95 protein-coding genes, 3 tRNA genes and 3 pseudogenes (2 of these 101 cut by a window edge) are annotated in these 115343 nt (G+C 39.6%); 47 read left to right on the top strand and 54 right to left on the bottom strand.

The window, feature by feature from the left end:
• The 5 genes from CE557_RS03280 to CE557_RS03300 all read left to right on the top strand — a co-directional run.
• A protein-coding gene (locus tag CE557_RS03280; RefSeq protein ID WP_114910176.1) for a hypothetical protein crosses the window boundary here: on the top strand, positions 1–785 show its 3' end. It extends 1378 nt beyond the left edge of the window; the window shows 785 of its 2163 coding nt (coding positions 1379–2163); its start codon lies off the left edge, out of view; the stop codon is at positions 783–785.
• A 183-nt stretch (positions 786–968) separates the two neighbouring features.
• A complete protein-coding gene (gene alaS, locus CE557_RS03285; protein WP_114910177.1) occupies positions 969–3611 on the top strand; it encodes an alanine--tRNA ligase in 2643 nt (880 codons plus the stop codon).
• Positions 3612–4036: 425 nt separating this feature from the next.
• Positions 4037–4363 carry a thioredoxin gene (gene trxA, locus CE557_RS03290; RefSeq protein WP_114910178.1) on the top strand — a complete coding sequence of 109 codons (327 nt, stop codon included), beginning with the start codon at positions 4037–4039 and terminating at the stop codon, positions 4361–4363.
• A 56-nt stretch (positions 4364–4419) separates the two neighbouring features.
• Positions 4420–6282, top strand: coding sequence for an ABC transporter ATP-binding protein (locus CE557_RS03295; protein WP_114910179.1), 1863 nt, complete (start codon positions 4420–4422; stop codon positions 6280–6282).
• Between the two features lie 54 nt (positions 6283–6336).
• Positions 6337–8109: an AAA family ATPase gene (locus CE557_RS03300; RefSeq protein WP_114910180.1), complete on the top strand. Its 1773-nt coding sequence runs from the start codon at positions 6337–6339 to the stop codon at positions 8107–8109.
• A gap of 15 nt (positions 8110–8124) precedes the next feature.
• Here CE557_RS03300 and tilS read toward each other — a convergent pair whose 3' ends face one another.
• Positions 8125–9513, bottom strand: coding sequence for a tRNA lysidine(34) synthetase TilS (tilS, locus tag CE557_RS03305; RefSeq protein ID WP_114910181.1), 1389 nt, complete (start codon positions 9511–9513; stop codon positions 8125–8127).
• A 132-nt stretch (positions 9514–9645) separates the two neighbouring features.
• Here tilS and CE557_RS03310 point away from each other — a divergent pair, with 132 nt between their 5' ends.
• The 3 genes from CE557_RS03310 to CE557_RS03325 all read left to right on the top strand — a co-directional run bounded on the left by CE557_RS03310 (position 9646) and on the right by CE557_RS03325 (position 13860).
• A complete protein-coding gene (locus CE557_RS03310; protein ID WP_114910182.1) occupies positions 9646–10854 on the top strand; it encodes a dihydrolipoamide acetyltransferase family protein in 1209 nt (402 codons plus the stop codon).
• A 559-nt stretch (positions 10855–11413) separates the two neighbouring features.
• A complete protein-coding gene (gene rsmG, locus CE557_RS03315; protein ID WP_317048456.1) occupies positions 11414–12019 on the top strand; it encodes a 16S rRNA (guanine(527)-N(7))-methyltransferase RsmG in 606 nt (201 codons plus the stop codon).
• A gap of 440 nt (positions 12020–12459) precedes the next feature.
• Positions 12460–13860 (top strand): hypothetical protein, encoded by a 1401-nt coding sequence (locus CE557_RS03325; RefSeq protein WP_114910185.1) that lies wholly within the window; start codon positions 12460–12462, stop codon positions 13858–13860.
• Between the two features lie 310 nt (positions 13861–14170).
• Here CE557_RS03325 and mtaB read toward each other — a convergent pair whose 3' ends face one another.
• On the bottom strand, positions 14171–15475 hold the full coding sequence (gene mtaB, locus CE557_RS03330) for a tRNA (N(6)-L-threonylcarbamoyladenosine(37)-C(2))-methylthiotransferase MtaB (RefSeq protein ID WP_114910186.1): 1305 nt from the start codon (positions 15473–15475) through the stop codon (positions 14171–14173).
• Between the two features lie 308 nt (positions 15476–15783).
• Here mtaB and CE557_RS03335 point away from each other — a divergent pair, with 308 nt between their 5' ends.
• A complete protein-coding gene (locus CE557_RS03335; protein ID WP_114910187.1) occupies positions 15784–16833 on the top strand; it encodes a hypothetical protein in 1050 nt (349 codons plus the stop codon).
• Here CE557_RS03335 and CE557_RS05040 read toward each other — a convergent pair.
• From CE557_RS05040 to CE557_RS03365, 5 genes are all read right to left on the bottom strand, one after another.
• Complete coding sequence (locus CE557_RS05040) at positions 16828–17061, bottom strand: hypothetical protein (protein WP_162789985.1); 234 nt, start codon at positions 17059–17061, stop codon at positions 16828–16830. The genes CE557_RS03335 and CE557_RS05040 overlap by 6 nt on opposite strands.
• A 223-nt stretch (positions 17062–17284) precedes the next feature.
• Positions 17285–18172 (bottom strand): Rpn family recombination-promoting nuclease/putative transposase, encoded by an 888-nt coding sequence (locus CE557_RS03345; protein WP_114910189.1) that lies wholly within the window; start codon positions 18170–18172, stop codon positions 17285–17287.
• A gap of 142 nt (positions 18173–18314) precedes the next feature.
• On the bottom strand, positions 18315–20786 hold the full coding sequence (gene lon, locus CE557_RS03350; protein WP_114910190.1) for an endopeptidase La: 2472 nt from the start codon (positions 20784–20786) through the stop codon (positions 18315–18317).
• Positions 20787–21015: 229 nt separating this feature from the next.
• Positions 21016–22320 carry an RIP metalloprotease RseP gene (gene rseP, locus CE557_RS03355; protein WP_114910191.1) on the bottom strand — a complete coding sequence of 435 codons (1305 nt, stop codon included), beginning with the start codon at positions 22318–22320 and terminating at the stop codon, positions 21016–21018.
• 191 nt (positions 22321–22511) lie between these two features.
• A complete protein-coding gene (locus tag CE557_RS03365) occupies positions 22512–23048 on the bottom strand; it encodes a hypothetical protein (protein ID WP_114910193.1) in 537 nt (178 codons plus the stop codon).
• A 162-nt stretch (positions 23049–23210) separates the two neighbouring features.
• On the opposite strand from CE557_RS03365, the gene CE557_RS03370 reads away from it, so the two are divergent.
• Entirely contained in the window at positions 23211–25919 is a 2709-nt protein-coding gene (locus tag CE557_RS03370; protein ID WP_162789986.1) for a PD-(D/E)XK nuclease family protein, read from the top strand.
• A gap of 198 nt (positions 25920–26117) precedes the next feature.
• Positions 26118–26528, top strand: coding sequence for a hypothetical protein (locus CE557_RS03375; RefSeq protein ID WP_114910195.1), 411 nt, complete (start codon positions 26118–26120; stop codon positions 26526–26528).
• 248 nt (positions 26529–26776) lie between these two features.
• Here CE557_RS03375 and atpG read toward each other — a convergent pair whose 3' ends face one another.
• The 8 genes from atpG to lpxK form a co-directional block, all read right to left on the bottom strand.
• Positions 26777–27652 (bottom strand): ATP synthase F1 subunit gamma, encoded by an 876-nt coding sequence (atpG, locus tag CE557_RS03380; RefSeq protein WP_114910196.1) that lies wholly within the window; start codon positions 27650–27652, stop codon positions 26777–26779.
• Between the two features lie 61 nt (positions 27653–27713).
• Positions 27714–29294 (bottom strand): F0F1 ATP synthase subunit alpha, encoded by a 1581-nt coding sequence (gene atpA, locus CE557_RS03385; protein WP_114910473.1) that lies wholly within the window; start codon positions 29292–29294, stop codon positions 27714–27716.
• A gap of 64 nt (positions 29295–29358) precedes the next feature.
• Complete coding sequence (gene atpH, locus CE557_RS03390; RefSeq protein WP_114910197.1) at positions 29359–29898, bottom strand: ATP synthase F1 subunit delta; 540 nt, start codon at positions 29896–29898, stop codon at positions 29359–29361.
• Between the two features lie 20 nt (positions 29899–29918).
• On the bottom strand, positions 29919–30410 hold the full coding sequence (atpF, locus tag CE557_RS03395) for a F0F1 ATP synthase subunit B (RefSeq protein WP_114910198.1): 492 nt from the start codon (positions 30408–30410) through the stop codon (positions 29919–29921).
• Positions 30411–30459: 49 nt separating this feature from the next.
• A complete protein-coding gene (gene atpE / locus CE557_RS03400) occupies positions 30460–30687 on the bottom strand; it encodes an ATP synthase F0 subunit C (RefSeq protein WP_114910199.1) in 228 nt (75 codons plus the stop codon).
• A 67-nt stretch (positions 30688–30754) separates the two neighbouring features.
• Positions 30755–31786 carry a F0F1 ATP synthase subunit A gene (gene atpB, locus CE557_RS03405; RefSeq protein WP_114910200.1) on the bottom strand — a complete coding sequence of 344 codons (1032 nt, stop codon included), beginning with the start codon at positions 31784–31786 and terminating at the stop codon, positions 30755–30757.
• 160 nt (positions 31787–31946) lie between these two features.
• Entirely contained in the window at positions 31947–33950 is a 2004-nt protein-coding gene (locus CE557_RS03410; RefSeq protein WP_114910201.1) for a putative porin, read from the bottom strand.
• A gap of 171 nt (positions 33951–34121) precedes the next feature.
• On the bottom strand, positions 34122–35174 hold the full coding sequence (lpxK, locus tag CE557_RS03415) for a tetraacyldisaccharide 4'-kinase (RefSeq protein WP_114910202.1): 1053 nt from the start codon (positions 35172–35174) through the stop codon (positions 34122–34124).
• Positions 35175–35270: 96 nt separating this feature from the next.
• Between lpxK and CE557_RS03420 the strand changes: the two genes are divergently transcribed.
• The 6 genes from CE557_RS03420 to eno all read left to right on the top strand — a co-directional run bounded on the left by CE557_RS03420 (position 35271) and on the right by eno (position 41203).
• Positions 35271–36368 (top strand): Nif3-like dinuclear metal center hexameric protein, encoded by a 1098-nt coding sequence (locus CE557_RS03420; protein WP_162789987.1) that lies wholly within the window; start codon positions 35271–35273, stop codon positions 36366–36368.
• Between the two features lie 3 nt (positions 36369–36371).
• Positions 36372–37121: a zinc ribbon domain-containing protein gene (locus CE557_RS03425; protein ID WP_114910204.1), complete on the top strand. Its 750-nt coding sequence runs from the start codon at positions 36372–36374 to the stop codon at positions 37119–37121.
• Positions 37122–37208: 87 nt separating this feature from the next.
• Entirely contained in the window at positions 37209–37574 is a 366-nt protein-coding gene (locus CE557_RS03430; protein ID WP_114910205.1) for a TraR/DksA family transcriptional regulator, read from the top strand.
• Positions 37575–37629: 55 nt separating this feature from the next.
• Complete coding sequence (locus CE557_RS03435; protein ID WP_114910206.1) at positions 37630–38343, top strand: pseudouridine synthase; 714 nt, start codon at positions 37630–37632, stop codon at positions 38341–38343.
• Positions 38344–39921, top strand: coding sequence for a 2,3-bisphosphoglycerate-independent phosphoglycerate mutase (gpmI, locus tag CE557_RS03440; protein WP_114910207.1), 1578 nt, complete (start codon positions 38344–38346; stop codon positions 39919–39921).
• The gene (gene eno / locus CE557_RS03445; RefSeq protein ID WP_114910208.1) at positions 39890–41203 is read left to right on the top strand and encodes a phosphopyruvate hydratase; all 1314 of its coding nucleotides are present in this window, start codon (positions 39890–39892) and stop codon (positions 41201–41203) included. Before gpmI ends, eno begins: the two co-directional genes overlap by 32 nt.
• A 56-nt stretch (positions 41204–41259) precedes the next feature.
• Here the strand turns inward: eno and CE557_RS03450 are convergent, their stop codons facing one another.
• Together CE557_RS03450 and CE557_RS03455 are read right to left on the bottom strand one after the other, a co-directional pair.
• The gene (locus tag CE557_RS03450; protein WP_114910209.1) at positions 41260–42270 is read right to left on the bottom strand and encodes an alpha/beta hydrolase; all 1011 of its coding nucleotides are present in this window, start codon (positions 42268–42270) and stop codon (positions 41260–41262) included.
• A 181-nt stretch (positions 42271–42451) separates the two neighbouring features.
• On the bottom strand, positions 42452–43630 hold the full coding sequence (locus tag CE557_RS03455; RefSeq protein ID WP_114910210.1) for a hypothetical protein: 1179 nt from the start codon (positions 43628–43630) through the stop codon (positions 42452–42454).
• A gap of 606 nt (positions 43631–44236) precedes the next feature.
• Here CE557_RS03455 and CE557_RS03460 point away from each other — a divergent pair.
• Positions 44237–45373, top strand: a complete 1137-nt coding sequence (locus CE557_RS03460; RefSeq protein ID WP_162789988.1) for a hypothetical protein — start codon at positions 44237–44239, stop codon at positions 45371–45373.
• Positions 45374–45498: 125 nt separating this feature from the next.
• Here the strand turns inward: CE557_RS03460 and CE557_RS03465 are convergent, their stop codons facing one another.
• Positions 45499–47262, bottom strand: a complete 1764-nt coding sequence (locus tag CE557_RS03465; RefSeq protein ID WP_162789989.1) for an AAA family ATPase — start codon at positions 47260–47262, stop codon at positions 45499–45501.
• A gap of 184 nt (positions 47263–47446) precedes the next feature.
• Positions 47447–47953, bottom strand: a complete 507-nt coding sequence (locus CE557_RS03470; RefSeq protein ID WP_223245887.1) for a recombinase family protein — start codon at positions 47951–47953, stop codon at positions 47447–47449.
• A gap of 520 nt (positions 47954–48473) precedes the next feature.
• On the opposite strand from CE557_RS03470, the gene CE557_RS05045 reads away from it, so the two are divergent.
• The 4 genes and pseudogenes from CE557_RS05045 (at position 48474) to CE557_RS03495 (ending at position 50715) form a co-directional block, all read left to right on the top strand.
• Entirely contained in the window at positions 48474–48833 is a 360-nt protein-coding gene (locus CE557_RS05045; protein WP_162789990.1) for an IS3 family transposase, read from the top strand.
• Positions 48834–48919: 86 nt separating this feature from the next.
• Positions 48920–49784, top strand: a pseudogene (locus CE557_RS03480) (IS982 family transposase).
• Positions 49774–50271, top strand: coding sequence for a toprim domain-containing protein (locus CE557_RS03485; protein ID WP_114910214.1), 498 nt, complete (start codon positions 49774–49776; stop codon positions 50269–50271). Before CE557_RS03480 ends, CE557_RS03485 begins: the two are co-directional and overlap by 11 nt.
• 147 nt (positions 50272–50418) lie before the next feature.
• Entirely contained in the window at positions 50419–50715 is a 297-nt protein-coding gene (locus tag CE557_RS03495) for a hypothetical protein (RefSeq protein WP_114910216.1), read from the top strand.
• An 86-nt stretch (positions 50716–50801) separates the two neighbouring features.
• On the opposite strand, the gene CE557_RS03500 is transcribed toward CE557_RS03495, so the two are convergent.
• Both CE557_RS03500 and CE557_RS03505 read right to left on the bottom strand, forming a co-directional pair.
• The gene (locus tag CE557_RS03500) at positions 50802–51821 is read right to left on the bottom strand and encodes an Rpn family recombination-promoting nuclease/putative transposase (RefSeq protein ID WP_114910217.1); all 1020 of its coding nucleotides are present in this window, start codon (positions 51819–51821) and stop codon (positions 50802–50804) included.
• Positions 51822–52271: 450 nt separating this feature from the next.
• Positions 52272–53136 (bottom strand): annotated as a pseudogene (locus tag CE557_RS03505) (IS982 family transposase).
• Positions 53137–53246: 110 nt separating this feature from the next.
• Here CE557_RS03505 and CE557_RS03510 point away from each other — a divergent pair.
• Positions 53247–53930 (top strand): hypothetical protein, encoded by a 684-nt coding sequence (locus CE557_RS03510; protein ID WP_114910218.1) that lies wholly within the window; start codon positions 53247–53249, stop codon positions 53928–53930.
• A 279-nt stretch (positions 53931–54209) separates the two neighbouring features.
• Positions 54210–55037 carry an ankyrin repeat domain-containing protein gene (locus tag CE557_RS03515; protein ID WP_255410646.1) on the top strand — a complete coding sequence of 276 codons (828 nt, stop codon included), beginning with the start codon at positions 54210–54212 and terminating at the stop codon, positions 55035–55037.
• A gap of 193 nt (positions 55038–55230) precedes the next feature.
• Here the strand turns inward: CE557_RS03515 and CE557_RS03520 are convergent, their stop codons facing one another.
• The 4 genes and pseudogenes from CE557_RS03520 to CE557_RS05290 all read right to left on the bottom strand — a co-directional run bounded on the left by CE557_RS03520 (position 55231) and on the right by CE557_RS05290 (position 58745).
• Entirely contained in the window at positions 55231–55734 is a 504-nt protein-coding gene (locus CE557_RS03520) for a transposase (RefSeq protein ID WP_317048457.1), read from the bottom strand.
• A 56-nt stretch (positions 55735–55790) separates the two neighbouring features.
• Complete coding sequence (gene ltrA / locus CE557_RS03525) at positions 55791–57098, bottom strand: group II intron reverse transcriptase/maturase (RefSeq protein ID WP_114910220.1); 1308 nt, start codon at positions 57096–57098, stop codon at positions 55791–55793.
• Between the two features lie 509 nt (positions 57099–57607).
• A pseudogene (locus CE557_RS03530) lies at positions 57608–58444 on the bottom strand (IS256 family transposase); the annotation flags it as partial.
• Positions 58445–58502: 58 nt separating this feature from the next.
• Positions 58503–58745 (bottom strand): AAA family ATPase, encoded by a 243-nt coding sequence (locus CE557_RS05290; protein ID WP_114910221.1) that lies wholly within the window; start codon positions 58743–58745, stop codon positions 58503–58505.
• 432 nt (positions 58746–59177) lie between these two features.
• Here CE557_RS05290 and CE557_RS03540 point away from each other — a divergent pair, with 432 nt between their 5' ends.
• A complete protein-coding gene (locus CE557_RS03540; protein ID WP_114910222.1) occupies positions 59178–60977 on the top strand; it encodes a C2H2-type zinc finger protein in 1800 nt (599 codons plus the stop codon).
• A gap of 315 nt (positions 60978–61292) precedes the next feature.
• On the opposite strand, the gene murA is transcribed toward CE557_RS03540, so the two are convergent.
• From murA to CE557_RS03555, 3 genes are read right to left on the bottom strand one after another with little or no spacing between them, the layout of a single operon-like run.
• Positions 61293–62591: a UDP-N-acetylglucosamine 1-carboxyvinyltransferase gene (murA, locus tag CE557_RS03545; RefSeq protein WP_114910223.1), complete on the bottom strand. Its 1299-nt coding sequence runs from the start codon at positions 62589–62591 to the stop codon at positions 61293–61295.
• 31 nt (positions 62592–62622) lie between these two features.
• Entirely contained in the window at positions 62623–63219 is a 597-nt protein-coding gene (locus CE557_RS03550) for a DUF4290 domain-containing protein (RefSeq protein ID WP_114910224.1), read from the bottom strand.
• 43 nt (positions 63220–63262) lie between these two features.
• Complete coding sequence (locus CE557_RS03555) at positions 63263–65497, bottom strand: ATP-dependent helicase (RefSeq protein WP_114910225.1); 2235 nt, start codon at positions 65495–65497, stop codon at positions 63263–63265.
• 274 nt (positions 65498–65771) lie between these two features.
• Here CE557_RS03555 and CE557_RS03560 point away from each other — a divergent pair, with 274 nt between their 5' ends.
• Positions 65772–67100 carry an alpha/beta hydrolase gene (locus CE557_RS03560; protein ID WP_114910226.1) on the top strand — a complete coding sequence of 443 codons (1329 nt, stop codon included), beginning with the start codon at positions 65772–65774 and terminating at the stop codon, positions 67098–67100.
• A gap of 55 nt (positions 67101–67155) precedes the next feature.
• Positions 67156–68547: a CCA tRNA nucleotidyltransferase gene (locus CE557_RS03565; protein WP_191239810.1), complete on the top strand. Its 1392-nt coding sequence runs from the start codon at positions 67156–67158 to the stop codon at positions 68545–68547.
• A 66-nt stretch (positions 68548–68613) separates the two neighbouring features.
• On the opposite strand, the gene CE557_RS03570 is transcribed toward CE557_RS03565, so the two are convergent.
• Positions 68614–69153, bottom strand: coding sequence for a hypothetical protein (locus CE557_RS03570; protein WP_114910227.1), 540 nt, complete (start codon positions 69151–69153; stop codon positions 68614–68616).
• Between the two features lie 542 nt (positions 69154–69695).
• Here CE557_RS03570 and rfbD point away from each other — a divergent pair.
• The 3 genes from rfbD to CE557_RS03585 all read left to right on the top strand — a co-directional run bounded on the left by rfbD (position 69696) and on the right by CE557_RS03585 (position 73262).
• On the top strand, positions 69696–70574 hold the full coding sequence (gene rfbD, locus CE557_RS03575; RefSeq protein WP_114910228.1) for a dTDP-4-dehydrorhamnose reductase: 879 nt from the start codon (positions 69696–69698) through the stop codon (positions 70572–70574).
• A gap of 200 nt (positions 70575–70774) precedes the next feature.
• Positions 70775–72085 (top strand): ribosome biogenesis GTPase Der, encoded by a 1311-nt coding sequence (der, locus tag CE557_RS03580; protein ID WP_114910229.1) that lies wholly within the window; start codon positions 70775–70777, stop codon positions 72083–72085.
• 283 nt (positions 72086–72368) lie between these two features.
• The gene (locus tag CE557_RS03585; RefSeq protein ID WP_114910230.1) at positions 72369–73262 is read left to right on the top strand and encodes an MlaD family protein; all 894 of its coding nucleotides are present in this window, start codon (positions 72369–72371) and stop codon (positions 73260–73262) included.
• A gap of 459 nt (positions 73263–73721) precedes the next feature.
• Here CE557_RS03585 and CE557_RS03590 read toward each other — a convergent pair whose 3' ends face one another.
• The 4 genes from CE557_RS03590 to CE557_RS03605 form a co-directional block, all read right to left on the bottom strand.
• Positions 73722–74045, bottom strand: coding sequence for an RING finger domain-containing protein (locus CE557_RS03590; protein WP_114910231.1), 324 nt, complete (start codon positions 74043–74045; stop codon positions 73722–73724).
• A gap of 108 nt (positions 74046–74153) precedes the next feature.
• Positions 74154–74756, bottom strand: a complete 603-nt coding sequence (locus CE557_RS03595; protein ID WP_162789992.1) for a hypothetical protein — start codon at positions 74754–74756, stop codon at positions 74154–74156.
• 147 nt (positions 74757–74903) lie between these two features.
• Positions 74904–75188 carry a hypothetical protein gene (locus CE557_RS03600; RefSeq protein WP_114910233.1) on the bottom strand — a complete coding sequence of 95 codons (285 nt, stop codon included), beginning with the start codon at positions 75186–75188 and terminating at the stop codon, positions 74904–74906.
• A 101-nt stretch (positions 75189–75289) separates the two neighbouring features.
• Entirely contained in the window at positions 75290–77065 is a 1776-nt protein-coding gene (locus CE557_RS03605; RefSeq protein ID WP_114910234.1) for an ABC transporter ATP-binding protein, read from the bottom strand.
• A gap of 535 nt (positions 77066–77600) precedes the next feature.
• On the opposite strand from CE557_RS03605, the gene CE557_RS03615 reads away from it, so the two are divergent.
• The 6 genes from CE557_RS03615 to CE557_RS05050 all read left to right on the top strand — a co-directional run bounded on the left by CE557_RS03615 (position 77601) and on the right by CE557_RS05050 (position 85051).
• The gene (locus tag CE557_RS03615; RefSeq protein ID WP_114910236.1) at positions 77601–78410 is read left to right on the top strand and encodes a glycogen/starch synthase; all 810 of its coding nucleotides are present in this window, start codon (positions 77601–77603) and stop codon (positions 78408–78410) included.
• A 106-nt stretch (positions 78411–78516) separates the two neighbouring features.
• Entirely contained in the window at positions 78517–79614 is a 1098-nt protein-coding gene (locus CE557_RS03620; RefSeq protein ID WP_114910237.1) for a hypothetical protein, read from the top strand.
• A 2-nt stretch (positions 79615–79616) separates the two neighbouring features.
• Positions 79617–82226: a UvrD-helicase domain-containing protein gene (locus tag CE557_RS03625; RefSeq protein WP_338140402.1), complete on the top strand. Its 2610-nt coding sequence runs from the start codon at positions 79617–79619 to the stop codon at positions 82224–82226.
• Between the two features lie 404 nt (positions 82227–82630).
• On the top strand, positions 82631–83617 hold the full coding sequence (locus tag CE557_RS03630) for a hypothetical protein (RefSeq protein ID WP_162789993.1): 987 nt from the start codon (positions 82631–82633) through the stop codon (positions 83615–83617).
• Positions 83618–83698: 81 nt separating this feature from the next.
• Complete coding sequence (locus CE557_RS03635; RefSeq protein WP_162789994.1) at positions 83699–84475, top strand: hypothetical protein; 777 nt, start codon at positions 83699–83701, stop codon at positions 84473–84475.
• 174 nt (positions 84476–84649) lie between these two features.
• Positions 84650–85051: a hypothetical protein gene (locus CE557_RS05050; RefSeq protein ID WP_162789995.1), complete on the top strand. Its 402-nt coding sequence runs from the start codon at positions 84650–84652 to the stop codon at positions 85049–85051.
• 50 nt (positions 85052–85101) lie between these two features.
• On the opposite strand, the gene CE557_RS03645 is transcribed toward CE557_RS05050, so the two are convergent.
• From CE557_RS03645 to CE557_RS03665, 5 genes are all read right to left on the bottom strand, one after another.
• Positions 85102–85854, bottom strand: a complete 753-nt coding sequence (locus CE557_RS03645; RefSeq protein WP_114910242.1) for a PASTA domain-containing protein — start codon at positions 85852–85854, stop codon at positions 85102–85104.
• A complete protein-coding gene (locus tag CE557_RS03650) occupies positions 85851–87134 on the bottom strand; it encodes a D-alanine--D-alanine ligase family protein (RefSeq protein ID WP_223245889.1) in 1284 nt (427 codons plus the stop codon). Before CE557_RS03650 ends, CE557_RS03645 begins: the two co-directional genes overlap by 4 nt.
• 10 nt (positions 87135–87144) lie before the next feature.
• A complete protein-coding gene (gene ftsH, locus CE557_RS03655) occupies positions 87145–89142 on the bottom strand; it encodes an ATP-dependent zinc metalloprotease FtsH (RefSeq protein WP_114910243.1) in 1998 nt (665 codons plus the stop codon).
• A 154-nt stretch (positions 89143–89296) separates the two neighbouring features.
• Positions 89297–89935: a superoxide dismutase gene (locus CE557_RS03660; protein WP_114910476.1), complete on the bottom strand. Its 639-nt coding sequence runs from the start codon at positions 89933–89935 to the stop codon at positions 89297–89299.
• Between the two features lie 42 nt (positions 89936–89977).
• Entirely contained in the window at positions 89978–90442 is a 465-nt protein-coding gene (locus CE557_RS03665) for a nucleoside deaminase (protein ID WP_114910244.1), read from the bottom strand.
• 385 nt (positions 90443–90827) lie between these two features.
• Between CE557_RS03665 and CE557_RS03670 the strand changes: the two genes are divergently transcribed.
• Together CE557_RS03670 and CE557_RS03675 are read left to right on the top strand one after the other, a co-directional pair.
• Entirely contained in the window at positions 90828–91091 is a 264-nt protein-coding gene (locus tag CE557_RS03670; protein ID WP_114910245.1) for a hypothetical protein, read from the top strand.
• 517 nt (positions 91092–91608) lie between these two features.
• Positions 91609–92814 (top strand): MFS transporter, encoded by a 1206-nt coding sequence (locus CE557_RS03675; protein ID WP_114910246.1) that lies wholly within the window; start codon positions 91609–91611, stop codon positions 92812–92814.
• Positions 92815–93122: 308 nt separating this feature from the next.
• Here the strand turns inward: CE557_RS03675 and CE557_RS03680 are convergent, their stop codons facing one another.
• The 7 genes from CE557_RS03680 to CE557_RS03710 form a co-directional block, all read right to left on the bottom strand.
• Positions 93123–95201 carry a hypothetical protein gene (locus CE557_RS03680; protein ID WP_114910247.1) on the bottom strand — a complete coding sequence of 693 codons (2079 nt, stop codon included), beginning with the start codon at positions 95199–95201 and terminating at the stop codon, positions 93123–93125.
• 251 nt (positions 95202–95452) lie between these two features.
• A tRNA-Arg gene (locus tag CE557_RS03685) sits at positions 95453–95525 on the bottom strand.
• A 176-nt stretch (positions 95526–95701) separates the two neighbouring features.
• Positions 95702–95776: transfer RNA gene (locus CE557_RS03690), tRNA-Pro, on the bottom strand.
• A 17-nt stretch (positions 95777–95793) separates the two neighbouring features.
• A tRNA-Ser gene (locus tag CE557_RS03695) sits at positions 95794–95882 on the bottom strand.
• Positions 95883–95984: 102 nt separating this feature from the next.
• Positions 95985–97223: a UDP-N-acetylmuramoyl-tripeptide--D-alanyl-D-alanine ligase gene (locus CE557_RS03700; protein WP_162789996.1), complete on the bottom strand. Its 1239-nt coding sequence runs from the start codon at positions 97221–97223 to the stop codon at positions 95985–95987.
• Between the two features lie 68 nt (positions 97224–97291).
• Entirely contained in the window at positions 97292–98815 is a 1524-nt protein-coding gene (locus tag CE557_RS03705; RefSeq protein ID WP_114910249.1) for a BamA/TamA family outer membrane protein, read from the bottom strand.
• 220 nt (positions 98816–99035) lie between these two features.
• Positions 99036–99257: a DUF2795 domain-containing protein gene (locus tag CE557_RS03710; protein WP_034576849.1), complete on the bottom strand. Its 222-nt coding sequence runs from the start codon at positions 99255–99257 to the stop codon at positions 99036–99038.
• Between the two features lie 194 nt (positions 99258–99451).
• On the opposite strand from CE557_RS03710, the gene CE557_RS03715 reads away from it, so the two are divergent.
• The 3 genes from CE557_RS03715 (at position 99452) to CE557_RS03725 (ending at position 102306) form a co-directional block, all read left to right on the top strand.
• Positions 99452–100678 (top strand): ABC transporter permease, encoded by a 1227-nt coding sequence (locus CE557_RS03715; RefSeq protein ID WP_114910250.1) that lies wholly within the window; start codon positions 99452–99454, stop codon positions 100676–100678.
• Positions 100679–100687: 9 nt separating this feature from the next.
• Complete coding sequence (locus CE557_RS03720) at positions 100688–101713, top strand: hypothetical protein (RefSeq protein WP_114910251.1); 1026 nt, start codon at positions 100688–100690, stop codon at positions 101711–101713.
• A 257-nt stretch (positions 101714–101970) separates the two neighbouring features.
• Positions 101971–102306, top strand: coding sequence for a hypothetical protein (locus tag CE557_RS03725; RefSeq protein WP_114910252.1), 336 nt, complete (start codon positions 101971–101973; stop codon positions 102304–102306).
• 53 nt (positions 102307–102359) lie between these two features.
• Here the strand turns inward: CE557_RS03725 and CE557_RS03730 are convergent, their stop codons facing one another.
• The 4 genes from CE557_RS03730 to CE557_RS03740 form a co-directional block, all read right to left on the bottom strand.
• On the bottom strand, positions 102360–102716 hold the full coding sequence (locus tag CE557_RS03730; RefSeq protein WP_114910253.1) for a hypothetical protein: 357 nt from the start codon (positions 102714–102716) through the stop codon (positions 102360–102362).
• Positions 102717–102781: 65 nt separating this feature from the next.
• The gene (locus CE557_RS05055; RefSeq protein WP_162789997.1) at positions 102782–102949 is read right to left on the bottom strand and encodes a hypothetical protein; all 168 of its coding nucleotides are present in this window, start codon (positions 102947–102949) and stop codon (positions 102782–102784) included.
• Positions 102950–103003: 54 nt separating this feature from the next.
• Entirely contained in the window at positions 103004–103858 is an 855-nt protein-coding gene (locus CE557_RS03735; protein ID WP_114910254.1) for a hypothetical protein, read from the bottom strand.
• Between the two features lie 5 nt (positions 103859–103863).
• The gene (locus CE557_RS03740; RefSeq protein WP_114910255.1) at positions 103864–104193 is read right to left on the bottom strand and encodes a hypothetical protein; all 330 of its coding nucleotides are present in this window, start codon (positions 104191–104193) and stop codon (positions 103864–103866) included.
• A gap of 748 nt (positions 104194–104941) precedes the next feature.
• Between CE557_RS03740 and CE557_RS03745 the strand changes: the two genes are divergently transcribed.
• The gene (locus tag CE557_RS03745; RefSeq protein WP_162789962.1) at positions 104942–106099 is read left to right on the top strand and encodes a formylglycine-generating enzyme family protein; all 1158 of its coding nucleotides are present in this window, start codon (positions 104942–104944) and stop codon (positions 106097–106099) included.
• Positions 106100–106121: 22 nt separating this feature from the next.
• Here the strand turns inward: CE557_RS03745 and CE557_RS03750 are convergent, their stop codons facing one another.
• From CE557_RS03750 to CE557_RS03765, 4 genes are all read right to left on the bottom strand, one after another.
• Positions 106122–106817 carry a ComF family protein gene (locus CE557_RS03750; RefSeq protein ID WP_114910047.1) on the bottom strand — a complete coding sequence of 232 codons (696 nt, stop codon included), beginning with the start codon at positions 106815–106817 and terminating at the stop codon, positions 106122–106124.
• 98 nt (positions 106818–106915) lie between these two features.
• A complete protein-coding gene (locus CE557_RS03755; protein WP_114909767.1) occupies positions 106916–107560 on the bottom strand; it encodes a transposase in 645 nt (214 codons plus the stop codon).
• A 207-nt stretch (positions 107561–107767) separates the two neighbouring features.
• On the bottom strand, positions 107768–109066 hold the full coding sequence (ltrA, locus tag CE557_RS03760) for a group II intron reverse transcriptase/maturase (RefSeq protein ID WP_114909766.1): 1299 nt from the start codon (positions 109064–109066) through the stop codon (positions 107768–107770).
• 500 nt (positions 109067–109566) lie between these two features.
• Positions 109567–109890 carry an IS110 family transposase gene (locus tag CE557_RS03765; RefSeq protein WP_114909843.1) on the bottom strand — a complete coding sequence of 108 codons (324 nt, stop codon included), beginning with the start codon at positions 109888–109890 and terminating at the stop codon, positions 109567–109569.
• Positions 109891–110359: 469 nt separating this feature from the next.
• On the opposite strand from CE557_RS03765, the gene CE557_RS03770 reads away from it, so the two are divergent.
• The 5 genes from CE557_RS03770 (at position 110360) to tsf (ending at position 114392) form a co-directional block, all read left to right on the top strand.
• Positions 110360–111616, top strand: a complete 1257-nt coding sequence (locus CE557_RS03770; RefSeq protein WP_114910256.1) for a M16 family metallopeptidase — start codon at positions 110360–110362, stop codon at positions 111614–111616.
• Positions 111617–111762: 146 nt separating this feature from the next.
• Positions 111763–112212: a 50S ribosomal protein L13 gene (gene rplM / locus CE557_RS03775; protein WP_114910257.1), complete on the top strand. Its 450-nt coding sequence runs from the start codon at positions 111763–111765 to the stop codon at positions 112210–112212.
• A gap of 10 nt (positions 112213–112222) precedes the next feature.
• A complete protein-coding gene (rpsI, locus tag CE557_RS03780; RefSeq protein WP_114910258.1) occupies positions 112223–112612 on the top strand; it encodes a 30S ribosomal protein S9 in 390 nt (129 codons plus the stop codon).
• A 36-nt stretch (positions 112613–112648) separates the two neighbouring features.
• Positions 112649–113536 carry a 30S ribosomal protein S2 gene (gene rpsB / locus CE557_RS03785; protein ID WP_114910259.1) on the top strand — a complete coding sequence of 296 codons (888 nt, stop codon included), beginning with the start codon at positions 112649–112651 and terminating at the stop codon, positions 113534–113536.
• Between the two features lie 22 nt (positions 113537–113558).
• Positions 113559–114392 (top strand): translation elongation factor Ts, encoded by an 834-nt coding sequence (gene tsf, locus CE557_RS03790; RefSeq protein WP_114910260.1) that lies wholly within the window; start codon positions 113559–113561, stop codon positions 114390–114392.
• Positions 114393–115300: 908 nt separating this feature from the next.
• Here tsf and CE557_RS03800 read toward each other — a convergent pair.
• A protein-coding gene (locus CE557_RS03800; protein ID WP_162789998.1) for a hypothetical protein crosses the window boundary here: on the bottom strand, positions 115301–115343 show its 3' end. Its footprint extends 317 nt past the window's final position; 43 of the gene's 360 nt are visible here — the last part of the coding sequence; its start codon lies beyond the right edge, outside the window — the gene reads right to left on this strand; it ends in the stop codon at positions 115301–115303.

A 115343-nucleotide genomic window follows, 5' to 3' on the forward strand; every position in this document is an offset into this window, starting at 1 on the left:
AGTCGGTTGCTAATATAGGTGGAAATAGAAATTCGGATTCTATATATGGTAAATTAGGTACTCAAAGTCTTTCTTTGCAAATAGTTAAGAATATTCTACATAACCTGTTTAATGTTCCGTTTAAGGATGATCTAGAAATGCACATAAAAAGTATTGTCAGTTCTTATCATAAGAAAGAATTTAATGAAACGACTGCATTATTTAAGCATAGAGTAGGCGCTCGCATTCTTTCTGAACTTATTTATGGTGAGGGTAAAAAAATAGACGATGATATAGATAACAATAGTGTATTATTTAGCCGTCGGCAAACAGGCCAAGACCTTATTCAAGCCGTTCGTGATGTGGTCCGTAAAAGTTTAGAAGAGTGTGCAGTTCTTTTCTTGAATAACGGTAATTATCAACCTACTAGCGTAACTAAGCAAATATTGCTTTGGGTCAAAGACTTATCTGATCTGTTAGTTGCTAGACGTGATTCAAAATCTGTTGACTATAAAGATTTGGAGGATACTGTTAATACTGCAATTAAGGGATTAGGTGCTGGAAACAACACCCCATTCAGTATCGATAAATTTTGTAAAGCTATGGAGCATTGTTGTGGGCAGTTAGAGGCTGTTCTTAGCGCTAAGGTGTCAGATTTCCTTGATTCAGATAGCAAACAAAATGCAAAATCGTTTTTCGATAAAATCACTTTATCTGATCCTCGTTTTGATGTTATTGATAAATACAAGGAGAAATATCGAAGGAGTATGATAAACACTTCAGAAGATGCATCCCAAAACCTTTAGTCTTTGATTCTACTTTTCTAGATTAATTCTTCTAAAATGGGGGTTAGCTTTTGCTGGCTCCCATTTTTTTTGTATCTGATTGGTAACTAAAAATATCCGTCAGCTATAGGGTTATAGCTGTTTGTGTTTTGAGGGTTATTTAGGTAGACTTCTACAGCTTGCAGGCAAAATAGGTTCGCTACTATGCAATCCAAATTTATAAGAGAAAAATTTCTTGAATTTTTTATACAGAAAGGGCACCAACACCAGCCTGCTGTGCCTATCATAGGAAAAGATGATCCCTCTTTGCTATTTGTTAATGCGGGTATGAATCCCTTTAAAGAGGTCATTTTAGGCAACCAACCGATTACGGCTCCGCGTGTGGTTACGGTGCAGCCTTGTTTGCGTGTATCTGGTAAACACAATGACCTGGAAGAAGTCGGGGTGGATACCTACCACCATACCCTTTTTGAGATGCTAGGCAACTGGTCCTTTGGAGACTATTTTAAAGAAGCAGCCATTGCCTGGGCATGGGAGCTCCTAACTGAAGTCTATCAACTGCCTAAGGCAGAGATCTATGTAACCATATTTGCCGGAGACGCGCAAGATGGCCTGCCCAAAGATAATGAAGCTGCTGCCATCTGGGCCGAATATCTGCCTGCAGAACGTATCCTTGCCTGTGGCAAGGAAGCTAACTTCTGGGAAATGGGTGAACAAGGACCCTGTGGGCCCTGTTCTGAAATACATATAGACATTCGCCCTGAAGCTGAACGTAAAACCTTACCTGCTGCGCAGTTGGTTAACCAAGGCCACCCTCAGGTTATAGAGATCTGGAACCTGGTGTTTATGGAATACAACCGGCAGGCTTCTGGTAGACTCGTGGACCTCCCGCATAAACATATCGATACGGGTATGGGCTTTGAACGGTTGGCGATGGTGTTGCAAGGGAAAACGTCTACCTATGATACCGATGTCTTTACGCCACTGATCGCAAAGATCCAACGGCTTGCGGGTAAACCCTACAGCGACACGATGGCAGTGGCCATGCGGGTGATTGCAGACCACCTCCGTGCTGTGGCTTTTGCCATTGCTGATGGCCAAGCGCCTGCACCTACCAAAGCAGCTTATGTGATACGGCGTATCTTGCGTAGGGCCATTCGCTATGGCTATAGCCACTTGGGGATCCAAACGCCTTTTATCTATCAATTGGTACCCGTCTTAGTGGCACAGATGGAAGGGATATATCCCAACCTAAGCGCTCAACAGGACTATATCGCCCAATGTATTCAATCGGAAGAAACTGCCTTTTTAAAAACATTGGCTACTGGCTTACAGCTTTTTAACCAGCTGGATGCCCGAAATATCCATCAAGGTAGCATAGAGGGCCGCGTGGCCTTTACACTCTATGATACCTATGGCTTCCCCTTAGACCTGACCCTGCTGCTGGCTAAGGAAAAAGGCCTGACGGTAGATGTAGCCGGTTTCCAACAGGCACTCCAAGAACAAAAAAAACGCTCGCAGAAAGATGCCGCTAGCAGCCAAGGGGATTGGCAAGTAATCCAAACAGGGGTTCAACCCCGATTTGTAGGCTATGATGCGTTGGCCATAACCACTTCTATTGTACAATGGCGAGCCATTACCAATAAACAAGGCGTTGCCTACCAATTGGTGTTGGCAGCTACTCCTTTCTATCCAGAAGGCGGCGGGCAAGTGGCTGATGTAGGGGTTATAATCTCTGGTCAACAATCTATTTCCGTGCTAGATGTACAAAAAGAGCATGGCTTAATACTCCATACGGTTGACCAGTTGCCCACGCAGCTGGCGCAGCCTCAGCTGGGGCAGCCTCGGCTAGAACAGCCTATAGAAGCCCGTGTAGATCCCGTCCAACGTACCTTAGTGGCTGGTAACCATACCGCTACCCATCTCTTACAGGCAGCGTTAAGAGCAGTAGTAGGGGACCATGTGGTCCAAAAAGGCTCTTTAGTAACGCCTGCGCTCTTGCGGTTTGATTTTGCCCATCCTACTAAGTTGTCTGATGCGCAAATAGAAGCAGTAGAAGCGATGGTCAATGAAAAGATTAGAGCGAATATCGCTTGTATTGAGCAACGTGCCGTCCCGCTTGAAACCGCCAAGGCTATGGGTGCGCAAGCGCTGTTTGGTGAAAAATATGGCGCCGAGGTACGTGTGATTGCCTTTGACCCCGCCTATTCTATAGAGCTTTGTGGCGGTACCCATCTGCCTTGTACAGGCTCCATCGGGTTTTTTAAAATCATCCGTGAAACCGCTGTAGCAAGCGGTATACGCAGAATAGAAGCCCTAACCGCTTGTCAAGCCCACCAGTTTGTTACCCAACAAGCGGCCACGTTAAACGCTATAGCAGCGCTGCTCAAGCACCCCAAAGCGCTGGTGCAGGCAGTAGAAAAACTCCTCTGTGAAAAAAAACAACTTCAAAAACAGTTGGCCGTCTACCAAGCCCAGGCGATAGAACAAATACAGCTCTCATTCGAGCAAGTCGGTGGGGTCTACCTCTTGCTACAAGTTGTGCAGCTGCCCCATCCCGATGCCTTGCAGCAGTTGGCCTTGCGCTATAGAAACCAATATAAAAAATCGATTATCCTTTTAGCCGCTACTTTTGACCAGCAGGCACACCTGATGATGGTGGTATCAGAAGCATTAGCGCCATCCTATAATGCCCATGCGCTTATGCAGTCCATCGCTTCTCTTATTGCGGGTAAAGGCGGCGGGCAACCCCTTTTGGCCACCGCTAGAGGCGATAACCCCGCAGGTATACCCGATGCCTTACAAGCCATAAGGCGTCTATTGGTATCTGCTGACGTTATTGAATAGTAATGTGAACAGACACAACAATTCGTATCTATTCAATTCACTGGTTTTTACATTAAAAAAAACCGCCCCTGTAAAAAGGCGCGGTATAGAAAGTGGGATCATACAGATGATTAGGAAAAACAGTTTCCTTTAAAGCCCCCAAAGGGAACTGTTTCCCCATCTGTCAGATGACACTTTCAGCGCCTTTTTGCCGAGGGCTTGATTTTTTGTCCACTTTTTTATCAAGAAAAAAGTGGAATAAAATTCATTATGAACCAGTAATGTGGATAGATACTTGATTTTTTGCTTACTTTTTTATCAAGAAAAAAGTAAAAATAAAAATGCCTGCTAGATCTTTTATATCTTTGTATATTCAGGGGGAATTGTTTAAATTCCCTTTCAGGTAAGCGCTTCCGCCAGTCTCCGTTATGAAACTATTTTAACTTATGGATCAAAATATTATAGAAATTACAGATGCGCAGTTTGATGAGGTTATTAGCCAACATAAACTTGTTTTAGTAGACTTTTGGGCCCCTTGGTGTGGACCTTGTTTAAAGCTGGCCCCTGTGCTCAAAGAGGTCGCTGCTATGTATATAGGAAAGGCATATATTGCCAAACTTAATATCAGTGAAAATAGCAAAACCCCTTCTAGATATGCCATTAGTACCATACCTACCATGTTGTTTTTTTACCAAGGTCAACAAGTAGACCGTTTGGTTGGGAACCTACCGATCGCTCAAATTCAGGAAGCACTAGATAAATATTTGCCTTAATGGGCAGATGCTATCGCCTTATACAACCGATCTGCCTATCCCCTTAAAGGGTAGTTTTGGAGCAACTTTTGGCCTCAGGGCTAGCTGTTTGTCTATTTGCTTATAAAGAAACAAGCAGGAGCCGTACGCCTTTTTACACCTTTCCACCCATGCAACCCATTACCAAAAGCCTAAAAACTTTTATTTTACACTTTGTAAGTCAATACAAATGGCATTTTATGGCCATGGCTTGTTTTCGGATGTGTTTTGTACTGGATAATTTAGTGGTTCCCTATGCCTTTAAGGTACTGGTCACCCGTCTAACGGAACTAGCCTCTAATAGAGCAGGCGCTTGGATCAAGCTCGGCGTTCCGCTGATGGCTTTATTAGGCGTTATCGTCCTTATAGAGGTTTTATTTCGTCTATTTGACTATATGAAGATCAGGACCATTCCTGCTTTTGAGGCCAAGATACGCATCTGGATTGTACACTATTTGCAGGGCCATTCCTATCAATTTTTTACTGAGCATTTTTCTGGGGACCTGGTAAAGCGCGTCAACGATTTAACAGATGGCATCAGCCAACTGATGATGATTGTGATTTCATCCTTTTTGCCTACCTTTTGTACCATGTTGGCAGGGGTCTTTTCCTTTGCCTATATCCAGCCTACCTTTGGTGCCGTGTTGATGGCTTGGCTGGTGTTGCATACCGCCACCTACCTTTTTTATTCCAAAAAATGTGGGCATAGTGTAGCCCTACATGCAGAGAAAGGCAGCCGTTTATCCGGTAGCATTGTAGATGGGTTTACCAATATCTTAAGCATTAAGCTTTTTGCGCGGAACAATCAAGCTACTACCCATTTGTTGGCGCCGCAAGCGATAGAAAAACGTGCACATGAAAAGGCTTTAAAGCTTATTATGCAGCTTCATCTCATCATTAGTGGCCTTTCTATTGGCTTTATGGGCGTAGGCATGCTGGCTTATATGATCTATTATTGGCAGCTGGGTAAGTTGTCTATTTCTGAAGTCACCTATATTTTTTATGCAGGGAATAACATTTGTAATTTGGTTTGGGTTTCTGTAGCTGAGTTTCCTGACTTCTTTGAAGAAATGGGCTATTGTAAGCAAGCTTTAAAGTTATTACAAAAAAAACATGCCGTGCTAGATGTACCAGGTGCGGCTGTGTTGACCTGTAGATCTCCTGCAATTGCCTTTAAAGATGTCTCTTTTGCTTATGTGCCTGGTAAACCTATATTTGAAAATCAAAACATTGCTATCGCAGCAGGTGAAAAAGTAGGCTTGGTGGGCTTATCTGGTAGTGGTAAAACCACTTTTATTAACCTATTGCTTAGGTTTTTTGATCTGAATAAAGGAGTGATTACGATTGATGGGCAAGATATATCCACCGTTACGCAAGAATCCTTGCGTGCGGCTATTGCGCTGATACCGCAAGATACGACGCTTTTTCATGATAATATTTTAGAAAATATTCGCTACGGGCGCAAGGAAGCCACCGATGAGGAAGTCATCGCTGCCGCCCAAAAAGCAAAATGCCATCATTTTATTATGAGCTTCTCAGAAGGATACGACACATTGGTCGGTGAGAGAGGCTCCAAGCTTTCAGGTGGGCAACGCCAACGCATCGCTATTGCACGTGCCATATTAAAAGATGCCCCCATTTTAATATTGGATGAGGCGACCTCTGCATTAGATGCCGTTACCGAAACCGAAATCCAACAAAGCCTTGCTACGATTATGGCAGGCAAAACCACGATTGTAATTGCCCATCGGTTAACGGTTTTGGCCGCAATGGATCGGGTGTTGGTATTTAATAATGGCAACATCATTGCCAATGGATCCCATGAAACGCTTTTAAAAACCAATGCCATCTATGCCAATATGTGTAGGCTGCAGCTGGAAGGGATGCATTCGCTACAGTAAGGCCATTTTATTTTTTTTCTTGATAAAAGCTAAAGTTGACTCAAGTAATCTCATATGAATAAGCGTAAATTACCCATTGGTGTTAGTAACTTTCAAGAGTTAATACAAGGCGATTATCTATTTTGCGATAAAACAGCTATGCTTGGTGAGTTTTTAAGCAAAGGAGATAAGGTTACGTTAATTACCCGTCCTCGCCGTTGGGGCAAGACGCTGAATATCTCTATGTTGCAGCATTTTTTTGCCTCAGAAGTGAATGGTATACGTACAGCAGGTTTATTTGATGATTTAGAAATAGGTAGGCTAGAAGATGGTAGGTACATTAGGGAACATCAAGGCAAGTACCCTGTCATTATGCTAAGCTTTAAGGATGTAAATTCAGATAGTTTTCAAGGAGCTTATAATGCGGTATATGAGTTGATATTAAAGGTTTATAGTGCGTATCCTTATTTATTCAGTAGTGATAAAATTAATGAACTACAGGTAGAGCAGTTATATGTTATTCGAAAAAGACAAGCCAATCAACAAAAACTAGAATCTTCCTTAGAACTTCTTAGTCAATGCCTCTACCAACACCATGGTAAAAAGGTCTATATTCTAATAGATGAATACGATACACCACTCAATAAAGCTTATGGTAATAAGGAATACTTAGACGCTATGGTCGCATTTATGCGCAACCTATTTAGCGCTGCTTTAAAAGATAATGCTACGCTAGAAAGAGGTGTATTAACAGGCATATTACGTGTTTCTAAGGATAGTATGCTATCTGGGTTAAATAATCTAAAAACGTATACCCTTTTAGACCAAGGTTATAGCAGCCACTTTGGTTTGAGTGAAGTAGAGGTTCAGGATTTATTTACCCAACAAAATCTTTCTACTTGTATGCATGCAGTAAAAAGCTGGTATAATGGTTATCGGGTAGGAGACTTAGTCATGTATAATCCATGGTCTATTATTTATTGTTTGAGCGAGGAGGGTCGTTGTGATCTCTATTGGGTGAATACCGGTAATAATGATTTAATCAAGCAGTTGATTTTTTCCTCTAACGATAGTCTTAAAGCGCAATTTGAACAATTGATGCAAGGAGAGGCTTTAACGGTTCCTGTAGACAAACACCTTGCTTTCGATTTATTGGATAGAGACGAAACTGCTTTATGGAGTTTGCTCTTATTTGCTGGTTATTTAACCTTTCAAACAAGTAACCTAAGTTTAGATAGTGATCTATATGATTGTGTAGTTGAGATTCCCAATCATGAAATACATAGACTCTATAATAGATTCTTTAAAGAATGGTTGAGTAGTAAATTTGTTAATCGAGGTGCTTATAACGCTTTTTTAGAACATTTAGTAGTTGGATCAGTTGCTCTTTTTGTTCAAGAACTAAGCTTTTTTTTACGCCAAAGTGTTAGTTGTTTTGACACACAGTTTTCTAGAAAATCAGAAGGCTTTTATCATGGTTTTGTCTTAGCGATGTTAGCAAGTTTGCGTATAACCCATTATGTAAAGTCTAATAGAGAAAGTGGGTTAGGTCGTTATGATCTGTTATTAATCCCTAAAAAAGAAGGTTTAAAAGCGATTCTATTGGAGTTTAAGCAGGTTCGGAAAGAAGAAGAACTAGAAAGTTCAGCTAGACTTGCGTTAGATCAGATACAAACGCAAGCCTATCATAGCGAACTAGTGCAATATCCGCATGTTAAAGAAGTAGTGGAATGCGGTATTGCTTTTTCGGGGAAGTCGGTATTAGTTGCTTATTCGATTTATGATTTAGTTCGTAAGCAGTATGGTGCTATTGTTTTAACGAATAGATATTGCCAGGAAGCGTATTAAAAAGTTGAATTTTATTCAAATGCTTATTGCTATTTCAAATACCATTTTTGTAGTTTGTTCTACTTTAAAGCGTTCATCTATGCGATGGCCAATTACCCATACAATTTGCTCATTGCTGGTGACCACGCAGACCTGGGCTTTGATCGCTAGAGGGATTTTAAGGTCAATCAATAGATCACTTACCTTTTTACCGCCTTGCATGCCAAGGGGATAGAACCAATCTCCCGCTTGCCATGGACGTACCGTTAGAGGAAATTGCACCTTGTGGTAGTCCAATGCGGCAATGGTGGCTGCTTTTTTAAGCAGATAATCCGCACTGGCGTAGAGCTGACAGTGTAACCTATAACCGCCATAGGCGATGGCATCTGTAGCATCAGCAATCGTTGCTTGTTGGCGTAACAATGGTTTTTTTTTCGTTATCAACCATTCTTTTCTATCTACATATAGCGTATAGTCCGTTGCATGGATCCGTTTGCCACTGGTCATGCGACCAGTGATCAGCTTTTTTATTTGGGTAAAGGTAAAGCCGTAAGGGCGCAATAGTTCGAATGCCACTGTAGCTGCCCATGGCTGATGGATGATTGCGTGGATGGCTAGGTAATGGATGCCCGATTTATAGGTAGTGATCTCTTTTTTAATCTGCGCCAGATGGTCGTCAAAGCAGTGGCCTATATCCCGTAGCTTGGTAGCAGTTGCTTGCAGGGTTGCCTCAAAACTTGGATTCAGCTGGTGCAAAAGAGGGATCACTTTGTTGCGCATAAAATTCCTTTGGTAGTAGTTGCTGCTATTTGAGCTATCTTCATGCCAGTGGAGCTTGGCTGCTTTGGCGTAAGCTATGATTTCTTGTTTTCTAGCAAAAAGCAGAGGGCGTATGATGGCGCCATCTATAGGCTGCATACCATACAGCCCCTTGATACCTGTCCCTTTGATAAAGTTTAATAAGATGGTTTCCACCGCATCGTCCCAGTGGTGTGCCGTAGCGAGTTGATGCCAGCCATGCTGCTGCCGCAACCGGTGAAAAAACTTGTAACGTAAGCTTCTAGCAGCCATTTGTATCGAAACCTTATGGTTGCGTGCAAAAGCGGTAGTCTCAAATTGTGTGCGGTAAAAAGGCACCTGATACGATGCAGCTAACGCTTGTACAAAGGCCGTTTCAGCCGCTGCCTCTGCGCCACGTAAGTTGAAATTGCAATGGGCTATAGCAAAAGGCAGGTTGGCCTGTTTAAACAAGTGCGCAAGCACGACAGAATCTACCCCCCCACTGACCGCTACAAGCGTAGACCTCATCAACGCTTCGCGTTGTAGAAAGGCTAAAAAAGTTGCCAACATAGATGTAAAATTGAATGCCGAACCAATCAACCATAGGTTGTTGCCTCCTGTAAGGTAAAGAAAGCGATCAATCAAGCAATATAGTTGCTAAATTATATGTAAATTTAAAGTTAGGGAAAAGGAAGCGGTAGGCTTACTTTTTATCCAGTAAAAAGTAAGCCTACCGCTTTCCTTTTAGGGCATATTAATTATTTTAATTCCAAGCATATGGCAGAGTGTATTAGGATGCCTAAGATGAGCGATACCATGCAACAAGGCACCATCAGCCGTTGGATCAAGCAGGTAGGGGATAAGGTAGCAGCGGGCGATATATTGGCTGAGGTAGAGACAGATAAAGCTACTATGGAGTTGGAGTCGTATGAAGATGGTACCTTGCTGTATATAGCTGAAAAATCTGTGGCACCGGTTAATGCTATTATTGCCATTATAGGGGAATCGGGAGAAGACATTAGCGCGTTGCTGGCCGCTACTGTTTCTACGGCGACTGTTGCGGGTCTCGTGCCCTCTTCTGATCCAGTGGTAGCGTGCCCAGTGGCACCCCCTGTTGGTGATGTGCTGTTGCCTTCCGATCGTTTATTGGCTTCTCCCTTGGCTAAAAAGCTAGCCCAAGAGAAAGGGTATGACCTCACACAAATCCAGGGTTCTGGTTCGGCAGGGCGGGTAGTGAAAAAGGATATAGTCCAATTTGTTCCTGATCATTCGGGCTCAGCTTGGATGGAGGGGCATTCCACGCAGCCCGCCTATCAAGACCTACCGGTTTCTGCTATGCGTCAGACCATAGCCAAAGTGCTGACAGAAAGCAAAAGCCATATCCCCCATTTTTACTTAACCCTCCGCATCCATATGGATCCAGTGATGGCGTTGCGTGCAGAGCTGAACCACCATCCGGCTACAAAAATATCTATCAATGACCTGATCATTAAAGCCACTGCCTTAGCGTTGGTCCAGCATCCAAAAGTAAATGCCGCCTGGTTCACCTATAAGATTAGAACCTATTCCCATGCCCATATAGGTGTAGCCATTGCCGTTGAAGAGGGTTTACTCGTGCCCGTTGTCCGTTTTGCAGATCAAAAGCCACTCGTTGCCATTAGTAAAGAAGTCAAGCTATTCAGTAAACAGGCACAAGATAAAAAACTAGCTGTTAAAGACACAACAGGGGCTACCTTTACCATTTCCAATTTAGGTATGTTGGGCATCGAATCCTTTTCAGCCATTATCAATCCACCAGCCGCTTGCATTTTGGCAGTGGGTGCGGTGCAGCAGCTACCTATTGTGCAAGACCATCAGGTTGTGCCTGCACATATGTTGCAAGTTACCTTATCTTGCGACCATCGCGTCGTAGATGGCGCTGTAGGAGCGTTGTTTTTGTCCACCTTGAAATCCTTATTGGAAAAACCGTTGGCCCTATTGCTATGATTTTCTAAAGTTGTGAGCCTGTCAAAAACAGTCTGATTGATAAGCTTAAAGTATGGGTATCTATTCAGCTGTATGGCCACGTTAGAACCAAAATAAGAAAAAAGGTATCTGTTCAAGTCACTGATTTTTTGCATTAAAAGCAACAACGCCCCTGTAAAAAGTCGTGGTGTAGCAAGTGTTATCTGACAGATGATTAAGAAAAACAGTTTCCTTTGAAGCCCCCGAAGGGGGCGCTTTCTGTTTTTCCAGCTGTCAGATGCCACTTGCAGCGACTTTTTACCGAGGGCTTGATTTTTTGTCCACTTTTTTATCAAGAAAAAAGTGGAATAAAGTTCATTATGAACCAGTAACGTGAACAGATACTTGATTTTTTGCCCACTTTTTTATCAAGAAAAAAGTGGAATAAAATTCATTATGAACCAGTAATGTGGATAGATACTAAAATTCATTATTAATCAGTAACGTGAGCAGATGCAAAAAAAGTAGGATAAAAGTTCCTTATTGACCATTGTCCTGAATAAAAGATATAAGTATCGATCAACCCCAAAAACTGAATACAGTGGTATCCCATTATTTCCCTGAGCTTTCACCCGCTCAAATCACACTTTTTGGTCGTCTGGGTGACATCTATACCCATTGGAATGGCAAGTTGAACCTTATCTCGCGTAAAGACATCGCCCATCTCTACTTCCACCATGTCTTACACTCCTTAGCCATTGCGCAGGTTACTACCTTTGTAGCCCATACTAAAATCTTAGATGTAGGCACCGGAGGCGGTTTCCCTGGCATTCCTCTGGCCATTCTTTTTCCAGAAGTTCATTTTCATTTGGTTGATGCGACCGCAAAAAAGATAGAAGCCGTAGCCGCCATTGTGGCCACCCTGGGCCTGAAGAATGTTTCAGTAGACTGGGCACGCGCAGAAACCTTAACAGGGCAGTATGATTTTATAGTCGGCAGGGGCGTGACCAACCTACCTTTGTTGTATAGTTGGGTAAAAGACAAAATAGCAAAAGAAAGAAAAAACAAATTACCTAACGGCATACTCTATTTAAAAGGCGCCCCCTTTGAGCCCTTGCCTTTAGTTGTAGATCTATATCCCCTGCAGCACTATTTTACCCAGCCTTTTTTTAAAGAAAAATATCTAGTCCATGCCTATTCGGTATAAGTCATTTGTACCTGTTCACGATACTGGTTTTTTGCGTTAAAAGAACAACGCTCCTGTAAAAAGCTATTAGCTTACCATGCAAGTTCTTCTTTGTTTTTTTGGTTATTAACAAAAGCGCGGTTACTTTGTATAAGCTTGTGTACCATCTCTAAAAGCTTCCTCATGCAGGCTACCATTGCCACTTTTTAGGTTTAGCCTTACCTATTAGTCTATCATAGATATTTTTTAAGTAAGTGCACCCTTTTGCTCCTGCTAATATAGTCATATATAGAGCATCTCTTGGTATTTTTCTACCTCCCATAGGAATAATACCTACCACTTCCCTAACACCTCTGAACGCTTTACACTTGTATAGTATTGCATAAATTAAAATTTTTGTATATACTCTTATCTTTTTTAAGAAAGACAATACCTATAACACACTTAATAATTTTAATTAAATGATCACACTATTAGGCACCCTATTTGGAGTTTGGTATAGATTTATCTTGATATGTATATATGGCTGTAACCACACTCATCTAAAAATACAGCCACACATAAAATATAAAGCCCTCCTATCCAAGGAACAAATAATCCATAAAGAAACATTCAATAAGCATGCGCAATCGCTCAAGAGACCTAAGATAGAGCCACTCACTGCTGTTTCAGATTGGGGTGAATCTTCACAAGATAAAAGATGTAAAGTATCTAGCAGTCCATGCCTACCTGGTGCTGCGCCCAATAAAGAGCAACAAAATGAACAGCAATCATCAGATGTACTCAGTAAGCAGAAAAAAATGGGTAATCAGTTACAAAAACGGTTACATTTTCCTAACAATTCAAGTGGATCTACCCAAAATAGTAAAATAAAAAAGCAACAAGAGGGTGAAGTAAACAATGATATTAGGTTATATAATCCACAAAGCAGCCTAGACGTATTGGAACGTTTACCCAATACAATTTATTTTAAGTCATTAAAACTTAAAATAAATCATGATCCAAATAGCCCATTAGCGGAAAGCGTAATAGAAAAACTTGATGCTTTCCATAAACTAAAGCTGCCCTATACTTTTTTGAGTAGTGTCTTACAACAATGTACTGATCTATATGCGCTCGACGCTTTGCTGAATAAAACTTTAATAAAGTGCGCTAGCGGGGGATATGCCATAGAAAGTAAATTACAACACATACTTAATAATAATATTAAGCTTAGTAATCTCTCCAGCATGGTAAATGGAGCTGGAAGGGCAGCACCTCAAACATTGGAAATAGTAATCAATAAGCTAATGGAAGAGAGAACCCTGCAAAAATTGCAAATTTTGAAAAATTTAGGGATCACAATTAGTAATCTCTCCAGTATGGTAAATGGATCTGCAAATGCAGCACCTCAAACATTGGCAAGAGTAATCAATAAGCTAATGGAAGAGCAAACCCTGCAAAAATTGCAAATTTTGAAAAATTTAGGGATCACAATCAGCAATCTCTCCAGTATGGTAAATGGATCTGGAAATGCAGCACCTCAAACATTGGCAAGAGTAATCAATAAGCTAATGGAAGAGAAAACCTTGGAAAAACTCCAAATTTTGAAAAACTTAGGGATCACAATTAGCAATCTCTCCAGTATGGTCAGTGGATCTGGAAATGCAGCACCTCAAACATTGGCAAGAGTAATCAATAAGCTAATGGAAGAGAAAACCTTGGAAAAACTCCAAATTTTGAAAAACTTAGGGATCACAATTAGCAATCTCTCCAGTATGGTCAGTGGAACTGGAAAGAAAGCACCTCAAGCACTGGAAACAGTAATCAATAACCTAACGGAAGAGGGAAAGTTGAAAAAACTGCAAATTTTGAAAAAATAAGGATTCAGTTAAATCACTTATCCGCCATGATGGGATTATAAGCCCTTTAAATGGACGCAATGGAAACAAACGCCCATTAAAATAATAGGTGTCTGTCGTACACTCAACGTACTAGGGGTTTATATGAAAAGAACAATGCCCCTGTAAAAAGCGATTATAGATAAGTTTAACAACTTACCCACAATCCCACATAACCTACTATAATTTTACTTTTTATAAAGTATGTTTTGTAGCGTTTCTGTTGAAAATTCATACCTAAAACAGGCTGAAAATTAAATTTCTGTCACAGTGCTGCATAGATACAATCATTTTAGCTAGACAACTCTGGCACCACCATGCCCTCCCCATTGATCTCCTTGAGGCGCACCTTACAGAGCCTATTTGCCAGTTCCGCTTGGTAAGGCAGTTGGACACGAATATAATTTTCTGTAAACCCCTCTATCACCTCATCATCTCCGCCATATTCAAATAAAACCGTAGCCGTTTGGCCCAGGTGTTGCCGATAAAAGTCATTCAGCTTTTTTTCTGAAAGGATCCGCAGCATTCTAGCCCGTTTAGCTCGCTCTTGTTGCGGTACTACACCTGCCATCTCTGCTGCTTTTGTGTTTGCGCGTTCTGAGTAAGGAAACACATGGATATAAGCAATTGCCAATTCATTTAAAAATTGATAGGTTGTTAAGAAGTCCACTTCTGTTTCCCCTGGAAAGCCCACCAATACATCTACCCCTATGCAGCAAGTTGGCATTTGTGCTTTTATATGTGCGATACGTTCTGCGTAGAGCCCCGTTAAGTAGCGCCGGCGCATCAGCTTTAAGATCTTATCGCAACCAGATTGTAGCGGTATATGAAAATGCGGCACAAAGCGTTTAGAGGTAGCTACAAAATCTATAATCTCCTTACTCAGCAGATTCGGTTCAATAGACGAGATGCGAAAGCGTTCAATGTTTTCTACCCCATCCAAAGCTTGAATCAGTGCAAAAAAATTAGTTTGTCGTTGCGCATCTATGATACCAAAATCCCCTAGGTTTACGCCAGTCAGGACGATTTCTTTCACATCTTGGATCGCTGTAGCCTGTTCGACCACTGCTTCAATCGTCGCACTTCTGCTCGGGCCTCTAGCCAGCGGTATCGTACAGAAAGCGCAAGCATAGCTACAGCCATCCTGTACTTTAAGAAAAGTTCTCGTGCGGTCACCTATTGAGTAAGCAGGGGAGAAGGTCAACTTTTCTTGGATAGGGGCCACCCGTATCGTTGCCGATTCGTTTGGTTGTTTTTTATGCCAATCCGTAATCCAATCCAGCAGTTTAAACTTCTCATGTGTACCGAATACCGCATCCACACCCGGTATAGCAGCAATCTCTTTCGGCTTGAGTTGGGCATAGCAGCCGATCACGATCACAAAAGCTGCTGGCGCAGCCCTTAGCGCTTCCCTAACCATTTTAGCACATTTATGGTCTGCATTTTCCGTTACCGAGCAAGTATTTAAGACAAACACATGCGGCCGTTGTGCCAAGGTTACCGTTACAAACCCTGCTTCCGTAAACAACCGACCAATCGCCGAGGTTTCAGAAAAATTCAATTTGCAACCCAAGGTATGAAAAGCAACTTTTTTCATTCAATTTTTAAGATATCTATATGCTGCTTGCCCATCCTTTCCAAGATGCGTTTGTATGGGGCATAGAGCCAGCAACACAAGCGCTAAGTTAATCATTTTATTGGCAATTTAGCCACTACTGCTATTTTCTAGCTGTCTTAACATACCAATGTATAACCTTCTACTACCTTAAAATTGTGCAATATGACGTACAATCTAGTATTTGTTAAAAACAATTGCCTATTTTTGCAAAAGACTAAACGAAGCTTCCATCCCCTTAAGGAGGAAGCGAATAATATAATGAACAATCAATTACAAAACAATAATATATGCAAAACCATACTATAAAAACGAAATCATCTAATTTATTGGTAAAAGGGATTACTGTGCTAGCGGTTCCCTTTGCTTTACAAGTCATTGCTGGTTGCACCATGGGACAGAAATATGGAGTGAAAAACTCATTAGAGGGGAGCAATACAGATAGCCAAGTCAATCTAAATCACTTTTCTAGTCTTGATACTACTAGTCTCGAGACTATTAATTCAAAATTACAAATATATTTAAAAAAAGGTGCGGAGGTATGTAAAGTAACCTTTCTAATTAACTTGGTTACTAACCCAGAGTACTTACTTAATTTAGATAAAAAAGGCAGGAATATACTGCATAATCTTTCGTATTATGGAAAATTTTCAGAAAATGATAGTTTGACTATATACGAAAATATATATAACAAATTACCTTCTTTATTAGAAGGTAGTAGCAATCGGCTCCTTGATGCATTTTTTAGGAAAGATCTAAAAGGTCGTAGTGTATTTTCTTACATGTATGGAAGTAAAGGTAGAAAGCGGGATAATTTTATTGTGATAAATACGTTTGAAAAGCATGTTCATGCTTCTAAACGCATCTGCTTTTTTATATCCTTTTTAAAGGCTATAAAAGCTGATTTTAATCCAGAAGATTGGAAGATGCTTGTTGATGAAATGACTGATTTGCGAAATAAAGGTATGCTTCATGAGGATGTGTATGAAAACTTAGTAAGCCTAGTTGAAAAAACCAAAGCAAATGAAGAAATGTCACGAGGCGATGTAAAACGGCAAAGTTCACGTAAATATTCACGTAAACATAAATTGAATACTGTCAATCTGAATAGTAATTCAAATTCAAATAATCAAATAGTTGATCATCTGAATAGCCAAGACGTGAATAATAATAATTCAAATAATAATACTAATTTGAACAATAACGTAAACAATAATGAGGCTTTGCAGAATACCCCAAACAATAATGACAATTCGAATGGTAATTCAAATGATCAAATAGTTGATGATACGGATAGCAAAAACGTAAATAACGATTCGAATAATAATTCAGACCTATAAAATAAATCTAGCACTGACCATCCATCCGATAGCGTCAACTAAGTCAATGATGTGAGACATTGTTGCCAGGGTAGTTATATAGAAAGCCCTGGTTCGCATCCTATCTAAAAATGAACCCTTAGTTGGCGCTATGGTTTGTCTTGCGTTCAACGCGCTGGTTTTTTGCATTAAAAGCAACAACGCCCCTGTAAAAAGTCGTGATGTAGCAAGTGGCATCTGACAGATCATTAAGAAAAACAGTTTCCTTTCAAGCCCCCGCAGTGGGCGCTTACTGTTTTTCCATCTGTCAGATGTCACTTGCAGCGACTTTTTACCGAGGGCTTGATTTTTTGTCCACTTTTTTATCAAGAAAAAAGTGGGATAAAGTTCATTATGAACCAGTAACGTCAACAGATATTTGGTTTCTGCTTACTTTTTTATCAAGAAAAAAGTAAGCAGAAAACTGCCTTCCCTATACAAGCGGTTCAACCTGCGCATGAGATAGGCCCGTCAGCAACAGAACCTCTTCCAAGGGGTAACCCTTTTGCAACATCGCTGCTGCTATGGCTATTTTTTCCTTTTCTTGTCCTATTTGTATGCCTTGCTCTTTTCCTATTTGTATGCCTTCGTTTCTAACTTTTTCTATTGTACCAGCTTCTATTCTTAACCATTTCAATCGGTCTTCATACGCCATTCTTTCCTCCTCTGTAAAATTCAATGTCTCTAAGACATGCAAAGCTTTTTTTAGGCTGTTGCTGGCCAATGGTCCTGGTAAGTTCTCTCTATGGAGCAAATCGTTACGGCTCAGAAAAGCGGTCCAAATGTCGAGTGCACTTTTTATTTTTTGCAATAAAGTGTCTAGTGTTTCCTTGGGGTCGTTACTGAACTTCACCAACTCTATGGTATGCAATTCCAAATCGGAAAAATAGACCATACCACTCTCTTTTTCCGTGATATGGAATACATTATGATATTTCTGACTATCTGTTATAGAAGTAAAGTTAAGAATATGAATGCCTATGGCTTTGTTTAAAGTAGCATAGGTCTGTGAGACCTTTAATTGATCTGTGTACAACTTCGCCCAGTAATATAAGGCCCGTTTATCATAATTTGCCTCATCTGTGATTTGTATCTCTATATTAAACCTTTTGCCTGTTTCACTTACGGCTTTTACATCTAGTATAGATAACCGATCCGTTCTAAAATTTTTAGGGTTATAGGGATTTAGTAAGGTCACATCTGCCACTTGATCTTCTGGTGCAACCGTAGCATTTATCAAGGCAATCAGCAGATCTTTATTTTCTTCTACACCAAATATTTTTTTAAAGGCTAGGTCTACTTTTGGGGTAACTTTTTCCATAACTGATCCTATTTATATACGCATCCTACTCGGTTTATAGGCACAATGCAAGCTAGCATGTCGCCTATAATTTACACCATTTTAGTGCAAATCTACCCACTGGTTCGTACTAAAATGGTGGCTTAAAAAAATACGATCTATTTTACTTCCCTGTTGCCCTTTCACCACCCTCCCAAACTTTGGCATTAGCGATTTTATTTTCTTGTAGGGCCAAACGATAGACTTGATCTACAGAATCTACATAGTGAAAGATTAAGTTCTTCCGGTAGACTTCTTTGATCTCTTGCACATCCTTTTTATTCTTGCTGCTGAGTATAATCTCTTGCATACCTACCCGTTTTGCCGCTAGAATTTTTTCTTTAATGCCGCCTACTGGTAGTACTTCCCCCCGTAAGGTGATTTCGCCTGTCATAGCCAAGCGGTCTTTGACCTTTTTTTGCGTATATAAAGAGGCCAAGGAGGTAAAAAGGGTAATCCCTGCAGAAGGCCCATCCTTAGGCACTGCCCCAGAGGGCACATGAATGTGTAAGTCATAATTCTCAAATACACCATGCGCTACATCCAGGTATTGGTCATTGGCTTTTAGGTAAGAGAGCGCAGTCATGGCCGATTCTTTCATGACCTCCCCTAGGTGACCAGACAAATTAACCCTTCCCTTCCCCTTGCTTAGAACAGACTCTATAAAAAGAATTTCACCCCCAGATGCCGTCCAGGCCAACCCAACCGAAACACCAGGTAGGGCCGTGGTGTGGTAGGGCGTTTGATCAAAGGGTTCTGGCCCCAGCAACGCAATCACGTCAGGTTGTTTGATTTTTTTAGTGTACGCTTCCCCTAAAGCAATGGATTTAGCCGTCTTTCTGCAAATATTCGCTATTTGACGGGATAACTCCCGTACACCCGATTCGCGTGTATAATGGGTTATAATAGTAGCCAAGGCATCATCTTGTAGGGCTAGATCAGTGGCTTTCAGGCCATGCTCTTTTCTTTGTTTGGGGAAAAGATATTTCTTGGCAATCTCTATTTTTTCTTCCAGTAGATAGCCATTCACTTCAATGACTTCCATTCTGTCCTGTAAAGCAGCTGGAATACGGTCCATCGAATTCGCAGTGGCTACAAATAGCACGTTAGACAGGTTATAGGGCACCTCCAAAAAGTTATCTACAAAAGCATTGTTTTGCTCTGGATCTAATACCTCCAATAGGGCAGAGGCTGGGTCGCCACGCATCCCATCTATTTTATCTACCTCATCCAATACAATAACCGGATTCGATGCCCCAGTCTTTTGCAGGTTGTAGATAATTTTCCCAGGCATGGCACCAATATAGGTTTTCCTATGACCCCGTATCTCTGCCTCATCATTGAGCCCGCCTAGCGCAATGCGCGCATACTTCCTGCCCATCGCTTTTGCAATAGATTTCCCTAAAGACGTTTTGCCTACCCCAGGCGGACCACATAAACATAAGATGGGCCCTTTCATATCTTTTTTTAGCTGTAATACAGCTAAAAACTCTAAAAGACGTTCTTTTACTTTTTCAATGCCATAGTGGTCTGCATCAAAAATCTTTTTGGCTCTATTCAGGTCTAGGTTGTCTTTGGTATAGCTCTCCCAGGGCAAGTCTACAAGCAGCTCTGCATGGTTGATGCTAATGGAATAGTCTGGGCTATGCGGGCTCATGCGCTCAGCTTTTTCCAATGCCTTCTTAAAATAGTCTGCTACCTCCTTAGTCCATTGTTTTTTATTGCCTTTTTCACGCAATGCATCGATTTCGTCGGAAAGGTCGTTTTCGCCTAGTTCATCTTGTAGTACTTTGACCTGTTGCCTTAAGTAATAATCCCGTTGCTGCTGACTAATATCCGAATGAACTTTATCCTGAATCTCTTTTTTAAGTTCTGAAATTTCTAGTTCTTTTAAAAGGTGCTTTAAAAGCAAGTTCGCACGTTTGGTGCTATTGCTTAATTCTAGCAACTTTTGTTTGTAGTGGATGTCTGTGTTTAAATTAGAAGCCAAAAAGTAGGTAAGAAAATCCAGACTTTTAATATTGGTTAATACTGCTTGTGCTTCACTCGTGCCATCAGACCGAAACTTTAGGATCTTAATGGCCACATCCTTTAAGGATTGCATCAGGGCAAGTACCTTTTTATCTTCCTTAGAGGGTTGGTCCTTGAGGAGTTGAATGGTAGCTTCTAACCCCAACGCCTCGGTAAAAAGCTGAATCGTTTGAAATTTTTGTTTGCCATGCACCAAAGCAATCGTTCTGCCATTGGGTAAATTAATGATTTTAATAATCTTGGCTAGTGTACCTATAGGGTATATATCGGTTGGTTTTCCTTCAAAGGTTTCTGGGTTGCGTTGTGCAATGATGCCTAAGAGGCCATCTTTTTCATGTATGGCTTCTATTAAAAGCATGGCCTGCCTTTCTTTAACGGTAATAGGCACCACTACATTAGGAAAAAGGACCGTATTACGTAGTGCCAACAAGGGTATGCGGCTGCTGGTATCGGAGAGCTGTTCTTTTTCATCAGAGACAATCAGCTCTACCATGCCGCCTATGCCATCTTCACCCCATCCAGAAGAAAGGCCCCCATCCATTACGAGTGACTTATTGAAGTACATATGCTTGGTTTATATTTTCCTTTCTATCAGTAGCCCCCTTCCGAAATGCTATTTGCGTGGGCTATTTTTGGCTTGTCTATACACCTTAAATACCTCTTACTATGCTGATACGTGCGACGCTGCTAAAAATTATGCACCACATATAGCGTTTCGAAAGTAAACTGTTCTATATATGCTCTATCAGCATACAAGCAAATAATGTGCCAGACCAGTGAAAGCAATGGATTATTTATAATAATTTACGAATATCATTACTGAATACATAAATTGTAAGCAACAATATAAAGATCATGCCCAGTTTTTGGATGCCTTGCAAGAATCTAGCGGAAGGTTTTCTGCCGGATAGTGCTTCATAGATGATGCATAGGGCATGTCCTCCATCTAATGCTGGAATAGGTAACAAGTTGACTACACTCATCGCAATGGATAAATAGGCAATCAATGTCCAGAATCTGGACCCAATAAATTCATCTCCAAAGTTTTGCGCAATGCCAATGGGGCCACTTAAAGATTTTTTGATGCTAATTTTTCCTGTGATTAATTTCCAGATGGTTAAAGCTTGTACCTGAATCAATGCAAACGCTTTGCTGAGACCCACAGGAATAGAGGCTAGCAATGAATAATGCAGTTGCTTGTATTTCAGTGGAGCTAATTGAATACCTAACCCTTGTGGGCCTACTTCGACCTGCGTGGCCATTTCTATACCCGCGCGTAAGTAGGTCGCTTCAACTGATCTGCCGATAGAAGCTTGCACTACTTGATGCAATTCGTCTATGTCAAGCGTAGGCTGGCCCGCTAGTGTAAGGATTTGATCGCCAGCTATGAAGCCTGCTTGCGCTGCATGGCTATCTGGACGGACGGTGCCAATCACACAAGGGTAAATCGGCCTTATCCAAAGGCCTTTTTGGAGAGCTGATACATTTTCTATAGATTTTTCTGAAATAGATAGCGTGCATAGCTTCCCTGCTCTATGGATGGTATAGCTATTGTGGCTACGGAGTAAAAGGTTGGGTGATAAGAGGTCATTAAAGTCTTCAAAATCTTTTCCATTGATTTGGATGATGCGATCACCTCTTTTAAAGCCCATTTCCGCTCCAATTGAATTGGGCATAATACCATATTTATTTACTTCATCTTTAGGTAAATAGGTATACCCCATCTTATAGGTTACACCAATCCATATAAGGATGCCACTGGCTAGATTAAAAGCGATGCCCCCTAATATAGTGATGAGCCGCTGCCAAGCTGGTTTTGACCGAAACTCCCAAGGTTGTGGATTATGCTGCAAATGATCCATGTCTAATGCCTCATCTACCATCCCTGCAATCTGAACAGCGCCACCTAACGGAATCGACCCTAAGGAATATTCTGTTTCACCCCATTTAAATTTAAATAGTTTGGGTGGGAAGCCAATCATGTAGCTTTTGACCCGCATTTTAAACAGCTTAGCAAAAAGTAGATGACCCAATTCATGGATGCCAACCATAATAAATAAAGCGGCTAAGAATTGAATGGTTTTAATAAGAAATGCCATGTAGTATAGGAATCGTTAGGTTAATGTATAGTGGATAAATATAAGAAAAAAACAGGAAGCTGGTATAGAAAGCGCTTGGGTATTGCATATTTGCAGATGGTGTCAAGCGTGGCCTGGGCCATAAGTATGCGGCATAGATCATAGGCTGTTGGGTGGTATGGGAGCTGTAAGCAATCATGGCCAATGGTCCATTACAAAGCAATGAAAATGGGGTGCATCATATGATGAGATAGATAGCTTAGCGTGTGATAGAGAGATGCAGTATGCATCTGCCCTTTTATAGAGCTAAATTGATATTTTAATATATCTAACTTTTTCTGAATATAATTGATGAAAAATGTAATACCTTGCATAATAAGTTCGCGATACTTAAAGCGTGTCTTTGCTTCAGTTATGGCCATGGGCAGGCACGTTGCATATGGACTGTCTACGCATACCAACGTTTTAAGATGCTGACGCGCAGGGGGGAAAGCGGGCATGGGATCATTTTTATCCAAAGCAATGCGTTGACCATCTTTTGTAGAAATAGTATTTAATACGATCCAACCTGTAGTGCCGCTAAAAGGAATGGTCTCTTCCCTTCGATCGTTCATTGCTTTGGGTGGTTTTGTTCTACTTAGCTTGTGTGCAATGGCTCCATGCCCAGTTAATGGCATCAATAGTAGGTAAAGAGTGGCCATCACTTTTGTGCTTTTGGTGGCTATATATATAAGTTTAAAAGGTAACATAATAGATTAAAAAGAATTTAGCGTTAGGCTTGGCTATGATCAATCCACCAAAAAGCCATACATCCTTATTAGGCCTGCCATCCATGCAGCCTGATGTCAGCATGTATATGCTATTGGTACCTTATAAGTATAATTATCTTCGTTAAGATATACAAGGATGCTATGAAAACCATAACGCATCAACCTTTTTTAGAAGAGGTTGTGGGGTATTTAAATAGATCCCATAGACCCAACACCGCTCTTGTGATCGTTCCCAATCAGCTATCTATGGAGTATTGCGGGTTTGTATGCCACAAGGCCAAATGGCAAGCTGGCTGTACTACCTTGCATCAGTTGATGCGTAGCCATAGCAAGCTCACATTGCTCTCTACTTGGGCTTTGTTGCGCAGGCTATATGCATCGGTTGGGCCGATTAGTCAGGAGCCTTTTGAGCAATTTGCGCGTTGGGGTCGCATCCTTTTAGAAGATTTTAATGCCATAGATAGCTACCTTATCGATGGGGTGGCGTTGTTTGAATCCTTATACAAACAACGAACTAGGGAGGCGCGTTGCCATCAGGGGCCATTAGATGCTTTTAAAAAGGTACGTTCTTTACCACTATGGAAAGAAAAAGAATCGATGGGTTTTTGGGAGCAATTGCCGCTGCTCTATGCATCTTTTAGGGAAGGGTTAATAAGAGAAGGGAAAGGGTATGAAGGGCTGTGTTATAGCATGGCGCAACCCTTACCGGAAATAAGGAATCAAGCGCTGGTCTTTGTTGGGTTTAATAGGCTAATGCCTGTTGAAGCGGAGTTTATAAAACAATGCCAAGCGATGGCTTCGACTGCCTTTTTCTGGGATACGGATCCCCACTATTTAGATAATCTAGTCAATATAGCGGGCCATTACTTGCGTCAGCATAGGGAAAAAAAGTGGTTCCAAAGTGGTTTTTCACCCGCTACCTATTTCAATGATCCCGGTAAAAAAGTTTTTTTGACCGAAGTACCTACGTCGGTCGCACAGGTGCAAGCCGTAGTGGCTGCCTTAGCAGAAAAAACAGACGAGGGCAAGCCTAGGTTTCTGCCTAGCCAAACCGCTATTGTAGTCAGCGGTAGCGATCTATTGATACCTTTATTTGATCAGCTGGCGGACCGATCTATTCCGCTCCATTGTAGGGTATCGTACCCATTCCATGCTACGGTGATCTATTGCATAGTAGAGCGATTGGTGCAGTTGTGGGAGTCCTTTGTGGCCGGGCAGGAGGCCATCTATACTCATATGGCTGCTGTGTGGGTGTTATGGGATCCATTTGCAGCAGAAACGGCTCAGGGCGCTGCCATGCGCCCACCATTGGATGGGCGTATGCTACGGTCCCTCTTTGACCCATGGTTGCATCAGGAGGGCCTTTTGGCCTACCTTCAGGCAGGCTTAACCTATATGTATGGCCATTTTATAGAGACGGATCGTCTCTTCTGGGTAGTAAATAAAACGGCATTGCGTCATCTATTGAGCTATATAGAGGGGCTCATAGCAGAAATGGCGGACTGCTCCATTGCTTTTTTCTTACATGGGTTAAAGTCTAGTAACATGCCCTTCCATATAGATCATCCTGCTACTGGGCTCTATATTATAGACGTGGCTGAATCCTATAACTTAGATTTTGAAAATGTTTTCTTTCTGGGTATGAATGAAGGGTGCTTTCCTAAACGGACGCATCAGGATTCTTTTTTACCTTATGACCTATGTTATAGCTTTGGGCTACCGTTGGCAGATAAAGTGGCAGAACAGCAAACGGCCTATGGGTTTTATAGGTTGCTGCAGCGTGCCCAAAATATATATGGTTACTATGTCCAAAAAAATCATTTAGATGCAGCGGGTGAAATAAGCCGGTTGTGGACACAATTGACTTTTGATAGTCAATTAAATATTATAACCGCTCATCATTCCTTACAGCTGCTGGACAGGCCCATAGCGCCTATTGTTATTCAGAAATCAGATGCAGTCATGCAGTTGTTAAATCGGTTTCTAGCGGCCTCTTCCCGCCTAACGCCTGCTGCGCTAATTGCTTATTTATCTTGTCCGCTTCAATTTTATTTTAGGTATGTGTTACAGCTCAAGCAGAAGGCAAAAGGTGATTCAGAAATGGTGCAGCTGGGAACCTTATTTCATGATGTGATGGCGAGGTTGTACCAACCTTTTGTAGACATGCAGGTCGATACAAGCAGGGTTATGCAGCTAAAAGGACAAGTACATAGTAAGATAGAGGAGGCTATGGCTGCATCGCACACTCCGATTGGTGCTCCTTTATTGCTGCGTGCGCTCCTTGAAAAGCTCGTAACGGCTATGTTGGATTTGGATGGTGCAGAGGCCCCCTTTACTCTTTTGGGCGTTGAGGTAGCCATGCAGCAGTCGATGGCGTTAGATGGAGAAAGAAAGGTTTGGTTGGGCGGTGTAGTAGATCGTATAGATAGGCGCCATCACGTGATCCGCATGATAGACTATAAGACCGGTCTCTCTAACGGTAAAGTAGGGCCTATCGCTAGTTTATTTGACCCTACTAAGATTCAAAAAAACAAGGCTATTTTTCAGCTTTTTTTTTATGCTTGGCTTTTTCACTCGCTGCATGGAGCCGATCTGCACCAGTCGATCATGCCTTATCTGATCCATATCCGGGAGCTTTTTTTAAAGGATTATACCCCTGGTATCTTTCAATCTGATCATGGTACACATTACCATCGGATAGAGGATATGCAAGCCTATCTTCAACCCTTTGAAACGGGCCTTAAGGCACTTCTTTTAGAACTATTTAACCCTGTGTTACCTTTTGTGCAAACAGCCGACCTTACCATATGTGCCTATTGCCCATACGTGCGCATTTGCCAACGGGATTAGCTGAAAGCGCTGCTGGTTATTTTCATGCAATTGTGGTAGGCATGTAGTGTGTCCGTTGGGGTAAGACGTTAAATATTGTCTATGTTGCAGTATTTTTTTGCTTCAGAAGGGAATCGGGTAAGTACAGCAGACTTAATTTATAATGATTAAGTACATTAAATTAGCTAAAGGTCAAATTGGTAAATTAAAAAAACACGTATGTTATTTGATTTTATAGAAACAGGTAGGGGTATACAAATACTTTATCAGTATGCTAAACAGGAAATCTTAGAATCAGATTTCTTTGATTTAACAGCAGAAGGTTATCAACAATTGTCTGAAATAGAACAAACGCAAAAGTGGTACATTCTAAATGCTGAAAAGCTTAACCAAAACTATATAGAAGAGGGAGCTTATTTCATTGTAAATGAAAAAGAAAAAAATATTTTATTAAGAGCGGTACAATTTATTCATTTTACTTCTGAAAAGCTTGCTACTAATGCATCTTTTTTAGAGAGATTGCTTTATTCGAAACATTGTATGCCTGATTGCTTTTTCTCTACATCTACAAAAAATGAAAACGAAAATTGCCGTATTATACAGTTGGGTCAATCTGATGATAAAAATTAGTTAATACTGCGATTGTATCTGTTCCAGGCAATAGTTTTTTTGCATTAAAAGCAAAATGCCCCTGTAAAAAGTAGCGGTGTGGCAAGTGTCATCTGAGAGATGATTAGGAAAAACAGTTTCCTTTAAAGCCCCCGAAGGGGGCGCTTTCTGTTTTTTCATCTCTCAGATGGCAGTTGCAGTGACTTTTTGCCGAGGGCTTGATTTTTTGTTTACTTTTTTATCAAGAAAAAAGTAAAAATAATAATGCCTTACGACTCTGCTAAAGCTTCTGCACCACTTGTAATCTCTGCTAGCGAGTGGGTGATCAAGGCTTGTCTCGTTCTATTATAGCTGATACGTAGTACCTTTAAAAGCTCATCTGCGTTGTCAGTAGCTTGGCTCATAGTGGCCATTCTTGCAGCATACTCACTGGCACTGGATTCAACCAGCATATGCATGATTTTATGCTGCAATATCTTAGGAATAAGTGCTTCTATAAGCAGTTGTTGGGAGGGCTCATAAATGTAATACAGTGGCTGTGTAGGGGAGGGGTGCTCCTGTGCGACCATCTGCGGCAAAAAAGGCAAGAAAGGGACTATAGCTACCTCTTGCTTGGCGGAATTTTTAAAAGCAGTATAAACCAATATAACTTCCGTATACCTATCCTTCTGAAAAACATCTATACAATAGGTAGTGAGTGTGCCACTAGCCTGGTCAAGCGGTTTTTCTAGCAGTGCTACATAGTCATCTATAACCGGAAAATCATACTTTTTAAAAAACTGATCGGCTTTTTTTCCAATAACCAGCACCTCTACAGTGGTAGCGGGTGTTTGTTGGGTGATCTGTTCATAAGCTGCTTTGAGTACATTTTTGTTGAAGGCACCACACAACCCTCGATGGGCAGCCACTACCACCACTAACAGCCGCTGCCCGCTACTTGGTTTGGTTAAAGCAGGGGGGGCATTCCTATTTTGTAATGCCTGATGCAACAATAGGCTATATTCTGTGGTATATTCTTTTAAAGGTAGTAGCACCTGCTGGATCTTATGCAATTTTGAAGCAGATACCATTTTCATCGCTTTGGTAATTTGCTGGGTAAAGGCTATCAAATGAATGCGGTCTACTACTTCTTTAAGATGTGCCATAGTAATTGGGTTGCTTTGCTTTCTTTTTTGTCAAAAAATATAAATGGCTAGAAATACCTTTTTAAGCACTATACCTTATGAGAAGTGGTTTGGCTACTGCTACCAATACTTCCATGATTGGCTCTCCCCATTCGCCTTTTGCAATAGCTTCCAGCATAGTAGGATGTTGGGCACGCAGCAACTCCAAAAATTGCCGCTCAAATATTTTGAGTTGAGCCAATGGAACATCATCCAAGTAGCCATTCATGGCTATATATAAAATAGCCGCTTGTTCTTCTACGGCCATAGGGGCATGTAAGTTTTGTTTGAGTAGTTCTTGGTTTTTACGGCCTCTTTCAATAGCTTTCTTGGTGGTAGCTTCTAAATCAGAGCTAAATTTTGAAAAAGCTTCTAGCTCAGCAAATTGAGCTTGATCTAATTTTAAGGTAGCAGCTACTTTTTTGATCGCCTTAATTTGTGCCGCACCGCCAATGCGAGATACAGAAATCCCTACATTAATAGCTGGCTTGATGCCTGCATTAAATAAGTTCATTTCTAAGAAGATTTGCCCATCCGTAATGGAAATAACGTTGGTTGGAATATAGGCAGATACGTCACCCATTTGGGTTTCTATAATCGGTAAGGCAGTAAGTGATCCACCCCCTTTTATTTTGCCCTTTAAAGCAGGTGGAATGTCATTCATAGAGGCGGCCATGTCATCACCAGCAATAATGCGCGCGGAACGCTCCAATAAGCGTGCGTGTAGGTAAAAAATATCTCCCGGAAAGGCTTCTCGGCCTGGTGGCCTGCGCAATAATAGCGATAACTCTCTATACGCAACGGCCTGTTTGGAAAGGTCATCGTAGATGATGAGTGCATCTCTCCCTGTGTCTCTAAAAAACTCACCAATAGCTGCACCTGCAAAGGGGGCAAAAGACTGCATGGGTGCAGAAGCAGAAGAGGGCGTAGCTACAATAGTAGTATAGGCCATGGCACCTTGCCTGGTCAATGTTTCGACTACACCCGCTATAGCCGATGCTTTTTGACCAATGGCTACATAAATACAATACACAGGCTTGCCTTGCTCAAATAACCTACGTTGATTGAGAATGGTATCTAGCGCAATCGAGGTTTTACCAGACTGCCTATCCCCAATGATGAGCTCCCTTTGGCCTTTGCCAATAGGAATCATGGCATCGATGGCTTTTAAACCGGTTTGGAGGGGGGTATCTACTGGTTGACGGTAAATGACACCAGGACCGTTGCGTTCTAGGGGCATTTCAAATGTTTCGCCGACTATAGGGCCTTTTCCATCTATGGGATTTCCAAGGGTATCCACCACACGGCCTAGTAGCCCTTCACCTACTTGAATGGAAGCGACCTGTTTGGTTCTCGTCACCACATCCCCTTCTTTGATGGCATTGGCCTCGCCTAAGATCACCGCGCCTACCATATGCTCTTCTAGGTTTAATGCCAATCCTTTGCATCCATTCGCAAAAGACAACAACTCTCCGGCTTGTACATTGATGAGCCCATAGATGCGTACTACACCATCACCAGATTGAATCACTATACCTGTCTCTGCTAGTTCAGCCTCCGTTTTAAAATTGGATAGTTGTGTTTTGAGTATTGCAGTAACCGCATCTGTATTTATTTGTGCCATTTGTTCCATTATAATTTTGTCTGCTCCCTAGAAGGCTACAGCTTGCATGGGTGTGTTATAACACCTAGCGTAAAACACTTTGTAGTGCCTGCAGACTATGTTTGATACTTTTATCTAGCTTTAATTCACCGATTTGAAGGATATAGCCTCCAATAATAGAGGGATCAATTTGCTTCTTCATCCGCACTTCCTTACAGGGCACCCACCTTTTTACCTCTTCTATTAATTTTTTGACCAAAGCTTCTGGTAGCGCAACAGCAGTCGTTACAAGGGCAGATTGAATCCCCATATGGTGGTGATAGGCGACGGAAAAGGCGGTTAAAATTTCCTTTAGTAAACCGATTTGATGTTGATCGATAAGTATTTCAAGAAATCTCCATACCATAGGGCTGAGCACTGCGTTGTCTATTGTTTGGAGTAGTTTTCGTTTCTCAGCATGGGGTATGGTAGGATTGTTGAGTACGTTATCTAATATAGGATGATCCCTAAACTGATGGTGCAAAAAAGAGAGGTCACTATGGATGCGTTTCACTATACCACTTTGAATGGCTTGGGCTAAAAAAACGCTAGCATACCGTGCTGCTATCTTTTTGTTTTTAAACATAGATTAGGCGGTTGTCTGCACTAAGTAGATCGTTTTCCTGTGAACTGTTCTATGAGCTCCCATTGAGATGCATCTTGACTGAGTTCTTTGACCAATAGTTTTTCAGCCACTTGAACGACTAATGAACCAACATGGGCTTTGACTGTTTCCAGTGCCCGTGCTTCTTCTCTGGTGATTTCAAGTTTAGCTTGTGTGACCAACTGCTCTTTTACAGCTAAGCCTTCCTGATGGGCTTGGTCAATGATTTCCCGTTGGGTGGCCAATGCAGCATCAATAATGCGTGCACGTTCCAACTCTGCTTCCCCTATTAACCTAGCGCGGTCATCCTCTACTTGCTTCATGCAAGTTTGTGCTTCAGTGATGGTATCTATAGCATGCGCTACGGCATCCTCTCGTGCTTTGACTACTTCTAAGATAGGTCTCCAAGCGAATTTAGATAATACCAACAGGACCACTAAGAAAGTGGTAGTTTGCCAAAATATAATACCAAAATCGGGTGTTATTAGCGTCATGACAGCTAGCGTTGTGGGCAAAGAGGCGATTTGATCTGACTAAAAAATATTACTTGGTAGCTATCAAAAGACAAACCAGCACACCAAAAAGCGCCACACCCTCAACCAGTGCGCAAGCAATAATCATGGCTGTTTGAATCTTTGCACTCATTTCTGGCTGTCTACTCATTGCCTCCATAGCCGCGGATCCAATTTTTCCAACGCCAATACCTGCACCTAAGGCAATAATACCTGCACCAATACTGGCACCAGCGTATGATAAACTTATATCTAACATAGAAATTTTCGTTTAATCGTTAAAGATGATAGGTAAATATACATAAAAACTCGGCAAATTAACCATACTAATGGCTGCCTTCATCAACCGCCTGCCCCAAATAAATGGCAGAAAGTAGCGTAAACACATAGGCTTGCAAAAATGCAACGAGCAATTTTAGTAAAAACATAAAAGTACCAAAAGGTACACTGACTACAAAGCCTATGCAGGTACTTTTCATACTAAAAATAAGTCCTATAATGCTTAATAAGATAATATGGCCTGCTGTGATATTGGCAAATAACCGTACCATAAGGGAAAAAAACTTTGTTAGAATGCCCAATATTTCTATTGGAATCATAATGGGCAACAACCAACGTGGTACGCCTTCTGGCTTAAATATATGGCGCCAATAGTGCTTGTTGCTATTAAAAACGGTCATTAGGATGGTAAAAGCCGCTAGCACTAAGGTGACGGAAATACTGCCTGTTACATTGGCACCACCTGGCAGCAGCCCTAAAAGATTATTGAGCCATATAAAACAAAAAATGGTTAATAGATAAGGCAAAAATCTTGCATGGTGCTGCTTACCTATGTTAGGCAGGGCAATGTCATTTTTTACAAAAGATATGATTAGATCTATACAAGCAAAACACCCTTTGGGGGGGGCAAAGGGGGCGCGTCGATAGTGTTGTCTGGTCCATAGCAGTCCGCTAACGAGTAGTACAATGCTGACAAACATCGCCGCTATATTTTTGGTAATCGATAGATCTAAAACAGCTCTATTGGGATCTATACAATGAATTTTTTGATGCACCAGGCGGTAGCCATGATAGTCCGTAGGTTGGTGGTGCGGATTATAAAAACGCGCAGAAGAAAAACACTCTATGCCTCTATCTGAAGAATAGAGTATAATGGGTAATGGGAGTTCAATATGGTTGCCCGAAATGGTGGCAAAATGCCAGCTATGTGCATCTGCTACATGTTCCATAACACAATCCCCAGTTGCTTCCGGCGTGGCGTGTGCACGAGGCGCCCATAAGATACAACCCAATAGATAGCTGATCCAGGGGACTTTTTTTGCGCGCATCAGCTGGTTAAATAATCTAAAATGTACCATAAGCGGTTAGACACAACTGATTGAAATAAACATGGACCATGCTAAGGTACGTAGTTGCAAGGAATTTTTCAAAAAATATGAAGCGGCGAGCTGTTTTTTGCTCAGCAAACAGATTGCAATATAATGTTGCGTTATGCATATATAGCTTGGCACAAAAAGGCTAATCAAAGAACGACCAATGTATGCCAATATCTGCTGCTTTTTTTAGGCCAGGATAAAATGGTGTGGCAAAATAGGCTGCTGGTGTATGAAAATATTCGTTGATATAGCTGTATTTAAGGGAAAGCTTTAAATTATTGATGCGCACATTGCAAAAAATGTCTGCAATGGGTCTGCCTTGTACAGCAAATTTGTTTTGGCGGTAAAACTGCTGTGCCACTACATCATAACCATCTCCATAGTATAACTCTTTAAAATGTATATTTAGACCGGTTTCTATCTCCATCTTTTTATCGAAAGGTTGGTGTGCATAATAGTACCGGCCTGTATACATATAGGGGGGGAGATAGCCTGTAAAAACTTTGTCCCCTTTGCCGCTTTCCTTGAGCAACAGCGTTAGGTGGTGGTCAAAATGGAGATAGGTCAAGCAACAAATGTTTAGGTTGCCTTCTAGAGAAAGCAGGTAAATAGGTTGGGTTGCTTGCATAGGCTCAGCGATGCAACGATCCGCTGTAGGGTCGGTGTTCCTATAGTAGATATAGTTGTTTAGTTTTTTAAAAGATAGCAATAGCATAGGATGAATAGCTATATGGGGTGCATCATACCATATAGCTGCATCTATGGCTTGTGTAGATGGTGCGACAAAATCCTTGTTCCATAGCCTGTGTCTGCTATAGCCATACGCTACTATATGGGGCGTTTTATGTTTAATGGTATGCAAAGCGACCTTAAAAAATGTGCTTTCGTAGGTTACATTTAGTTTATGATAGCCTCCTTGTTGTAATAGGTAGGCGCCATCTAACGCCAGCTTCTGCTGCCCCATAAAGTTCCATCGTGTATGGCCACCTAGGTAATGTTCTGTTTCCTTTTTTTGCCCCTGTAAAGGACGATGGTATTGTGCTGATTCAGGCTTAGAGAAATTATAGTTTAAATCAATCTTTTCGAACCTATAATGTAGTGCATAGAATAAATTGGGTTGTGCTATATCGCCTTTTACCCCTATTTCATTACCGAAAGATTGCATGACCACGCTGTTATGCTCCTTGTCAAGTGCAGGATGGGCGTCATAAGCTATAAAATCCAGTAGGGTTTCATCTGGATGTTCAATCGTTCCTACATTCATTTTGGAAGCATAATGCAATTCATGGTATAGTTGTAGCGGTTTGCTCCACTCATAATGGTGGTAGAGGTAAAAATTCCGTCTGCGATCTTTATGCATGCATTTCTTTTCTTTGTCAATTTTGTTTTTCATGTATGGTTCTGCTAGGAGTGGAAAAGAAGATCGGTAACGCTTACTTGGATTTTGTTCCTTAAATGCAAATGAGTCTTTACTTGAACATACGCCTCCAGTCTCTCTAGCCAGGTATTGTCTATGTGACCAACTGGTGAATAGGTGGTAGGTGCCAGATGGGCTTTTAATATGGGTAAAAAGGTCAAAACAGGGAAACGCATTAACGATTTTATCGTCTTTACGATGCGGCCATTCATTCTCTGTCATGGCACCATACCAATTGGTGCCTATATGCCAAGTCTCCAGCAAGCGTTGGGTGTAGCAGCCATTAAATATAAAACTACCCAAATTGGCTAGTACAACATTAAAATATGCATAGGCTTGGTGTGTGTCATAGTAACGTATATCTTCAGGGTGTGGAAAGTAACCATCATAGGCAGATAGCCCATAGGTTGCACCTATATGTGTTGGGAGCTTATAAAAGATAGGCTGTGCAGCGGTCCAGTGGTTACCAAGGTCTTGAAAGTTGTAGTGATGCTTTTCTGCCACTGTAAAATGGTCCATTTTGGTTACAGAACGATCCACCCGATGATAGGTTCTGTAGTTTTGTTTTACCGCTCGTGGGGTGATAAAAAAGGTAGAGGTGGCGGCAACTTTTTCCTCTTGAGGTTTTTCGAAAATATCTTCTGCTTTTTCCGCTCCATACGTGCGTAGTGGTAGGGCAAAAACTAAAAAAAATAAACTATATCTCCACCCAATCGAAAGATCTACCATTATACTTTACTACTTAAAAAATGAGCTATTCGTTTAGTCAAAAGAATGTTAATCTTACTTTTTTTGATCAAAAATGTAGCGTACGCATGCCTTTGGATTAAGTAAAAAATAAGATAAAAATTCCTTTTGCAAGGTATAATAAATTTTATGAAAATGCGTTTTTTATATCGGCTAAAAACCTAAAGCTTCCATAATTTTTGTTTCAAACATGGTTTGCGTTTCTTGCGTAAATCCCATCTCCATAGGTATATAAAAGATAGGTAATGGGGAAAATAGCTTGCTCCAAGGGTGGTTTATTAGTCGCACATAATCTTTTTCTGTGGTCACAATAGCTTTGTCTGAATCGCTTAAGCTATGAAATAGACGGGTGATGGCTGATGCATCAGCAGCGCTGAACCAGTGATGATCTGGAAAAGCCAGGTGGGTAACCTGATGGCCATTGCTTGCTAAATAGTTTTGTAAAGGGAGGGGATCTGCAATACCTGTCACCAGTAATAAGGTAGTAGGTAAGCTAGCCTGCTTCCGGTTGCTGATGCTGATCGGAGGATGGTAGATGATATGGGTAAAAAAGATTGGAACGGCTTTGGTATGGTATTTTTGGATGGCTGTTTGTATGGCACCCATCTTTGATGGGGGTAGGTTGGATGGCGTTTTGGTAACCAAGATGATGTCTGCACGGGAGGCTCCTTTGCGTGCCTCACGCAGCCGCCCTAATGGTAGTAGGTGGTCCTTAAAAAAAGGCTGATGAAAAGCAGTCAGTAAAATATTTAAGTCTGGTGTTAGGCGCAGGTGTTGAAAAGCATCATCTAAAAGGATAACCGCCACATTCGGTTTATATTCCATAATTTTTGCTACTCCTTTGGCTCTATTTTCGCAAACTGCAATCGTTACATTAGGGTGATCCATAAAATGCCTATATAACAGGTAAGGTTCATCACCAGCTGTTAAGGCAGTGTCAAACCCATTGATTACTTTAAAGCCGATGGATTTGCGCTTATACCCTCTACTAAGCACCGCGATGGCGTGCTGCTTGGCCAGCAGTTGCGCCAAGTAGATCACCAAAGGTGTTTTTCCTGTACCACCTAATGCAAGATTACCTATGCTGATCACTTTGGGTTTTTGGTAGAAAAAACTTTTTTTTAAATTCTTTTTGTAAAGAAAATTACGCAGTGCCACCACACCACCATACCCCCAACTGAGTATTTGTAGCCCTAGCAAATACATAAGATCTATCTTGAAAATAATTGACTCTATTACACAAATAACGATATATTTGTTATATTAACCATGATGCAGCGCTAAACCGATTAACCTTGTATATTGAACACCACAATGACCATAAAAGCACCCAGATATAGCGATACGGTGGTTACTATATCTGATGTTATCAACTACTTGGAGCAAAAAGTTCAGTTGAGTCCGCATAGTGTAGACACGTCTGGCGTTGTAGTCGGTGATATAGGTAATGTAGTAACCGGTATCTTAATTGCCCTGGATATAACGGAAGCCCTCTTGGAGGAAGCTATCGAAAAAGAATGTAATTTGATAATTGTAAATCAACCTCTTTGTGTTGAACCTTTGGCTCAAATTGTACCAGAGAGTTATGCAGGAAGGTGTGTGATTAAAGCGATACAGCATGCACTTACGATTTATGTTTTTAGCAGCAATTTAGACCATCTAGGTCGGGGAACCAGCCATAAAATGGCTAATTTGATTGAGTTACAGGATGCCCATCCCATTATGCCGCACAAGGTTATGTTGTATAGGTTAACTACTTTTGTGCCCCCTCATGCAACCAAACCTTTGGTACAGGCTTTATGTCAAGTAGGCGCACTATTGGCCACTCAAAATTTAACGGGTGTGGCGGCTTTTGCTGCTGATGCAAGGTTAGAATTTGCAGAAGAAAGCCAATTGGCTTTTATCGTTCCTACGGCTTGTAAAGAGAAAATCATTCAAACTTTATTGCATGTGCATCCTTATGAAAAGGTCACCTACTATTTAGAGCAAGTAGAAGTCATTGTAAACAGTATGGGTAGTGGTCTCCTAGGTACGTTGCCCATAGAATTACCAGCCAAATATTTTTTGAAATATATTAAAACAAAACTCACTTTATCCCATCTTCAGCATACCAATTATTTCGATCGTCCTATCAAAAATGTAGCAGTTTATGCGGGAAGTGGTGGTTGGCTACTCAAAGAGGTACTGCGCAAAAAAATAGATGCATTTATTACAACAGGGCTACAATATGAGCAGTTTTTAGAAGCGAATGGTAAAACCTTACTGATTGATATAGGGTATCATGCGACGCGATTGGGTTTGAAAAAACTAATCCTTGCATTATTATCAAAAGAATTTAATAATATTGTAATATTGCGCTGTAAAACTATTACCAATCCTGTGCATCATATTAACGACTAACGAATGGATAAAAATATTGCAATTAAATTGACTAAGCTCTCTGAACTACAGGAAACGGATACACATCTTAATGATATCGCTAAGCTTAGGGGCACCCTACCGGATGAGGTGTATGCATTAGAAGCCCATATAGAAACGTTATCTGCAACCATACAGGAGCGTACAGCACTATTGACCGAGTTGCGCGAGGAGGTAGTGCATAAAAAAGCATTTATCAAGCAAGCAGAAAAAAAGTGCCAGCAATACGAAGTCCAGCAAATGGAAGTGCGTAACAATAGGGAGTATGATGCGATTACCAAGGAACTTGAATTGCATAAATTAGATATTCAACTTGCAGAAAAATTTCTACGTACTGCCTATGGCAGCATAGAGCAAGAGGAGGTGCATGTAGAGGGATTGTGCAAACTTTTGGCGTCAAAGAAAGCTGACTTGATTTTAAAAAAAGAAGAGCTTCAAATCATTTTACAAGCAAGTGAGGCAGAAGAGCGTAGGTTGCATGAAAAAAGAAAAGAGACAAGAACCATGCTAGGTGAGCCTTTATATCTTGCCTATGAAAGGATTAGAAAAAATGTGCCGAACAATTTGGCAGTAGTCCCGATTAAAAAAGGAGCCTGTGGTGGATGTTGTATCGTTATTCCTCCTCAGCAAAAAATAGGCGTATATGAGCGCAATAAGATCGTACTTTGCGAACATTGTGGTAGAATGTTAATTGCTTTGGAACAGCCTATAGATGCCCTTTTATTCGTTAGCTAGGGCATATGAAGCCGTTAAATTAAAGTGGTGTAATAGCAGTGTTTAAAGCTGTTACCATAGGTTATTTACCATTAAGAGCAAAAAGTTATGGCAAAGGAAGCATACTCATCTGAGGATCTGAAATTTTTTGAAAAAATTCTTTTAGAAAAATTAGAAAAGGCTAACCATGAGCTTCAAGTTTTAGAAAAAGTTTTGAGTCGTCAAGAGGCAGGGCTTGAACCTGCAGGCAAACCATTTGAAGAAAATGCAGAAGTAATAGAGACAGAAAACGTAGGTCAGTTAGCCGAACGTCAACAAAAGTTTATCAAACAAATTGAGCTTGCGATTCAACGCATTAAAAATGGTACATACGGTATTTGTATATTAACAGGTAAGGTGATAGATAAAGAACGTTTGAAAGTTGTGCCACATACGATGTATGCAGTGGATGCAAAATTACATACAAAAAAATAAGTACAATGGCTAAGTTGTATGCGTTCTATCCTCTGATGCTATTCTGTTTTGTCTTGTGTCTCTGATACGGTTAAACAAATGTATAAGTAATGCTGGTATTTGTGCCAGAAGGGAAGCAGATCAACTGATTCGGTCTGGCCATGTTGCGGTTAATGGGGAAGTGGTACAAAGGGTAGGTACAAAGGTACCAATCGATGCGGTAGTGACCTATAAAGGAGTTGTGTTGCACGCAGAAAAGCTAAGGTATATCCTGTTAAACAAACCAAGGGGGTATGTAACCACCATGCGAGATCCTGAAGCGCGCAAAACAGTTTTGACGCTTATTAGCAAAAAATATTGTCCGGAGCGTATTTATCCCGTTGGTCGGCTGGATTATGATACCACAGGGCTATTGCTACTTACCAATGATGGGGATTTAGCGCGTAAGTTAGCACATCCTGCTAGCAGGGTGCCAAAGATCTACCATGTAGTGTTGAACAAGGCATTAGCCATTGAACATTTCCATGCGATTCAACAAGGTCTTATATTAGAAGATGGCCTGGCCAAGGTAGATCAGGTGGAAATAGTAGAAGGAGATCCTACGCAAATAGGTATGGTCATCCATATGGGAAAGAACCGAATAGTTAGAAGGATTTTTAACCATTTGGGTTATCTGGTCCATAAATTGGATCGGGTAGGCTATGCCCACCTTACTAAGCAGCATCTGCCTCGGGGCAAATGGATCTTTATAGAAGATAAAGTGGTTCGTAAACTTAAAAGTTTGGTATAAGTGTGCAGATGTAAACCACCTAAGCCTGTTGTTTTATTGATCCTGGATGGTTGGGGCCATGCTTTGGAAACGCGTTATAATGCCATTACAGCTGCAAAAACCCCCTATTGGGATCATTTACTGCAGACTTATCCACATACCCTCTTGGAGGCATCTGGTCATGCAGTAGGTTTGCCAGAGGGTCAAATGGGCAATTCAGAGGTGGGTCATTTGACGATCGGCGCAGGTCGCGTGTTGGAACAAGACTTGACCCGTTTGAATCAAGCGATTGCAACGGGTGATTTCTTTACCAATCCTGTATTTTTATCCGCTTTACGTAAGGCCAATCCAGCCGCCGTTCATATCATAGGACTACTCTCCCCTGGGGGGGTGCACAGCCATGAAAACCATATAGATGCCTTGCTAACGTTGTGTGGGCAAATGGCTATACAAAATTGTTATATTCACGCCATTCTCGATGGGCGTGATACCCCACCCACTAGTGCTGCCACATCGATTCAGTTGCTACAAATGAAATGTGACCAAATAGGGCTAGGTCAAATTGCTTCCCTTACAGGTCGCTATTATGCCATGGATAGAGATCATCGTTGGGAACGTACCCAAGCGGCTTATCAGTGTATAGTAGCGGGTCAAGCCCCCTATAGCGCTGCCACTCCTTTAAGCGGCTTGCAAGCCGCTTATGCGCGGGGTGAAACCGATGAATTCGTACAACCTACTGCCTTGTATGCGCCAGGTCAACCGCCTATAACGATTGCATCAGGAGATATTGTGTTTTTTATGAATTTTCGTTCAGATCGTGTCAGGCAATTGAGTCGTGCTTTAACCGATCCTGATTTTGCACATTTTACACGTGCGGCTTATCCCCGTTTAGGTGACTTTGTCTCTTTAACAGCCTATGCAGCGGATATACCTAGTCGTATCGCTTTCCCTCCTTTGTCTAAACAAAATGGGTTAGGCGCCTGTCTCTCCCAAGCCGGTTTGACCCAGTTGCGTATCGCAGAAACAGAAAAATATGCCCATGTAACTTTCTTTTTTAATGGAGGCGTTGAGCAACCCTTTCTAAATGAAACCCGTTTGTTGATTCCTTCTAAAAAGGTAGTTACCTATGATCTGGTACCTGAGATGGCTGTCTTAGAGCTTACCCACCAAGTAGTTCAAGCCATTGAACAGCAGGCCTATAATGTGATCATTTGTAACTTTGCCAATCCGGATATGTTGGGCCATACCGGTAACCAATTGGCTACAGAAGCGGGCATTGCAGTTGTGGATGGCTGTATAGCTAAAATCATCGCTGCTTTAAAACAGCAAGGTGGGGAAGCGATTATTACAGCTGATCATGGAAATGCAGACTGCATGTATGATGCCGCCTTACAGCAACCCCATACCGCACACACCCTCGCACCGGTTCCCTTGCTTTATGTGGGGCGTCCTGCTTGTTTAGCCGCTGGGGGCAGTTTAGCAGACGTTGCACCCACTTTATTGGCTGTATTAGGCTTACAGCCTGCTCAAGAAATGACTGGAAAAAGTTTACTTAGTTTTAAAAAAGATGTCGAAAATTCATTCCATTACTGCCTATGAAATCTTAGATTCGCGTGGGCATCCAACGGTAGCAGCTGAAGTAAGGCTGGTCTCAGGAGAAAGGGGTTGTGCAAGTGTACCTTCCGGCGCTTCCACTGGTGCATTGGAAGCAGTAGAGCTAAGGGATGCGGATCCCAAGCGGTATCATGGCAAGGGCGTGTTAAAAGCAGTAGCCCATGTCTGCGCTATGATTAGCGAAAATTTAGTTGGTAAAGCTATTCATGACCAAGCTGGTTTAGATGGGTTAATGATTACGCTTGATGGTTCGCCCAATAAGTGCCATCTGGGTGCGAATGCGATTCTATCTGTTTCTTTAGCCATTGCTAAAGCTGCTGCTTTACATCTCCGGCAACCATTGTACCAATACTTCGCCGATTTAATAGGTGCCAATTATAGGATGCCTGTTCCTATGATGAATATTATCAATGGAGGCCTACATGCAGACAACCCGCTTGCGATACAAGAGTTTATGATTATACCTATAGGGGCGCCTTCTTTTCGTGACGCATTGCGTGCCGGTGTGGAAGTGTTTCATCTATTAAAGGCTTATCTTAAGCAAAAAGGGCTCAGTACCAATGTGGGGGATGAGGGGGGCTTTGCACCCAATCTACGGGGCACTACAGAGGCTATTGAAGCTATTTTAGAGGCGGTGACCCAAGCTGGATATAAAGTTGGCCAAGACATCTATCTAGGCTTAGATGTAGCGAGTACTGCTTTCTATAGCCCAGACGGGACTTATTATATGGAAGATAAGCCATTCACTGGATCAGAATGGGTAGCTTATTGGGTAGACTTGGTTCGGCAATATCCGATTATCAGTATAGAGGATGGTATGGCTGAAACAGATCATATAGGTTGGAAACAACTGACGCAAGCGTTGGGAGATCGGGTACAGTTGGTAGGAGATGATCTCTTTGTGACCCATCCTAGCCTATTACAGCAGGGCATAGCCGCGAATATAGCCAATGCAGTGCTGGTTAAATACAATCAGATTGGCAGTTTAACGGAAACATTACAAACCATTTCGCTAGCAAAAAAAGCCAATTATGCTGCCATTATTTCGCATCGATCTGGGGAAACAGAGGATACTACCATTGCTGATTTGGCCGTGGGCACAGGTGTGGGTCAGATTAAAACAGGTGCGGTTTGCCGTACAGATCGGGTCGCTAAATACAATCGTTTGTTGCGTATTGAAGCAGATGTACAAGATACCGTAACCTATGCAGGGCGTCATGCTTTTGCACAGTTTTTAGATAGGCCCATAAGGAATATATATGACTGACTATAATGTGTATATGGGTTTTAAGTGGCCCTTCTTTTCACCATTGTGCCAACTTTTTATACCAGCTGTTGAATAAACTGGATGATATCGGTTAAGATTACATCTGCATAAAGTACGGGTATACATTGATCTACAAATAAATTAGGGTCTATAGCAACCAAGTTACGCGCATGGAGTATGTCCTTATATATCCGTCTTTTTACTTGGGGATGGTGGGGCCAATCCATAGCTATGCACCTAGTGGTTGGGTCGGTTGGATTGATGGGAATTAGGTTGTTTGCGTTATCTTCTCTACCTAATTGACTGGCTAGCGGAATCAGCGTATCGTGTCTTCCCCATTTTTTGCCTGTAATCAATAGTGCATAGGCCTCATTTAACGCCTCTATAGCTCTAGGTCGGGGGACTGTTTTCATGTGAAATAATCTTAAAAAATCATTCTGGTGGGTCGCAATCAGTAGACAAGGGATCGTTCTATTTGCTTGTAGGAAGTGAGATACACCTTGTATGCATCTACTATTTGGTGTTATGTCTTTTAACCCATTGACAGGTATCCAGTGTGGACGTATAAGTAGCCGCATCCATACCTGCAGGGTCATACTCCATTTGATCCTAGATAGGGGGTAATCAATAAGTTGCAAACCCTCTTTTGCCTGGGATATAAATGCCTGCACATCTCTGCGGCTCCGTTCAAGTAACGGCGTGCCCATTAGTGGCGCATTAAGGGTAATGATGCCCACTATGTTCAGCTGACTTTTATAGGTTTTCCCTAAGCTACAAGCCAATACACCACCTTGGCTATAGCCAATGATAATAAGTGGAAAAGAGCGAGGTTCCTGATGATGGCGGATCAGTTCAAGTTGTATCCACTTTAATAACGCTTCTGCTTGCTGCTCTATAGATTGTATGACAGACTTTAGCTGGACCCTAGAGGTTGGCTGCATGATGAGGACCGATTGGCCAAATTGTTTACGCAACTTGAGAGCAATGGGCTTCGGCTCATCTGCTTTGGCATATAAGCCATGTAAAAGTAAAACGGAAAAGGTGGGGGTTTGCGTGGGTTGATGCATGCTATTTTTTTATTAAGCTAGGCTACTTGGTTCAGATGTAACCGTTGTACTGCGTTATAATCGAGGTTCAACAGAAGTCTATTCAGCCCATTGCTGCAAGTTAAGAAAAATCATAGCTACTGTTGCAGCCTATAGAGTGGGGCGTGATGGGGAGCCATGCATTAGCTTATGTTTTGGCGGCTTAAGGGGATAGCTTGGCCATATTTGCGCAGGATGTAATTAAGTTGGTGTAGGCTGCGCTTAAACTACAATCTACCCTGCCTAGATGAATCATAACTAGATATACATCGGATAGATAGGTATTGATTATCATTTTATTAGCATTAGATTGTATCACTGCATTACACCTTAATTCGGATTTTGTACTAGGGCCATTTGCACTTGTTTGCGCAAGCATCATACTATAATGGCTTATAGAAAAATGAAGCAGTAGCCTAATAACACTGTAGAGATAAACCGTATGTATTAACCTATGGACACTATTTTCTAGTGGTACTAAGTTAGGTGTATCTCTTGAAAGAGCGGTAATGTCTGCTTTAATAGACTGAATAAACGCGTCCCCTTTTGTTCGAATGCCATGGTCGTATTTTGATTTTAATCTATGAAAATAATTGTTTAGGCATTGGTAGATAGCCGTTTTTTCAGGTGCTACATCTCTGTCCAGAAGATTATTTTTACGCATGCAATCTTTTAATAGATTAAAGTTCTTTATTAAATATTTTGTCTTGTTTTTAAAACATGCATTTATAATTTTTTCTATGGATTTTTTAGCTTTATTTACAATACATTTATGATGTTCGTTCCATGCTTCATTCCTTCTTAACTGATTTATAAATAGATCATTTATTCTATCTATAATTTGTTCCTTTAGGTTTTTAAATAATAGATGCGCTAGTTGCTTCCTTAACGCGTCATCAGTAGATAATGGACCATCGCTATAAGTCAGCTGAAAATTATCTTTAACATATTGCTCAGGAAAGCTATGCTTAGCCATAAGATCAGGGTAGACTGTTAAAAATAACTTATTGCGTAATGCAATATAGGTATCTGTGTCTAATTCATTAAATGCTGATTGCATCAAGTAGACGATGTGATGATCTCTAGAGAATATATGACATAATTGACGACGCATCTCTTCATCTTGCACCACTACATTATACTTATTTTTTTCTCTATTAAGTTCAATGTATTCAAGGAGATATGCTATTGCCTCCTCCTTAAATTTGTTTATAAAGTTATTTACATATTCAACAATAGGTTGTGTAGAGGGGATGCTTTGATGAATTGGTGCATTAGCAAGACAGTCCAGTGCTTTATGTGCATGACTATGACTACCTAAATAGGCACTATGACATGACATAAAAGAAAAAAACGTTAGCCAGAAAAATAGGAGGTAAAGTGGTCTATGGATTTGCATAAGATGTAAGTTAAATAGATAAATAAAAGCAAAATGGCTTGCGTCCACCCCTTCTATTAGTAACTTTCTTTATTTAAGTTAAGTTATTAATTTTAAATTAAAAATTGCAAATATGATTTATTATATGCATGTTAAATAAAAATCATATTTGCAATTTTTATTATTCTTTCAGTTGTATAGATAAACTACGTCAAAACGAGGGGTAATAATCATGTATTACAACTCCTATAGCACTCCAATAAAATTTGCGCCTAACTGTAGACAGTCAATAGCATCAGTCCGATAGATAGTTGTGTGCTCTATTTTTTTTCCTTATATATAAAAAATTTAGAATATTACTAAAAGGTCAGATAAGCATCCTGTAGCCAGTTATTACGCTTTGGCTTGTAGCTAAAGCGGTATGACAAATAGGATGGTTTTACTTATTGTCCATTGAAAGTGAGCTACTCAAATTGAGTCGATATAACCAAGTGATTCATTTTATCAACCATTCTACCCAATGCATCATTATTTAATTCTGTTAAAAAATAAATTTTGTAACAAGACTTTATGCTCTTTTTTTACTGTCTATCTTTGGTATACTTTATATATGGATGTGGTCAAATAAATAGGTTTAATTATAATCCGGATAGTGATATGGGCAGTAATTGGTCCCATGATACTATGCTAGAAATCCCTTTAGCGCAATCCAACAAATTAATTGCTTATGCAGCCACTCAAGGTAGTTGCGAATTGATTCAAGCACTCTTAGACAGTGAGGTGTATCTTGATGAATTATATGCTATTATACACCCTGAATCATGTTGTTATTGCCATGATCATATCATTCCATGCTTATTGATCAAGTATAGCCCACCAGATCAAATAGGAAATAATCTAGTCCATAATGGAATTAAAAATAATGGTATTTTGTTTATTAAAGAGTTTTTTGAGCCTGATACCAGAAAGCCTCTAGTCCATCTTTGTAAGGAGCTATATATATATCTAACGCAAAAAAATTGTTCAGGATCGCTTCCATTAGATTTTGTCTCCCAAAATAATATTTTAGGTATATTTAGAATAATTTTCGAGAGATTCTATTCTTTACAAATCAGTGGTTTTGATCCAAAAGCATATCTAGATAAGATTTTTACGGTTACTAATAATCATGGATTGAATGTGATTGATATGGCAACCGCGTATGGCCATTCAGATTTGCTAAAAGAGGTATTCGAGGAGTCAATTAATTATAACTATAATATAGAAAAATATATACTATATAATTCTATTAAGGTTGGAGAAGTAGAGATTAATAAAAATAGTGGCAATACTGAAAAGATTAAAGATGCGGTTCAATTAATAAAAGGTTACATCAAAGACTATATCGACAACCCAAATAGCTTATCAATAGAAAGTTCACAACAATTAAACCTAGATGAGTTTATACCTATTGCCGGCCAGTATAATATAAGTGATAAAAGATGCGCTGATAACGAACAAAAACAAGATTATTCAACAAAAAGTCAAAGAACAGAACAAATATACATATGTAAATGGGGTACGTGTAAGGAAACGTTCAATAACCAAGCGCTTTTTTACAATCATGTAAAGGAGAAACACCGAATAGAACATTATGAGCTGATATGTAGGTGGGATAGGTGTGGGAAACAAGGAAGTGTTCAATTAACTGTGTCAGTTTCGGGCTGAGGTAACTTAAAAACCCATTTAAGAACCCAGCACAAATAGTTAAAAAGCGTCAAACAAGTCTACATCCTTAATCTGACAGGACAGGTTTTTTCTAGAAAATTGGTATACAATCTTCTAGAAGCATTCTATTCTTTCCCATATCTACCCGTTAGCACTACTTCACCAGACTGTTTACCAACCAAATCATAGGTAGCATAAGCCGCTAATACCGATTTTCCAGAAAAAGCAATACCACACTCCACTACTTCTTTTACATGCGGATATTGTAATATTTCAGTATGATAGGATTGTGTTTGTATTTGATCTAAGGAAAGTTTAGCTGCACTTTCCAGTTCTTTTTCTTTACGAACCTGTTTAAATTCCAATAGAAGCGCTTTTGAACCTTCTTTTTTAGGGATTAATAAAAGATCATAACGCCCTAAGCCGCTTTCTCTGTTGGAGCGTATATAATGGGTGATGCCCAAACTTGCTAACATCCCTAACACAAGACCATGGTAAAAGCCTTCTGATGTGTTACTTTTTTTTGTATCAAAATAGCTCACACTTCCACGTAAAAAATAGCTAAGCTGTTCTACAAAAGCAGGAACTTCACCAACTACCAAATGTTTCAAAAAAGAATCATATTGTGGCTTTCGCTCAAATTGATTGACGAACCATGCTTGAAAAAATGTACTATAGAGTCTCCATATTTCATAATTGGGTATGCTTACTTTACAATCATATACTGTAGTATAGGCACTTAAACTACTTGTTTCAAAGGTCAAATAGCCAGCAAATAACAAAAGACTCCAAAAAGATGTATCATCTTTATCTAGGATATCAAAAGCAAGGTGTTTGTTGATAGATATAGTTACGGATTCCCCGCGCATCAACTGTTCGAATTGTTCTTTGATATCAGAATGAGCAGTAAGTACCTTTTTTTCGATTAAGTTATTATTACCCGTATTCACCCAATAGACATCAAAACGACCTGATTTATTGATACAGGAAATAATAGACCAAGGGTTATACATGACTAAATGCCCTACCCTATAACCATTGTACCAACTTTTCACTTCTTCCATAGCAGTGCCAAGACCATGTTCTTCAAATAAAGATGCAACTTCATCTTCACTAAAGCCAAAGTGGGCACTATATTCTTCATCTAACAAGGTATAGGTCTCTAGATTATTCAGCCCAGACAGCATACTATCCTTAGAAACACGCAAAATACCCGTTAAAACACCTCTTGCTAATGCATCATTATCTTTTAAAGCAGCACTAAATAGGTTACGCATAAATGCTACCATCGCATCCAAATATTTCTTATTACCATAAGCTTTGTTGAGTGGGGTATCGTATTCATCTATGAGAATATAGACTTTTTGACCATGGTGTTGGTAGAGACATTTACTAAGCAACTCTAAAGAGGCTTCCAACTCTTGCTGATTGGCTTGTTTATCTAGAATGGTATGCAATTGCCTTAACGTTATTGCATTAATTTTATCGCTTTTCAATAAGTAGGCATATGAACTATACATCTTTACGATCAATCCATACACCGAATTATAGGCCCCTTGAAAATCATCTGCGTTCACATCCTTAAAGCTTACCATAATGACAGGGTACTTACCTTGATGTTGCTCAAGGTATTTACCACCATCTAGCTTACCGATCGCTAAATCATCAAATAAACCAGCTGTATTTACCCCACTAACCTCTGAGGCAAAAAAATGCTGCAACATAGACATATTCAGTGTCTTTCCCCAGCGACGAGGGCGAGCAATTAAAGTAACTTCTTCGCCTTTACGCAGTAAATCAGCAATCATTTCTGTCTTATCACAAAAAAGGTAATCATTAGATATCAACTTATGGAAGTTACTAACCCCAATCGGTATTTTTTTCATCATGCTATCAGAACATTTAAAACCATACACTCTATAATTATATAAAGTTACCATAAGTAGCACCTTAATATATATTGATTATCCTATTACTTGACCCTACGCATCTTTCGAAGATAATTTGTTAATCCCACATGATTGTTATACCCTAATATAGTTGCCATCTTTCTAATCGAAACACCCAACCCAGTCAATTCGTTGATTCGTTCAATATCCTGATCAAACTTACTTTTTTGAATGGCCCCCTTGGCTTACCTAACTTTATCCCTTGTATTTTCTTAGCATATAAGGCTTCTTTGGTTCTTAAACTTACTAAATCACGTTCCAACTCTGCCAGTAAGGAAAATATAGTCACAATAATTTTAGAGCTAAGATTGTCTTTGTTCAAATCGAGTCTTTGCTTAATGGCCATGATTCTGATCTTGCTTTTAATCATTTCATTGATGAGATGAAGTACTTCCGAAGTGCTTCTGCCTAACCGACTGATTTCAGTAATAATGATGGTATCGCCATCTGAGAGTTTACTGAGCAACTCATCGATTCTTCTTTTGAGCCGATCCTTTTGAGAAGAGATTTGGGTTTCTATGATATCATCAATGGTTAGCTCTTTTTTTCTAGCATATTCATAAAGCTCTAGTTTCTGGTTGTTTACATCTTGTTTATTGGTCGAAACACGAATATAAGCTATGGTTTTCATGGGGTAAAAATACAGTGTAAACAATTAATGTCAATATATACTGGCCTGAAAAAATAGGACAAAAAGTTTTTACTTTATTTTCCGTATGGTTTAGTTTTAAATTGATAAAATCAATTAATCAGATGGGAAGGAAAAAGATTAGTCATTTTAGTTCGGAAGAAAAGACTAAAATAGTATTAGCTTTACTAAAAGAAAAGAAGATTTAACGTTAGCCCAGCTATCGTCCAAATATGGCGTTACTAGTAAAACCCTTCAAAATTGGAAACGTCAGTTTTTAGAGAATGCCTCCATAGCCTTTGATCTATCAAAGGTTGTTAGCGTTTATAAAGATGAAATTAGCGCACTTAAGCATCAAAACGATGCACTTGCCAAGGCCTTAGGGAAGGCTACCGTTGAGCGAGATTGGGCACTGGGAAAGCTAAAGAGCTTGGATTTATTAAGTAAAAAAAGTCTTGTCAGATCCAAGCTTTCCCACTTATCCAAGGCAAGACAATGTGCGTTATTATCGATAAACCGCTCTTTGATATATTACAAATCTAAGGAATTAAACGACTGTAATTCAGCTGTTTTAAAGAAAATAGGTTTGATTTACAGGGAACATCCAGCATATGGTTATCGTTATATATACAATCAACTACAAGAAGATGGGTTTAATGTAGGTAGAGATTGTATGCTTAAGTATATGGGTGTACTGGGTATATCGGCTATTTATCCACGTAAGAAGCCCTCTATTTCTTGTAAAGATGCACAGCATAAGGTATATAGTTACTTGCTGGATAAATATTGGATCAATTTTGGTAAAACAAAACGTGTGCATGTACCTAAATCGAATCAAGTTTGGAGTGGGGATATTACTTACCTGAGTTCGGGATTATCTTAGTGAAGGAATGTATTAAAAAGCCCCTTTGTGTTTTAAATTTGGAAATAAAATTGTGAACCAAATTAACATTACCAAAGGCGCCAATTATGAATGTAGCAAAATTAGTTGAAACATATTACGTTGTAGATGAATTTCTCAAAAAATTTATGCTTTATATTGAAAAACACTTGTTAACTAAATCGAAAAAAAAACCAACTAGATCTTGTTCACTGAATTTGAGTGAAATAATGACCATTATTATCGCGTTTCATATTTTCGGATTCAGAAATTTTAAGTCCTATTATATTCATTTACAGCAATTTCATACTCGTGAATTTGGGAGCTTGGTAAGCTATAATAGGTTTATAGAACTCATGCAGAGAGCGTTGGTTTTTTACACAAAGTCTACCTAAAACGCAATCAGGTTGCTACTTTATGGATGCAACGGCTATCAAAGTTTGTAACATTAAAAGAACCTACGCACACAATGTATTTAGATCCATCGTTACTAAAGGTAAAACTAGTACTGGTTGGTTTTACGGATTTAAATTACACCTGATTGTCAATGACCTATGAGAAATTATGAGCTTTCAACTCACTACAGGAAAAGTCAACGATAGATTTCCTGTAGAAAATTTATGTAAAAACTTAATGGGTAAAGTATTCAGTGATAAAGGTTACCTGAGCAAAGAATTGTTTGCAAAGCTTATGGAGAAAGGTATGAAGTTGATTACACAAATCAGAAAAAATATGAAAAATACGCTTATGCCACTCTGGGACAAACTCATGCTTAGAAAACGATCCATAATTGAAACCATTATAGACCAGCTTAAAAATATTAGCCAAATAGAACATTCTAGACATAGAAGCATACCTAATTTTTTGGTCAATTTGATAGCTGGAATCTCAGCTTATGGGTTAAAAGAGAAAAAACCTTCTATAAATAATATATATATGACTGATGTACAATAAAGATAATCCCGAACTCAGGTTAAAAGATCCAAAGGTAGCTGCAGATAAAATCATCATCACAGAAAGTCCTATAGATGCTTTAAGTCATAAACAAATGCATCAGGAACCAAATAGTACAATCTACTTGTCTACTTGTGGAAGCTTATCAGAAGGCATTAAAAAGGAATTAAAAAATCTTTTGGCTAGTGTTAGGGAAAATGGACCATTAATAGTACTGGCTTTTGATAAGGATACAACAGGTCAGCAAATGCAAAAGGAGGTTAGTAACCTAGCTAATGATCAACAAATCAAGGTTCAAGAAGCCATACTTGATCAAGGAAAAGACTGGAATCAAACACTACAAAATCAATTAGATTTCGGTCAACAACACAATCTTAGAAGGTTTCAAAAAGCATTGGCTATGAGTGGGCAAGAATACGAACTCCGAAAGCGCAATAAAAGAGAACCTAATGTCTTGGGAATGGAAATCGCAATTGATGGATTGTAGTTTAGGTTTCATCTTACAGATGAATATGATAAAAATAGCTATTAAAAAGAATACTAATCAGGGAAATGCTTTAATTTTTATTAAAAAAGAATTTATTCTTTTAAAGTTTCGTAGTTTCGATACCAAAAATCAAACTCCTTTTGACACATGTCTAAAAAATATAAATTAGAAGACTTAAAAGAATTTTCTTACAATCCTTTTCTAAATTATAAATCAGATAAAATATTGGATGAACTTTTCATAGATACGCTTTCAAATACTGCTAAGTGTATCATAAAGCATTTAATTTATAAGCAAACGTTTAAAGAAGAAAAGTTCTTATTTAATGTAAAGGAATTTAATAGATTCATGAGATATATCAATATGCCTGATCCTTCTGGTGGGCTAGCGGAATTATGCGCTAAAAATTTACTAGAAAAAACGAAAGAGGTAGACGTATTTTGAGTCAATAAAGATCTGTTTAACACCGGAGTGTTTGAGTCGAAATATATGGTATGTACGGAAGAAGATAGTTTTATTTGAACTAGGACCTATACAAGATCCTGGATCTGAGAACGAGATAGACCAGTAAGAAGAATAATATCCTCCATAGGGTAACCGCGCAAAAGCATAGATTTGGCGATCTCTATATTTCTTTCTTCTTTGCCTTCTAGCTTACCTTCTAGCTTACCTTCTAGCTTACCTTCTAGCTTACCTTCTAGCTTACCTTTTTCTTCCCCTATTTGGATACCCATCATTTTTCCCTTCTCCTCTCCCTCTAGTCTTCCCTCTTCTTTTAATCTTTTAGCTACTGACATGGCGATTTGTTTTAATTTTGGATTAGATTTTTTGATAGTTTCTAGTAAACCTGGATGATCATCTACTTCTAACATATATAAAAAAGCTGCATCAGCATAACTAATATAACCTTTTTCTAAAAAATCCACAATTAAATTTATTCGATCAGCAAACCATTGATTGAATTTTCTATAAATACCCTGCTTGAGGACCATCGCCGCAAAAGCAGCCTTTCTGTAACTAAGCAGCTCATTTTCAGACGTACTGTACAGATCAACTAAATAAAAGCTGTCAAACATATACGATCTAGCTAATTCAGGATCCGAAAACATTGATAATAAACTATTTGAACCTTTATATGCCTTATCTCCATTATAGATGCACACGTTTAAGATAACTGGAAGGGCCACATTTCCGTTCTCTTTTAAATGCTGACGTATTAATCGAACGTTGTACTCTAGAAATTTAAGTGGCATATAAAGATCTTCAGTAGACTGGTGTTCAACAATTGCATACAAGTAACCTGATTGACCATTTATATTGGCTCTGAATACTAAGTCAGATTCTCCTCTTCTACCAACTGGATCAACAAAACTTTTAGTAGTCAAATGTAAATCTTGCTGATCTATTTTACTAAATAGTTCTGGAGGTAGATTAGCAGATAGAAAATCCAGCATAGTTTCTTTATTGCAGAACGTATTTTTAAAAGCCTTGTCATGTGGTTTATCCTCTACAGCTTTTTTATCCTTTTCCTTCGTTTGATTCTTAGTCATCTGATCAATACATTACAATAAATCATTGGCATTAAAAATATAAATTTTCCTATAATAATGTAGCAAAATAAATGAATACGTTTCAGCTAAGAAAGTTGTTGTATATCAGATGCACATAAACCAGTGAAGCGCATAATCTTTTCTATAGGTTGATTATCCTTTAGCATAGCCTTAGCAATTTCCAGTTTTTCTTTTTTCTGTCCTATCTTTTCCCCTTCTTTAAGGATTACCTTATTATTTTCTTGTTGTAGTTCTATTTATGTTATGGAGCCTCGTAATTTGTTTCATCAGTAGTGCTTCTGCTTCAGGTTTAAGTAGATACTTTGTACTAAATTTCAGTTCTTCTATTATATGTTGATCCTTAAGGCTATAATAATGATTGGTTTTACCCCTGTAGCCTCCTAGGATGAGATGGTCTACTACTTGTATAACCTGAGTTCGGGATTATCTTTATTGTACATCAGTCATATATATATTATTTATAGAAGGTTTTTTCTCTTTTAACCCATAAGCTGAGATTCCAGTTATCAAATTGACCAAAAAATTAGGTATGCTTCTATGTCTAGAATGTTCTATTTGGCTAATATTTTTAAGCTGGTCTATAATGGTTTCAATTATGGATCGTTTTCTAAGCATGAGTTTGTCCCAGAGTGGCATAAGCGTATTTTTCATATTTTTTCTGATTTGTGTAATCAACTTCATACCTTTCTCCATAAGCTTTGCAAACAATTCTTTGCTCAGGTAACCTTTATCACTGAATACTTTACCCATTAAGTTTTTACATAAATTTTCTACAGGAAATCTATCGTTGACTTTTCCTGTAGTGAGTTGAAAGCTCATAATTTCTCATAGGTCATTGACAATCAGGTGTAATTTAAATCCGTAAAACCAACCAGTACTAGTTTTACCTTTAGTAGCGATGGATCTAAATACATTGTGTGCGTAGGTTCTTTTAATGTTACAAACTTTGATAGCCGTTGCATCCATAAAGTAGCAACCTGATTGCGTTTTAGGTAGACTTTGTGTAAAAAACCAACGCTCTCTGCATGAGTTCTATAAACCTATTATAGCTTACCAAGCTCCCAAATTCACGAGTATGAAATTGCTGTAAATGAATATAATAGGACTTAAAATTTCTGAATCCGAAAATATGAAACGCGATAATAATGGTCATTATTTCACTCAAATTCAGTGAACAAGATCTAGTTGGTTTTTTTTTCGATTTAGTTAACAAGTGTTTTTCAATATAAAGCATAAATTTTTTGAGAAATTCATCTACAACGTAATATGTTTCAACTAATTTTGCTACATTCATAATTGGCGCCTTTGGTAATGTTAATTTGGTTCACAATTTTATTTCCAAATTTAAAACACAAAGGGGCTTTTTAATACATTCCTTCACTAAGATAATCCCGAACTCAGGTTATGAGAAAATTAAAAGAGCGTCTAGAGCAAGCAAATTCTATTAAAAATCAAAGTAAATCATTATTTAAAGATCTTGCTGACGCTAAATATGGTAAAGTAGTGTTAGGTATATCGGAAAAAATAAGTGGTATTAGTTTAAACCCTAGTGATTATATACCTAGTTTGGAGTGTACTAGAGGGCTTAAAAGAGATTGTTCTTTTTCCTATTATAGAGAAAAATCCCTATTAGGTAGGATAGATGCTTTTACCAGTAGAGGTAGTAATTTCCTGAGTACAAAACCTCCAAAAAGTTTAAACAGTCTTTGCTTAGATATTCAAAGAGCGTTGAGGCGATCAGATCAAATTAAAATAGCTGCTAAAGAGGCTAATAATAGACTGATTCCAGTTTATAAAGAACAGATTAAAAATTTAGAGATTCAAAATAAAAAGATAGATAAGACGCTATCTAATCCTAACTTTTACAAAAATGATCCGGTGAAGTATTTTCAATTAGAAAGTATTAAAAATAAAAATATCTTAGATATGGGAGAACTGGTAGAAAGGATCAATAGGCTTCAAGTGGCATCTGAAAAAGTCTCTAAGAAAGATCAAGAATCCATTGCAGAGCTATACAGTGAAAAGCTAAACAATGAGCTGATACAGCATATCGTAAAAAGCAAAATAAAAAGAAATAGTAAATGCTAAAAATAGTTATTATATTGAATATAAGGTTCAAAAAATGTTTTCAATTAAGTTAAGGTAGATAAATAGAGATTTCTATTTTTTGAGTAGGTAGTAGGTAGAAATCCTAGTAGTTTATTTGCTTTTTAAGAAATATATTTTGAATATTGCATGATCTTGTTTTTGAGTAAACAGATCTTAAAATTTTATCGAAAATTTATTCATCATGAAAAAGTATTTAGTTTTGTTGCCGCTTGTGGCAGCTTGTAATGGGTTAATGTAAATGAACGTGGAAGCACTGAAATTCTAGTCGATGGATATAATGAAGTAAAGCTCCTCTTTGCTTTACATATATCAACAATTATGAAGCATACAGGATTTTCTAAAATGTTATTGCAATATGGCGCTGATGTCAATGTATTAGATGGCTTTGGAAACACTCCTTTATATTACGCATCAAAAAATCGCGATTTAAACTTATCTAAACTATTATCAGATCGTGGCGCTGATCCAAATATTGAAAATATTGTGGGCTATAATCCTGTAGATATGGCAATAGAGTTCGCAATGCAATCTGGTAATTCAGCATTATTAGAGTCTTTCTTGCAAAAAACAGATGGTGTATTGGTTGATACAACTATTTTACACAGATTGGCAAGTTTACACAAATTGCCAAAAGAAGAATATTTGAAGGTTCAACATATAATCGAATTGTCAATATCTAAGTATAATGCAAAGGTATGTGCAGTAAATAGTCTTCGGATGAATCCTGTACATATAGCATCGATCCGTAATAATGGAGAAATAATAAGGATGTTAGTAAATCTTTATTCAGTAAATGTAAATCAACCAGATAATAAGGGGGAGACTGCCCTACATAAGGCATCAAAACTTGGTAACATAGAATCAGCTAAGGCGTTATTAGACTGTGGTGCTAATATAAATGAAGAAAATAATGATGGAGAGACTCCTTTAGATAAGGCTAATAGCGCCCGAGACAAATGGAAACTAAAGCTGGAAGAAACTAGTGATGTAGAATTGTATGGAATAGATTTTAATAATATATCTGATACAATTAATTTATTAAAGGAGCATGGTGCTAAACCAGGAAAGAGTTTAACTAAAAAATAAGGCTCTTGACTAGCAAAACAATATATATGCATATATATATTGTTTTGCTATAAAATTCTGTAGATTAAGCAAGTATAAAATAAGAAAAATACTAGATGTTTTTTTGGGTCTAGGGTATTAGTCAAAATCACGCGTAAATACACGCTAAGCGCGGTTCTGTCGATCTAACTGTGTAAATTATTTTTTTGGTTTTTCAAATTCTATTTTCAAATTTAATTAAAAAATGTGCGATAGCCTCGCTCCAATTATGAATAGGAATGGTCCACTTTCTGGTCATGTAATTAATAGTTAGATACAAGGTTTTAAAAACAGCTATATCATTAGGAAACACTCTTTTATTTTTGGTAACTCTACGAAATTGGCTATTGACAGCTTCCACAGCATTTGTTGTGTAGATGACTCTACGTATAGCGTTAGGGTATTGTAAAAACACCATCAGATTATTCCAATTAGCATACCAAGACTTGGCTATTTGTGGATACTGTTTATCCCATTTGCTGGCAAAAGTTTCTAATGCCATCAGTGCTTCTTCTTCAGTCACTGATGTATAAATTGGCTTTAAATCAGCACATAATTCTTTTCTATCTTTATAGGAGACATACTGCAAGCTATTCCTAATTTGTAGAGTAAGGCAGAGGCGCCTAGTTGCCGGTTTCCTCCACCTCCTCATCAAACCGTACGTGAAGTTTTCCTTCATACGGCTTTCCGATGATCAACGCGAATGTCAACATACACGCAGCATGCGAAGCCTTATCAACTATAACAAAGATGTCCACTGACTTTGTAGAGTCCTTGAGTATGTAGCTCTTTTGTTGACAGCCATTGATACTTTCTTTTCTTTGCCATATGTTTGACTCGGTTCCAGAGATTTAGTTTTCTAACAACATATTGGTCTATCTTTCTAAATTGTATTGCGCTATTAAGCCAATTATAATAATTAGCCCATCCTCGCAATATTGGATTTAGATAGTTGATTTTATGGGCCAGTGATGGTTGATAGTCTCTACCAATTTCTTTTCTGATCTTATTTCTTAATTCTGTCATAGATTTTCTTGTAGGAAAACCGTAACAGAATTTCTTATCCTTAGACTTTCTGCTCTTATTCAATACCATCCTTACACCTAAAAAATCAAACCCTCTTTCAGCCTCAGTAATTTCTGTCTTTTCTTCTGAAAGGGTTAATCGTAGTTTACTGAGCATCTGCTTTAATGATTCCATATACGGCAGTGGGTCTTTATTTCTGATCAGAATTACACAATCGTCACAGTATCTAACCATCTGGGTGTCCCATTCATTATGTTGCTGACGCCAGTATTTATCTAGGCTATGTAAGTATATATTTGCAAGTAAGGGTGATATAACTGATCCTTGTGGGGTACCTTTATCAGATAAAGAAGTTTTATCTTGTTGGAATACAGAATGAATTAGCCATCCTTTAATGATTCTTATAATCCACCTATCTCTAATTCTACGGTTTATTAACTTCAATAGAAGTTCGTGATTAATGGTGTCAAAATAAGAAGATATATCAGCATCTATTACTGTCCTATATCCATAGGTAACCCATTTCCTTACTGCCTTTATGGCATCTTGGCAATTGCGTTTTGGCCTAAATCCATAAGATCCTTCTAGAAAATTAGCTTCGAATATTGGTTCTATTATCAACTTAACCGCTCCTTGTATTACTCTATCCTTTACGATGGGTATTCCAAGAGGTCTAAGCTTACCATTACTTTTTCGGATATATACGCGTTTCACTGAGCTGGGTTTATATTGTTTACTAAGAAGTTCTTGTTGAATCTCTTGTAAGAATTTTATCACACCGTACTCCTTGATTGCAAGTATGGTCCTTCCATCTAAGCCAGGGGCACCTTTGTTCTTTTGTACCCGAAGCCATGAAACCCATAATACTTCTAATTGACAGACTTTATCATATAGAATACCAAATGTTCTCTTTTGATCCTTCTTGGCTGCTTGATGCAACTTATTTTGTAGTACCCGAACTTTTTCTAGGGCGCTTTGAGCAAAGGTTTTACCCTCTGCAGTCACCAATTCCTCCATACTTAATAAGTTTTGATCAAAGTAGGAGCCCTTCCTTCCTGTAAGGTTATGTTGTCCTTACTATCATCAGTACTATGACCCCCTCCGACTTCCTTAGATACTGTACTTAGAATTTCAGTTTTTTTTTAACCTTATAACCAGTACATTACAATTATTACTAACCGTGCGTATCTAAGGATCTCCCAAGTTACTGTACAAACATTCTCAATATGTCGCCGTTTAGACGCCGAGAAGTAGATTAGTGGTATCACCTTTATTTCCACTAAACTTGCTGCCTTTACCCGTACATCAGAGGCGATCAGCACTTCTTTCTTCTAGCTCTCCCACTGATATCTGCTAGACATGTAATTACGACGCTACTAATTACGTTCATTTTCATTACGACCTATTGATTTGCCCGCTGGCCCAAAGTGGGTATTGGCCATGCATTGTCAGACATGCTTCATACTAGCCGCTTACGCTGCTAGCATCTGTCTCAGGCTATCCAACTTAAAGGTTTTATTGGTAGGAGCTCCTTTCATCTCCTTTGTTTGTACCATACTTGGCACGCGATGTATTACACACATTTGCACTTGTGCATTAGGGAAAGCGCTATTTATAGCTGCAGGAAAGTTTTTTAGACCATCAACACAAGCGATAAGGATATCTTCTACACCTCGTTCCTTAAGCTCATTAAGTACACCTAACCAGAAGTTAGATCCCTCACTTTCAGATAAATAGAAGCCTAATACTTCTTTTTTTCCCTTCTGATCTATGCCTAATAAGGTATACATACATTTACTTACACATCTGCCATCTTCTTTTACTTTAAAAAACATACCATCCATAAAAACGATAGGGTAAACCGATTGAAGCGGATGGTTCCGCCATTCATTTATTACCGGTAACAGGGTATCAGTAATACTCGATATTTCAGCAGCTGATATTTTATGATCATAAATTTCTTCAACATGCGCAGCTATGCATTTATAGCTCATGCCACTAGAAAACATACTTAAAATCTTGGTTTCTAGCTCAGGATGTAGACTTGTTTGGCGCTTTTTAACTATCTGTGGATCGAAACTACCTACTCTATCTCTAGGAGTTAGTAGATCAAAGGAACCAGAACTTGTGCGCAAAGTTTTACAGCTTTTGCCATTCCTTCGGTTATGTACTGCTGAAGCATTAGATAAGTGGTGCGCCATTTCACCTTCTAAACTGGCCTCTAGAAGTTTCTTGATCAGAGGGGTTAAAGCTCCATCTTTACCTGTCAAAGGTTTACCTAAACGGATAGAGGACAAAATATTTGCCTCCAGAAATTTGTAATCTACTAAACCAACGTAGTCATTCTGCATATGTTCTTCCATGTCTAAAACCTTAAATGTTTAATTATTTAAATTATAACTTTTTGCAGACTTGACACAGTTAATCGAACACTTCCTCAGCATCTTTGGAAATCGTAATATCGTCTAAATGATTAGCGCCTGAAAAAACGTCTGATAACCTGAATTTGCTTACGCCAGTGATAAAAGTAAACTTAAGGTGTTTATTGATTGATTTTAAAGTCATAAAGAAATCTTTCATAACCTTGATATTGGCTTTTTCTAGGTCTGATCCTTTAGTTAGATTGATAATAGGAATTAAGATATCACTGCAAGGAATTAAGATATCTTAAAGCCCTTTATTTTTTAATTCTGTTTTGCAACTATTATTATTCTTTCAGTTGTATAGATAAACTATGTCAAAACGAGGGGTAATAATCATGTATTACAACTCCTATAGCACTCCAATAAAATTTGCGCCTAACTGTAGACAGTCAATAGCATCAGTCCGATAGATAGTTGTGTGCTCTATTTTTTTTCTTTATATATAAAAAATTAAGAAGATTACTAAAAGGGCAGATAAGCATCCTGTAACCAGTTATTACGCTTTGGCTTATAGCTAAAGCGGTATGACAAATAGGATGGTTTTACTTATTGTCCATTGAAAGTGAGCTACTCAAATTGAGTCGATATAACCAAGTGATTCATTTTATCAACCATTTTACCCAATGTATCATTATTTAATTCTGTTAAAAAATAAATTTTGTAACAAAACTTTATGCTCTTTTTTTACTGTTTATCTTTGGTATACTTTATATATGGATGTGGTCAAATAAATAGGTTTAATTATAATCCAGATAGTGATATGGGCAGTAATTGGTCCCATGATACTATGCTAGAAATCCCTTTAGCGCAATCAAATAACTTAATTGCTTATGCAGCTAATCAAGGTAGTTGGGAATTGATTCAAGCAATCTTAGATAGTGAGGTGTATCTTGATGAATTATATGCTATTATACACCCTGAATCATGTTGTTATTGCCATGATCATATCATTCCATGCTTATTGATCAAGTATAGCCCACCAGATCAAATAGGGAATAATCTAGTCCATAATGGAATTAAAAATAATGGTATTTTGTTTATTAAGGAGTTTTTTGAGCCTGATACCAGAAAGCCTCTAGTCCATCTTTGTAAGGAGCTGTATATATATCTAACGCAAAAAAATTATTCAGGATCGCTTCCATTAGATTTTGTGTCCCAAAATAATATTTTAGGTATATTTAGAATAATTTTCGAGAGATTCTATTCTTTACAAATCAGTGGTTTTGATCCAAAAGCATATCTAGATAAGATTTTTACGGTTACTAATAATCATGGATTGAATGTGATTGATATGGCAACCGCGTATGGCCATTCAGATTTGCTAAAAGAGGTATTCGAGGAGTCAATTAATTATAACTATAATATAGAAAAATATATACTATATAATTCTATTAAGGTTGGAGAAGCAGAGATTAATAAAAATAGTGGCAATACTGAAAAGATTAAAGATTCGGTTCAATTAATAAAAGGTTACATCAAAGACTATATCGACAACCCAAATAGCTTATCAATAGAAAGTTCACAACAATTAAACCTAGATGAGTTTATACCTATTGCCGGCCAGTATAATGTAAGTGATAAAAGATGCGCTGATAACGAACAAAAACAAGATTATTCAACAAAACGTAAAAGAACACAACAAATATACATATGTAAATGGGGTACTTGTAAGGAAACGTTTAATAAAAAAGCGCTTTTTTGCAATCATGTAAAGAAGAAACACCGAATAGAACATTATGAGCAGACATGTAAGTGGGATGGGTGTGGGAAACAATTCACTGCTATATATACGTTAGCAAACCATCTAAACACGCACACAGGAAAAAAACCATACAAATGTGAGGTCTGTCAGAAAAAGTTCAGTCAAAACTATGGATTACAATGCCATCTAAGAACCCAGCACAAACTGTCAAATCAGCCATCTAAGCTAACAATTAACGAACAAAAACAAGATTATTCAACAAAACGTAAAAGAACAGAACAAATATATATATGTAAATGGGGTACTTGTAAGGAAACGTTCAATAACCAAGCGCTTTTTTACAATCATGTAGATGAGCAACACGAGGGACAATATAGTAAGAAGATATGTAGGTGGGATAGGTGTGGGAAACAATTTCGTACTAAATATACGTTACAATACCATGTAAACAAGCACATAGGAAAAAACCCATACAAATGTGAGGTATGTAAAAAAGAGTTCAGTCAAAATTGTGAATTACAATGGCATCTAAAGACGCACACAGGAGAAGAACCAAAGTGTATGGTCTATGGTGCAACGTATAGTAACAAAAATAGTTTACAATCCCATATGGGAGGAAAGTATCCAGAAGAAAACCCATACAAATGTGAAGTCTGTAATAAAGTGTTCAGGTATAAGAATTACTTAAAAAGCCATAGTAGAACACACACAGGAAAAACCCATACAAATGTGAGATCTGTGAGAGCACGTTTGGTTACAAAAACAGCTTAGAAAACCATAAAAAGATCCATCACAAACCGCCAAATCAGAAAGGTTCAATAAACGTATGTGTTCAGAGCGATGGTTTTTTGTCCACTTTTTTATCAAGAAAAAAGTGGACAAAAGTTCATTAAAATATATTCCTTAAGTTGACGCCATTTATCAAACATTCACGACGGTATGGAATACCAAAGATACTGCAACCTTATTCTAGCTCTTTAATAAGATAAGCTTATAACACATACGTAAGACAGATAGATAAAATTAAGCAAAAGTTGTCCGGATAAATTAACCCACTATAGTTGGCGGCATGGTTCGAATAGACCCCTACACCCTTTCAATAGAGGCACCTAAGGCATTGAGGCGTTGGTCAATGGATTCATATCCTCGATCGATTTGACGAATGTTTTCAATCGTACTGGTACCTTCTGCCGCTAGTGCGGCAATTAATAAAGCGATACCTGCTCGAATATCGCTTGAACTCATATGGATGCCATGCAACTTATGGCTATTGCCTAGGCCTACTATATGTACCCTATGTGGATCACATAATACCAGTCTTGCACCCATTTCAATCAAATGGTCTACAAAAAAAAGCCTGCTTTCAAACATTTTCTGATGGATTAAAATATGGCCTTGTGCGTGTACAGCAGCTACAACTGCGATACTTAGTAAATCAGCAGGTATGCCTGGCCAAACTGCATCGTAAATCGTTACAAGATTCCCATCCATTTCCGGTTGAATATGGTAAGCAGACTGGGCTGGAATATGTAAGGTATCTTTTTGTTTTTCTAGAAGAATACCTAGTTTTTCAAAGCAATACCAAACGGGTGCAAAAAGTTTAATAGGTACATCTGTGATGGTTAGTGCGGATTGAGTTGCTGCGGCCAATCCAATAAAACTACCAATTTCCAACATGTCTGGTAAGATGGTGTGGGTAGTACCCTGTAGTGTGTGTACACCCTCTATGGTTAATAGATTGGAGCCAATACCTGTGATGCGCGCGCCCATAGCTACTAGCATACGGCAAAGCTGTTGTACATGTGGCTCAGAAGCTGCTGGGTAAATAATGGTTTTGCCTTTGGCCATGCTGGCAGCCATAATCAGATTAGCTGTACCCGTGACAGATGCTTCTGGCATTAGTACATCGGCTCCTTGCAGTGCATGGCACTGGGCAATCCAATTGGGCTTAGCAGCATGGAAAGCAATACCTAGCTGCATGAGTCCTTCGAAATGCGCATGCAGCCCCCTGCGCCCAATCCGATCTCCTCCAGGTTGGGCTATAACTACTTCCCTGAAACGAATTAAAAGAGGGGCCAGTAACATAATAGAACCCCTTACTTTAGTGTACTCCTCTCGAAAGGCCGCTGTAAGCATGGCGTCTTTGGTAAGGCTCGCAGCACAAAACTGATAGGTTCCATGCCCCAAGGGGGTAATTTGAACGCCTAAAAGCGCTAGCAGCTTCATGACACTTTGGACATCTGTAATATTGGGCAAATTGTGCAGCGTTACGATGTCATCGGTTAATAGGGTGGCACAGATCACCTGTAGGGCCTCATTTTTTGAACCTTGTGGTTTGATGGTGCCAGACAACCGATGCCCTCCATGGACAATAAATTTATGCATGGTGCAATGGAGCTTGTTGAGATAAGTCGGATTACTTTTTAGCCGTATTGGTTTTTAGGTATGGTCTATTTCTAGGCTTTTGCCCATTTGCACCTTCATCTGGTAAGGTGCGTAGGATGCCTACATCCAGCGTTGTACCCTCTGGTAGCATGCGTTTGATGTCTTGGATGATTCTTTCATTGTTGATGTAATCGTTGTTCCATGTATTGCTAAAACGACGCATGAGCTTGCCCACTGCCATCAACATCTGTTCTTGTTCTTTAAGTGTCGGTAGGGTAGTGATTTTTTTTAGGAGTGCTTCTATATGTCGTCCATAATACTTGTATCTAATCAGCTGCATAGAGGGCATATGTGCATAATGCTGCTCGCCGCTTACTCTTTTTATAGGTTTAGGCGTAGGACTATCAATATCTAATTTGTAATCCGATAGTATAAAAAGATCGTCCCATCGTTTTTGTGGCGATTCTGCATGAGGGTTGACCACTTCCATCAGTTTGACAATACCATGGGCTTGTTGTGTACGAACTGCTTTGTCCTCAATGGTGGCAAATTGCTCCATAAGCTTTTGTATATTTCTACCATATTCTTTAAGCATTAAAGGGGATCGCGTTGTATTATAGTCGTACATTGTGGGTTATTGGGTTATAATAAATAATATTTCATTAGGCCTTCTATGTTGTAGGCAGTATGTCTAGCTTTGCATAATTTAATAAGAGGGTCTTTTCTCCAAATTTATGAAAAAGAATCACCGCTTTACGCATGCCTGCGGCTTCCACTACCTTCAAGACTTTTCCTGAACCAAAGTGGAGGTGATGTACCATATGTCCAACTTGTAGGGCTGTTGGCCCAATGCTAGACTGGTCGGGTGCAGGTCTCTCTCTTTTGCTCATGGAGCTGCCTAGCTTGTACTTTTGAATGGGCTGAGCGGTAACTGTACATTGCGCAGGTTTAGTGGCCCTTTGCGCTGTTGTATGCCTCCCTATCTCTTTTAAAAAACGACTGGGTTGCACATGGGTTAATTTACCAAATCGGTATCTGCTTAAAGCGTGCGATAGCGTTAACTTGAGTTGTGCACGGGTAACGGCTACGTAAAAAAGGCGTCTTTCTTCTTCTAAGTCTGCTTGGTTGCCCAACATCATAGCAGAGGGGAAAAGTTCTTCTTCCATGCCTACTAGGTATACGTATTTGAATTCTAGCCCTTTAGAAGCGTGAATCGTCATTAGGGTTACTGCGTCTTCATGTACATGATTTTGATCTGCACTCGTCAGCAGTGGAATTTCTTGTAAGAAACTGCCTAGGCTTGGATCATTGTTTTCAGGTTGGTCTACAAACTGTTTGATGCTGTTGAGTAGTTCTTGGATATGCTCATAGCGGGTGCGCCCTTCTACGGTTTTATCTTCATGTAGTTCCTTGAGTAGACCAGATGCTTTGGCTATATAGGCTGCTATCGTATATGCATTTTCGTTGCTCTGTCTTGCGGTATCAATAAGGGTTACAAAACGAGAGACAGCTGTTGCAGCGGCACCACGTAAAAAATCATTTAAGTCATGCAGTACCGTCCAGAGCGGGCGTGCGCTTTCCGCTGCAATAGAAAATATTTTATTAATAGTAGTAGGTCCAATGCCTCGTCTAGGGAAATTAATAACCCTTTTAAAGGCTTCTGTATCATTCTGGTTTATCACAAAACGCAAATAGGCTAAAAGGTCTTTGACTTCTTTGCGTTGGTAAAAAGAGAGCCCACCTATGATCTGGTAAGGAATATTTTGTTTGCGTAATGCCTCCTCAAAGTTTCGAGACTGATTATTGGTACGATATAAAATAACAAAGTCTCGATAACGCAGTTGGCCGCTTAACTTTTCTGTTAGCAGCTGATCTACTACCAGCTGGCTTTCTTCCATATCTGACCTAGCCCTTAGCACCTGAATGGGTGCTCCCATGGGATTGGTTGTCCAAACCTTTTTCTTTAATTGTGCTGCATTGTGGCTAATGATCTGGTTTGCGATATCTACGATATGTCTTGTAGAGCGGTAATTTTGCTCCAGTTTGATCATTTGGTGGTTGGGGTAGTCATGGGAAAAATGTAAAATATTATGAATATCCGCACCCCTAAAGGCGTAAATACTTTGTGCATCATCGCCCACTACACAGATGTTTTGGTGATGCGCTGCCAGTGTTTTGGCAATACGATACTGCACCAAATTGGTATCTTGAAACTCATCAATCAATAGATAACGAAATTGTTGTTGATACTTTGTGGCTAATGTAGGGTGATCATGGAACAACGTATGCGTTTGTACCAGTAAGTCATCAAAATCCATTGCACCGGCTTGTAAGCAGTGGCGTGCATACCTTAAAAATATTTCACTGAACTTAGGCATACGCATATGGGCATCTTCCTTTTGATAGGTTGGGTCCGCAGCGTAAACCTCTGGCTTAATCAACCTGTTTTTAGCATGGGAAATGCGGCCCAATATAACGCCTGGCTTATATAGCTTGTCATCGAGATCCAGTGCCTTAGTGATTTGTTTGATGAGCGATTTGCTGTCGTCTGTGTCATAAATGCTAAAATGAGCCGGATAGCCCAAGCTATTGGCTTCTCGGCGTAATAATTTCATAAAAACACTATGGAAAGTACCCAGCCATATTGCTTGTGCTCCATTGCCCACTACGTCAGTGATCCGTTGACGCATTTCAGCAGCCGCTTTATTCGTAAACGTTAACGCAAGGATCTGATGCGGTGCTGCTTTTTGTTCTTTGAGGAGATGGGCTATTCTGGCGGTTAATACCTTGGTTTTCCCTGAGCCAGCACCTGCTACCACAATTGATGGGCCATCGGTATGGAGGACGGCTTGCTTTTGCATTTCATTCAGTCCAGAAAGATAGTCTGGTTGTATAGCTGGTTCCATTGTGATGACGCTTTTACTTTTCATATTTAATGCACGCTACGCAAGCATATGTGTATACCAGCGATTATACCTTGTGACTGGCTAAATAATATGAGCAGGGGAATAATTTAATAAATAGTTAGCTAAAGGGCAAACAAGGATGCACGGGTAGCCTGCTTGTGTGCTACATTTTTATAAAATAGATCAAAAATAGATCAAAAGAACTATATTTGTCAGACTCAAGCAACACTAAAGATTTTTATTCTATCAATTATCTTTACAGGATTTTATCAGCATGCATCATACCGTAGGTCTTCGTAGGGACCTGATTGCCATTTGTCGATCCGGTTGGATTTTTTATCTTGTGCTAGGTATAGCTTGTGAAGGTGGCCGTTGTACGGATTACCACCATGAAAGTAAACAACCATCTGCATCAGATCTGCAAATGGCATCAAGTCCACAAGTGTTATGCAAGCAACCTCATACGCCTCCACAATGCCATAAGCGGAAAAGTATAGACATAGAAAACCTAAATGATGCAGATGATTTAGCGCCTCCTATAAAAAAAATAAAACGCATAGCTAAAGTAGAAGAAGGGAAGCAAGTGATTGTATGCCTGCATGGTCTGACTAGAGTCTCCTCTGACTTTGATACGATGAAAGCAACTTTGCAACAAAAATTCCCCCATGTGCCTATCCTTGCATTAGAACATCTGAACAAAGATTTTACCCATTCAGATAAATCTTCTAATCTCACTGTGAAATATTCCATCAAGGCGCAAGCTAGCGTAGCTTATGAAGAGATTAAAACAAAGGTTCCTCGTGGTAGTCAGATTGTACTCGTAACCCATAGCCAAGGGGGGGTGCGGGGTTTTACCCTGCTTAAAGAATATATGAACCGTTTGAAGAATGAATGTGGAATTGTTGTTCGTCAATTGATCACTATAGCTACACCTTGGAAAGGTGCTCCAGTATTTGGTCATATTAAAGATGTGAAGCACTTTAATCAAACGTTTGATCAGATTGTACCAATTTTAGAGCGCATAAAGCAAGGTTATAGTGAGTTTGTAAGGGGATATTTTTTTAAAAAAGCACCGGGAATTGCAAAAAATCACCCTGCGGTATACCAATTCCTAGCCCCATGGGCTAGGAAGTTTAAAAGTGTAGAAGGTATGACAGATTTAGACCCAGCAAGTGATTTTATGCGTTGTTACGTTGCCTTAGGTCTTAAGGATATTGATGTGCCTATTACTGCTATTGCTACTGTTTTAACTGATTTCTCGCAGCTGTTTGATTCATTTGAATCCCCTGTTAGAGCGCAAGAATTGGCTGAACTCAATGCTACTTATGCAGCGTTGATTGGAGGGGATCCAAAGTGTGAGCATGATATGTTGCTGCCTGTTGCTACACAGCATGCAGAAGGGTTGGTGACGAAAAATTTTAAACGCATCAAGGTATATGGTGCCTGTCATGGTAATAAAGTAGGTATTACGGTAAAGCGTGGGCTTTCTGCACTAAATAATAAACAGGTGATCCAAAAGGTAGTGGAAGTTATAGAAGAGACTTTTTATGAGGAGAAAGAAGAAGATATAGCACAAGCACCGTGTGGGGTGGCTACTGGTTAGCTGTGCACAAATATTAAAACATAGAATGGTGGAAAGTGTAAAAAGTAAAGACGTTATGGTGCAGTTTGTAGTGCACCATCCCATCTTGCGTCAAATAGGGGAGATGGCTGATGCGCTGCAACTAGAAACCTATGTAGTAGGGGGATTTGTGCGGGACTTGTTTTTAGGACGTGCTTCTAAAGATATTGATATCGTTTGCGTAGGGGATGGTATGGTACTGGCAGAGGCGGTCGCAACCTACAGAGGTGTGCCTGTTCGTCTATTTAAAAGTTTTGGTACGGCCATGTTGCAGTGGGATGGGTGGGTCATAGAGTTTGTAGGCGCTAGAAAGGAATCTTACCTGTTGACTTCCCGCAATCCCAGTGTCTCAACTGGTACACTGTCTGATGACCAAATGCGCCGGGATTTTACCATTAATGCCATGGCCATCTCCTTAAACAAAGCAACCTATGGGCAATGCATAGATCCATTTCATGGACAGCAAGACTTGATAGATGGGTGGCTAAGAACGCCTTGTGATCCTGTGCAAACCTTTTCAGATGACCCATTGCGCATCATGCGTGCCATACGGTTGGCTGCTCAGTTGAATTTTAGGATCACACCAGAAACGTTGGTGGCTATGACCGCTGTTCGGGATCGTTTGGCTATTGTGGCGCAAGAACGCATTACGGAAGAGCTACATAAAATGATGGCCACGGATAGACCTGCTTATGGGTTTAAACTTTTATTCGATACCAATCTATTATCGATTGTACTACCTGAATTGCAAAAGCTTTCAGGGAAAGAACAAATTGGATACCATTCTCATAAGGATAACTTGCTCCATACACTGGAGGTATTGGACAATCTGGTGCAGCATTCTGCTAAACTATGGCTTCGTTGGGCGGCTGTCTTTCATGATATTGCCAAGCCATTAACTAAACAATTTGATCCTGTGCATGGTTTTTCTTTTCATGGTCATGAAGAATTAGGGGCTAGAATGTTGCCTAAACTATTTAAAAGGCTACGTTTTCCTACTAGTAAGGAAGCCTTAGGATATGTACAAAAATTGGTCAGGTTGCATCTGCGTCCTATAGCCTTGGCTAAAGAGGTCACGGATACTGCGATACGGCGCCTTGTATATGAGGCAGGAGATGATTTAGAGGATTTATTTTTATTATGTAAAGCGGATATTACCTCTAAAAATGAAGTCAAAGTCCAGCAATATTTAGCTAACCTGGACAGGGTGCAAAAAAGGGTGGTAGAGGTAGAAGCCCGTGATCAAATTAGAAATTTTCAACCAGTTATTACGGGTGCGGTTATTATGGAAACCTTTGCACTCAAGCCATCCGCTCAGGTAGGCCGCATTAAGGAGGCCATTAAAGAGGCTATATTGGAAGGTAAGATTAAGAATGAATACCAAGAGGCGTTTGATTATATGTTAATGATTGGGAAATGTTTCTTATGACGTAAATTGTGCAATGGCGTCTATCCTTACGTTGACGCCATTGCTTGTTGGGTACCTAATCCATTTTTAAATGGTTTGCTGCATATCATCTGCTATTTGTTCATACATATTATCCTTATTATCATCTTTTTTTGGGTTATCTTGCTTTGATGAGCCTGTAAAAAAATCTATAATCCGGGTTAGAACCCCTTTCTTTTTTTTCCCTTCAGTAGGCTGTCTATGCTGGTTTGTATGTTGATCCTTATCATCCCCATGACTTGTAGTGCTATCTTGTTGGATAATAGTTGGCGTTGCTTGAGCATCTTGACTATTATCTGATTCCATAGCAGCATCTGTAGATTGCGTTTGACCTGTAGGTTTAATTTTAGATAGTGCACCATCTTTTATTCCCTGCTTATTTTTAGTCGGATCCTTTTTACTTAACTCCTTTTTAGGCTTAGTCCCTGCAGCAGATGATGGCTTACAGGCAGTTTTTTGATTATGTTTAACGATTTGTCGACTGTGCGCCTTCTCTCGGCTTTTTAAGCAATTTAGGTCACTACATCCTTGTGCTGTTAACAAAGGTATAAGTAATAAAAACATTAATTTTTTTGTATATATGTACATAATTACATAAGTTTAGGTCGGTTAAATTAACATAATGCATTATGCATTCAGCAATTCATTTCTTTGCTTCCATTGGATAGTGCATGCCTACCTGGCTATGCTAAAAAAGTAGCAATGGCCAGTTCTATATGCAATCTACCCAGCTTATATGGAAATGGATGATGTAGCTACTAGAATGGCCTCAAAGTAGCTAATGGGAGCTGCTTACCCCATTGTTTTTATTTTGTAAGGTAACATAGGCTTTTTGTTTTTTGTTTTGTAAATGGTTACTTCCTGCACGTACCATAAAGGTTGTCTACACTAAATGAACGGCTGGAGACCCCTTTGAGGCTAGCCATGCGGTTGCTTACGCTTTTACTAACCTGGACGGGCATACTCCACGTCTAATGGTAATAAAAAAAAGATATTGTTGCAATGTTTTTGAATCGTATTATATCGATTGGTTGTGGTTAAAAGCTGCATCTATGTGCAATAGGTTGTAGGGTAAACCAAGGCTTTGTTTCGTCCAGTAAAGATTAGGCGTAAAATACCACCTTATCAAAATGGTTCACTCTGTTGTTTTAGTGACTGGTGCAGAAGGTCAGTTAGGCGCTGCGTTACGAGATACTTTTAAAGCCCATGCCTTTCTTCTACCACGTTTTTGCAGCAAAGCCATGCTGGATATTACAGATGCAGCTCAAATAGAGTCTTGTATCAAAGCAGATAGGGTCCAATACATTATAAATTGTGCTGCTTATACGCATGTGGCATTAGCAGAGCAAGTAGCCGCAAACTGTTTTAAAGTAAATAGCATAGGTGCGGGCTACCTGGCTACATTAGCTGCAAAATATCGTATTGTGCTCTTGCATATTTCAACAGATTATGTCTTTGGCGCTACCATAGGGCGTCCATTAAAGCCAAATGATCCTACCGATCCATGGAATCAATATGGTCGATCCAAACTGGCTGGAGAACAACTGATCGCCGCACGTGCTTCCCATTTTTATATCATTCGAACGGCATGGTTGTATGGCGAAAAGGGGAACAATTTTTTTACAAAAATGGTTGCATTGGCTCAAAAAGAACGTACTATTCACGTGGTTGATGACCAAATAGGCACACCTACTTATGTCTATGACCTGGCTACTGCCATTTGGGGAATTATTGAAAATATGGCAAACAATAGACACTATCCATCGGGTATCTATCATTATACCAATGAAGGGGTAGCCAGTTGGTATGATTTTGCCTATGCCATTCTAACTGCTTTGCCCCATCGTTGTGCCGTGGAACCCTGTGCTTCATCTTTAGCGCATCTGACACGGCCTTACTACAGTGTATTAAGCAAGGCTTCTTTTCGGGAGGTGTTTCAAATGAAGATTCCCCACTGGCGCCATAGTCTTTCTATTTGCTTGAAAAGATGGCAGGATGCTTTGCCATAAGCATCACCCAAATGCATCTTTTGAGGGCGTACCTTGATCCATTCGATTTTTGCTTTTGGCTATTATTTATTCTAATTTTAAAAAATATTTCTGGTGCGTACTATATGTATAAGCCACCTGTAAGGTGACCATGATGCGGGGTAATCCACTAAAGGTACGAGACTATTTTAGGTGCCATTCAAATTTCTTATTTTAACTTTATGGCAAATGTTGTGGCCCTTGTAGGCAGGTCTAATGTAGGTAAGTCTACCTTTTTTAATCGATTGATTGAATCAAGAAAAGCCATTATGGATGGTTCTGTCCATACAACTCGTGACCGGCATTATGGATATGCGCAGTGGGGTAATAGATCTTTTACGGTTATTGATACCGGGGGATATATGTGTGGTACGGGTCATACCTTTGAGCATGGGATTCGTGAACAGATTCAACTGGCACTTGATGAGGCCAACTTGGTCCTTTTTATGGTGGACTGTCTAGAGGGTCTAACCGATGTAGATAAAGATTTTGCGCATGTATTGCGCAAAATCAATAAGCCTATTTTTTTAGTAGCCAATAAATCAGAAAGTGTAGTAGCTGCCATGGTGGCACCTAGTTTCTATGCCCTAGGTCTGGGTACGCCATTTCCTATAGCCGCTATAAATGGTTCGGGAACAGGTGATTTGCTCGATGCTTTATTACCTTATCTAAAAGAAACCCCAGCAACTGATCCAGGACCAGGTCAGTTGCCTAGGCTCACCATTTTAGGCCGTCCAAACGTAGGTAAATCTTCTTTTTTAAATGTGTTATTGGATGAAAAAAGAAGCATGGTTAGCCCCATCTCTGGTACCACTAGGGATGCAATAGATACGGAATACAACCGGTATAATAAAAAGTTCATCCTGACCGATACAGCAGGGATACGTAAAAAGTCAAAAGTAAAGGATGCGATTGAGTTTTATTCTGTGTTGCGTGCCGTAAAATCCATGCAAGACGCGGATATCTGTTTGATCATGATAGATGCCCAACATGGTATAGAAGCACAGGATATTTCACTTATTGCACTCGCACATCGGTATAAGAAGGGTATGGTCTTAGTGGTGAATAAATGGGACTTGATGGATAAAGAGGTGACAACTGCTGAGGCCTATAGAAGACACCTATTGCGTAAACTAGCCCCTTTAGACTACTTACCTATTCTATTTGTTTCAACGGTAAAGAAACAAAGGGTTTACCAAACCATTGAAAAAGCCCTTGCAGTATATCAAAATAAGATAAAAAAAATTCCCACTTCTGAGTTAAACAAAGTCCTTTTACCCATTATTGAAAACAATCATCCACCTGCTGTAAAAGGAAAGTATATCCAAATTAAATATTGCACACAGGTGACGGCCCATGCGCCTACATTTGCTTTCTTTTGCAATCATCCAGCCTATATTCAGCCGAATTACAAAAGCTATTTAGTCAATCAACTCAGGGCCCATTTTAACTTTGAAGGGGTACCCGTTCAGGTCGTATTTAAGAAAAAGTAGGGTAGGTAGTATGGCTTGACTGTGGCCATGTATCATTAAAAAGCATTGGTTAGCTGTAACTCATTCAGTTATTTTGTATAATTGTACATTAGACTTCTTACGAGACGCACTTGTATTTTTGTAGGGGGGCGGTGTGCAAAGCCGCAGCGTACGAGATGTAGGTGAGAGATGAGCACCGGATCCATATGCACATAACCAATAGTGTTTTGAAGGTAGTCTATATGTAACATGGTTTTGTATTTTATACCTTTACCTATTACTGAAACAGACAAAAGATACCAATATGAAAATCAATAAGAACTATATGATAGGCCTATTAGCCTTCGCTGCCTTAGGTATTTTATATTATGGTTTTTTGTTCTTGAAAGGCCACAATATATTTTCTAAATATAATGATTACCAAATTATTTATCCTGTTAATAAGAACTTGTATGTTTCTGCTCCTGTCAAGCTAAAAGGTCATGTAGTAGGAATGGTTACAAAGGTAGAGATTAAGCCTAAGCAGAATTACAGCACACTGGTGACGATTGAGTTAGATAAACAATTTCCTTTAACCGATACCAGTAAGGTTATGTTGAATAATGCGGGTATGATGGAGGGCAATGCTTTAGAAATTGAGTTACACAAAGGCAACCCTATCGGTAAGCATGATATTATCATTGGCCAGTTCCATCCAGATTTTAATGAGATTGATCTTAAGGCCATGACGGCCCAGGTAGCAACGGTTACACAGAACCTCATTAAAACGACTGAGGGCGTGAATGCCATTTTAGTCAATCTTGAAAAAACAAGTGCTACTTTACATACTGCTATCCATGGGCTTGAACACAACATTACCACGATTGCAAAAAATATGATTGCGATTTCTTCTCCATTGGCAGACTCAAAAAAGGGTATACCTGCTATGTTGCCTATTTTGCATAGCCTGTTTGGAGAAATCCGCTCTATTCCTTTTAAAGATCTCTCTTTTAGAGTTACCAATATGTTGAAAAATGTAGAAACATTGATCCAGCATACCTCCAGTGATGCGGGAAGTTTTGGTCTATTGATCCATAATCCAACGCTCTATCATAACTTGAACCATAGTGCAGAAAATTTGAATACATTGCTTTGTGATCTCAAAAATCGGCCATCGCGCTATGTACACTTTTCTCTATTTGGGTGTAGAAAAAAATAGGTAAAAAGTACTATTCAGCTGATCGGTCAATGGTGGGGTTTAAGGGACCATCTATTCTAATACAGAGATAGTAATGGCTAATGCGTATACACTGCTGCCCATGTCCGCGAATAAAAGTTGGCACGCAGTAAAAGTAATGAAACGAACGGTTCTGCAGCAGGGCTTTAACTTGATGAAATAAGAGCAAATATCTATCTGTTCAATGCACTATTTTTTTGTGTTAAAAGAAAAATGCCCCTGTAAAAAGTCGTGGTCTAGAAAGTAGAATCCTACAGATGATTAGGAAAAACAGTTTCCTTTGAAGCCCCCAAGGGGGCGCTTTCTGTTTTTCCATCTGTAGGATGTCACTTTCAGCGACTTTTTGCCGAGGGCTTGATTTTTTGTTACTTTTTTATCAAGAAAAAAGTAAAGTAAGAATGCTTTATTACCTCTCCACCATTAGCTGATCAGGCGCTATGTCTATTCAAGCGGATGGCGTCTACAATTGGGGCAGGACATGTTTGTATTGAGCCATTGTTTGATACAGTGTAAGTGAAAATAGTGACCACATGGTAAGCAATAGGCAGCCTTTTCAAGACATATGCTACAAGTATCTTCCTGTAATGCTGTTGCATGATGTTTCGTTTCTATTTTCCTTGTCTGCATTTCCCGTAGGATCTGTTCTATTTGTGTGGTGCGTGTGGGTATCGATTGCCTTTTATGGAATCTAAACCAGATGACCAGTCCTAGCATAGTAAAATAGCATAAGACAACGATGGGCCTGCTTTTAATTTTAAATACCATAGTATGTATCGTTAATACAATGTGAACGGTTTATGAAATAGATGCGCGCTGTTAATAAATATTATATTGAGTGTAATATATGCCATGATAGTTCCAGCAAATGCAGTCTTAATATTCTATGATACCCTTAGCATAATAGGCTAAGACTTGGTCCCGACGCGCTAAAATAGCGTTTAAATAGGCATTGGTTACAAACCCCACTTCTTTCTGGGCAATTGCTAGAGAAAAGATTTCTTTTAATGTGGATAGATTCAGTTTTTCCAGCGCCTTTTTTGTTTTTTCAGCGCAATATTTTGCACATGGCCAAGCCGTATAGCGGCCATCTTGGAGCCAAATTGCATTTTGATAAAGTATATAACGCAGCGATTTCCATTTTTTTATGCTTTTATAAAATGATTCTGAAAAGAGTGCACCAAATTTTTCCTTTAAAACTTTTGAGGGATGTGCCTTGATCGCTATCGCTTCATTAAAAGGAAAAGGTTTATCTCTATCATTGGTATGTAGCTGATGACTATATGCCCTGCGTGTAAAAGGCAGTGCGCCATATTGTGCGTGCTGCATATACCTAATGGATTCATTGTCAATGGCTACAAGAGAAGTTTTGCCTTTATGCTTCGTAAGCAACAAATTACCAGGACAAACATCACAGTGGCCAAAGACAAAATAAAAAATCTGAAGATTGGCCAAGTCTTCGGGATCAACTTCTTGCATGGCTTGGTTATAAGTTTCCGGATCCAATGGGTCTATGGTTGTGTCGATAAACAGCTGTAGAGATCCTTTTGTATGTCCAATGGTCCGAATAATAGTAGGAGGAACATGGGGAAAACCCAGTTGAAGAGAAGCTTGATAGGCGGCTACCTATGCACAAGCACTGCCGATCCAAATAGGTTTAAAAACAGCTTGTAAACCATTATCTAGTGTTACCAAGTACACGTCGCTAGAAAAATCTTTTTTTTTGCCTTGACAATCCAATACCCTACCCATGGGCTGCTTCTTAATGACTTTACCCGTCTCTAGTTGCGCAACTATTTTTTGATGTTGTTGCTGCGTATGGGTTACTGTTGTTTTATTTTGGGTAGCATGGCTAGGAAATGTTACCATAGCGCAAATCATACCATGGAACAGATGTTGAATATGGGACATGAATGTAAAATTTAGTTAAGATGAAGTCGTGGTTAGGATTACATTTTTCTTGGTAAAAAGGTAAGCAAAAAGTAAGTCTTAGACAAAAAGTGGCCTATAACCTATTCTGGAAGAAATCCATCTGCTTGCATGTGCCAGAGTTTTGTAAAGTGCCCTTTTTGCGCCAATAGGTCTGGTACGGTCCCATCTTCAATAATTTCCCCCTGATCAAAAACCAAAATCCGATCCATATAATGCAAGGTAGATAAACGGTGTGCGATGACCAAAGTAGTAGCCTGCTGCATGACGCTTGTGAAGTTATTTTGAATAAACTTTTCCGTAATGGAGTCTAGCGCAGAGGTAGCCTCATCCATAATGAGTATAGGTGCCTGTTTTAAAATGGCACGTGCAATGGCAATACGTTGCCGTTGCCCTCCAGACAGTTTGACGCCACGTTCCCCTACCATGGTTTGGAATCCCTTGTTGAACTGTTCTATAAAACCCATACAGTGCGCAAGTTGTGCTGCTTCCCGTACTTCTTCCGCTGTGGCATCTAAACGACCATATTGGATATTGTCAAAAATCGTGCGGTGAAAAAGCAGCGGATCCTGTGGAATCATTGCAATTTGTGCATGTAGAGAGGCTTGTGTGACTTTTGAAATATCTTGGCCATCGATTAATATTTTTCCACTATCTAGGTTATATAACCGCAATAGGAGATGGACAAAGGTCGTTTTTCCTGAGCCAGAGTATCCCACTAAACCAACTTTTTCTCCTGCTTGAATCTGAACCGAAAGTTGGCTAAACACATTCGTTTTCGGCTTATAATGAAAGGTAACCTTATCCAAACAAATGGTTCCTTGTGGCACAAGCAACTCGGTTGCATCGGGGAGATCTTTGATCTCGTGTGGCGTACTGAGCAGTGAAAGAGCTGCTTTAGACACCCCCACTTCTTTGGCAATCTGGGTGATATGAAAAGAACTGTGCCAAATTAACCCCATGAGATTCAAGAAAGTCATGGTGATCAGTGAGCAATCCCCTATGGTAATCCAGTGGGTATTCCATGCATAGACCAATGTCAACAGGGTAATCACAAGAAAGATTAAAGTCAGTAATCCTTTAAAAAAGTTATCTTTTTGAATCGCCCAAGAGGCTTTTTTAGACTTTTTTATCTCATCTGTTTGGTATCTATTCAGGTAACGTAGTTCGTAGGTGGTCCGTGCAAATAAACGTACGGCCAACATACAGCCTAGGCTATCCACTATTTGGCCATCTAATGCAGAAATCGATTCTGCATGGATTTTAGCTGTAGTATTGATATGCTTAATGTTCGCAATGGTTAACGCAACGAAAATGGCTACAAAAACAAGTAAAATGAGACAGAACAGTCTACTTACTTGAAATACGATCCCCAATGAAATACAAAAAGTAAGCATTGTGCAGAAAAAATTACCTATTATAATATCTAAGATATGTTCGCAAGCACGCGGTAATTCTGCAATTTTATTGGCTAGTCCACCTGTTAAATGTTCAGCAAAATAGCTGTGTGATTGATCTTGTGTATAGGAAAGGACACTTTCTCGAATAGTTTTGCGGAATTTAGGCCAAACATAAATAGATATAATGCTATTAGCCCGCACGGAAAGTTCCATCAGCAGCCAAGAGGTTAACAAACCGATGAGGGGAAAAGCTAGTGGTTGAAAAGGTGTAGCCATACCTGGCGTAAGCGCTACAAGCCTATTGATTAATATTTTGACAAAGTAAGGGCATAACGACTCATGTAAGGGCCATAATATGAGGGTAAAAAACATAAATCCGAAACCAACGCGCTGCCGTTTTACGAAATAAAGGATAAAGTTAAAAAGGGTTCGGGGTAAAGCGTTTATTTCTTCAGGCATTGTAATAATTTTACGGTTTCCTAATAAACAAATGGGTTAGGGTGTGTGGGTCCCATGGGTTGAACAGATTGCTCTGTAACCATGAAGATGGTGCATTCTATGATTGCATCGATGCCATACGCTTTATAAATATCGTTAAAAAGCACTATGGAAGCAAGGTAGGGGGGGTAAACCATCAATGGTGTCCATTGAAAAGAAATATAGTACTGATTTTTAAGTAAAATTCTATTTTTATAGATGCTTGGTATGCCATGCACTTGCGACTGCTTATATAGACGTATGGCTATCCATTGCAGGTTGACCCTAGATCAGTAACCCTATGCTGCACCCTTTTGTTTTATACATACATGCCTATTTTTTTACGATATATTATGCAATTTTTGGGCATATGTATGCAATGTATATACATCTTTGCAAGTCATTAAGACAAAAAATATTTAATATGTGTTCTTTTAAAAAAGGGAAAAAATGATTAAATTTAAAGTCTGTTTGCTAAGATGCCTGTTTTTAATACAACCATTCAAAAGTATCTTCTATGATGTCTCCACAAAGGATACTATATGTTGCCAGTGAAATAGCTCCTTTTTTGGAGACTTCTCTTGTATCAGATTGTGTACGTAAGTTACCTGAAGCCATGCAAAGCAGACAGATTGATGTACGGATTGTGGTACCTAAGTTTGGTACGATTAATGATCGTATGAATAGGCTCCATGAAGTGCTGCGTTTGTCAGGTTCTATTGTTTCGATCAATGATGTAGACCATTCTATTTCTGTAAAGGTCAGCACTATACCCAGTACACGGTTGCAGGTTTATTTTGTAGATAACGATGATCTATTTGGGCGTAGGCGATCAGTTTTTGAGGACCACCACAATAACTTTTTTGAGGATAATGACTTGCGTATGATTTTTTTCTGCACAGGTGTTATGGAAACGCTTAAAAAATTAGAATGGGAAGCCGACATTGTGCATTGTCATGATTGGATAACAGGTCTGATCCCTATTTTTTGGAAGAAGTTATATCAAGACCATGCGCTTTTTAGAAAAGCTAAGCTTGTTTTTACCGTTTATAACAATACTTTTTCGCATCATTTTCCTTGTTTAGCAGAAAAAATAGAAAAGGTAGGTATTGCCCAGGAGGATGCAGTATGGTTAACTCCGGGTGGTTTCCGTAACATTATTCAACTGGCTATGCACTATTCTGATCTAGTATTGCGTGGAGAAGCACTTGATGCTGTTGAGTTTGAGGATTTGTTTAAAGACAAAGAACTCCCTTGGGTTCAAAATGATGACCAATATAATGAGGAGTATTTTGAAATGTACAAGCGCTTATTATCCCATGCATAATGGTACCGAGCAGCAAATGGTGCCCATGTAAGGGAGGATATAGATCTATGAAACAATACAAATTGTCTCCTGATCAAGCAAAAAGTTTGATATATCATCCTTCTTTATGCATTTGTTCCACTATTTAGGTTTATGGTTTCTTTTTTCTTTTTTTCCGCTTCTTGCCTATAGTAGTGATCGTCCACTATCTGTATGGCCCAATAGTCCATCGGCCAAATGGTTGTGCACCATACGTGGGCAAAGTTTTATAGACAATACAGAGTATTTCAATAAAATCATCGAAGGAGAAACCATTTTTGGGTTTCATTTTTTTCCCAATTTAACGCTCGTAATGGCTGAGGATATCGGTCTGAACTTGGGGTTCATTTGGGAGAGGCATTTTGGCCATGTACAACCATGGCATGGCATTAGACCTACCCTATCCATCTGTTGTCACCATCCACAAGCCACTTTTATAGTAGGTATTTTTAGCCTACAGGACTACCCCTTACTAGAACCGCTTTACCTACAGCGTAAGCCGTTTATCGAGGGGTTGCATTTTAGGTTGGCAAAAAACAAAAATTATCTCTCAGGGTGGCTCAATTGGCACACTTTACTATCCAAAAAAGAGAACAAACCAGAATCCTTTACCTTGCATTTAGATGGCGCATGCTGCCAAGGCCATTCGAATCGGACTGTGACGTTCCCCTTTCACTTGGCTGTTTACCACCTAGGTGGACAGGGTATACGGGTTAAAGATTATAGTTTGTGGTGTGGTGCAACTGGTCTTGCTTTGCGTTTTTCCAATTGTTTGGGTGGATCCATTTATGGGGCTAGTTATCTACTATTTAGTAGGTATATCAAAGCTATAGACCGTCCTTTTAAAGAAGGGTGGGGGCAATGGTATACGATTGATTGGCAGATGTCCTGGCTAGGCATATCGTTGAGTTATTGGTATGGGCATAATTTTTCTTCCGAAAATATGGGTCATCCACTCTATCAATCTATTCGTATAGAGGACCGTAAAACGGTCTACTATGCGCGTATTAGAAGCCTTTTATTTTTATCCATATATAAAGATTGGAGGCCCCGTTCAGGTGTAACGATTCAGGCTGTTTTTAGACCCTATTATGATTGGGAGAATCGGTTGTTGGAGTATGGTTTTTCGTGTAAACTAACCTATGCGCACGCTATTACCCTGCAACAGGCAAGCAGTATAAAATAATAATAACCCTCTTTATGGCTGAATTATTGATTTATCGTGCTTCTGCAGGTTCTGGTAAAACCCATGTATTGGTAACCCGTTACATTCAATGGGCCCTACGTTATCCAGATGCCTTTAAGCATATCTTGGCAGTAACCTTTACCAATCATGCGACCCAAGAAATGAAGCAGCGGATTCTAGCCTATTTGTATAGTTTATCTATTGGACAAGAGACTGTTGTACAAGAGATGTTGCGTCTAACAGGGTGGGGGCATGCACAACTACAGCGGCGCAGCAAGGAAGTATTAGCTAGGATGGTCTACCAGTATGGTGATTTTTCAGTTACCACCATCGATAGCTTCTTTTATAAACTTATTCAAACTTTTGCCCAATCGATGGGGTTGCCGCATCAGTTTGCCATTGAAATGGATGAATCGTTGGCTTTACAAGAAACTATAGAGGCGTTATCTACTTTAGATGAACCTTTGCTGCAAAAATGGATGGTGGACTTTGCACTTACCAAGCTATTGGCAGGTAAAAGTTGGCATATTAAAAGCCACATTCAGGAGCTAGGTAAGGCACTTTTTGATGAATCATTTAAGCTACATGAACAAGCATTATTAACCGCTTTTGAGCAGCCAGAGAGATGGTTTCACTTTGTGGCCACCACACAAGCATGTTGGCATGGTTTTGAAGAAAAGATGCAACAGATTGGTCAAACTGCCCTCAACATATTGAAGCAAGAGGGCCTTACACCAGCAGATTTTTCCTATGGTACCAAAGGGGTAATTGGTTATTTTTTAAAATTAGCCAGCAAAAAAGAGCTGCAGCCAACCAAACGAGCCATTCAAGGCAGTGATGATCTAACCAGTTGGTATAAAAAAAAACATCCATCTGATGCTATCGCTAGGGTAGTAGAGACGTTACTCCATCCTCTATTGATGGAGGCGATGACCTTGCATGCACAAGAGGGCTTAGCCTATAGAACCGCTATGGTGCGTGCCCGTTTTACCTATGCCTTTGGTATGATTGGTGCTTTATTGATAGGGTTAGAGCGGTATAGATCCCAAAACCATCTTTTGTTTATATCCGATGTGTCTGTCTTACTCTACCAAGCCATTCAAGGCAGTGATACCCCCTTCTTATATGAGCAAGTAGGTAATCAATTCCATCATTTGCTTATAGATGAATTTCAAGATCTTTCTCTTTTTCAATGGATGAATATCAAGCCATTGGTACGCAATGGGCTTGCACAAGGCCATAGTAGTTTAGTCGTAGGAGATGTGAAACAATCTATTTACCGTTGGCGTGGCAGCAATTGGAAACTTTTGAACCATCAAGTAGCAGCAGAATTTAAGGAAAGCACCATCCATGGTTTAACGACCAATAGGCGCAGCAAAGAGGCGGTCGTATTATTTAACAATTGTTTTTTTAAAAGAGCTGCTGGCCAATTGGTTGATTATCTCGAAGCCACCTTGCCCCCTATGGAGCCATTAGCCAACGAGTTGGCCCAAATGAGGCGGGCCTATGATGACGTCGTACAACAACCCGATCTGCAACCAGGTGGCTATGTAGAATTTTTTTTGCTTCGTTCTGAACAAAAAGCAGATGATGTTATGGTTATGCATACGCAACAAGCCTTTATAGCGTTACTAGAACGTTTGCAAAAAGAGGGCATTCCAGCAAAGGATATAGTGGTATTGGTGCGGAATCATCGTGAAGCTACTTTGCTAGCCCACACCACTGCTACCTATAAGGTCGTATCAGACTATGCCTATGTTTTAGGGAGCCATATGGCCATAAAAGTACTCATACATACATTGTATTATCTTCATAATGAATATGATTTGATTAATATAGCTGCTTGGATAGAGACCTATGCTAGTTGTACCTCATCCAGTATGGGGCACCATGATAGATTGTACAAAGCAAGTGATATACACAAGCTCATTCCCCAATCTTTTTGGGTCCAAAAAGAATTTTTAAAAAATACATCTGTTTATAACTGTGTGCAGCTAGTGATTGCCTGTTTATTTCATCTCCCTCATGACTTTGGCGATGTGTTGGCTTTTTTTCAGAGTATCGTTTTAAATAGTTTCCTTACCGGCACTACTTCTATAGAAGCCTTTTTAGTCTGGTGGGAAAAAAAAGGCCGCATGATCAAGCTGCCCATTAGCCATCAGGACCATGTGATCAAGGCAATGACCATTCATCAAGCCAAGGGGCTAGCTTTTAAGGTAGTCATTATACCCTTTTGTAGTTGGGGTTTGGACCATCCGTCCCAACATGGCCCCATTTTATGGAGCCTACACCATGCGCAACCTTCCTATTTTCCTATATGGCCCATAGGCTATGGTGCAGCACTTAAAGAAACCCATTATGCGCAAGACTATTACCTAGAACAAATTCAAATCCATCTTGATAACCTTAATCTCCTCTACGTAGCGTTTACAAGAGCTGCTGCACAACTCTATGTGATGGCCCCATTGCCAGGTAAAATGGAAGGTATGACTACTGTTGCTGATGTAATCTACCAATCTTTGCAGCTACCAGAGTCTCTATGCGGAACAGGCGTACCACGGGCAACTGATATAGAAGAAACTGCTCTTGGGACTAGGTTTTGTTTTAGCTGATCTTACTTGAGCTGTGTTGTGTAAGCATCAATATATTTTTTTATCCATCCTATTTACGTACGTGTTCAGCGCGATCGTTTTTTGCGTTAAAAGAACAAGGCCCCTGAAAAAAGTCGCGGTTTAGAAAGTGGCATTTTACAGATGATTAAGAAAAACAGTTTCCTTTGAAGCCCCCAAAGGGGGCGCTTTCTGTTTTTCCATCTGTAGGATGTCACTTTCAGTGGCTTTTTACCGAGGGCTTGATTTTTTGTCCACTTCTTGATCAAGAAAAAAGTGGATAAAATTCATTATTAACCAGTATCGTGAACAGGCACCTATTTTACTTGTTTTTTATTAAATTTTTTAATAGAATAACAAATGGAATGAGTTAAGTCAAATTTTTTTGCCCTAAAAATATATTGGTCATGATGAAATATAGGTTCTTTTTATTGCTACTCGTTACATCTTGTCATGGAGTCTCTTCTGTCTATAGATATGATCATGCTGAAGATCAGCGTAACCAAGATAGTGATACGTATCGTTTTAGGCAAGATGAATACGATTTTAATGAAAAAGCTTTGGAGCGATTTGAGGATTGGTATTGTAATTTGATAGATCAACTTGGTCATTTTGTAGATCCTACCATCATAATTTTAGATGTTTACGATTATGCGGCTAAGCGTGGCCAGCTCCCTTTTCTTGGCCCGACTGGAAAACGGGCGGCTTACAAAGCATCGAAGGTTTGGAAGCGAGGCAAGCAAGTATTTGGAAGGGAGGAGGGGCTATTTAGCCATGATCGAAAAGGTCTGGAAATCATTCGTTTCAGTTGTAAGCCTATCCCTCAGGAATACCAGAAGTCTTGCCTGAGTATGGTCTTTCGGTTGGTAGATAGGTTGTTTCGTGAGCGGCCTAAATATAAAAAATTATCTCAACAGTTCACCGATTTGCATCAAACCTTCACCGAGCGATTCACCCATTTATCTACCGCATACCCTGAACGATGCAGCGGTTTAGAGCAGCCACTTAGCCAAGAGGATCAGCAAGCTTATAGCCATGCAATGGCGTATCTAGAAAAATTATTTATGGAACATAGTGATGCGATGAATAAATCAGCCAACTTACTATTTTATTCCGATACCTACCCGGGGTTTCTATTTTTTTTGTTGCGTAATGATCTGCATCTGTGCCCATTTCCGGTGTTGTATCTATTGGCTATTTCTTCAGGATCTGGTGTTTTAGTGAATGAATTTTTAGGTTTTTGTGAGCAGCAAGGTATGAATGTAAAGCACGCTGATGGATTGGCTAAAAGCATGTTCCAACATGCATCTCATGGCCTAGTTCTCTCCAACCTAAGTAAACCGTCCAAAGTGCGCCTCATGAAAAGTGAGCTGGATAGAAAAAAAGCAGGGTAAGTATATTTGTTTGCTACAGTTTTTAGGCTATCCTATTGGGGGATAATAATAAAAATTTGTTCCGTCTAAAATGTGTTGACTATGATGCGCAATATGGTGTTTGTATGGGCGCTGATTTCATTTTGTAGTGGGTGCAGTAGCGTTATAGGTTATACGATGCAGTGTCAAGCGTCGAGTGATGTCAGGAAACTTGATGCTATTGCTAACCTTACTAAACCTACTTTTAAGAAAATGGATTTGCTGTACTGCTGCCTATCATATAGGAACTGTATATTTAATCTTGCACTTACTGACCATACTGAAAGACTTGAAAAACTCATATTAGAGCTTTACAACTTTGCGGATAAGCATAATAAGCTGTGTCTACTTGATTCGGACGGTAAACCAACGGGAGATAAGGCAGAAGACATTTGGAAACAGGTCCAGCCAGCATACAGGAACATACCTGCAGACTATCAACAATCTTGTCTGAGTATAATCTTGGAATTAGTAGATGATTTGCTTCAAACCAAACCCAAGTATGCAAGGCTATATAAGCGATTAATGGATTTTGAGCGACATTTTAAGGATGAGGATAAGCAACGTAAGCCTACCTATAACGATGAAATGGCTTATGTAAAAAAATTACTCATGGAACATTTCGATGAGTTGAACGAAGCAACATTTTACGCTGAGTATGGCAGTAGTGCGATTCCCTCTCCTTATGTTTCGGATCTGGATGACAGCATGTTATCTACTGACGTTGGAAGGTGGGATAGCACTATGCCATCTGCCTGGCCGGTTGCCTGGTATTCAGGATCTAAGGCTATCAGAAAGGGCTTTCAAGCCTTCTTTTTAAATTTAAAAAAAATAAAATAGGTATGTATGGTATCTGTCGTATGTTTGTATTATAAGATTATCTTATTAAAGAGCTGGAATAAGGTTGCGGTATCTTTGGTATTCAATACTGTTCAAGTAACTGGTTTTTTGCATTATTAATCAGTAACGTCGTACGTGCACAGCAAATGGTGTCAACTTAATGAATATATTTTATTGATTGTCAAGCAAAAGCATCTATTCTCGCCATTGGTTAATAATGAATTGTATTCCACTTTTTTCTTGATAAAAAAGTGGACAAAAAATCAAGCCCTCGGCAAAAAGTCGCTGAAAGTGTTATCTTACAGATGGAAAAACACAGAAAGCGCCCCCTGTGAGGGCTTGAAAGGAATCTGTTTTTCCACATCATCTGTAAAATTCCACTTTCTACACCGCGACTTTTTACAGGGGCGTTTTTCTTTTAACGCAAAAAACCAGTTACTTGAACAGATACCTAATAAAAACCACTGTGCTGAACAACAGTTCGTTTCATTATTTTTACTGCGTGCCAACTTTTTATCGGCGGACATGGGCAACGGCGTATACGCATTAGCCATTTCTAGCTCTGTGCTAGAATAAATTTCCCTTAATTTGACGTCATTTCGTGAGCAGATGCATCTCTAGTTCCCTTAGACCTTAACGATCCATAGATGCATCGCAGTGCCTAATGGTACTTTGCTACCTGGTTCAGGGTGTTGACGTATAACAGTACCAATAGGTTCTTTTTGTTTGTTTTTTACACGGTGCAGCACCCCTATACGCATGCCCTGCTCAAGTAATATAAGCCGTGCTTCTTCTAAAGCCATTTCTACTACATTAGGCACCTCAATGGTTTGATTACCTAGTCCAGTACTAACCACTAAATCGATGGTAGACCCTTTATGGATCGGTTTGCCAGCAGGGATAGGATGACGATTGTGCCATTGTTCTAAAACAGCATATTCTGTAATGTCAGAGACATACTTGATGTCACCTAGGTTGAGTCCCTTATTTTTTAGCAGTAGGTTTGCCTGTTTAACAGAACCATCAATCAGGTTAGGCATAGATACAAGGGGAGGATGTTCTGCATTTAAGGTTAAATAGATTTTTCTATTTTCCTTCACCCAAGCACCTGCTGCAGGAAATTGTTGTAAAACGGTAAAGGGAGGTAGTTGTACGGAGTACCCACTGTTATCTGTGATCACGTAACGCAGATGGTCTTTGCTTAGCTTATCTTCTAATTCCTTTACATGCACACCGGTTAGGTCAGGGACCTCAACAATTTTACCTTGATGGGTAAGATAAGGCAATGCTATATAGAAAAAGATATATAGTATAGCTATACTTAAGCAAGCCATGTAAACAAGGTGTTTCAATAGCTTGATTAACTTTTCTTTGTTCATCTCTTTAAAGTTGGTGCAGTAAAATTTCTTTTGGTAGCTCCATATTGAATAATGGAATCTATAAAATCAAATGGCGTATAGCCGTTTAGGGCACATTGGTGAAAAATACAGGTAGCTGGTGTCATGGCAGGTAGCGCATTTACTTCAATGACCCAAACTTCTACTTTTTGCGTGATTTTTACAAAAGCATCTATTCTGGCGTAGCCTTGTAAATCTAAAGCTTGTGCAATGGTGGCGAGCTGACGCTTGACACTTTTTCGGATCATGGCAGCTACTTTGGTATCGCTGTGAAAGCGTGCAGGGGTAATATTATGCCCTTCCCCTGCTAAAAATTTTTCTTCTAATGAGAGTATGGCAGCTGCGGATACAGTTTCTGAGGGTTCAAAGACCTCATATAAGGTGTTGCCATTGGGGTCGACATGGGTCAGTAAGCCTGTTGTAGTTTCTAAACAATTAAGGTTTTCCTGGTCTTTTTGGATTAGTGTTTCTAGTAAAAATCGTTCTTGCCTAGGCACATAGTCTGTCGCTTGTAACCCTAGTATGTCCATCAGATCAGCCGAAATCAGTGGTTCACTTCTAAAACTGGCAGCTGCATAAGCGACCAACATGGCGCGATTGGTGATGCGTAGTACCCCTGCACTGCAACCATCATCGACTGGTTTAGCAATAATGGGGTAGGTAAAGGTCTGCTCTATCGCATGGATAGTGTTATCCTGGATCCCATCTTTTTTTGTGATGACCCGTTGTGGGGCAATATGGAATCCCTTTTGGGCTAAAAATTGATTGGTGGCATACTTATCGATGGTTAACGCGGTAGTAGCAATACCCGAACCGTTATAAGGTATATCGTAGGCCTCTAGTATCCTTTGCAAGGTACCATCTTCTCCAGGTCTACCATGTAAGGCTATAAAGATAAAATCTATGCTTTTTTTTAAGTCAGCAAAAGTGACTTCTTGCGGTGTAAAAATAGCCTCTTTTGTATAATGGTTGGTGAGGGCAGCAGCCTCCTTTCTAATAGAGGTCAATAGTGCTTCTGATCTATTGAATTTAGTGGGATGTAAAAGTGCATCATGAATATCATCTGCATTATCTTTTAGCAAAAGAGCAGCAGGTAGTATAAAAATACGATAAGCCCCCTTATCGCCAGATAAAAAAAGCGGCAAGGCTTCATATTGGGTGGAGGCGATTAATTTACTATAGACATTTCGCCCACTGTCTAATGATACATGTCGTTCGGGTGTAAACCCGCCCATTAATACCCCTATTTTTTGGTTCACCACTTGCGATTCCTTATACTTCCCCTAACTCAGGCATGTCTGGTTTATCTTCAGGTTGTGCTTCACTTGGTGCCACTTGAGCAGCAGTTGTAGTTTCAGCAGGTATATCCTTCGTTTCTTGGCGTTTCCCTATTAAACGTTCTAAATCTGACTTCAGTATCGTTTCTCTTACCAGTAAAGCCTCCGCCAAAAGGGTTAATTTATCGATATTTGCTTTGAGCAACTCCTTCACCCGTTCATATGCGCCATCTATAATGGCTTTTACCTCTTCATCTATCGTATAGGCTGTTTTTTCTGAGTAAGGCTTTGTAAAGGTATAATCTGCTTGTTTGGAGTTATGGAAAGAGAGGTGACCTACCTTAGGATTCATCCCATACATGGTAACGATGCTATAAGCCAATTTAGTAGTTCGTTCCAAGTCATTTAGGGCACCAGTAGAAATTTTTCCAAAAATAAGTTCTTCGGCCGCTCTGCCTCCCAGTGCCATAGCCAATTCATCCAACAATTGATTTTCTTGATAGATAAATTGCTCTTTGGGCAAATACTGCGCATAGCCCAATGCAGCTATACCCCGTGGTATAATACTTACCTTGACCAGTGGGTGTGCATGTTCTAAAAACCATCCAGCAATGGCATGGCCTGCTTCGTGGTAAGCTACTATTTTCTTTTCTTCTGGGGAGATCAATTTGTTTTTTTTCTCTAACCCGCCAATAATTCGATCTATAGCTGCATGAAAGTCACTCATTGTGACAAACTTCCTGTTCTTTCTAGCCGCTATTAAAGCTGCTTCATTACACATATTAGAGAGATCCGCTCCAGAGAATCCTGGTGTTTGTTCCGCTAGTTGTTTAATCCGTATGTGCCGTTCTAGTTTTAGCCTTTTGCTGTGGCAACGTATAATGGCTTCTCTATCCACTACATCTGGATGATCTATAGTGACCTGTCTATCAAACCTGCCAGGCCGCAGGAGCGCAGGATCCAATACTTCTGCTCTGTTGGTGGCCCCTATTACAATCACCCCCGAGTTGGTTGAAAAGCCATCCATTTCCACCAAGAGTGAGTTCAAGGTATTTTCACGTTCGTCATTCACGCCAGGCATATTGGCTTTGCCCCGTGTTCTACCTACTGCGTCAATTTCATCGATAAAAATAATACAAGGTGCTTTTTCCTTTGCTTTCTTAAAAAGGTCACGAACACGTGCCGCACCTATCCCCACAAACATTTCCACAAAGTCTGATCCAGAGAGGCAAATAACAGGCACACCTGCTTCTCCCGCTACTGCTTTGGCCAGTAATGTTTTCCCTGTTCCCGGCGGGCCTACCAGCAGCACACCTTTAGGAATTTTTCCACCAAGCAGCGTGAATTTCTCAGGCGTTTTCAGAAAGTCTACCACTTCTTTTACTTCTTCCTTAGCCTCTTTCATGCCCGCTACATCTTGGAATGTAACCTTTAGTTGATTATCCTTATCAAAGATGGTTGCTTTTAAGGTATTCATATTAAAAAGTTGCGTACCAGGTCCGGCCATACCATTTCCTGGTTTTCGAATGAAGAACCAGTAAATAAGAAACAGCGTTAGCAAAAAGGACCAATTGATGAAACTAGTAGGCTCTGAACGTTCTTCACACGTGTAGCCTATTCTTATTTCCGGGTCCATTTTGGCTTCTATAGCTGCAAACTTCTTATCAAAAATATCAAAATTAGGTATGCGCAAGGTGTAGACCACTCCACTGGTGCTTTTCCAGACCGCTCTTCCGGTACGTTCCTTTTGATACTCCTCTTTGCGCAATGCATCCGCTTTTAGGACTATTTCTACCAGGTGTTGATTGGTGATTAAAGTAACAGATTTCACCTCTTGGTCCAGCATCATTTTTTCAAAACGTTTCTCAGAAATAGGAATGGTATTTTTTTCCTTGCTGTAGTAAAAAAGCAAGCCCAATATGACCAATATAGCTAGTATAAAAATGGACTGAGGAGCGTTGTGTTGTGCAAACTTTTTTTCTCTTTGTTTCATAATTTGGTTTAAATTGAACAGCTGTTTTTTTGCTAAGTGAAGAGGCAAATTTATAAAAAAAAATATTGAAAAAGGCGATCAAAAGGCTTACATAAGGGCTTGAGAAATACCTTGCGCAAATTTGTGCCTATACCTTTGAGTGTGATTTGGCTTGTTATTGTACTACTTCCATGTATCTATTTTCTACTCCTTTCCAGTGAATGATGTTCCAAAAAGCCTCTATATAGGCTACACGCCTATTTTGGTACAAAAGGTAATAGGCATGTTCCCATAGATCTAATCCTAAGATAGGCACGCCTTGCTCTTGAATGGGCGTGGTGTTCATAAGGGGATTGTCTTGATTATTCGTTGTAGAGATAAACAAACTACCATCTTTCTTGGCTACAGATAACCAAGCCCATCCCGCACCAAAGTGTGCAGCAGCAGCTGCAGTAAACAGCTCTTTAAAGCTTTCAAAGCTTCTAAATGATTTTTCTAATGCACGCAATAGGTTTGCTTCAGGTAATTGCGCGCCATTAGGTGTAAGGTTTTTCCAGAAAAATAGATGATTAAAGTGGCCACCCGCATGGTTGCGCACAGCAGTGTGGTAGGCACTTATATCCTTGAGCAGGTGGGTTAACACCGATATCTCAGTGCCTTCTGCCGTAGCTATTGCGGTACCCGCTATAGCCTGATTCAGTTTATCCACATAGGTTTGATGGTGTTTGGTATGGTGGATCTCCATAGTTTGGGCATCTATGTGGGGTGTGAGTGCGCTATAAGCATAAGGCAAAGCGGGAAGTGTAAAAATCATAACCATCTAAGTTTTCAATAAACATACAATAAGCTTGTTGCGCTACAATATAGCGTTTCTTAACTTTTTAAAAAAACAAATCAGTAATTGATTGCTTTCTTTTGCTAAAATAGCTGCTTGGACAGCTGTTCGTGGGTGCAGGGCAGCTTTAGCTAGGGCTTGGTAACCTCTTTTGGGGTCACTAGCACCGAAAACCAGTCGTTTGATTTGAGACCAATAGAGTGCGCCGCTACACATGATACAGGGCTCTAGGGTAACATATAGGGTGCAGTTTGGGAGGTATTTGCTGTTGAAATAATCAGCGGCAGCGGTTATGGCCAAGAGTTCTGCATGAGCGGTTGGGTCTTTGAGTCGCTCTACTTGGTTATGGCCCCGTGCAATAATCTTACGATCTGCTACAACTATGGCGCCAATAGGGACTTCTCCAGCTTCAGCTGCGTGCGCTGCCTCTTTAAGAGCTGCTTCCATAAAGAAAATATCATCATCAATAGGTTGTATAGGGCTCATGGAATGCAGTAAGCTTATGCAATAGCAGATAAGATCTTGTAATCGTTGTCAATACAATAGAAGCAATAGCCAGACAAAACCTATTGGAATGGGTAATCTATTTTAGTAACTTTGCACATCAGCTTCTTGGAAGTATGCTGTATAATTACCAGAATAGCAGCTATATAGCCCTGGAAAACCCATACACCAAGTGATCTATTTACCATCCGTACATCCTACGTCCATTGGTATCGTCTCTTAATGCATGGGCCCCACACTAAACTAAACTATAATTGAAAATCAATTACAATAATGAATATATACAAAAATAAATTAATACGCAAGCGTTTTAGCTTTTTAAAAATAATCATTCCAGCAGTGGGGGGCATTTTATTAATTATGCAAAGTGGATGCAGTTACGCATCTAGGCAGTTTGGAAATAATCCCTCTGATTAAGACTAAGCAGCAGCAGAAGAAAAAGAAGAAGAAGCCCCTAAAATTTACGTCTTTTTTTAAAAACCCTAAGAAAAAAAAACTTAAGAAAGAAAACTTAGGCGTCCCTCAAACACCAGGCAACCCTCAAATACTTAACCAAGTTAATCCAGATGATATGGAAACTTTCACCTCTGAGGGTATAGAAGAATTCTATGCACTGATCGATTGTAAATAATAATTTTTGACACAATCTAGTTAGGCGCTAGTATAGTAGATCTATATATTTGGCATCACTATAAAAAGTACGCCTTGTAAAAAATTACGAGTCCGTCTGTGAACGTGGCCAAGAATGTAGTCTGTTTCACGTTCACGTCAAACAATTCGACGCAACCTAGTTGGAAGTAGAGGTGGCGTACCTTATTCAATTGCTTCAAGTCCGCTAATAAGAAGTAGCCATTAGATAAGCAGAATGATTGTAGTACGCAATGTACTATAGCAACGCCATTCTATGCTTGTAGAAGCGGTTGCTATAGCAACCGCTTCTTTGCACGCCATGATTCGTACAAGCTATGGCATGAATCCAAATAATTTATATTATTTTATTTGATTATCCATATGATATATTTTAATTTTTGTTTGATTAAAGATTGATTTTATGATCATCTCTAAGATAGCAATACCCAATCTAAATTTATCTCTTCGGAAAGATTTACTATTTTTATCTGGTAAAAAGAAAGCATAATGCGATATAGATGAAAGCAAAACTGGTAACCAAGTCCCAATTATCGATATTATTGGCCAATGCCCTGATCCATTTTGATACCGCTTTATATGGCTATTTGGTGCCTATTATCGCCCCTCTTTTTTTCCCAAAAAAAGGGTTAGTGGTTCAGTTGATAGGGGGCTATAGCCCATTGATGATTTCCTTTGTAGCCAAACCATTGGGCCTGTTTTTTTTTAGCAAAATGGCACAAGATAGAAAAGAAATGATTGCCTTGCGCTATACGCTTTTGGGTGTAGGTGTTAGTTTAGTAGCTATGGCTTGCTTGCCTATTCATGGAGCGCTGTGGAGCATGATTGGGTTGCTAGCGGCCCGAACTTGCTTAGAATCATGTGCAGCTGGAGAACATCATATTGCCAAGATCTATCTACTGAAAGGGCTGGCTATGCAACAGGCTAAAAAGCTTGCCTCATTCTATGAAATTTCTACTATGGTGGGTATTTTATCTGCTGGAGCGGTGGGGACCTGCTTCGTATGGATCACAAATCCCCTGCTATACTGGCGATTACCTTTTTTAATTGCAGCGTTATCTACGCTATTAAATGTGGTGCTTTTTAGGTTCAAGGCGACAGAAGAGGAAGTAGATGGCCACCCTTACAAAACAGTGCTACAACCAGCCTACCGACCCATTATACGCATCGCTATAGTGGCTGGATTTGGTTATGTAACCTATACCACTCCTTTCCTTTTTATGAATAGTTTTGTACCCATGGTGACCACGTTTACCTATGCCGCTATGATGCAATACCTACCAATCTTTATGGTATTGGATATCATACTCATTGGTTGGGTCGCTAAAGTGGGGCATAAATATGACCACAATAACCTTATGGCCGTAGCCAGTGGGCTGGTTGCTTTATCTATTATTCCTCTTTTTGCAGGCTTACCAGCTGCTTCTATCTTTTATGTAACTGCGGTACGTTGTTGGCTGATTTTTTTAGGTGTGGTCTTTAGCTGTTTTTTAACCATTTGGGCTAAAGAACAAGTTGTGACAGTCACATCCTATGTGACCATAGGGTTTGCTACCGTATTGGGTAGTAGTTTGTTTGGAAAATCTGCTACGACTATTTGTTTCTATCTTTTTCATAGGTACAATAGCCCTATAGCCCCTGCTTGTTATATAGCGCTTTTGGCTTTTGCAGCTACACTTATTATGATGAACTCTGCATCAAAATAAGGTCTTTATATACGTGTCTGTTCCCGACATGGGTTAGTAAGGCCATTTTATTTACTTTTTTCTTGATAAAAAAGTAAGCAAAAAATCAAGCCTTGAGCAAAAAGTCATGATCATGTGCTTGAATCAATCTTAAAAACCTGATGCTTTCAGCTTGATCTAAATATTTTTTTGTGGTTAACAAATCTCTATAGATTTTGGCATCGGGCCATCATTGGCAACTTTTTAGTTTCCATCAGGCTATCACCTATATATTTATTGTTGTTATAACAGTCTGTTAAAAATCTTTTGAATCATAGCGGATAAATGATTTAACTAAATCCCTTGTTTTGTTTTTTCAAGATTTGCAATTTTTTCAGGGTTTCCTGTTCCGTTAGCTTATTGATTAGTGTTTCCAATGTTTGAGTTGCTGCTTTTCCAGTTCCAATTACCATGCTGGAGAGACTTCTAATTGTGATCCCTTGTTTTTTCAAGATTTGGAGTTTTTTCAGGGTTTCCTGTTCTGTTAGCTTATTGATTAGTGTTTCCAATGTTTGCGCTGCTTCCTTTCCAGCTCCATGTACCATATTGGAGAGATTTCTAATTGTGATTTCTAAATTTTTCAAGATTTGGAGTTTTTTCAGGGTTTCCTGTTCTGTTAGCTTATTGATTAGTGTTTCCAATGTTTGCGTTGCTTTCTTTCCAGCTCCACTTACCATGCTGGAGATATTGTTAATTGTGATTTCTAAATTTTTCAAGATTTGGAGTTTTTTCAGGGTTTCCTGTTCTGTTAGCTTATTGATTAGTGTTTCCAATGTTTGCGTTGCTTTCTTTCCAGCTCCACTTACCATGCTGGAGATATTGTTAATTGTGATTTCTAAATTTTTCAAGATTTGCAGTTTTTTCAGGGTTTCCTGTTCTGTTAGTTTATTGATTAGTGTTTCCAATGTTTGAGTTGCTGCTTTTCCAGTTCCAATTACCATGCTGGAGAGACTTCTAATTGTGATCCCTTGTTTTTTCAAGATTTGGAGTTTTTTCAGGGTTTCCTGTTCTGTTAGTTTATTGATTAGTGTTTCCAATGTTTGAGTTGCTGCTTTTCCAGTTCCAATTACCATGCTGGAGAGACTTCTAATTGTGATCCCTTGTTTTTTCAAGATTTGGAGTTTTTTCAGGGTTTCCTGTTCTGTTAGTTTATTGATTAGTGTTTCCAATGTTTGAGTTGCTGCTTTTCCAGTTCCAATTACCATGCTGGAGAGACTTCTAATTGTGATCCCTTGTTTTTTCAAGATTTGGAGTTTTTTCAGGGTTTCCTGTTCTGTTAGTTTATTGATTAGTGTTTCCAATGTTTGAGTTGCTGCTTTTCCAGTTCCAATTACCATGCTGGAGAGACTTCTAATTGTGATCCCTTGTTTTTTCAAGATTTGGAGTTTTTTCAGGGTTTCCTGTTCTGTTAGTTTATTGATTAGTGTTTCCAATGTTTGAGTTGCTGCTTTTCCAGTTCCAATTACCATGCTGGAGAGACTTCTAATTGTGATCCCTTGTTTTTTCAAGATTTGGAGTTTTTTCAGGGTTTCCTGTTCTGTTAGCTTATTGATTAGTGTTTCCAATGTTTGCGCTGCTTCCTTTCCAGCTCCATTTGCCATGCTGGAGAGATTATTAAACCTAATATTATTATTAAGTATGTGTTGTAATTTACTTTCTATGGCATATCCCCCGCTAGCGCACTTTATTAAAGTTTTATTGAGCAAAGTGTCGAGCACATATAGATCGGTACATTTTTTTAAGACACTACTCAAAAAAGTATAGGGCAGCTTTAGTTTATCGTAAGCATCAAGTTTTTCTATTATGCTTTCCGCTAATAGGCTATTTGGATCATGATTTATTTTAATTTTTAATGACTTAAAATAAATTGTATTGGGTAAACGTTCCAATACGTCTAGGCTGCTTTGTGGATTATATAACCTAATATTATTGTTTACTTCACGCTTTTGTTTCTTTTTTATTTTACTATTTTGGGTAGATCCACTTGAATTTTTAGGCAAATATAACCGTTTTTGTAACTGATTACCCATTTTTTTGTGCTTGCTGAGTATATCTGATGATTGCTGTTCATTTTGTTGCTCTTTATTTGGCGCAGCACCAGGTAGCCATGAACTGCTAGATACTTTACATCTTTTATCTTGGGAAGATTCACCCGAATCTGGAACAGCAGTGAGTGGCTTTATCTTAGGTCTCTTGAGCGATTGCGCATGCTTATTAAATGTTTCTTTATGGATTATTTGTTCCTTGGATAGGAGGGCTTCACATTTTATGCGTGGCTGTATTTTCAGATGAGTGTGATTACAGGCATATATACATATCAAAATAAATCTATACCACACCCCCAATAGGGTGGCTAATAGTGTGATCATTTAATTAAAATTATTAGGTGTGTTATACGTATTGTCTTTCTTAAAAAAGATAGCATTATATACAAAAATTTTAATTTATGCAATACGATACAACTGTAAAGCGTTCAGGGGCGTTTTTCTTTTAACGCAAAAAATCAGTGGCTTGAATAGATAGAAATGACAATGTCTCATTTCTATTGAAGTATCACAGAAAAAGTAACCAGGGGTTGCACTTACCTTTTTGGATTGATCAATACAAGCTATAGCGTGTGTGGTCCCGGAAGGACTCGAACCTTCAACCTACTGCTTAGAAGGCAGTTGCTCTATCCATTGAGCTACGGAACCTAAAAGAAATTTGGTTATTGATAAATAAGTAAGTAAGCAAAAAATCAATCCCTGTGCAAAAACTTGCTGCAAGCTATATTTTCTGACCGAAACTTTTTCCAAGGAGCAGTTTTTGAGGTGCAATGCTTAAGATAAAAATTACTTTTTTAAGCAAAAAGCATCATATAAATGCTTTGTCGGGGCGGCAGGATTCGAACCTGCGACCTTCTGCTCCCAAAGCAGACGCGATAACCGAGCTACGCTACGCCCCGAATGTTAAGCTAATGAGCGGATAGGGGGGGATTCGAACCCCCGGTACAGAACAATCCATACCGCAGTTTAGCAAACTGCTGGTTTAAGCCACTCACCCACCTATCCCTATAGCCTTATCAATATAAGGTATGTAAATTTACTGAAATTATAATAAATAAGTGCATATAATTTTCAAAAATTACTATTTGTATCCTATAAAATCATAGCCTATGGCGCTTTCAACAATTCTACTAGTGTGTGTATGGCTAGGCTATGGGCTGCTTTTAATAAAATACCACTTTCTTGGAAGGCGTGTCTGCTGAGATAATCAGCCAATGCTGTTTTGTTTGGAAAGCAATGGATGGTTGGGTATGGTTGTTTGCAGGCAGAAAGGGTAAACAAAGGACCGCATAGTAGTACCTGATTATAATCAGGTTGCCCAAGTTGTTTAACAATTGTATCGTGCCAAGCTGTAGCGTGGCTACCTAACTCAGCCATATCACCTAGGATAACCACACGGTAGCGTACCTTTAATTGCAGCAACGCGTCCAGTGCAGCTTGCATGGAAGCAGGACTGGCATTATAGCTATCTATAATCAGTTGATTGCTGTCTTGGACCACTAATTGCATCCGTTGGTTGGTGGGGATATAATCTTGAATGGCTTGGTGGGCTACTGGAGGCGGTACCTTAAAGTATTGGGCGACACCAAGTGCTGCTGCGATGTTGTGTATATGGGGTTTCCCTAACAAGTGAGTGGTAACTTCTTGCTCTGATTTATAACGTATATAGGGCGTTTCACACACCAATTCAATGGGTGTGCAGTTGTAGGTAATAGCGTGTTTCAATCGTGTTTTTATGATAGCTGATAAGGAAGTTAAGTGGTTTAAGAAAATAGTACCACCAGTCGCATAGAGGTAATCATATAACTCACTTTTACCCTGTATCACTCCTGCTATATTCCCAAATCCTTCCAGGTGTGCCGCACCAATAGCAGTAATTAAACCATGCGTCGGTCGGGCTATTTGGCAACAAAAAGCAATATCACCTAATTGGGTAGCACCCATTTCTATAACGGCTAGTTGTGTATCCTGTTGTATGGATAAAAGGGTTAAAGCAACCCCAATGGGTGTGTTTAAGTTGCCTTTGGTGGCTACGGTTCTATAAGTGGTCCGCAGAGTCGTGTATATCAACTCTTTGGTAGTGGTTTTACCATAAGACCCAGTTATAGCTATAACTGGAAGTCCATATTGCGACCGATGGTAACTAGCTAGTTGTAGGAGTGTAGCCAGGCTATCCTCTACTAGGATATAGTTAGATGAGGTTCTGGCATAAGTAGGGTCATCTATGACTACATAACGGGCACCCTTGGCTAGGGCTTCTGCGGCAAAAGCATTGCCATTAAAGTTAGGGCCCCGAATGGCAAAAAAAAGGGAACCTGGAGTCAAATGGCGTGTATCTGTGGCCACAGACTGTGTCATTAAATATTTCTGATAAAGTGTGGCTACCATAAATGTCTAAAGATAGACCCAGACGGTTAGCTGTAGGCAACAACGCTAGGCTTAGGGTCTGTTGTATGCTTAAAGTGGCCCATGGACAGCTGAACAGAGGGTACTACTTTCCCTAAGAAAGGGCTATAGCCTATTCTTAACGTCGCGGCCAACCACGACATGGTGACATGTTCTACTTGTAAGCCTATGCCATAACTATCTACCCATGTCTGGTTCAATAATGCTTGATTCTGATTATACAGGGCTATAAAATGGACAAACCCAAGACAAGCAAATCGAATGGGAGGGATCATAATGGGGATATGTAAAGTGCTGTCTAAATGGATAGTAAGCCGCGCATGGATAGGCGCTTGCATGCTATTGTCTTCGTCAGGTAATGCTAAGGATTCGGGATCACGGCGCCTAATGCCTAACTGACGTTCCTTGGGCATGCGGTAACCCGCTATATAATCTATGGTAATAAACTGACGTGCGCCTTTGCACGTTTGTATAGGTGGACCAGCATAGGCCAACGCCAGTTTTAATATCGCTTCTTCGCATCTTTTTTTATTTATAAAAGTTCCTGACGAACAACTTAAATGTAGATATCTAAGCCTAGGGTCTGCGATGTTTTTAATACAATGGATGCCTATATATTGTCTATTGTTAAATTTGCCCTTTTGGTAACCATATAGTATTTCTATCGATCCACCCTTGGGTAAAGTTTCCAAAGCATGCAGTCGGTATACCCCCCTTGTGGTTGTGTAATCAGCAGCTACCCAGCCTACCTTACCCAAAAGAAAACTATTATTTTGGTACGTTGTATTGCTCATCGCTGTATCAGGTGGGCGTGCGGTGAAGGTTTGCTTACCACTGCTTAACCCAATGATCCAGGAATAGGGCGTGTAGGGTTCCTTTGTTTGTATAGCGAATAACTTGCCTACCCATAAATTCTTGTAATTAAATTTATAGTTGTAACTGTAGGCAATACCTGTTTGATTGTAACATTGTCCGCCAAGGAAATAGTTCCCATGCCGATGAGGCAGTTCATATATAAAACCATAGCCCCATCTTTTCTTTAGGAAAAGTTGGTTGCTGAAGCGGTGGCCATAGCCTCCTACATTGTGATGCGTTAGGGTACACAATGGTCCCTCATCTAGACTTACATCGACCGTTATAGGAAATTGATCCTTGGTCTCTATGATCAGGTCCGATAGCATCGTTGCACTATTTCTTTTTACCTGTTTACAAGTAACAGAAACAGTTGAAAAGTAGGGTAGTGCCATTAAGCGTTGCTTAATAGCCAAGCGTGTTTGCGCATCAAAAGTTACACCAGGTGCCAAGGAAATATAGCTACGTATGAGCGAAGCATGTGTAGTAGGGGTCAGCCATCGCAACAAACGTAAGTAAGGGTATGATGGCGTTGGCGCTATAGCGCCTGTAGATGTTATGGTTATCGTTCTAAGTGTATAAACAGCAGAGGCGTCTGCCTTAGATGGCATACAAAAGGAAAACATCCATCCAGCTGTTAAGCCTATAAACTGTGCGATACCCTTAGCTTTTTTGCGCATGGATGTAACCATTTGAAACGTTATAATGCTATATAAGTGGTTCGGGCTGCAATCTAGGATAAGGAGTTATGTTGAACCAATAACACCTTATTACCTAGAAGTGATTCCCAAAACCATATAAAAAGATGTAGGATGCTGCGATCAGCTTACAAATCAAGGCCTACATGAACTGCATCTACTACAGATAGCGCGTTATAGGTTGCTTGACTTGCTCCAAGCCTTAATATTCATCTTCATTAAAGATAAAATCATCCCCTGTTGGGTAGTCAGGCCATATTTCTTCAATCGAGGTATATGGATAATCATCATCATCCAATTCCTCTAGATTTCTAATCACCTCAAAAGGGGCGCCTGATCGTTTGGCATAGTCTATCAATTCATCCTTAGTAGCTGGCCAAGGGGCATCTTCTAAATGCGATACTAATTCAAGTGTCCAATACATAATGTAAAAGCGAAAAATAAATTAAATTTAAACTGCGTCGGATAGGCTTTAGGCCTATCTTTTAGCAGGCAAAAATAGCGCAATTTTCAAATTCATACAAGCAATTACCACTCTATTGCTTGTGATGACTAGGCAATTGTTTGAAGCGCACCTTAACGTTAAGGTGTATGGCTACGCTACAGATAGTATAATTTATGCAAATTTCTTTTTTTCTTGCCAGGCGTTACGTTAAAAAGCATGGCCACACTACATTAATCTATAGGTTATCTAGACTTTCTTGCTACAGTATGGCATTGGGTAGCGCTATTTTAGTACTTATCTTGTCTACCATGAATGGAATGGAAAAGGTACTGTCCAATTTGTTTGATACCTATACACCTGCCTTAAAAATAGAACCCAAGATCGGTCAAACATTTATCTGCGATGCCGAATTAAAAGGTCATATCATAAATCTTTCTGGTGTAGCAGATATTGTAGAAGTATTAGAGGCCACTGCACTGGTACGGTTGCATCGTCAGCAAGCCATTGTGACGTTTAAAGGTGTTTCTAACAACTTTACAGCAAGTGATTTTTATAGAAACGCTACCTGGATGGATGGGGTTACTTTTTTGCGGGATGGTAGCCCACAAGCTATTGCAGGCATCTTGATTGGCCAATTTTTACAATGGACGCCTCATAGCAATCGGGTAGAGGTTTTTTATCCAAAACAGGGTGGTTACCTGCTTTGTAAGCCCTACAAGCGCATGACTTTGGCGGTGCATGGCCTCTTCTCTATAGCGCGGAAAATTGATGGCCAATATATCATTGCTCCTATGGATTTTGTCGAGGCGTTGACAGGTGGCCGTCATCAACGTACCCATTGGGAAGTGGTCCTCGAAGAGACCGCGGACCTGGCAACCATACAAGCCCGCATACAGCAAGTATTGCCAGATGGCTATAGCGTGACCCATCGAGATGAACAAAATGTACCACGTCGTAGGGCTATCTTCATAGAACGCCTTTCTGTCTGTTTTATTTTTGCTTTGGTATTGCTTTTGGCTGCACTGCATATTTTCTTTATGTTATGTATGTTGATTGTGCATAAGCAAAAAGATATAGCGATGCTTGCTGCACTTGGTGCGACGCCAGGTCAAATAGGTAAGCTTATATGCTATAATGGCCTCTTGGTATCTTTAGAAGGTATGCTATATGGACTGATTATAGGGTGGGGTTTAGGCTTTTTGCAGCAAAAGTTTGGCATCATTACCCTTACTAGGGTGCGTAGTAGGATCCCGTATCCGATAGAAATGCATGGAGTGGATTGCCTATATACAGCTATGATAACCACTGTATTTAGTATGTTGGCTACCCTTTGGCCCGTGAAATGCGCTATGCAATTAGCCAGAAAGTCATTGCGTGGTACCAGTCTCATCGAGAGATAAGCGAAAGAGATGAAAAAAATAATTATTATTAATTTAATAAGTTTATGTGGCTTGATGGGGTTTAAATGCAAGCATGTTGATGCTACTATTCCTGTCGTGGAGCAAACTGCTTCTAAAATTTCCCTCACATCGAATCGCACCAAGCCTAGTGCGCACAACCATCTTACTGGAGATGACGCTATAGTGCATCCAATTGTAAGTTACGATGTTAAAAATGATCAATTAAGCAGGTATTATTTATTTAAACCTACACCAGCCTCTGGATTGGACCATGCGTTATGGGAAGAAGAGAATCACAATAAGGCTAGCCATCAAAAACTTTTCAATTGGTTTGCAAAAATTATCCCTCAGCAATACAGGGAAGGGATCAAGTATTTTGCCATAATTGATCCACGACAAAGCAATGCAGAAGAAGTTGTATGTGCCGCTATAGGTCCGCAAAGCCAAGCATCTATAGAGCCTTTCTGTCTATATATGGCATTTGATCTAGAAGGTTATAGGGATCTTCCTTACTTATTAAGCGATAATAGCCTAAGCTGTAACTGGTTGGTGTATATATTGCTCCATGAATTTGGTCACTATTTGACTATGAATGAAGCACAACAAGCGCTTATAGAAGGCGCTTTTGTTCCCAAAAAAAATTCAATTTGTGAACAAATTTGGTTTAGACCTGCTTATAAAAAGCTGGCAACTTGTAGTAACGAGGTAGCATTGGCTCGATGCAAAGAAGAACTCTTCAAACAAGGAGAGTTCATTACAGAATATGCGGCCAATTCTTGTTTAGAAGACGCTGCTGAAACTTTTGCCTATTTTGTGCTCACGGACGAACGCCCACAACCAGGCGTTAGTGGCGCAAAAGATAAGATTCTGTTATTTTATGAAAATGAACAAATGGTCAACATCCGAGAGGATATTCGGGAAAATCTCAAAAAACTAGGCATCGCTCCTAGAGTATCAAATATATTGATCCACTGTTCAAAACTCCTAACGAAGGCAAAAGAAAAACTCAAAAAACTAATAGGAAGAGCAATGTGAGGGGTCAATGGTGTCAATTTAAGGGAGATATTTTATTATTTTTACTGTGTGCCCAATTCCTTTATAGGCAGCTACCATGCCAGTAATATACTAATTGCATGGAGTATATAAGCATTTATATATGCATTCATTTTATTGCCCTTGCCTTCCATTACGTCAATGTAAAGCGCTTCTCGCTCAAGGAGGTGCCAAAAATTTAATTAAAACTAATCTAAATAATTATTAAAAACCAGATAAAAAAAATAGTTGTTGCTGATATGTTGGGCTTATTATATAGTCTAATGTTGGCTGGATGTAGCCAATCTGGAGCTAGTATGATGGGATCAGTTGGGTCTATAAAAAAGCAATCTAATTACGAAAAATGTTGCAAGTGGATTAAGGACATCCTGCATCGCATAGGTGTTAGTTACCCTATAATTGTAGAATATAAAATTGTCGGCGATCAGCTTAAACGTGAACATACATGCAAATATAAACAGGACTGTGGACTTGATAAGCATCAATGGGAAATAGAAAAAAAAATCAAGATAAACACCAAGGAATTTGGAACTGTGTTGCGAATATTATCAATAAAGAATATAGAAAACAAGTAAATCGTTTAGTCGTATTCGCTCTAAATAAGAATATACTCGCATATATGGGATCGCTAGCTGATCCATAAGTGATCAAGGAATGCAATATACGAATTTTCTGTTATATATAAGGGCACTAAATCATATAAGGCTCTCAACCTTTCTTTATAAGGGTTTATATTTCTGAAAAACTCATGTAAACCTAGGCGACCCTCAAGTGGCTTGATAAAGTTTATACAACCTAGAATAGATAAAGAAGAAAAATAACCTAGACTTTTTGGGTTTATAGACTTTTTTTGATCTGACACGGCATATCCACCCGAAAACTTACCACAACCAGTAGTAAATACTAAAGATGATCCCAAAATTAATCCGGTTGTTAATTGGGAAAATAAAGCCTGTGTTATATGTTTTTTAACTTTTTTATGCACAATAAGTGAAGTTTTATAGTAGTTCTGCTTTCCCTCCTACCTACTCAATGCCTGGCCACTCCTATTCAGAATTTACCATTTCTGTGTATTTTACTTTTCAGGATATGCTGTATTAAATCCTGTCTTAGCTTCTCACTATATAGATCTGCAATAGCTTCTTTATCTTCTTTAGCAACCGATTCTGATTGAAATTGTAGCTTATTGATTCTTTCTACCAGTTCTCCCATTGCCATTATATTGTTATTTTTGAGGCTTTTTAGTTGAAAATATTTGACCGGGTCATCTTTTTAAAATCTTGGATCAACTAGTGTTTTATCTATCTGTCTATTTTGCGCCTCTAGATTTTTGATTTGTTCTTTATAGATAGGTATTAGCTTATTATTGCATTCTTTAGCCGCTATTTTAATTTGATCTGAGCGGCGCAATTCTCTTTGTATATCAGAGCAAAGTCCATTTAAATTTTTTGAACGCTTTACATTTAGGAAATTACTACTTCTACCAGTAAAAGCATCTATCCTACCTAAGAGAGACTTTTCTCTGAAGTACGAAAAAGAACAATCTCTCTTAAGCGCTCTAGTACAATCTAAACTAGGAATATAATCACTTGGGTTTAAACTAATACCTTTAATACTTCTCCCATGTTTGAGTTCCTGAGTGCCATAGACATGGCCTGAAATAAAACTATTTTTTACTTTTAAAGCCTTTTTTCTGCCTTTTCTTTCAAAGGATACTGGAAAGTAGTTTTTTTCCTGTTTAGGAGAAGGAACTATCTTGTTAACTTTTTGAACTACCCTTTCAGGCTTAACGATAATTTTTTTAGTTGCTTTAACAGGTTCTGGTAGAGGAGACTCTGATTTAACGTTTGATACTGCTTCTTGGTCCGCTTTCTTGACATTGTTTAGCATATCTTCAAATAAAGAAAAACGTACTTTTTCTGATTTAGATTGACCGAATCCTTTCATTCTTTGATTGGTTTCTTTAGTAATCGATAAGGGTTCTGCTTTTTCCAATAGCTTACAAGGTTTAGGAGGAGGCGCTACAAAAAAATCATGCCAACTTTTTGTTTTGCTCACATCCCTGAGCACTACCCAAGCAAAAACCAACAAGCCAGCCAATCCAAAACTTAATTGCTTTTTGTTCATAGGAACTAAACTTCTTTAGGGTCTGGCATCAGACAGGGTATACTTAGCAACAATCTATTAGGTAGATTCAAGCTTAAATCCCTACGTCCTTTTTTCTCTTCAAAACAGACAATGATACCTGATTTTTCTACCTTATGTTTAATCACAAAAACCATAGGAATGATCTCTCCAGGGGCTACTACCATACGCTTAGGCTTGAGTGTAGTAGGAATAGTGGTTTTGTCTTTGTTGTTACCTACAAAGTAAATGTTCCCTACTTTGTAGTTATAAGGAGAGTTGTTTTTCAATATAAATTTTAAAACAGTCGCTTCTCCTGTGCTAACCGCGTTGCTCAAAAAACAACTTACTTTTTGTTTAGTCTGATGAAAGCGTTTAATATTTGGTTATTCCTGAGATACATATGCTAGTTAAGATGTGGAGCTTGTGGATAACTTTGAAAAAGTTATCCATCAAATCCACATCTTAGAGAAAGGTCTAGATTTGTCGGGTTGCAACCCAAAGATTGTGTTGATTAAATATTAAAGCTAGCAGGTGACTTGAAGGCAACTGGACTTTAAGTTAATTAATAGTCGAAAACAGAGTAAGTACCTGCTTAGCCTTATTTTTGCTTTGAACAAATAGCAGAAGAAGTTGTTACCAACTGTCTTGTACGATAAGAATAAAGAAATATAAATATAATATAAAATGAACACAACACTCGGTTTAGACGTCAGTAAATACCGTTCAACTTGGGTTTTTTTTAGATCGGCTAGAGGCCTATTTGGTCTATTTGAATGTAGTAAGCAAAATAACGCATGCCATGATTCGACCTTGTATGCGCACTAGAGAGGCCTACTTAGCCGATAATGTAGGCCCTCCTACCACTGAGGCCTCCAAAGAGATAGTAGGGGATGCTTTGCCTGTAAAATAATGATGGTAAGGATGCATTTAATGCAATCATGCACGCTATTCAATATTTTTGGTTATTTTTGATCCTATATTGGTCTGCACTTTTGCGACAGCAAAATAAATCACCCCTTTAAAGTGGCCGTGGTGCCCACTAATAGGGATCAATATAATATTTATATGACAATGGTTTTTAGTATGTTTCGGTTCAGATATTTGTTTTTTATATGGTTGTCATTGGCTTCCTTTGCAGGTCTTCGTCGCAATCACCCTACCAGTCAATCTCCCGGTAAGGTAAGCCAGACGACAGGGCGTCCTTTTAACCAGCCAGATACCCTTTCGGTAGTTCCTTGTAAGGCAAGGCCACCTATTCCAGGTATGGTCTATATTGAGGGAGGGTATATGATCATGGGTAACTTAGGTGAAGATAAACTGGGTACAGGGGGTTGTTGTGCCAAGCCTGTTACCGTTAATTCTTTTTGGATGGATGAAACACCTGTTACCAATTTGGCCTATAGAGAATACCTCTATGATTTGAAACAGCGTGGCTTGATGGAACAATATCAGGCTGCTATGCCCAATCAGCAAGTTTTTATAGAGCACTTTAGCTACAATGACCCATTGGTAGACAATTATTTATATGCACCTGGTTTTATGTACTATCCTGTTGTGGGCGTCAGTTGGGAGCAAGCTATGAAATATTGTGCGTGGCGGACCGAGAAACTTCATGAGGCGATTAAGAAACGCAAAGGAAGTCCAGTTCCCGATCCTGATCCTGATGCGGGATCCTCGAATGGTGAAGATGAACCAAAGTTTATGGTTCGGTTGCCTACTGAAGTAGAATTTGAATATGCTGCGCGTGGTGTAGTGGGCGCACCGGATATAAGCTATTTACAAAGTCATCAGCGCAACTACCCTTGGGATGGATCTTCTCCAAGAGGAAAAAATGGTCGGTTTTTAGCTAATTTTAAGCGCGGTAAAGGCAATTATAAGGGAATGGCTGGTGAATCTGACCATTCGGCACCAACTTCTAACGTCTATGCCTACCCTCCTAATGCAGTTGGTCTTCGCGATATAATGGGTAATGTCTGTTGTTGGACACTTGATACCTATAGGCGCATACAAGATACAAGTGATTTAAATCCAGTTAGGCGTGATGGTTTTTTGGATCCTGCTGCGCACTATAGTGCAACCCATAAGGCTTCCCTGGTGAATGATGATGCAAAAGTCTATAAAGGCTGTTCTTGGGCAGACTGTGCCTATTTTTTACAAATAGGTACCCGCCGGTATTTGAATAAAGATTCGGCTACGGCTACCATTGGTTTCCGGTGTGTGGTTTCCAGCTTAGGGCAGTAATAGATGCTGGGTCAGCCTATTTTTAGGCTTCTACTACCGCTATGGTGGCAATGCTTACTTGGGCTACACCTGCCGCTAAAAGCGCATGGGTGCAAGCGGTCAAGGTCGCTCCTGTAGTGAGAATATCATCCACCAGCAGCAGGTGTTTGCCTGCTAGTAAACCTGCGTCTATAACTTTAAAGGCATCTTTAAGGTTGGCGATACGTTCTATTTTATTTTTGGTTGTTTGGGAGGGCGTATAACGGGTCCGTGCTATGCATGCTGTGTACAAAGGCATGTTTAGTGCAGCGGAGAGTCCTTTTGCAAAAAAATCACTCTGGTTATAGCCCCGTTCTTTGAGTCGTTTGGGGTGCAGTGGAACCGCTACAATTCCATCGATGGATGGCATCATCGGTGCCTGATGTAAGATCTGGCCATAGCGTTGCCCTAGCATCTGTCCGATTTTGGGTTGGTTTTTATACTTCATAGCAAAGAGTACTTGTTCAAGATGGCTCTTCTTTCTTAACTTGTAAAGCGAAAATCCATAGGCTATGGTCACTTTACCTATAAAGTAGTTGGTAATAAGGTTGTCTACTAATGTATGCGCGTTGGTTTCTGGAAATGCACTCAAACAAATGGTACAAACCCATGTTTCTCCCTGAATCAGTTTATGGTTGCATCCCACGCATAGGGGTGGAAAAAACAAATCCAATAGCCCAGCGATCAATCGTTTCATCATATAGAAGTATGTGTTCAGCGCATTGGTTTTTATTAGGCATCTGTTCCAATCACTGGTTTTTTGTCCACTTTTTTATCAAGAAAAAAGCTATTATCTTACTATGCAAGTTTTTTAGTCATTTTGTACTCGTTTTTGATACTTTTGACGAAGCTTCTTTTTTGTTGTATAAGCTTATGCGCCAGCTCTAGGAGCTTCCTCATACATGCTACGATAGCCACTTTTTTAGGCTTATATTTACCTACTAATCTATCATAGCATTCTTTTAAATATAGGAACCACTTTTTCCCTGCTAATACAGCCATATACAGTGCATCTCGTGGTATTTTCCTTCCTCCCCTAATAAATCTTTTTCCCTGTTTTTTCCCACTATCAGCCGCATATGGTGCTATACCTACTAAAGCTGATAGTTGATTACTACTGTAGCTTCTATCACCTAATTCAGGTAAAAAACTGACTAATTTAGTGGCTAAACATTTCCCGATTCCTGGAATGGTTTCTAGTATATTAGCCTTTTCGTCTAGATCCTTATCAGTAGTTATGGTTTTATTTAACGCTTTATCAATAATTTTTATTTCTTTTTCTAAAAAATCGATATGCCTTTCTATGCTTTCTTTATCTATATTAGTCTGGCTATGGTGTAACCGTTTCTTTTCATTGCTTAATGTAGCTACCAGCTCTTCTCTTCTTTGTTGTTGCCTTTTAAGCCGATCTGTTGTAATATAATAGCTGTAATTAGCTTTCAATCCCCTTTCCTGTCCATAGCGAGCTAGTTTAAAAGGTAGAGTAGAGCACTGGCGCGGTGAAGTATAGGACCAGGTTTATCCGTGTCCATCGTTTCCGATTTCGTGCCTAAATAACCCAATCTCTCTTTCCCGTTTCCAGCACCCCCCCGTCGCACCGTACGTGAGGTTTTCCCTCATACGGCGCACGGATCGTCTTCTTCGTCTGCATTACGTCCATCTGTATCGCACCCGATAAGCTCCTACATTGACTAATTTGTACACTTTGTGGAGCTTCTCGTCGGGGAGTTCCTTATACCCGTTCTTCCTACTCCCTTTCTTTTTCATGATAAATCTTCTCAGACGCCTGTTTGCATGCCCTTGTACTTTCCTAAATCTCCTAGAACTGGCCGTGTGACGGTAATACTCCGTCCACCCCAGTAAGGATGCGTTTAAGTCTTTAACAATAGTTTCAACACTTTCGTGCAACCGGTTCCGATAGGTCAATTGCGTGACTTTCTTAATAATCCGCTTGATTGCATCAGGTGTAGGATACATATGGGTAACGGGTTTCTGATATCTTGGCGAGTATCCCCTTTTAAAGGCATACCCTAAGAAATTGAAACCTTCTTCGGCCGTGGTCATTCGACTCTTTTCTTCATTGATCGAAAGGCCCAAGCGTTGCAGATACCCACATAAAATACCCAAAATCTTCTCTACCGGTTTATTCGACACTATCACGAGATCGTCCGCATAGCGGACAATCTGTGCATTCCACCCATTCCTTTCGGTCATCCGCTTGACCCATACTGTGTCTAGCAGATTCAGGTATATATTAGAAAGTAAGGGCGAAATGGGGGACCCTTGAGGGGATCCTTGTCGAGTAGCAACTTCTTCGCCTTTAAGGACTCCTGAGCGAAGCCAGGCTTGTATTAACTTTAGAACATACCTATCACTGATTCGCTTTTGAATGACTTTCATAAGCTTATCGTGTGGGATTGAGTCAAAGTATCGCTTCAAATCAATATCTAAAACTTGGGTGAGCCCGTAATTAAGCCATTTATATATTGATAGACTTGCATGGACTGCGGATCGTTTAGGTCGAAACCCAAATGAGCATTCTTGGAAGTCTGCTTCAAAAATTGGCTCTATAACAAGACGGGTTGCAGTTTGTACTAAGCGGTCCTTAATCGTGGGCACTCCCAAGATTCTTATTCCTCCTTTCGGTTTGGGTATTTCCACGCGCTTTGTCTTATTGCTTCGGTAGCTTCCTGATTCCAGTTCTTTTTGAACTTGTCCAAGAAACGCTTCTTCCCCTTGTTCTTTGATTTGTTCTATTGTTATTCCATCTATGCCTGGTGCCCCGTGATTTGCACAAACCTGTTTCCATGAACAGACCAGTACGTCCAATCTATATATTTTGTCATGAAGGGTGTAGAAGCTGCGTTTAGGATTAGACTTAGCAGATCGATAAAGTTCTCGCTGCAGTTCTCGGACGCTTTGTGCCATGTGGTTACCTTGCGGAATCATGGTATCTTTCCCTGTTTTGAAAACATGACGAAACTGAAGATCCTTCGCTCCGGTAAGGTTTTGTTGTCCTTGCCATCTTCACTACTACTATCTTCCCGACTTCCTGCACAGCATCGGAACGAACTTCGACTTGCGCCTTATATCCTTCCTTACTCTTGGAACTTAAAGACCGTGCAGGATCTCCCACGTTTCTCCTCCTTTCTTTCCTACGTGCCGCCCCTGCTACGCCGGGAGATAAGTGACGGTTATTGACCTGTTATCTTTCCGTCACTTTACAGCTTTCGCCCACCAGACGAGAGGCTCAGCATCTCCAATTCCCAGATTTCTCTGGTAAGACCTTCACGGCGCTACATATAGGTTCCTTGCGTACGGCCCGCAGTTTGCGTAGCTCCTTGTACAGAGCCGTCGTCGAGTGGCTTCATCTACAAAAATTACTCTTTATAGATGCACTCCTCGCTACCTGGCCAACAGGCCTATTGCCAGGGTGGGACTTGCACCCACTAGAAAGGAGGCCTTCGTGGCACGCCATCGTGTTTATCCGTTTTACAGTGGTCTAGAGATTTACTAAATGAACTAAAAGTATATGTATTCACTTGATGTATGTGTACATTAGCGGCATACAATTTCTCACAAATGGCTCTTTCATATCCCCCAGTTGGTTCACATACTATAATTTTAACAGCTACTTGATCTAAATAATCTATAAGTTCCTTATGGCCCTGCTCATCGTTACGAAACCTTTTATATACAGATTTAGCCTCTTGACTATAGAAACATGCATCCAGCCATGTTTTCCCTATATCTAAACCAAGTATTCTGTTCATTTTATATTATATTTATTTATATTTCCTTATTCTTATCGTACAAGACAGTTGTAGGCAACTTCTTCTGCTATTTGTTCAAAGAAAATAAAGGTAAGCAGGTACTTAAGCTTTTTTCGACTATTAACTATATAAAGTCCAGTGGGATACAAGTAACCTGCTACCTTTAAAATACAATCTTTTTAAATCTTAACTACATCTAGAATCTTTCTTAAGCTGTGTTTTTGATGGATAACTAAAGTTATCCACAAAACCACAGCTTACCTACTACTATTTTTTACTATAAATTGAATATGATTCAAGCTACATCTATAGCTATATCTATCTAGTGCTAAGATATAAGTGGGATAAAATGCATTATTAACCAGTAACGTTGTGAACAGATACATATAGAAATGCGTATGCTATGGGTTGTTTACAGTGTAGTAGGTAGATTCCTTCTGAATTTAATATATTTTAAATCTATTTTTATATGCTCGATAGAACCATTCCACCTAAGTTTCAAGAGATTGAGTCCATTGATTTTCCATGGCCAGAAAAGCATACACTTCAGATGCCATTGTATCTGCTCCACATGGGCAGTCAGCCCATTATAGAGTTGGAATTGATTTTTAAATCTGGTAGTTGCTATGAGTTACAGCCAGGTGCCGCCTATTTTACGGCTGCTATGTTATTAGAAGGTACGGAAACCAAAAGTGCCCAAGCTATTGCCCATGCGATTGATTATTATGGTGCCACTATTTCCACCCATGTGCGGAAAGATTTTTGTACCCTTTCTCTTTCCACGCTTGCCAAACACCTTAGTCCAGTATTAGATCTATTGGTAGAGCTTTTGTTGACCCCTAGTTTTCCTGAAAAATCACTCCAACGGCTCAAAAAGCTAAAAGTGCAAGCCATTCAAATGGCCGATAAAAAAAATAGTCAAGTAGCCTATAAGCGGTTTTGTACAGCGCTTTTTACAGCAGCGCATCCTTATGGCAGGCAGCTCACCGTGCAAGATGTTGATAAGATTCAACGGGATCATTTACAGTACCATTATGATCAAGTATTCTTTGCGCATGGTGCTGCTTTTGTGAGTGGGCAAGTCACGCCAGCAGCCTTACAACGCATCAAACAGGCCCTAGCCCATATTACTCTCAAAACAAATCTACAAGCAAATCCAATACCCTGTCGTACGCTGCCTGAAAAAGTCCGCTTAGTGGATGGGCAACATCTACAATCTGCTATTGTAATCGGTAAAAAGCTACTGGTCAAAAAGGAAGCAGATTTTTTACCCATGGTTGTCGTGAATACCCTTCTAGGCGGCTATTTTGGTTCTCGGCTCATGCGGAATATTCGAGAAGATAAAGGTTATACCTATGGGATTCATTCCAGTATGGTATCATTTTTGCAAGCCGGCTATCTAGCCATTACGACAGAAGTAGCCCAAGCCGTTACGCAAGAGACCATCCAAGAAATCTATAAAGAAATTGCCCTATTGCAAGACGAATTCGTTTCAGAAGCAGCCTTACAAAATGTTAAAAATTACCTATTGGGTCATTTTTTAACGACCCTTAACGATCCTTTTTCTATCATGCAAAAGTTTCAATCCGCCTATCTCCATGGTTTAGGTCAAGATTATTATACTAGATTTTACCAGCAGGTGCGCAACATAACCCCTCTAGACGTTAGAACTTTAGCACAAAAATACTTATCTTTAGATTCCTTTACAGAAGTAGTGGTGTGCTAATGCACTTAACTGTATGATAGGGGGCTATCGCCTCCTTTAGTAGGCTTCAATTTGCATTTGATGCGATAAAGGGGTATATTTGAAGCCGTTGGTTTTATATATACGGTGCTCAATTTTTTTGTTGGTTCAACTTTTCTTTAAAAAGCGTGGATTCTATCAGTTACAAGACAAAATATGCTAATAAGCAAAGCGTTAACAAGCAATGGGTGGTTGTTGATGCTTCATTTCAGCCCTTGGGTAGGTTGGCTAGCCAACTTGCTTACCTCATTCGTGGCAAGCACAAGCCTGATTTTACGCCTCATGTAGATAGCGGGGATCATGTGATCGTTTTAAATGCGGATAAAATCGCTATATCGGGTAATAAATCGGAAAAAAAGATCTATACCACTTATTCGGGCTATCCTGGTGGGTTAAAGCGTGCTACATTTCAAGAAGTTCAAGTTGCGCATCCCAAGCGTGTGGTAGAGCATGCGGTTAAGGGCATGTTGCCTAAAAATAGATTGGGCAGAAGGTTGTTGCACAACTTACATGTTTGTGAAGGGTCTGTGCATCCCTATGCAGCTCAAAAACCAACCTCAATAACCCTAAAATACTAATTATTAACGGATGGAAACAGTCAATGCAGTAGGTCGAAGAAAGACGGCTGTCGCTAGGGTCTATCTTGTACCTGGGACAGGAGACATTATCATTAACCATAAGCCGCTTTTGGATTATTTTCCAGTAGAAGAAATTAACCTAATTGTTAAGCAACCTTTGGAAAAATTAGATAGGGTAGGTCAATATAACCTAAAAATTAACGTTGTAGGTGGGGGCGTGCGTGGGCAGGCTGAGGCCATTCGTTTAGGGATTGCTAGGGCGCTTTGTAAGTTAGATGTAGAAAGCAATAGGCCTATATTGAAGAAAGAGGGGTTCTTAACCAGGGATGCTAGGGTTGTGGAGCGTAAGAAGTATGGCCGTAAAAAGTCGAGAAAGAAGTTCCAGTTTACCAAACGTTAAGTCTATTTTTATAGTTATTATTTATTATTACCCATAATGATAAAATTAGAATTCAAAGCACTGCTGGATGCTGGTGTCCATTTTGGTCATCTGACTAGGAAATGGAATCCTAAGATGGCTCCCTTTATTTTTATGAAGCAGAATGGCATTCACATCATTGATCTAAACAAGACCATTACCTGTATGCAGGGGGCTGCTTTGCAGCTTAATGCAATGGCTCAAGCTGGGAAAAAGATTTTGTTTGTAGCGACCAAAAAGCAAATTAAAGCTTCTGTAGAGCAGACGGCAAAAGATTTAGGTATGCCCTATGTAACGGAGCGGTGGCTGGGCGGTACGCTGACCAATTTTGTCAATACGCGGAAGTTGTTAAAGCGCATGCTTTCCATAGAAAAAAACATGCAGATGGCTGCCTATAAAAGCTTAGCAAAAAAGGAAAGGTTAATCATTGCGCGGGAGCAAGAAAAGCTCAATAGGATTTTGCAGGGGCTAGCTAATGTGACGCGGCTACCATCTGCTCTATTTGTAATTGATATTAAGGAAGAACATATTGCTGTTGAGGAAGCGCGCAAGTTGGGCATTCCTATTTTTGCGCTTGTAGATACCAATACCAATCCAGATATGGTTGACTTTCCTATTCCTGGTAACGATGATGCATTCCGTTCGGTAGATATTGTAGTGCGTTATCTTGCTACTGCGATTAAAGAAGGCATTGCATCCTATAAAAAAGAGAAAGCAGAAACCGCGCCTAAAAAAGAGGAAGAGGCTGTCAGTAATACAGCTACTAAAGGCGTTCCTAAGCGAGGCATAAAAGTGGTACAGGGGGTAGTCATCAAGAAGGGTCTGGCTGCAAAGGGTAAAGTGGCTACACCTGTAGCTAAGGTGGCTGCAGCTGCTCCACCACTTAAGGATCAACCAGAAAAGTAAAGATAGCAATATTGTATAGTATATGATGGTTACAGCACAAGAGGTAGCTGCACTAAGGAAAAAGACCGGTGCAGGGATGATGGATTGTAAAAAAGCGTTGATTGAGGCAGGGGGTAATGTAGAGCAAGCCATTGATTTGCTTAGAAAGAAAGGACAAAAAATATGTGCAGACCGTGCGGCCCATCATGCCAGTGAGGGCGCTGTTTTTGCTTGTGCAAGTTTGGATCATAAGGAGTCTTTTTTATTGGTGTTGAACTGTGAGACTGACTTTGTAGCTAAAAATGAATTATTTGTGCAATTGGGTAAAACCATCTTGGAGGTGGCAGTAGCACACAAGCCAGATACTGTAGCAGCGCTACAAGCCTTGCCATTGGGGGATGGGACGGTTCAAGAGGCGATTGTATCATTTGCTGGTACCACGGGTGAAAAAATTACACTTTCTACTTATGTCACTTTAGCTGGTGCGGTAACGGTTCCCTATATCCATACAGGTAATCGGTTGGCTGTTTTGGTAGCTTTACAAGGTGCCCAGGGCGAGGAGGTAATCGCTGCAGGTAGAGATGTAGCAATGCAGATAGCGGCTATGCATCCAGTGGCGGTGGATAAAGATCAAGTAGACCCAGTTGTTATAGAAAGGGAAACTGCCGTTATCCAGGCGCAGCTTATGGATGAAGGGTATGACGGCGTTAAAGCTGAGAAGATAACGCAGGGTAGGTTGCATAAGTTTTTTCAAGAAAACACTCTTTTGCAACAGCCATTTGTCAAAAATGGCAAGTTGACTGTGGCCCAATACCTGACAACCATTGCTCCATCTTTGACCGTTACGGCATTCAAACGCATTGGCGTAGGGGAGTAAATAAGTACCCCTACGGCCATATCCACGTTACCTAAAAGCAAGGATCAAGCGTGCTTTTACTGTGTGCATTAATCCTCCGCTATGGGTTGAATGGATATAAAATTATTTAATTCTAAGAACAACTATAGATATATCATCTTTTTTACCTCCTGTACGGTTTTGAAGTCTGGATATTGTAATTACATGGTTTGAATACTTATCATTTAAAGGATAGGCTGAATCTTTAATATGTTTAAGATGATCTTTCATATCTTGATCTTTATATTGATCCTTATACTAAGGAATCTTGTAGAGCTGGTTCCCAAGCAATCAAGGATGGATCTAAAAGGTTGGTGCAAGCACAGTTAGCACAGCAGAATGCCTTTGCTTCTTAAGATGTTATGTGGGGTATGATGGCCGCTGCTAAAGGAGCATTTGTCGTTTTCAGTAAAGCTAAAGCCTTTAAGCGTTCTGCCAATTGGGTTAACTTAAGGAATATTTTTTATTGATTGTCAGAATTTTTCATATTTCTGGTTAATAATGAAGTTTATTTCACTTTTTTCTTGATAAAAAAGTGGACAAAAAATCAAGCCCTCGGCAAAAAGTCGCTGAAAGTATCATCTGACAGATGGAAAAACAGAAACCGCCCCCTTTGGGGGCTTGAAAGGAAACTGTTTTTCTTAATCATCTGTCAGATGATACTTGCTACACCACGACTTTTTACAGGGGCGTTTTTTTTGATGCAAAAAACCAGTGACTTGAATAGTCACCTATTTGCGGCCATAGTTTCACTGTGTTCCAAATCTCTTTTGGCACGGCGGCCATCAGCAAGGAGGCTACCAATCATCCATTCGAAAAAATCGATTTGATTTGAATAATCAATAATATGTCTGTCTTAATCCTCCGCTATGGGTTGAATGGATATAAAATTATTTAATTCTAAGAACAACTATAGATATATCATCTTTTTTA

Origin of the sequence: Cardinium endosymbiont of Sogatella furcifera, from assembly GCF_003351905.1 — a bacterium.
Lineage (GTDB): Bacteria > Bacteroidota > Bacteroidia > Cytophagales > Amoebophilaceae > Cardinium.

Coding starts and splice junctions, on each gene's coding strand:
- alaS (WP_114910177.1), top strand. CDS start 969: ATGCAATCCAAATTTATAAGAGAAAAATTTCTTGAATTTTTTATACAG.
- trxA (WP_114910178.1), top strand. CDS start 4,037: ATGGATCAAAATATTATAGAAATTACAGATGCGCAGTTTGATGAGGTT.
- CE557_RS03300 (WP_114910180.1), top strand. CDS start 6,337: ATGAATAAGCGTAAATTACCCATTGGTGTTAGTAACTTTCAAGAGTTA.
- CE557_RS03310 (WP_114910182.1), top strand. CDS start 9,646: ATGGCAGAGTGTATTAGGATGCCTAAGATGAGCGATACCATGCAACAA.
- CE557_RS03325 (WP_114910185.1), top strand. CDS start 12,460: ATGATCACACTATTAGGCACCCTATTTGGAGTTTGGTATAGATTTATC.
- mtaB (WP_114910186.1), bottom strand. CDS start 15,475: ATGAAAAAAGTTGCTTTTCATACCTTGGGTTGCAAATTGAATTTTTCT.
- CE557_RS03335 (WP_114910187.1), top strand. CDS start 15,784: ATGCAAAACCATACTATAAAAACGAAATCATCTAATTTATTGGTAAAA.
- CE557_RS05040 (WP_162789985.1), bottom strand. CDS start 17,061: ATGATCTGTCAGATGCCACTTGCTACATCACGACTTTTTACAGGGGCG.
- CE557_RS03345 (WP_114910189.1), bottom strand. CDS start 18,172: ATGGAAAAAGTTACCCCAAAAGTAGACCTAGCCTTTAAAAAAATATTT.
- lon (WP_114910190.1), bottom strand. CDS start 20,786: ATGTACTTCAATAAGTCACTCGTAATGGATGGGGGCCTTTCTTCTGGA.
- rseP (WP_114910191.1), bottom strand. CDS start 22,320: ATGGCATTTCTTATTAAAACCATTCAATTCTTAGCCGCTTTATTTATT.
- CE557_RS03365 (WP_114910193.1), bottom strand. CDS start 23,048: ATGTTACCTTTTAAACTTATATATATAGCCACCAAAAGCACAAAAGTG.
- CE557_RS03370 (WP_162789986.1), top strand. CDS start 23,211: ATGAAAACCATAACGCATCAACCTTTTTTAGAAGAGGTTGTGGGGTAT.
- CE557_RS03375 (WP_114910195.1), top strand. CDS start 26,118: ATGTTATTTGATTTTATAGAAACAGGTAGGGGTATACAAATACTTTAT.
- atpG (WP_114910196.1), bottom strand. CDS start 27,652: ATGGCACATCTTAAAGAAGTAGTAGACCGCATTCATTTGATAGCCTTT.
- atpA (WP_114910473.1), bottom strand. CDS start 29,294: ATGGCACAAATAAATACAGATGCGGTTACTGCAATACTCAAAACACAA.
- atpH (WP_114910197.1), bottom strand. CDS start 29,898: ATGTTTAAAAACAAAAAGATAGCAGCACGGTATGCTAGCGTTTTTTTA.
- atpF (WP_114910198.1), bottom strand. CDS start 30,410: ATGACGCTAATAACACCCGATTTTGGTATTATATTTTGGCAAACTACC.
- atpE (WP_114910199.1), bottom strand. CDS start 30,687: ATGTTAGATATAAGTTTATCATACGCTGGTGCCAGTATTGGTGCAGGT.
- atpB (WP_114910200.1), bottom strand. CDS start 31,786: ATGGTACATTTTAGATTATTTAACCAGCTGATGCGCGCAAAAAAAGTC.
- CE557_RS03410 (WP_114910201.1), bottom strand. CDS start 33,950: ATGGTAGATCTTTCGATTGGGTGGAGATATAGTTTATTTTTTTTAGTT.
- lpxK (WP_114910202.1), bottom strand. CDS start 35,174: ATGTATTTGCTAGGGCTACAAATACTCAGTTGGGGGTATGGTGGTGTG.
- CE557_RS03425 (WP_114910204.1), top strand. CDS start 36,372: ATGGATAAAAATATTGCAATTAAATTGACTAAGCTCTCTGAACTACAG.
- CE557_RS03430 (WP_114910205.1), top strand. CDS start 37,209: ATGGCAAAGGAAGCATACTCATCTGAGGATCTGAAATTTTTTGAAAAA.
- eno (WP_114910208.1), top strand. CDS start 39,890: ATGTCGAAAATTCATTCCATTACTGCCTATGAAATCTTAGATTCGCGT.
- CE557_RS03450 (WP_114910209.1), bottom strand. CDS start 42,270: ATGCATCAACCCACGCAAACCCCCACCTTTTCCGTTTTACTTTTACAT.
- CE557_RS03455 (WP_114910210.1), bottom strand. CDS start 43,630: ATGTCATGTCATAGTGCCTATTTAGGTAGTCATAGTCATGCACATAAA.
- CE557_RS03460 (WP_162789988.1), top strand. CDS start 44,237: ATGCTCTTTTTTTACTGTCTATCTTTGGTATACTTTATATATGGATGT.
- CE557_RS03465 (WP_162789989.1), bottom strand. CDS start 47,262: ATGATGAAAAAAATACCGATTGGGGTTAGTAACTTCCATAAGTTGATA.
- CE557_RS03470 (WP_223245887.1), bottom strand. CDS start 47,953: ATGAAAACCATAGCTTATATTCGTGTTTCGACCAATAAACAAGATGTA.
- CE557_RS03485 (WP_114910214.1), top strand. CDS start 49,774: ATGTACAATAAAGATAATCCCGAACTCAGGTTAAAAGATCCAAAGGTA.
- CE557_RS03495 (WP_114910216.1), top strand. CDS start 50,419: ATGTCTAAAAAATATAAATTAGAAGACTTAAAAGAATTTTCTTACAAT.
- CE557_RS03500 (WP_114910217.1), bottom strand. CDS start 51,821: ATGACTAAGAATCAAACGAAGGAAAAGGATAAAAAAGCTGTAGAGGAT.
- CE557_RS03510 (WP_114910218.1), top strand. CDS start 53,247: ATGAGAAAATTAAAAGAGCGTCTAGAGCAAGCAAATTCTATTAAAAAT.
- CE557_RS03520 (WP_317048457.1), bottom strand. CDS start 55,734: ATGAAGGAAAACTTCACGTACGGTTTGATGAGGAGGTGGAGGAAACCG.
- ltrA (WP_114910220.1), bottom strand. CDS start 57,098: ATGGAGGAATTGGTGACTGCAGAGGGTAAAACCTTTGCTCAAAGCGCC.
- CE557_RS03540 (WP_114910222.1), top strand. CDS start 59,178: ATGCTCTTTTTTTACTGTTTATCTTTGGTATACTTTATATATGGATGT.
- murA (WP_114910223.1), bottom strand. CDS start 62,591: ATGCATAAATTTATTGTCCATGGAGGGCATCGGTTGTCTGGCACCATC.
- CE557_RS03550 (WP_114910224.1), bottom strand. CDS start 63,219: ATGTACGACTATAATACAACGCGATCCCCTTTAATGCTTAAAGAATAT.
- CE557_RS03555 (WP_114910225.1), bottom strand. CDS start 65,497: ATGGAACCAGCTATACAACCAGACTATCTTTCTGGACTGAATGAAATG.
- CE557_RS03560 (WP_114910226.1), top strand. CDS start 65,772: ATGCATCATACCGTAGGTCTTCGTAGGGACCTGATTGCCATTTGTCGA.
- CE557_RS03565 (WP_191239810.1), top strand. CDS start 67,156: ATGGTGCAGTTTGTAGTGCACCATCCCATCTTGCGTCAAATAGGGGAG.
- CE557_RS03570 (WP_114910227.1), bottom strand. CDS start 69,153: ATGTACATATATACAAAAAAATTAATGTTTTTATTACTTATACCTTTG.
- rfbD (WP_114910228.1), top strand. CDS start 69,696: ATGGTTCACTCTGTTGTTTTAGTGACTGGTGCAGAAGGTCAGTTAGGC.
- der (WP_114910229.1), top strand. CDS start 70,775: ATGGCAAATGTTGTGGCCCTTGTAGGCAGGTCTAATGTAGGTAAGTCT.
- CE557_RS03585 (WP_114910230.1), top strand. CDS start 72,369: ATGAAAATCAATAAGAACTATATGATAGGCCTATTAGCCTTCGCTGCC.
- CE557_RS03590 (WP_114910231.1), bottom strand. CDS start 74,045: ATGGTATTTAAAATTAAAAGCAGGCCCATCGTTGTCTTATGCTATTTT.
- CE557_RS03595 (WP_162789992.1), bottom strand. CDS start 74,756: ATGCAAGAAGTTGATCCCGAAGACTTGGCCAATCTTCAGATTTTTTAT.
- CE557_RS03600 (WP_114910233.1), bottom strand. CDS start 75,188: ATGTCCCATATTCAACATCTGTTCCATGGTATGATTTGCGCTATGGTA.
- CE557_RS03605 (WP_114910234.1), bottom strand. CDS start 77,065: ATGCCTGAAGAAATAAACGCTTTACCCCGAACCCTTTTTAACTTTATC.
- CE557_RS03615 (WP_114910236.1), top strand. CDS start 77,601: ATGATGTCTCCACAAAGGATACTATATGTTGCCAGTGAAATAGCTCCT.
- CE557_RS03620 (WP_114910237.1), top strand. CDS start 78,517: ATGCATTTGTTCCACTATTTAGGTTTATGGTTTCTTTTTTCTTTTTTT.
- CE557_RS03630 (WP_162789993.1), top strand. CDS start 82,631: ATGATGAAATATAGGTTCTTTTTATTGCTACTCGTTACATCTTGTCAT.
- CE557_RS03635 (WP_162789994.1), top strand. CDS start 83,699: ATGATGCGCAATATGGTGTTTGTATGGGCGCTGATTTCATTTTGTAGT.
- CE557_RS03645 (WP_114910242.1), bottom strand. CDS start 85,854: ATGAACAAAGAAAAGTTAATCAAGCTATTGAAACACCTTGTTTACATG.
- ftsH (WP_114910243.1), bottom strand. CDS start 89,142: ATGAAACAAAGAGAAAAAAAGTTTGCACAACACAACGCTCCTCAGTCC.
- CE557_RS03660 (WP_114910476.1), bottom strand. CDS start 89,935: ATGATTTTTACACTTCCCGCTTTGCCTTATGCTTATAGCGCACTCACA.
- CE557_RS03665 (WP_114910244.1), bottom strand. CDS start 90,442: ATGAGCCCTATACAACCTATTGATGATGATATTTTCTTTATGGAAGCA.
- CE557_RS03675 (WP_114910246.1), top strand. CDS start 91,609: ATGAAAGCAAAACTGGTAACCAAGTCCCAATTATCGATATTATTGGCC.
- CE557_RS03680 (WP_114910247.1), bottom strand. CDS start 95,201: ATGATCACACTATTAGCCACCCTATTGGGGGTGTGGTATAGATTTATT.
- CE557_RS03705 (WP_114910249.1), bottom strand. CDS start 98,815: ATGCGCAAAAAAGCTAAGGGTATCGCACAGTTTATAGGCTTAACAGCT.
- CE557_RS03710 (WP_034576849.1), bottom strand. CDS start 99,257: ATGTATTGGACACTTGAATTAGTATCGCATTTAGAAGATGCCCCTTGG.
- CE557_RS03715 (WP_114910250.1), top strand. CDS start 99,452: ATGCAAATTTCTTTTTTTCTTGCCAGGCGTTACGTTAAAAAGCATGGC.
- CE557_RS03720 (WP_114910251.1), top strand. CDS start 100,688: ATGAAAAAAATAATTATTATTAATTTAATAAGTTTATGTGGCTTGATG.
- CE557_RS03725 (WP_114910252.1), top strand. CDS start 101,971: ATGTTGGGCTTATTATATAGTCTAATGTTGGCTGGATGTAGCCAATCT.
- CE557_RS05055 (WP_162789997.1), bottom strand. CDS start 102,949: ATGGCAATGGGAGAACTGGTAGAAAGAATCAATAAGCTACAATTTCAA.
- CE557_RS03735 (WP_114910254.1), bottom strand. CDS start 103,858: ATGAACAAAAAGCAATTAAGTTTTGGATTGGCTGGCTTGTTGGTTTTT.
- CE557_RS03745 (WP_162789962.1), top strand. CDS start 104,942: ATGTTTCGGTTCAGATATTTGTTTTTTATATGGTTGTCATTGGCTTCC.
- CE557_RS03750 (WP_114910047.1), bottom strand. CDS start 106,817: ATGATGAAACGATTGATCGCTGGGCTATTGGATTTGTTTTTTCCACCC.
- ltrA (WP_114909766.1), bottom strand. CDS start 109,066: ATGATTCCGCAAGGTAACCACATGGCACAAAGCGTCCGAGAACTGCAG.
- CE557_RS03765 (WP_114909843.1), bottom strand. CDS start 109,890: ATGAACAGAATACTTGGTTTAGATATAGGGAAAACATGGCTGGATGCA.
- CE557_RS03770 (WP_114910256.1), top strand. CDS start 110,360: ATGCTCGATAGAACCATTCCACCTAAGTTTCAAGAGATTGAGTCCATT.
- rpsI (WP_114910258.1), top strand. CDS start 112,223: ATGGAAACAGTCAATGCAGTAGGTCGAAGAAAGACGGCTGTCGCTAGG.
- rpsB (WP_114910259.1), top strand. CDS start 112,649: ATGATAAAATTAGAATTCAAAGCACTGCTGGATGCTGGTGTCCATTTT.
- tsf (WP_114910260.1), top strand. CDS start 113,559: ATGATGGTTACAGCACAAGAGGTAGCTGCACTAAGGAAAAAGACCGGT.